105 protein-coding genes (2 of these 105 cut by a window edge) are annotated in these 111,622 nt (G+C 68.8%); 51 read left to right on the top strand and 54 right to left on the bottom strand.

Annotated features, from left to right (window positions below; translation table 11 throughout):
• Positions 1-308 carry the 3' portion of a VOC family protein gene (locus tag MAA8898_RS11165; protein WP_094021092.1) on the top strand. Its footprint begins 94 nt before the window's first position, so only the last 308 of its 402 coding nucleotides appear in the window; its start codon lies off the left edge, out of view; the stop codon is at positions 306-308.
• A gap of 6 nt (positions 309-314) precedes the next feature.
• On the opposite strand, the gene MAA8898_RS11160 is transcribed toward MAA8898_RS11165, so the two are convergent.
• The 6 genes from MAA8898_RS11160 to MAA8898_RS11135 form a co-directional block, all read right to left on the bottom strand.
• Positions 315-3,353, bottom strand: coding sequence for an FG-GAP-like repeat-containing protein (locus MAA8898_RS11160; protein WP_245853364.1), 3,039 nt, complete (start codon positions 3,351-3,353; stop codon positions 315-317).
• Between the two features lie 180 nt (positions 3,354-3,533).
• Positions 3,534-4,685 carry a hypothetical protein gene (locus MAA8898_RS11155; protein ID WP_141194832.1) on the bottom strand — a complete coding sequence of 384 codons (1,152 nt, stop codon included), beginning with the start codon at positions 4,683-4,685 and terminating at the stop codon, positions 3,534-3,536.
• A 65-nt stretch (positions 4,686-4,750) separates the two neighbouring features.
• The gene (locus tag MAA8898_RS11150) at positions 4,751-5,173 is read right to left on the bottom strand and encodes a hypothetical protein (protein WP_094021090.1); all 423 of its coding nucleotides are present in this window, start codon (positions 5,171-5,173) and stop codon (positions 4,751-4,753) included.
• Between the two features lie 124 nt (positions 5,174-5,297).
• A complete protein-coding gene (locus MAA8898_RS11145; RefSeq protein ID WP_141194831.1) occupies positions 5,298-6,494 on the bottom strand; it encodes a tetratricopeptide repeat protein in 1,197 nt (398 codons plus the stop codon).
• 2 nt (positions 6,495-6,496) lie between these two features.
• Positions 6,497-8,089 (bottom strand): SEL1-like repeat protein, encoded by a 1,593-nt coding sequence (locus MAA8898_RS11140; protein WP_094021088.1) that lies wholly within the window; start codon positions 8,087-8,089, stop codon positions 6,497-6,499.
• An 82-nt stretch (positions 8,090-8,171) separates the two neighbouring features.
• Positions 8,172-8,906 carry a prepilin peptidase gene (locus MAA8898_RS11135; RefSeq protein WP_094021087.1) on the bottom strand — a complete coding sequence of 245 codons (735 nt, stop codon included), beginning with the start codon at positions 8,904-8,906 and terminating at the stop codon, positions 8,172-8,174.
• Between the two features lie 105 nt (positions 8,907-9,011).
• Here MAA8898_RS11135 and gspG point away from each other — a divergent pair, with 105 nt between their 5' ends.
• Genes gspG through MAA8898_RS11100 form a run of 7 tightly spaced genes read left to right on the top strand, consistent with a single transcriptional unit; the run spans position 9,012 to position 13,456 of the window.
• The gene (gspG, locus tag MAA8898_RS11130) at positions 9,012-9,458 is read left to right on the top strand and encodes a type II secretion system major pseudopilin GspG (RefSeq protein WP_094021086.1); all 447 of its coding nucleotides are present in this window, start codon (positions 9,012-9,014) and stop codon (positions 9,456-9,458) included.
• Entirely contained in the window at positions 9,443-9,907 is a 465-nt protein-coding gene (locus MAA8898_RS11125; RefSeq protein ID WP_094021085.1) for a GspH/FimT family pseudopilin, read from the top strand. Before gspG ends, MAA8898_RS11125 begins: the two co-directional genes overlap by 16 nt.
• Entirely contained in the window at positions 9,892-10,254 is a 363-nt protein-coding gene (locus MAA8898_RS11120; RefSeq protein ID WP_094021084.1) for a type II secretion system protein, read from the top strand. Before MAA8898_RS11125 ends, MAA8898_RS11120 begins: the two co-directional genes overlap by 16 nt.
• On the top strand, positions 10,251-10,904 hold the full coding sequence (locus MAA8898_RS11115; protein ID WP_094021083.1) for a type II secretion system protein GspJ: 654 nt from the start codon (positions 10,251-10,253) through the stop codon (positions 10,902-10,904). Before MAA8898_RS11120 ends, MAA8898_RS11115 begins: the two co-directional genes overlap by 4 nt.
• Positions 10,901-11,797: a type II secretion system minor pseudopilin GspK gene (gene gspK / locus MAA8898_RS11110; RefSeq protein ID WP_094021082.1), complete on the top strand. Its 897-nt coding sequence runs from the start codon at positions 10,901-10,903 to the stop codon at positions 11,795-11,797. The genes MAA8898_RS11115 and gspK overlap by 4 nt, the downstream gene beginning before the upstream one ends.
• Positions 11,790-12,971, top strand: a complete 1,182-nt coding sequence (gene gspL / locus MAA8898_RS11105; protein ID WP_094021081.1) for a type II secretion system protein GspL — start codon at positions 11,790-11,792, stop codon at positions 12,969-12,971. The genes gspK and gspL overlap by 8 nt, the downstream gene beginning before the upstream one ends.
• Positions 12,968-13,456: a type II secretion system protein M gene (locus MAA8898_RS11100; RefSeq protein WP_094021080.1), complete on the top strand. Its 489-nt coding sequence runs from the start codon at positions 12,968-12,970 to the stop codon at positions 13,454-13,456. The genes gspL and MAA8898_RS11100 overlap by 4 nt, the downstream gene beginning before the upstream one ends.
• Before the next feature lie 51 nt (positions 13,457-13,507).
• Here the strand turns inward: MAA8898_RS11100 and MAA8898_RS11095 are convergent, their stop codons facing one another.
• Positions 13,508-14,020, bottom strand: a complete 513-nt coding sequence (locus MAA8898_RS11095) for a hypothetical protein (RefSeq protein WP_094021079.1) — start codon at positions 14,018-14,020, stop codon at positions 13,508-13,510.
• 112 nt (positions 14,021-14,132) lie between these two features.
• Here MAA8898_RS11095 and MAA8898_RS11090 point away from each other — a divergent pair, with 112 nt between their 5' ends.
• Both MAA8898_RS11090 and MAA8898_RS11085 read left to right on the top strand, forming a co-directional pair.
• A complete protein-coding gene (locus tag MAA8898_RS11090) occupies positions 14,133-14,603 on the top strand; it encodes a type II secretion system protein N (RefSeq protein ID WP_094021078.1) in 471 nt (156 codons plus the stop codon).
• A 172-nt stretch (positions 14,604-14,775) separates the two neighbouring features.
• Complete coding sequence (locus tag MAA8898_RS11085; RefSeq protein ID WP_094021077.1) at positions 14,776-16,686, top strand: secretin GspD/PilQ domain-containing protein; 1,911 nt, start codon at positions 14,776-14,778, stop codon at positions 16,684-16,686.
• A gap of 72 nt (positions 16,687-16,758) precedes the next feature.
• On the opposite strand, the gene MAA8898_RS11080 is transcribed toward MAA8898_RS11085, so the two are convergent.
• Positions 16,759-17,454 (bottom strand): Hint domain-containing protein, encoded by a 696-nt coding sequence (locus tag MAA8898_RS11080; RefSeq protein ID WP_176445130.1) that lies wholly within the window; start codon positions 17,452-17,454, stop codon positions 16,759-16,761.
• 459 nt (positions 17,455-17,913) lie between these two features.
• Here MAA8898_RS11080 and MAA8898_RS11075 point away from each other — a divergent pair, with 459 nt between their 5' ends.
• From MAA8898_RS11075 to MAA8898_RS27075, 3 genes are all read left to right on the top strand, one after another.
• A complete protein-coding gene (locus MAA8898_RS11075) occupies positions 17,914-19,395 on the top strand; it encodes a GspE/PulE family protein (protein WP_094021075.1) in 1,482 nt (493 codons plus the stop codon).
• On the top strand, positions 19,392-20,606 hold the full coding sequence (locus MAA8898_RS11070) for a type II secretion system F family protein (RefSeq protein WP_245853363.1): 1,215 nt from the start codon (positions 19,392-19,394) through the stop codon (positions 20,604-20,606). The genes MAA8898_RS11075 and MAA8898_RS11070 overlap by 4 nt, the downstream gene beginning before the upstream one ends.
• Positions 20,607-20,844: 238 nt before the next feature.
• A complete protein-coding gene (locus tag MAA8898_RS27075; RefSeq protein ID WP_176445129.1) occupies positions 20,845-31,767 on the top strand; it encodes a DUF7933 domain-containing protein in 10,923 nt (3,640 codons plus the stop codon).
• An 86-nt stretch (positions 31,768-31,853) separates the two neighbouring features.
• On the opposite strand, the gene mtgA is transcribed toward MAA8898_RS27075, so the two are convergent.
• A complete protein-coding gene (gene mtgA / locus MAA8898_RS11060; RefSeq protein WP_094021073.1) occupies positions 31,854-32,597 on the bottom strand; it encodes a monofunctional biosynthetic peptidoglycan transglycosylase in 744 nt (247 codons plus the stop codon).
• Positions 32,598-32,738: 141 nt separating this feature from the next.
• Here mtgA and MAA8898_RS11055 point away from each other — a divergent pair, with 141 nt between their 5' ends.
• Complete coding sequence (locus tag MAA8898_RS11055) at positions 32,739-33,248, top strand: hydrolase (protein ID WP_094021072.1); 510 nt, start codon at positions 32,739-32,741, stop codon at positions 33,246-33,248.
• A gap of 63 nt (positions 33,249-33,311) precedes the next feature.
• Here the strand turns inward: MAA8898_RS11055 and gltB are convergent, their stop codons facing one another.
• The 3 genes from gltB to MAA8898_RS11040 form a co-directional block, all read right to left on the bottom strand.
• Positions 33,312-37,847, bottom strand: coding sequence for a glutamate synthase large subunit (gltB, locus tag MAA8898_RS11050; protein ID WP_094021071.1), 4,536 nt, complete (start codon positions 37,845-37,847; stop codon positions 33,312-33,314).
• A gap of 169 nt (positions 37,848-38,016) precedes the next feature.
• Entirely contained in the window at positions 38,017-38,943 is a 927-nt protein-coding gene (locus MAA8898_RS11045; RefSeq protein WP_094021070.1) for a hypothetical protein, read from the bottom strand.
• 147 nt (positions 38,944-39,090) lie between these two features.
• Positions 39,091-40,527, bottom strand: a complete 1,437-nt coding sequence (locus MAA8898_RS11040; protein WP_094021069.1) for an NAD(P)-dependent oxidoreductase — start codon at positions 40,525-40,527, stop codon at positions 39,091-39,093.
• 226 nt (positions 40,528-40,753) lie between these two features.
• Between MAA8898_RS11040 and MAA8898_RS11035 the strand changes: the two genes are divergently transcribed.
• Positions 40,754-41,557, top strand: coding sequence for an undecaprenyl-diphosphate phosphatase (locus MAA8898_RS11035; RefSeq protein ID WP_094021068.1), 804 nt, complete (start codon positions 40,754-40,756; stop codon positions 41,555-41,557).
• Positions 41,558-41,636: 79 nt separating this feature from the next.
• Here the strand turns inward: MAA8898_RS11035 and rlmH are convergent, their stop codons facing one another.
• The 5 genes from rlmH to deoC form a co-directional block, all read right to left on the bottom strand.
• Entirely contained in the window at positions 41,637-42,107 is a 471-nt protein-coding gene (gene rlmH / locus MAA8898_RS11030) for a 23S rRNA (pseudouridine(1915)-N(3))-methyltransferase RlmH (RefSeq protein WP_094021067.1), read from the bottom strand.
• 1 nt (position 42,108) lies between these two features.
• The gene (gene rsfS, locus MAA8898_RS11025; protein WP_094021066.1) at positions 42,109-42,561 is read right to left on the bottom strand and encodes a ribosome silencing factor; all 453 of its coding nucleotides are present in this window, start codon (positions 42,559-42,561) and stop codon (positions 42,109-42,111) included.
• 168 nt (positions 42,562-42,729) lie between these two features.
• Complete coding sequence (locus MAA8898_RS11020) at positions 42,730-45,066, bottom strand: aldehyde dehydrogenase family protein (protein WP_094021065.1); 2,337 nt, start codon at positions 45,064-45,066, stop codon at positions 42,730-42,732.
• Positions 45,063-45,347 carry a hypothetical protein gene (locus MAA8898_RS11015; RefSeq protein ID WP_094021064.1) on the bottom strand — a complete coding sequence of 95 codons (285 nt, stop codon included), beginning with the start codon at positions 45,345-45,347 and terminating at the stop codon, positions 45,063-45,065. The genes MAA8898_RS11020 and MAA8898_RS11015 overlap by 4 nt, the downstream gene beginning before the upstream one ends.
• A 63-nt stretch (positions 45,348-45,410) precedes the next feature.
• A complete protein-coding gene (gene deoC, locus MAA8898_RS11010) occupies positions 45,411-46,403 on the bottom strand; it encodes a deoxyribose-phosphate aldolase (protein ID WP_245853362.1) in 993 nt (330 codons plus the stop codon).
• 198 nt (positions 46,404-46,601) lie between these two features.
• Between deoC and MAA8898_RS11005 the strand changes: the two genes are divergently transcribed.
• Positions 46,602-48,626 carry an NADPH-dependent 2,4-dienoyl-CoA reductase gene (locus MAA8898_RS11005; protein WP_094021063.1) on the top strand — a complete coding sequence of 675 codons (2,025 nt, stop codon included), beginning with the start codon at positions 46,602-46,604 and terminating at the stop codon, positions 48,624-48,626.
• A gap of 79 nt (positions 48,627-48,705) precedes the next feature.
• Here MAA8898_RS11005 and MAA8898_RS11000 read toward each other — a convergent pair whose 3' ends face one another.
• Entirely contained in the window at positions 48,706-49,152 is a 447-nt protein-coding gene (locus tag MAA8898_RS11000; protein WP_094021062.1) for a DUF4399 domain-containing protein, read from the bottom strand.
• Between the two features lie 208 nt (positions 49,153-49,360).
• Here MAA8898_RS11000 and MAA8898_RS10995 point away from each other — a divergent pair, with 208 nt between their 5' ends.
• Together MAA8898_RS10995 and MAA8898_RS10990 are read left to right on the top strand one after the other, a co-directional pair.
• Positions 49,361-50,266 carry a LysR family transcriptional regulator gene (locus tag MAA8898_RS10995; protein WP_094021061.1) on the top strand — a complete coding sequence of 302 codons (906 nt, stop codon included), beginning with the start codon at positions 49,361-49,363 and terminating at the stop codon, positions 50,264-50,266.
• 185 nt (positions 50,267-50,451) lie between these two features.
• A complete protein-coding gene (locus tag MAA8898_RS10990; protein WP_094021060.1) occupies positions 50,452-51,747 on the top strand; it encodes a WD40 repeat domain-containing protein in 1,296 nt (431 codons plus the stop codon).
• A gap of 24 nt (positions 51,748-51,771) precedes the next feature.
• Here MAA8898_RS10990 and MAA8898_RS10985 read toward each other — a convergent pair whose 3' ends face one another.
• The 4 genes from MAA8898_RS10985 to MAA8898_RS10970 form a co-directional block, all read right to left on the bottom strand.
• Complete coding sequence (locus tag MAA8898_RS10985) at positions 51,772-52,722, bottom strand: OmpA family protein (protein WP_094021059.1); 951 nt, start codon at positions 52,720-52,722, stop codon at positions 51,772-51,774.
• Complete coding sequence (locus MAA8898_RS10980) at positions 52,694-53,263, bottom strand: peroxidase-related enzyme (RefSeq protein ID WP_094021058.1); 570 nt, start codon at positions 53,261-53,263, stop codon at positions 52,694-52,696. The genes MAA8898_RS10985 and MAA8898_RS10980 overlap by 29 nt, the downstream gene beginning before the upstream one ends.
• Positions 53,260-54,009, bottom strand: a complete 750-nt coding sequence (locus tag MAA8898_RS10975) for a GNAT family N-acetyltransferase (protein ID WP_094021057.1) — start codon at positions 54,007-54,009, stop codon at positions 53,260-53,262. Before MAA8898_RS10975 ends, MAA8898_RS10980 begins: the two co-directional genes overlap by 4 nt.
• An 89-nt stretch (positions 54,010-54,098) precedes the next feature.
• Positions 54,099-54,839, bottom strand: coding sequence for a competence/damage-inducible protein A (locus MAA8898_RS10970; RefSeq protein WP_094021056.1), 741 nt, complete (start codon positions 54,837-54,839; stop codon positions 54,099-54,101).
• Positions 54,840-54,888: 49 nt separating this feature from the next.
• Between MAA8898_RS10970 and sfsA the strand changes: the two genes are divergently transcribed.
• Positions 54,889-55,611 carry a DNA/RNA nuclease SfsA gene (gene sfsA / locus MAA8898_RS10965; RefSeq protein ID WP_094021055.1) on the top strand — a complete coding sequence of 241 codons (723 nt, stop codon included), beginning with the start codon at positions 54,889-54,891 and terminating at the stop codon, positions 55,609-55,611.
• Positions 55,612-55,718: 107 nt separating this feature from the next.
• On the opposite strand, the gene MAA8898_RS10960 is transcribed toward sfsA, so the two are convergent.
• Positions 55,719-56,639, bottom strand: coding sequence for a manganese-dependent inorganic pyrophosphatase (locus MAA8898_RS10960; protein ID WP_094021054.1), 921 nt, complete (start codon positions 56,637-56,639; stop codon positions 55,719-55,721).
• 209 nt (positions 56,640-56,848) lie between these two features.
• On the opposite strand from MAA8898_RS10960, the gene MAA8898_RS10955 reads away from it, so the two are divergent.
• Positions 56,849-57,562, top strand: a complete 714-nt coding sequence (locus MAA8898_RS10955; RefSeq protein ID WP_176445128.1) for a DUF3108 domain-containing protein — start codon at positions 56,849-56,851, stop codon at positions 57,560-57,562.
• A gap of 13 nt (positions 57,563-57,575) precedes the next feature.
• Here the strand turns inward: MAA8898_RS10955 and MAA8898_RS10950 are convergent, their stop codons facing one another.
• Positions 57,576-58,706 (bottom strand): alkane 1-monooxygenase, encoded by a 1,131-nt coding sequence (locus tag MAA8898_RS10950; RefSeq protein ID WP_094021052.1) that lies wholly within the window; start codon positions 58,704-58,706, stop codon positions 57,576-57,578.
• 34 nt (positions 58,707-58,740) lie between these two features.
• The gene (gene mutY / locus MAA8898_RS10945) at positions 58,741-59,835 is read right to left on the bottom strand and encodes an A/G-specific adenine glycosylase (protein WP_245853361.1); all 1,095 of its coding nucleotides are present in this window, start codon (positions 59,833-59,835) and stop codon (positions 58,741-58,743) included.
• Positions 59,836-59,914: 79 nt separating this feature from the next.
• Here mutY and MAA8898_RS10940 point away from each other — a divergent pair, with 79 nt between their 5' ends.
• From MAA8898_RS10940 to MAA8898_RS10930, 3 genes are read left to right on the top strand one after another with little or no spacing between them, the layout of a single operon-like run.
• A complete protein-coding gene (locus MAA8898_RS10940; protein ID WP_094021051.1) occupies positions 59,915-60,427 on the top strand; it encodes a DUF721 domain-containing protein in 513 nt (170 codons plus the stop codon).
• Between the two features lie 38 nt (positions 60,428-60,465).
• Positions 60,466-61,137 carry a DsbA family protein gene (locus MAA8898_RS10935; RefSeq protein WP_094021050.1) on the top strand — a complete coding sequence of 224 codons (672 nt, stop codon included), beginning with the start codon at positions 60,466-60,468 and terminating at the stop codon, positions 61,135-61,137.
• Positions 61,134-62,261 (top strand): CaiB/BaiF CoA transferase family protein, encoded by a 1,128-nt coding sequence (locus MAA8898_RS10930; protein ID WP_094021049.1) that lies wholly within the window; start codon positions 61,134-61,136, stop codon positions 62,259-62,261. Before MAA8898_RS10935 ends, MAA8898_RS10930 begins: the two co-directional genes overlap by 4 nt.
• Positions 62,262-62,385: 124 nt before the next feature.
• Here the strand turns inward: MAA8898_RS10930 and MAA8898_RS10925 are convergent, their stop codons facing one another.
• The 3 genes from MAA8898_RS10925 to MAA8898_RS10915 all read right to left on the bottom strand — a co-directional run bounded on the left by MAA8898_RS10925 (position 62,386) and on the right by MAA8898_RS10915 (position 64,339).
• Positions 62,386-62,856 carry a hypothetical protein gene (locus tag MAA8898_RS10925; protein WP_094021048.1) on the bottom strand — a complete coding sequence of 157 codons (471 nt, stop codon included), beginning with the start codon at positions 62,854-62,856 and terminating at the stop codon, positions 62,386-62,388.
• Between the two features lie 100 nt (positions 62,857-62,956).
• A complete protein-coding gene (locus MAA8898_RS10920; protein ID WP_094021047.1) occupies positions 62,957-63,616 on the bottom strand; it encodes a histidine phosphatase family protein in 660 nt (219 codons plus the stop codon).
• A gap of 66 nt (positions 63,617-63,682) precedes the next feature.
• Positions 63,683-64,339 (bottom strand): hypothetical protein, encoded by a 657-nt coding sequence (locus MAA8898_RS10915; RefSeq protein ID WP_094021046.1) that lies wholly within the window; start codon positions 64,337-64,339, stop codon positions 63,683-63,685.
• Between the two features lie 203 nt (positions 64,340-64,542).
• On the opposite strand from MAA8898_RS10915, the gene map reads away from it, so the two are divergent.
• The 7 genes from map to MAA8898_RS10880 all read left to right on the top strand — a co-directional run bounded on the left by map (position 64,543) and on the right by MAA8898_RS10880 (position 70,680).
• Positions 64,543-65,352, top strand: a complete 810-nt coding sequence (map, locus tag MAA8898_RS10910; protein ID WP_094021045.1) for a type I methionyl aminopeptidase — start codon at positions 64,543-64,545, stop codon at positions 65,350-65,352.
• Positions 65,353-65,365: 13 nt separating this feature from the next.
• Positions 65,366-66,556, top strand: a complete 1,191-nt coding sequence (locus tag MAA8898_RS10905; RefSeq protein ID WP_094021044.1) for an MFS transporter — start codon at positions 65,366-65,368, stop codon at positions 66,554-66,556.
• Between the two features lie 61 nt (positions 66,557-66,617).
• Positions 66,618-67,079, top strand: coding sequence for a RidA family protein (locus tag MAA8898_RS10900; protein ID WP_094021043.1), 462 nt, complete (start codon positions 66,618-66,620; stop codon positions 67,077-67,079).
• Positions 67,079-67,828, top strand: coding sequence for a glycerophosphodiester phosphodiesterase family protein (locus MAA8898_RS10895; protein WP_094021042.1), 750 nt, complete (start codon positions 67,079-67,081; stop codon positions 67,826-67,828). The genes MAA8898_RS10900 and MAA8898_RS10895 overlap by 1 nt, the downstream gene beginning before the upstream one ends.
• 34 nt (positions 67,829-67,862) lie before the next feature.
• A complete protein-coding gene (locus tag MAA8898_RS10890; RefSeq protein WP_094021041.1) occupies positions 67,863-69,062 on the top strand; it encodes a GNAT family N-acetyltransferase in 1,200 nt (399 codons plus the stop codon).
• Complete coding sequence (locus MAA8898_RS10885) at positions 69,059-69,349, top strand: 4a-hydroxytetrahydrobiopterin dehydratase (RefSeq protein ID WP_094021040.1); 291 nt, start codon at positions 69,059-69,061, stop codon at positions 69,347-69,349. The genes MAA8898_RS10890 and MAA8898_RS10885 overlap by 4 nt, the downstream gene beginning before the upstream one ends.
• Positions 69,350-69,504: 155 nt before the next feature.
• Entirely contained in the window at positions 69,505-70,680 is a 1,176-nt protein-coding gene (locus MAA8898_RS10880) for a peptidase S41 (protein ID WP_245853360.1), read from the top strand.
• 243 nt (positions 70,681-70,923) lie between these two features.
• Here MAA8898_RS10880 and MAA8898_RS10875 read toward each other — a convergent pair whose 3' ends face one another.
• A complete protein-coding gene (locus tag MAA8898_RS10875; protein WP_094021039.1) occupies positions 70,924-71,412 on the bottom strand; it encodes a peroxiredoxin in 489 nt (162 codons plus the stop codon).
• Positions 71,413-71,494: 82 nt separating this feature from the next.
• Here MAA8898_RS10875 and MAA8898_RS10870 point away from each other — a divergent pair, with 82 nt between their 5' ends.
• The 4 genes from MAA8898_RS10870 to MAA8898_RS10855 all read left to right on the top strand — a co-directional run bounded on the left by MAA8898_RS10870 (position 71,495) and on the right by MAA8898_RS10855 (position 74,584).
• Entirely contained in the window at positions 71,495-72,700 is a 1,206-nt protein-coding gene (locus tag MAA8898_RS10870; protein ID WP_094021038.1) for an NAD(P)/FAD-dependent oxidoreductase, read from the top strand.
• On the top strand, positions 72,697-73,254 hold the full coding sequence (gene rsmD / locus MAA8898_RS10865; RefSeq protein WP_094021037.1) for a 16S rRNA (guanine(966)-N(2))-methyltransferase RsmD: 558 nt from the start codon (positions 72,697-72,699) through the stop codon (positions 73,252-73,254). Before MAA8898_RS10870 ends, rsmD begins: the two co-directional genes overlap by 4 nt.
• 82 nt (positions 73,255-73,336) lie before the next feature.
• Positions 73,337-73,522 carry a hypothetical protein gene (locus MAA8898_RS10860; protein ID WP_141194829.1) on the top strand — a complete coding sequence of 62 codons (186 nt, stop codon included), beginning with the start codon at positions 73,337-73,339 and terminating at the stop codon, positions 73,520-73,522.
• 81 nt (positions 73,523-73,603) lie between these two features.
• Positions 73,604-74,584, top strand: coding sequence for an MBL fold metallo-hydrolase (locus MAA8898_RS10855; protein ID WP_094021035.1), 981 nt, complete (start codon positions 73,604-73,606; stop codon positions 74,582-74,584).
• Positions 74,585-74,651: 67 nt separating this feature from the next.
• Here MAA8898_RS10855 and MAA8898_RS10850 read toward each other — a convergent pair whose 3' ends face one another.
• Together MAA8898_RS10850 and MAA8898_RS10845 are read right to left on the bottom strand one after the other, a co-directional pair.
• On the bottom strand, positions 74,652-75,956 hold the full coding sequence (locus MAA8898_RS10850; RefSeq protein WP_094021034.1) for an HlyD family type I secretion periplasmic adaptor subunit: 1,305 nt from the start codon (positions 75,954-75,956) through the stop codon (positions 74,652-74,654).
• Complete coding sequence (locus MAA8898_RS10845; protein ID WP_094021033.1) at positions 75,953-77,683, bottom strand: type I secretion system permease/ATPase; 1,731 nt, start codon at positions 77,681-77,683, stop codon at positions 75,953-75,955. The genes MAA8898_RS10850 and MAA8898_RS10845 overlap by 4 nt, the downstream gene beginning before the upstream one ends.
• A 196-nt stretch (positions 77,684-77,879) precedes the next feature.
• Between MAA8898_RS10845 and MAA8898_RS10840 the strand changes: the two genes are divergently transcribed.
• Together MAA8898_RS10840 and MAA8898_RS10835 are read left to right on the top strand one after the other, a co-directional pair.
• Positions 77,880-78,626 carry an MlaA family lipoprotein gene (locus MAA8898_RS10840; protein ID WP_094021032.1) on the top strand — a complete coding sequence of 249 codons (747 nt, stop codon included), beginning with the start codon at positions 77,880-77,882 and terminating at the stop codon, positions 78,624-78,626.
• A 13-nt stretch (positions 78,627-78,639) separates the two neighbouring features.
• Positions 78,640-79,227: an MlaC/ttg2D family ABC transporter substrate-binding protein gene (locus MAA8898_RS10835; protein ID WP_176445127.1), complete on the top strand. Its 588-nt coding sequence runs from the start codon at positions 78,640-78,642 to the stop codon at positions 79,225-79,227.
• 147 nt (positions 79,228-79,374) lie between these two features.
• On the opposite strand, the gene MAA8898_RS10830 is transcribed toward MAA8898_RS10835, so the two are convergent.
• Positions 79,375-81,546: a transglycosylase domain-containing protein gene (locus MAA8898_RS10830; RefSeq protein WP_094021031.1), complete on the bottom strand. Its 2,172-nt coding sequence runs from the start codon at positions 81,544-81,546 to the stop codon at positions 79,375-79,377.
• A 259-nt stretch (positions 81,547-81,805) separates the two neighbouring features.
• On the opposite strand from MAA8898_RS10830, the gene MAA8898_RS10825 reads away from it, so the two are divergent.
• The 3 genes from MAA8898_RS10825 to MAA8898_RS10815 all read left to right on the top strand — a co-directional run bounded on the left by MAA8898_RS10825 (position 81,806) and on the right by MAA8898_RS10815 (position 84,780).
• Positions 81,806-82,144 carry a P-II family nitrogen regulator gene (locus tag MAA8898_RS10825; protein WP_094021030.1) on the top strand — a complete coding sequence of 113 codons (339 nt, stop codon included), beginning with the start codon at positions 81,806-81,808 and terminating at the stop codon, positions 82,142-82,144.
• A gap of 30 nt (positions 82,145-82,174) precedes the next feature.
• Entirely contained in the window at positions 82,175-83,539 is a 1,365-nt protein-coding gene (locus MAA8898_RS10820) for an ammonium transporter AmtB (RefSeq protein WP_094021029.1), read from the top strand.
• Between the two features lie 308 nt (positions 83,540-83,847).
• A complete protein-coding gene (locus MAA8898_RS10815; RefSeq protein ID WP_094021028.1) occupies positions 83,848-84,780 on the top strand; it encodes an L-lactate dehydrogenase in 933 nt (310 codons plus the stop codon).
• A 2-nt stretch (positions 84,781-84,782) separates the two neighbouring features.
• Here the strand turns inward: MAA8898_RS10815 and MAA8898_RS10810 are convergent, their stop codons facing one another.
• The 6 genes from MAA8898_RS10810 to MAA8898_RS27070 all read right to left on the bottom strand — a co-directional run bounded on the left by MAA8898_RS10810 (position 84,783) and on the right by MAA8898_RS27070 (position 87,975).
• A complete protein-coding gene (locus tag MAA8898_RS10810; RefSeq protein WP_094021027.1) occupies positions 84,783-85,550 on the bottom strand; it encodes an FCD domain-containing protein in 768 nt (255 codons plus the stop codon).
• A gap of 50 nt (positions 85,551-85,600) precedes the next feature.
• On the bottom strand, positions 85,601-86,044 hold the full coding sequence (locus tag MAA8898_RS10805; RefSeq protein ID WP_094021026.1) for a molybdenum cofactor biosynthesis protein MoaE: 444 nt from the start codon (positions 86,042-86,044) through the stop codon (positions 85,601-85,603).
• Positions 86,045-86,049: 5 nt separating this feature from the next.
• Entirely contained in the window at positions 86,050-86,295 is a 246-nt protein-coding gene (gene moaD / locus MAA8898_RS10800) for a molybdopterin converting factor subunit 1 (protein WP_094021025.1), read from the bottom strand.
• On the bottom strand, positions 86,295-86,960 hold the full coding sequence (gene pgsA, locus MAA8898_RS10795; protein WP_094021024.1) for a CDP-diacylglycerol--glycerol-3-phosphate 3-phosphatidyltransferase: 666 nt from the start codon (positions 86,958-86,960) through the stop codon (positions 86,295-86,297). Before pgsA ends, moaD begins: the two co-directional genes overlap by 1 nt.
• A 69-nt stretch (positions 86,961-87,029) precedes the next feature.
• Complete coding sequence (gene recO / locus MAA8898_RS10790; protein WP_094021023.1) at positions 87,030-87,761, bottom strand: DNA repair protein RecO; 732 nt, start codon at positions 87,759-87,761, stop codon at positions 87,030-87,032.
• A gap of 82 nt (positions 87,762-87,843) precedes the next feature.
• On the bottom strand, positions 87,844-87,975 hold the full coding sequence (locus MAA8898_RS27070) for a hypothetical protein (RefSeq protein WP_281252864.1): 132 nt from the start codon (positions 87,973-87,975) through the stop codon (positions 87,844-87,846).
• On the opposite strand from MAA8898_RS27070, the gene MAA8898_RS10785 reads away from it, so the two are divergent.
• Entirely contained in the window at positions 87,974-88,654 is a 681-nt protein-coding gene (locus MAA8898_RS10785) for a Pr6Pr family membrane protein (RefSeq protein ID WP_176445126.1), read from the top strand. The two genes, MAA8898_RS27070 and MAA8898_RS10785, sit on opposite strands and share 2 nt — an antisense overlap.
• On the opposite strand, the gene MAA8898_RS10780 is transcribed toward MAA8898_RS10785, so the two are convergent.
• The 3 genes from MAA8898_RS10780 to MAA8898_RS10770 form a co-directional block, all read right to left on the bottom strand.
• Entirely contained in the window at positions 88,560-88,892 is a 333-nt protein-coding gene (locus MAA8898_RS10780; RefSeq protein WP_094021022.1) for a DUF1491 family protein, read from the bottom strand. The two genes, MAA8898_RS10785 and MAA8898_RS10780, sit on opposite strands and share 95 nt — an antisense overlap.
• Positions 88,889-89,797, bottom strand: coding sequence for a GTPase Era (gene era, locus MAA8898_RS10775; protein ID WP_094021021.1), 909 nt, complete (start codon positions 89,795-89,797; stop codon positions 88,889-88,891). Before era ends, MAA8898_RS10780 begins: the two co-directional genes overlap by 4 nt.
• Before the next feature lie 82 nt (positions 89,798-89,879).
• Positions 89,880-90,758 (bottom strand): DMT family transporter, encoded by an 879-nt coding sequence (locus tag MAA8898_RS10770; RefSeq protein ID WP_094021020.1) that lies wholly within the window; start codon positions 90,756-90,758, stop codon positions 89,880-89,882.
• A 181-nt stretch (positions 90,759-90,939) separates the two neighbouring features.
• Between MAA8898_RS10770 and MAA8898_RS10765 the strand changes: the two genes are divergently transcribed.
• On the top strand, positions 90,940-91,560 hold the full coding sequence (locus tag MAA8898_RS10765; protein ID WP_245853359.1) for a thermonuclease family protein: 621 nt from the start codon (positions 90,940-90,942) through the stop codon (positions 91,558-91,560).
• Between the two features lies 1 nt (position 91,561).
• Here MAA8898_RS10765 and rnc read toward each other — a convergent pair whose 3' ends face one another.
• The 3 genes from rnc to lepB (MAA8898_RS10750) are packed head-to-tail and all read right to left on the bottom strand — an operon-like array spanning position 91,562 to position 94,048.
• Positions 91,562-92,239 carry a ribonuclease III gene (gene rnc, locus MAA8898_RS10760; protein WP_094021019.1) on the bottom strand — a complete coding sequence of 226 codons (678 nt, stop codon included), beginning with the start codon at positions 92,237-92,239 and terminating at the stop codon, positions 91,562-91,564.
• Positions 92,236-93,204, bottom strand: a complete 969-nt coding sequence (gene lepB, locus MAA8898_RS10755; RefSeq protein ID WP_094021018.1) for a signal peptidase I — start codon at positions 93,202-93,204, stop codon at positions 92,236-92,238. The genes rnc and lepB (MAA8898_RS10755) overlap by 4 nt, the downstream gene beginning before the upstream one ends.
• Positions 93,205-93,214: 10 nt before the next feature.
• Complete coding sequence (gene lepB / locus MAA8898_RS10750) at positions 93,215-94,048, bottom strand: signal peptidase I (RefSeq protein ID WP_094021017.1); 834 nt, start codon at positions 94,046-94,048, stop codon at positions 93,215-93,217.
• A gap of 177 nt (positions 94,049-94,225) precedes the next feature.
• On the opposite strand from lepB (MAA8898_RS10750), the gene MAA8898_RS10745 reads away from it, so the two are divergent.
• The gene (locus MAA8898_RS10745) at positions 94,226-96,724 is read left to right on the top strand and encodes a right-handed parallel beta-helix repeat-containing protein (RefSeq protein ID WP_176445125.1); all 2,499 of its coding nucleotides are present in this window, start codon (positions 94,226-94,228) and stop codon (positions 96,722-96,724) included.
• On the opposite strand, the gene acpS is transcribed toward MAA8898_RS10745, so the two are convergent.
• From acpS to folK, 8 genes are all read right to left on the bottom strand, one after another.
• The gene (gene acpS / locus MAA8898_RS10740; protein WP_094021015.1) at positions 96,725-97,126 is read right to left on the bottom strand and encodes a holo-ACP synthase; all 402 of its coding nucleotides are present in this window, start codon (positions 97,124-97,126) and stop codon (positions 96,725-96,727) included.
• A gap of 202 nt (positions 97,127-97,328) precedes the next feature.
• Positions 97,329-97,787: a hypothetical protein gene (locus MAA8898_RS10735; protein ID WP_094021014.1), complete on the bottom strand. Its 459-nt coding sequence runs from the start codon at positions 97,785-97,787 to the stop codon at positions 97,329-97,331.
• Positions 97,788-97,883: 96 nt separating this feature from the next.
• Positions 97,884-98,717 carry a 2OG-Fe(II) oxygenase gene (locus tag MAA8898_RS10730; RefSeq protein WP_094021013.1) on the bottom strand — a complete coding sequence of 278 codons (834 nt, stop codon included), beginning with the start codon at positions 98,715-98,717 and terminating at the stop codon, positions 97,884-97,886.
• Positions 98,718-98,836: 119 nt separating this feature from the next.
• Positions 98,837-99,589, bottom strand: coding sequence for a pyridoxine 5'-phosphate synthase (locus MAA8898_RS10725; protein WP_094021012.1), 753 nt, complete (start codon positions 99,587-99,589; stop codon positions 98,837-98,839).
• A 184-nt stretch (positions 99,590-99,773) separates the two neighbouring features.
• Positions 99,774-100,418, bottom strand: coding sequence for a DUF2062 domain-containing protein (locus MAA8898_RS10715; protein WP_094021010.1), 645 nt, complete (start codon positions 100,416-100,418; stop codon positions 99,774-99,776).
• A 17-nt stretch (positions 100,419-100,435) separates the two neighbouring features.
• Positions 100,436-102,574, bottom strand: a complete 2,139-nt coding sequence (locus MAA8898_RS10710) for a RelA/SpoT family protein (protein ID WP_094021009.1) — start codon at positions 102,572-102,574, stop codon at positions 100,436-100,438.
• A 25-nt stretch (positions 102,575-102,599) separates the two neighbouring features.
• Positions 102,600-102,953 (bottom strand): DNA-directed RNA polymerase subunit omega, encoded by a 354-nt coding sequence (gene rpoZ, locus MAA8898_RS10705; protein WP_094021008.1) that lies wholly within the window; start codon positions 102,951-102,953, stop codon positions 102,600-102,602.
• A gap of 106 nt (positions 102,954-103,059) precedes the next feature.
• A complete protein-coding gene (gene folK, locus MAA8898_RS10700; RefSeq protein WP_094021007.1) occupies positions 103,060-103,623 on the bottom strand; it encodes a 2-amino-4-hydroxy-6-hydroxymethyldihydropteridine diphosphokinase in 564 nt (187 codons plus the stop codon).
• A 137-nt stretch (positions 103,624-103,760) separates the two neighbouring features.
• On the opposite strand from folK, the gene MAA8898_RS10695 reads away from it, so the two are divergent.
• Positions 103,761-104,333 carry a LabA-like NYN domain-containing protein gene (locus MAA8898_RS10695; RefSeq protein WP_043142294.1) on the top strand — a complete coding sequence of 191 codons (573 nt, stop codon included), beginning with the start codon at positions 103,761-103,763 and terminating at the stop codon, positions 104,331-104,333.
• Positions 104,334-104,387: 54 nt separating this feature from the next.
• On the opposite strand, the gene MAA8898_RS10690 is transcribed toward MAA8898_RS10695, so the two are convergent.
• Entirely contained in the window at positions 104,388-105,218 is an 831-nt protein-coding gene (locus MAA8898_RS10690; RefSeq protein WP_176445124.1) for a cobalamin B12-binding domain-containing protein, read from the bottom strand.
• A gap of 183 nt (positions 105,219-105,401) precedes the next feature.
• Here MAA8898_RS10690 and ispH point away from each other — a divergent pair, with 183 nt between their 5' ends.
• From ispH to MAA8898_RS10665, 5 genes are all read left to right on the top strand, one after another.
• The gene (gene ispH / locus MAA8898_RS10685; RefSeq protein WP_094021005.1) at positions 105,402-106,358 is read left to right on the top strand and encodes a 4-hydroxy-3-methylbut-2-enyl diphosphate reductase; all 957 of its coding nucleotides are present in this window, start codon (positions 105,402-105,404) and stop codon (positions 106,356-106,358) included.
• A 187-nt stretch (positions 106,359-106,545) separates the two neighbouring features.
• Positions 106,546-106,998, top strand: a complete 453-nt coding sequence (locus tag MAA8898_RS10680) for a DUF3429 domain-containing protein (RefSeq protein WP_094021004.1) — start codon at positions 106,546-106,548, stop codon at positions 106,996-106,998.
• Positions 106,999-107,081: 83 nt separating this feature from the next.
• Entirely contained in the window at positions 107,082-107,672 is a 591-nt protein-coding gene (locus MAA8898_RS10675; protein ID WP_094021003.1) for a class I SAM-dependent DNA methyltransferase, read from the top strand.
• Positions 107,665-108,117, top strand: a complete 453-nt coding sequence (rnhA, locus tag MAA8898_RS10670) for a ribonuclease HI (protein WP_094021002.1) — start codon at positions 107,665-107,667, stop codon at positions 108,115-108,117. The genes MAA8898_RS10675 and rnhA overlap by 8 nt, the downstream gene beginning before the upstream one ends.
• Positions 108,114-108,737 carry a trimeric intracellular cation channel family protein gene (locus MAA8898_RS10665; RefSeq protein WP_094021001.1) on the top strand — a complete coding sequence of 208 codons (624 nt, stop codon included), beginning with the start codon at positions 108,114-108,116 and terminating at the stop codon, positions 108,735-108,737. The genes rnhA and MAA8898_RS10665 overlap by 4 nt, the downstream gene beginning before the upstream one ends.
• 138 nt (positions 108,738-108,875) lie before the next feature.
• On the opposite strand, the gene MAA8898_RS10660 is transcribed toward MAA8898_RS10665, so the two are convergent.
• On the bottom strand, positions 108,876-110,051 hold the full coding sequence (locus tag MAA8898_RS10660) for a MalY/PatB family protein (protein ID WP_094021000.1): 1,176 nt from the start codon (positions 110,049-110,051) through the stop codon (positions 108,876-108,878).
• 105 nt (positions 110,052-110,156) lie between these two features.
• On the opposite strand from MAA8898_RS10660, the gene def (MAA8898_RS10655) reads away from it, so the two are divergent.
• The 3 genes in view from def (MAA8898_RS10655) to def (MAA8898_RS10645) are tightly spaced (each overlapping or abutting the next) and all read left to right on the top strand, a layout consistent with a single transcriptional unit that may run on beyond the window.
• Complete coding sequence (gene def / locus MAA8898_RS10655; RefSeq protein WP_094020999.1) at positions 110,157-110,684, top strand: peptide deformylase; 528 nt, start codon at positions 110,157-110,159, stop codon at positions 110,682-110,684.
• Positions 110,681-111,184 (top strand): peptide deformylase, encoded by a 504-nt coding sequence (gene def, locus MAA8898_RS10650; protein WP_094020998.1) that lies wholly within the window; start codon positions 110,681-110,683, stop codon positions 111,182-111,184. Before def (MAA8898_RS10655) ends, def (MAA8898_RS10650) begins: the two co-directional genes overlap by 4 nt.
• Positions 111,181-111,622, top strand: partial view of a peptide deformylase gene (gene def / locus MAA8898_RS10645; RefSeq protein ID WP_094020997.1) — the 5' portion only. It continues 53 nt past the right edge of the window; the window shows 442 of its 495 coding nt (coding positions 1-442); its start codon is at positions 111,181-111,183; its stop codon lies off the right edge, out of view. Before def (MAA8898_RS10650) ends, def (MAA8898_RS10645) begins: the two co-directional genes overlap by 4 nt.

The following is a 111,622-nucleotide window of genomic DNA, read 5'->3' as shown; positions in this document are numbered from 1 at the left end:
TGGAGCGTCCCGGCTTTGGCTTCACCGGGCTGTGGTATGCCTGCGGCGACGGCCAGCTGCACCTGATCGTCAACCCGGAGGGCAGCTACCGCAGCGGCCCGGTCACCGGGCAGGACGCGCATTTCGCGCTGGCCACGGCGGATTTCGACGGCGCCCTTTCGCGGCTGGAGGCGGTGGGTTACAGCGCCGAGACCGCGCCGGACGATCCCCGCCACCTGCGGGTCAAGCGCGACAGCGACGCCGGCTTTGCCCAGGTCTTCCTGATGGACCCCGACGGCCACCTGGTCGAGATCAACCGCGCGCCCTGACCGCGTTCACTCGGCGGCGCGGCGGATGCGATACTGCGTGTCCGGCTTGAACGCGCCCTCGATCACCGTCTCGCTGCCGTCGGCCCAGCGGATGGCGATCCGCCGCGCCTCGGCCGCGTCGCCCAGCCCGACATGCGCCAAGGGCGCATCAAAGGACATGAATCCGCCGCCCAGCTGGATCTCGGCCAGCCGCGTCGTGCCCCGGTCATCCGTGACCGCGACCTCGGCGCCGATGCCGTCGCGGTTGCCCGCCAGGTCCTCGAAGGACACGGTCAGCGCGCGGCCGCCCTGCGCGTTGTTGCGGAACACCGCCAGCGGGCCGTTGACCGGGTAGGTCACCAGGTCGAGATCGCCGTCGCCGTCCAGATCCACCTGCGTCGCCGCCGCCGTCATCAGGTAGTCCTCCAGCCCCAGCGTCGCCGCCTCCTCGACGAAACCGCTGCCGGTGTTGCGGAAGAACATGTTCGACGGGCTGACCTCGTTCGGCACCCAGGTGCCGTTGACGATGTAGACATCCTTCCAGCCGTCCTCGTCGAAATCGGCGATCTTGGTGTCCCAGCTCCAGCCGCCGGTTTCCAGCCCGCGCGCCTTGGCGGTGTCGGCATAACCCGCGCCGTCCGTCTCCAGCAGAACGTTGTAGTTCAGGATCTGCGGCAGCGCCGTGTCGGCCTCTCGGGGCGTGAGCGCCCGGATCGGGCGAAAATGCACCTCGCAGTACGACCGTGCCTTGTACTGCGCACCGGGGATCAGCGCACAGATGCCCGGGTCCTTGCGCTGGATCGCCAGGTCCTTGATCAGCATCGCCTTGCATTCCGCCTGGTCGCGGCCCGACAGCTCCTGGCAGCGCCCGGCATAGCCGGGGTCAAAGCTGTTGCCGGAACGATACCAGGCCTTGATCGCCATGTTGCGGGCGCAGGTGGCGCGGTCCGCGTCGCGGGCGATCCGGTCGCAGTACTGCTCCAGCGGCTGCATCTTCAGCTTCTTGCCCACGCCGGATGACCGCCCGGCGATCTGCGCCAGGTACAGCTCGACGCTGCCGTCGTTCATCAGGTCGGCGGCCTTGATCGCCATGGTGGTGGTGGGGACGTGCGGGATCACCCCGTCCTGGTGCGTCACCGCGCGAAAGCCGCCCGCGCCGTCGCCCATGTAGACGTAATCCGGGATCTCGAAATCGTTGCCCACCAGCAGGTCGGCCTTGCCGTCGCGGTCGATGTCGCTGAACAGGATCGACAGGGTTTCGCCGGGGATGCCGGGCAGCGGCAGAAAGGACTCGCCGGTCAGCGCGCCGCCCTCGTTCCAGACGATGCGGTTGCGCGATTCCTCGCCCGGCACGCGGCGATACCAGCCCGACGCCCAGTTGCCGACCGCGAGGTCGAGGTCGCCGTCGCGGTCCGGGTCGCCAAAGGACAGCGCCATCGACAGCACCGCGTCCGGCTGGTTGGCCACCTGTTGCGGTGCGCCGAAGCCCGTGCCGCTGCCCTTCAACAGCCAGTTGCCGCGCCCGTAGGTGGCCAGCAGCAGGTCGCGCCATCCGTCGTTGTCGATGTCCACGATCACCGCGTTGAACACCGGCGCATCGGCCAGCGGGCCCAGGTCCACCGCGCCTTGGGTGAATTGCCCCGTCCCGTCGTTCAGGAACAGCCGCAGGCCCACTTCGGTCGAGGCGATCGCCAGGTCAAAATCGCCGTCGTTGTCCACGTCGCCGGAGGCGAGGCTGCGCCCCTCCCAGAACGGCGGCCACATGTCCGCCATGCCGAATTCGACCGGCTGATCGAGACCGATTTCCCAGCCTTCCAGCCGGGTGAACGCGGTCTCGGCAGCGGGGGAGGGCGGGGCAAAGGGGCGCGGCTCGACGATGATGCGCGCGGCATCGGCGCTGACCACGGTCCAGGGGTCGCCCTCGGCCGCCTCAGCCGCCCAGACCAGGTGCGGTGCCTCGCCGGTCAGCATCCGCAAGGCGCGCTCGGTCTGCCATTCGTGGTAGACATGCGCCGCCGCGCCCGACAGCACGCCAAGGCCCGCCACGCTGGCCCCCAGCAGCAGCCCCGCCCGCAACCCCACCGACTGCGTCACGATGAAGAAGGAATAGACGCTGAAGCTGCCCAGCGTGAACAGCAGCGCCATCACGTAGCCGTGGCTCAGCCCCAGCCCGATCAGCGCCCCCGTCACCACCACGTCAAAGGCGATGGGCACCGGCAGGAACACCCCGACCAGCGCGATCGCCACCAGCGCCAGCAGGCTGAACGGCAACCCGGTGATCAGCTCCTGCGGCAGCAGCGTGGCCACCACCGCCCCCAGCGCGCCCGCCAGCAGCATCAGCGGCACGGTCATCCGGACGATGTACCACAGGTTTTTCAGGTAGCTGACCGCCACGTCCCGGATCGCCCAATGCACCCCGGACAGCGGCGCCGGCGGCAGGGTGGCGATGCGGCTTGCCTCGGGCATCTCCTTTTCCGGCAGGCCCCGGCAGATCAGCGGCACGATCACCAGGATGACCAGCAGGCTGAGCGCGATCTTGGTCACCGCCATGTAGAACGGCAGCAGGCTGAACAGCATGGTCAGCACCACCGCGTTCAGCGTGGGTGAGGCGATCATCGCCGACAGCACCGTTTCCGCCCTGAGGCCGCCGGAATACATCCCGCGTGCGATGGGGGCGGCGCAGTTCACGCAGACGCCCAGCGGCGTGCCGATCACCAGCCCCAGCAGCGAATTGGCAAACCCGCCGCGAAAGCTCCGGCGCCGGACATAGGGCGCGGCGGTCAGAAAGGCGGCGGCGAAGAGCACGCCAAAGGTCATGCCCTTCTTGTTGGTGTGGATCCAGTTGAGCGTGGAATAGACCATCCGTTCAAGGACCGTCATGTCCGCGGTCAGCGGGTAGACCGCCTCGAAGCCCAGCGGATCCTCCAGCGTGATCGCGCCGGACATCACCGCCTTTTCGTCCAGCGACGGATAGCGCGAGCCGGTCCAGAACAGGTAGGCCAGGACGATCACGATGGCCGAGGCAAGGGCAAGGCGGAGCCAGTCGGTGCGGAGGCTGCGGTCCACGGCGGTCTTCCTTCCGGAGGGTGGTCAGGCTGCGCCGAGTATCCGGACCGGCGGGCGGGATGACAAGCCACCGGGCATCGCGGCGGGCATGAAAAAAACCCGCCTGCGCGAACAGGCGGGGTCTTGGGTCGTTGCGGCCCGGCGACATCCCGGTCAGGACGCGCGCCCGCCTGGCGGCGATCAGTCCGCCGTGGCCAGCCGCGCTTCCAGCTGTGCGATCCGGTCGTTCAGCTGGGCGATGTAGATATGCGCGTGCTCCAGTTCGTTGAGCATGCCCAGGACCTTTTGCGTCAGGTCGTATTCGCCGCTCTCGGCGGTCGGCCCGACGTTGGGCAGGTAGCCCAGGTCGTACATCATCGCCGCGCGGGCCGAGATCGACGGAATGACGTAGTCGTCGCCGAAGACGGCGTCACAGCCGACCGAGCAGGAGCCCGTCGTCGTCAGCGTGCCGGTCAGGATCAGGTTGCCGGTGTTGGTCAGCCGGAATTCGGATGCGCCGCCGTTGGCGTTGATCGTCAGGCTGTTCAGCCCGGAGGCGGTGGCAAAGGACCAGGTGTCGGTGTGCGCCGTGTTGTTCAGGGTAAAGAACAGGTTGCCGTTGTTCTTCATCACCATCATTTCGCGCAGGGTATTGGTCGCGTTGGCTTCCTCGACCGTCAGCTTGGTCGTGCCGGCGGTCCCGGTAAAGATGCCCGATCCGCGCACATCCAGCGCCTCGGCCGGCGACGTGGTCAGCACGCCGACACGACCGGCACTGTCGAGATACAGCGTGTTGCTCGGCGTGTTCGGCTCGATCCGGAAGGCCAGCTTGCTGCCGTTGGTCACGTCGCGGACAAAGAAGTTGGTCTCGTTCCCGGCAAGATCCCAGACCTGCGGGGTAAAGCCGTTGCTGCCGTCCTGATCCAGGCGCAGGGTCGGCGTGTTGCCGGTGACCACGTGGACGTCGACCGCCGGGTTGCTTGTTCCGACGCCGATGTCGCCGTCGGATTCGACATACAGCGCGTTGGCCCGCGCGCCGGCCTCGACCCTGAACACCTGGCGGCCCGCGGTCGAATCCTCGATGGCGAGATAGCTGGCGCCGCCGTTGCTGGAATCGTTGGCAATCAGGCGCCAGTCGTTCCTGGGAAAGGCCCCGCTGGTCGAGGTGTCGTCGAAATGCAGGCGGACGTTGTTTTCCTTCATCCGGATGGTGTCAAAGCCAAAGTTCTCGCCGTTCACGCAGTCGTTGCCGACGCAGAGGCTGAAGGTGACGATCACGTCGTCGTTGAACACCTGGTCCGCCGAGGCGCCGCCCGCCACCAGCATGAGGGCGCCAAGGCTGGCTGCCGTCATTCGGCGGCTTGTTCTGTGGGTCTTGGTCATGGGGTTGGTCCTCGCGCGCTCTTCGGTGTCTGGGGTCAGTTGCTGTCTTCGGTCAATTCTTCTGGCGTGGTGATGACACCGCGCGCAACGACGAATTGTCCCGACAGGTAAAAGGAGTCGGTCATTGTGGCGGCCTCGTTGTCGCCACGGCCGTTGTCGACCGGGTTGACGATCTTGACGCGGGTCTCGGTCGCCGCGGTGAGCTCATAGCTGTACACGCCGTCCATCGCCTTGGCCCGGTCCAGCTCAAAGACCGGCGTGCCGGAGGCGACATAGATCGAGGAGATCTCGCCGTTCGGCGCCACGACCTTGAGCGTCGCATTGCTGAGACCGATCCAGTTGATGAACCAGAAGGCGGTCGAATTGTGCTGTTCCACGGGATCGGCCGCCTGCGCGGCACCCGCCAGCAGGATCCCCAGCACCACACCGACAAAGCCGGCTCTGATCCCAGAACGCATGCCAGAACGCATGAATGTCTCCGTCAATCGCTTGCGCGCCCTTCGGGCACAGATTTCACCGCGCAGCATGCGCCCTTAGCCGACGCATGGTCAAGGAGTTCCGCCCGAACGCCCGGAAAAGCGGCTATTTTGAAACGCCCTGCGCGGTCCAGAGTGCTTCGGCCCGTGCCTGCGCCTCGTTGACCTGGTCCGCGGTCATGCGCCGGGTCCACAGCGCGCTGATCTCGGCCGCGCCGGCGAACCCGCCGGACCCCGCCAGCACCAGCCACATCTGGCCCAGCACGTAGTCCTGCGGCAGGCCGGTGCCCTCGAAGTAGAGCAGGGCCAGGTTGGCCATCGCCGGGGCATGGCCGGCCTCGGCGGCGCGGCGCATCAGGATCGCGCCCTGCATCGTCCGGCGCGGCTCGCGCGGGGTGGCGCTCAGCAGCAGCCAGGCCATCTGGAACTCGGCCACAGGATCGCCCGCCAGCGCGGCCTTCTCCAGCGCCTTCAGCCCGGCCGCGTCCGTCGGCGGCGGGGCCAGGCGGGGGTCGTAGATCGGCCCGGCGTCGCCCGCCCTGGCCCGGTCGCCCTGGCCGCCCTGCCGGTAAAGCTCGGCGGCCAGGGTGTCGTTTTGCGGCACGCCAAAGCCGTTCTCGTAGAGCACGCCCAGGTTGGTCAGCGCCTCCGGCAGGCCCTGTTCGGCCGCCGCCTGGAACATACGCGCGGCCTCGGCGTAGTCCTGCGCCACCCCGTCGCCGCGCACGTAGAGCAGGCCCAGGTTGTTCTGCGCCCTGGCATGGCCCGCCTCGGCCGCGCCGCGATAGAGGTCGGCCGCCGCGGTGGGGTCCTTTTCCACCCCCCGGCCATCCTGCAACAGCACGCCCAGGCTGACCGCGGCATCGACGTGCCCCGCCTCGGCCGCCTGCCGGTAGAGCGTGGCGGCACGGGCCAGCGCCGCCGCATCGTCGGCACCGACGCTTTCCAGCACCAGCGCCAAGTCGTTCAGGTAGTCGGCCTTGCCGCTCTCGGCGGCGCGTTCCAGCAGCGCGATGGCGCGCGGCAGGTCCTGCGGCACGCCCAGCCCGGCGTGATGCATCCGGCCCAGCCGGTTCGCCGCCTCGGCGCTGCCGGCCTCGGCCGCGCGGGCGTACCACTCGGCGGCGCGGGCAAAGTTCTGCAACACCCCGTCGCCCGCCTCAAAGCGCCGCGCCAGTTCCAGCTCGGCGGCCGGCACACCCTGTTCGGCCGCCGCCCGCAGCGTGGTCATCGGGTCGGTCTGCGCCGTCGCAGGCGCGGCCAGCGCCAGCGCCAGCGCCAGCGCGCTCAGGCCGGGGCGCATCCTCAGTTCCCTCCCAGGCCCGGGGTGCGCAGCGCGTCCTTTTCGAACCAGGCGCGCGCGGCGGCCTGCGCATCGGCCACCTGTTCGGGGGTCATCAGCGCGTCCAGCACCTCGCGCCGCGCGGCGGCCTCGGGGTGGCCCAGCGTCGCCGCCACGTTGTACCAGCCGTGCGCCGCGACATAGTCCGGCCCGTCGCCGGCGTCGCCCCGCGCCAGGATCTCGGCCAGGGCGAATTGCGCCATCACATCCCCCAGGTCGGCCGCGCCCCGCATCAGGTCCAGCGCCTCGGCGCGGCGCTCCGGCGCGGTGTCGAACAGCATCCGCCCCAGCGCCGACTGCGCCCGCGCGTCGCCACCCTCGGCCTGCGCCGTCAGCCATTCCTGCGCGCCGTCCCGCCCGGCCTGCGCCGCCGCCACCACCCAGGGCACCGCCCGCTGCGGCGCCATCCGGCCGTCCAGCTTGCCCTCGATCGCCAGCCGCCCCAGTTCCACCCGCGCGAGGCCCGCGTCCGATGTCTCGAGCGCGCGCAGGTAGTAGGCCAGCGCGGTGTCGAACGACGGGTCGACCCCGGCCCCAGCTTCCAGCATCTGGCCCAACGTCACCATCGCCCGGCCCAGCCCCTGGTCCGCCGCGGCGCTGTACCAGCGCGCCGCCTGCGTCATGTCCTGCGCCGTGCCGAGACCTGCGGCATGGGCGTAGCCCAGGTTGCCCATCGCCCCGGCGTCCCCCGCCTCGGCGGCCTGCGTCAGCCAGCGGAACGCCTCGGCCGGGTCCGCCGCCACGCCGTCGCCCTGCAAATAGCGGGTGCCCAGGATGCGCTGCGCGATCGGGTGGCCCTGTTCGGCCGCCCGGCGGAACCAGTCCAGCGCCTCGGTCCGGTCGGTCGCGCCGCTGGCAGGTTCGTTCAGCAGGTTGGCCAGCTGCAGCTGCGCGTCGACCAGCCCCATCCCGGCCGCCTCGCGCAGCCAGCGCAGGCCTTCGGTGCCGTTGCGGATCTCCTCCGGGCCGGTCAGATACAGCGCCGCCAGCGCGAATTGCGCCTGCACGTTCTGCTGCTCGGACGCGGCCAGCAGCCAGGTGCGCGCAGCCTCCAGGTCGCGCGCCACGCCCTCGCCGCTCTGGTAGAGCAGGCCCAGCAGGTACTGCGCCTCGGCTGCGCCGCGCGGTGCGGCGCGGGACAGCAGCTCGGCGGCCTTGGTGGCGTCGCGCGGCGGTCCGCCCGGCACCTCGCTCAGGTAGATGCGCGCCAGCAGCGTTGCCGCCTCGGCGTGGTCCTGCGCTACCGCCTTGTCCAGCCAGGTGACCGCGCCCGCCGGGTCGCGCGGGCCGCCGCGCCCTTCGATCAGCACGCGGCCATAGCGGTACTGCGCCAGCGCGGTGCCGGTCTCTTCGGCCAGCAGCTTGAGCCCCTGCCGCACGGTGACAAAATCGTTGCGCGCCCAGGCGCGTTCCAGTTCGGCCATCTCGGGCAGGGCGGTCTCGGCGGCCTCGGGCACGGCGGGCGGACCGCCGGCGTCCTGCGCCAGGGCGGGCGCCCCCAGCGCCAGCGCGCACAGCAGGCTGCGGATCAGCGGGGAGGGCAGGGTACGGGTCATCGCGGGTCCTGTTCTGGGGGCGGTCGCACGCGGCGCGAGCGCGATCCTAGCGATCCTGACGGGATGTGCGAGGGGGCACGCCTCAGATCAGCGTTTTTTCCAGCAGCCAGAGCAGCGCGCCCGCCCCGCACAGCGCTGCGCCGAACGGCAGCGCAAGGTCGCCGCGCACCCCGCGCCGGGCCAGCAGCGCCGTCGCCAGCGCCGCAAGTGCGGCGATCAGCACCAGCAGCGGCAGGCCCGCCGCCCCGGTCAGCGCGCCCAGGCCCGCCATCAGCTTGACGTCGCCCAGACCCAGCCCCTCGCGCCCGCGCAGCGCCTTGTACCCGGCGCGCAGGGCCAGAAAGGCGCCCGCGCCGATCAGCCCGCCACCAAGGGCTGCCAGAAACACCCCCTGCGCCAGCGCCGCCCCCAGGCACAGCGCGGCCAGTGCCGCGGTCAGCGCGTCGGGCAGGCGGAACCACAGCAGGTCAGACGCGGCCAGCGCCAGCAACAGCCACAGCAGCCCGGCCGAGGTCCAGACCTGCCAGTCCGTCCCGCCCTTCAGCACCGCCAGCAGGGCCGCACCCGTCGCGGCGATCTCGATCAGCCACAGCCAGCCGGGCAGGGCGGCGCCGCACTGCCGGCAGCGCCCGCGCAACAGCGGGTAGGAGAGCAAGGGAACCAGGTCGCGCAGGCCCAGCCGCGCCTTGCAGGTCCGGCAGCGCGACGGCGCCGCCACCGCGTCCTCGCCGCGCGGCAGCCGGTCCACCAGCACGCCCAGGAAGGACCCCACCGCCGGGGCGATCAGCAGCAGCAGGACCGTCGGCAGCAGCGTCATCGCGGTCCCCTCTTTCCTGTCCTCCGCCGCGTCCGGCGGCGATTGTCTGCCCCCGGGTTCTTGGCTAAGGTCGCGCCGGTACGTCAAGAGGCCGATGCAATACCCATGACCCAGACCCCGATGCGCCGCCCCGCCGATGCGGGCTTTTCGCTGCTCGAACTGATGGTGGTCGTGGTGATCCTGTCGATCCTCGCGCTGGTCATCGTGCCGCGCGTGATCGACCGCCCCGACCAGGCCCGCGCCGCGCGCGCCCAGTCCGACATCGGCGCCATCGTCTCGGCGGTCAATCTCTACCGGCTGGACAACTTCCGCTACCCGACGACGGAACAGGGCCTCCAGGCGCTGGTCACCCGCCCCGCGTCAGAACCGCAGCCGCAGAACTGGGCGACCAACGGCTACATGGACCGCGTCCCGACCGATCCCTGGGGCCGCCCCTACCAGTACCTCCAGCCCGGCGTGCACGGCGATTTCGACGTCTTCACCTACGGTGCCGACGGTGTCCCCGGCGGCACCGGCGCGGATGCGGACATCGGCTCGTGGACGCAGGGCTGACCGGCACACGCGGGGCACAGGCGGGCTTCAGCCTGCTGGAGCTGATGGTGTCCATAGCCATTCTGTCGATCCTCGCGGTGGGGGTCGGCCTGGCCACCGGACGCGGCGTCGCCGGGGCCGAGCGGGACGCCGACCGCTTTCGCCGCGCGGTCGAACAGACCCGCGCGCTGGCCATCCTGGAGCGCGCGCCGCGCGGCCTGTCCGTCACGCCAGGCGACCTGCACCTGATGCGCCGCGACGACAGCGGCTGGACCGCCGACCCGCTGCACGGCTGGTCGAGTCGCGCCAGCCTGCTGCCGTCCGGTCCGGTGCCGCCGCCCGGCACGCCCGACATCCTGTTTCACCCCGACGGGAGCAGCAGCGGCTTTTCCGCCACCTTCAGCGGGCGCGGCGCGACCTGGCGCTGCGCCTCGGACGGCTGGAGCGAGATGACATGCGCCGCCGACTGACCCGCGCCACCCGGGGCCTGACCCTGCTGGAACTGGTGATCGCCATCGCCATCCTGGCGCTGGGCACGCTGGCCACGCTCAAGGCCACCGGCCAGGCCCGGCTGGCGCTGGGCGGCGCCACGCCGCGCCTGCTGGCGCAGCTGGTGGCCGAGAACCGCGCCGAGGAACTGCGCCTGCCCGGCGCGCCGCTGCCCGGCACGGTGCAGATGGGGCCGTATTCCTATGTCATCGACACGCGGCTGAGGACCACCGCCGCCGGCCTGACCCGCGCCGACATCACCGTCACCTCCTCCGAAGGGCCGGGCGCCGCGCTGGTCACCGTCCTGCCCCCCGCGCGGCAGCCATGAGGCGCGGCGACCGGGGGCTTTCGCTGATCGAACTGGTGGTCGCCATGGTGCTCTTTGCGCTGGTCGCGGTGATGGGGCTGACCACGCTGAACGGCACCATCCGCAGCCGCGACGCGCTGACCCTGCGCGACGACCGCGACCGCGCGCTGGCGGTCACGCTGGCCCTGCTGCGCACCGATCTCGACCGCCTCGCGCCGGTGCTTTTCTACCCGCCCGAGGCGCCGCCGCAGTCCGCCCTGCACGCCGATCCCGCCGCCGGCCGCATCGGCCTCAGCATCGCCGCGCCCACCGCCGATGGCGGCCATCCCTTCCAGCGCGCCGAATGGCGGCTGGACCGCGCCACCGGCACCCTGTCGCGCAGTTCCTGGCCGGTGGTCACACCCGCCCGCGCCGATCAGCACAGCGCCGAGCGCGCCTTTCTGACCGGGGTCACCGCGTTGCGCCTGCGCAGCTACTGGGGCGGCCTGGGCTGGGTCGAGGGTGGCGCCGCCGCCCTGCTGGGCGGCGTCCGCCCGCCGACGGCCACGGACGGCGATGCCGCCTTTGGCCTTGTCGCCAACACTTATTCCGACATCCTGCCCATCGCCATCGAGATCACCCTGACGCACGACACGCTGGGCGAGATCCGCATCGTCGAGGCGATGCAATGACCGGCCCGCGCGGCTTTATCCTGGTCAACGCGCTGCTGCTGGTCGGCGCGCTGGCCGCCGCCGCCATGGTGCTGCTGCTGCGCGCCGGGATGAGCGTCGAGCGGCAGGCCGCCTGGCAGGCCACCGCCCAGGCCGAGGCCTATCTCGACGCGGTCGAGGCGCTGGCCATGGTGCGGCTGGAGGCCGATCCGCCCGGCGGTCCCGACCATGCCGCCGAGGCCTGGGCCGATCCGCTGCTGGCGGCCGAACTGGACCGGGGCGAGGTGTCGGGCCGTCTCGAGGATCTGCAAGGCCGCTTCAACGTCAACTGGCTGGCGGTGCCCGAGGACATGCAGGCCCACGAGGCGTTTGACCGGCTGCTGGTCGGGCGCGGCCTGCCGGTGGCGCTGGGCACCGCGATCCGAGCTTTCCTTGCTCCCGGCGGGCCGCTCGACACCTCCGGCTACACCGCCGGCACCCCGGCCACCCTGCCGCGCGGCGGCCCGCTGCGCGACACCCGGCAGCTGCTGGCGGTGCCCGGACTGACGCCCGAGATCTTTGCCCGGCTCGACCCGCTGCTTGCCGCCCTGCCCAGCGACACGCGGCTCAACGTCAACACCGCGTCGGTCGAGGTGCTGGACGCCTGGCTGCCCGAGGTCGACGCCGCCACGGCGCAGGCGCTGGCCGCCAGCCGCGCCCGCACGCCCTTTGCCTCGGTCGACGATTTCATCGCCGCGCTCAGCCCGGCGCTGGCCGCCACAGTGGACGATAGCCGGCTCGACATCGGCTCGGGCTGGTTCGGGCTGGCGGCGCAGGCGCGGCTGGACGGGCGGACGGTGGCGCGCCGCTCGGTCCTCGCGCGGCACCCGCTTCCCGTCGGCGCGCTGGTCGACTATCGTCTGCCCGATGGCTGAGCAGGCGCAACAATCCGGGGCGACGCCCCTTCCGGTTCTCGACCTGGCGACCGCCCCGGTCGCGGGCGGCGCGCCGCCGCGTGGCCGCTACGTGGCGCTTGTTCCGGGCGAATCCGCGCCGCTGATCGCGCTGGACCTGCCTCCGGGGCTGCGTGGGGCGGCACGCGAACAGGTGGCACGGCGCCAGCTGGGTGACCTGCTGGGCGAAGGCGCGGCCACGGTGCAGATGCGCCCCTTTGCGCTGGGCAGCGCGGCTGAGGGCTGGACGCGCGTCATGGTCGCCGACCCGTCCGACCTCGCGCGCTGGCGCGAACAGGCCGGGAAACGCTGTCTCGCCCTGCTGCCCGACTACCTCGCCCTGCCGGCGGCCGAGGGGCTGTGGACCGTCGCCGCCGAAGAGGGCCGCGTGCGCGCCCGCTTTGGCCCCGCCGAAGGTGTGACCACCACCGAAACGGCGCTGTGCCTTCAGGCCGCGCGGCTGCTGGAGGCAGGCCCGCCCCCGGGCAAGGTGCTGCGCTACGGCGCGCCTCTCCCGGCGTTCGAGGCGCAGATGCAGGCTGCGGGCATCCCGGTGATCACCGATCCGAAACAGGCCACCCCCGGCCCGGCCTTTGCCCGGGGCGAACTGACGCTGGACCTGCGCGCCGATCCGCAGGCCGCCCGGCAGCGGCTGCTGCGGCAGGTCCGCGCCTGGCGCTGGCCGGTGCTGACCGGCGCGCTGGCGGCGGGTCTCTGGGCCGCCGCCCAGCTGACCGTGATCCGCGCGACCGAGGACGCCGCCGCCGACCTGAACGCCCGCACCCTGCAAGTGGTGCGCGACAGCTTCGTCCCCACCGGGCCGATCCTCGATGCCCGCGTGCAGGTGGCCCGCGCGCTGGACGAGGCGCGGGCGCAGCTGCGCGCCAAAGGCGGCGAGGTGTCGCCGCTGGACCTGCTGGCCGACGCCGCCCCGGTGATCGCCGGGGCAGGGGCCGAACTGCGCCTGGTCAGCTGGCAGCCGGACACCGGCCTGCGGCTTGAGCTGCGCCTGGCCGATTTCGCGGCGGTCGACGCGCTGGTCGATGCGCTCGCCGCCGGCGACCTGCGCGTCACCGTGCGCGATGCCCGCCTGGCCGATGCCACCGGCCGCGTCACCGCCGAGCTGGACCTGGCCCGGCCGGAGGGCGGCGGATGACGCGCGCCATGGTGGACCGGCTGCTGCGGCTGACCGGGCGCGAACGGGCGCTCCTGCTGGTCATGGCGCTGATCCTGGTGGCGGGCATCGCGGCCGGGGTCCTGCTGCCGCTGGCGGACCGGCGCGCGGCGGCCGACACCGCGCTGGCCGAGGCGCGCGCTTTGGACGCCTGGGTTGCCGCCCGCGCGGCCGAGGCCGAGATCCTGCGCGCCGCCGCCGGGCCCGGCCCGGTCCAGCCGATCGGTCTCGCGGCGGTGCAGCGCAGCCTGGAACAGGCGCGGCTGATCGACCGGGTGGCGACGCTGTCGGCACGGCAGGGCGGCGGAATCGAGATGCGCTTCGAGGCGGTCAGCTTTGACGCCCTGATCGCCTGGGTGACGCAGGTCGAACCGGTCTGGGGCTATCGTTTCGCGGCACTTCGGATCGAGCGTGGCGCCGAACCGGGGCTGGTCACCGTCCAGTTCGAGATCGTGCCCGAAGGCTGAGACACGGGCCGTGGGCAAACCCATCCCGCGCCGACCCCCGAACCGCCCCTGTCAGAGCGCCCGCAGCCGCACCGCGATGCTGGCCTTGCGCCCGGCCAGCGCGCCCAGCGGATCCATCTCGGGGTGGCTGTCCAGCACCTGCGCCATGGCGTCCTGCGCCCGCTCCAGCTGCGCCTTGCCGCCGGCCGTGTCGCCCTGCGCCAGCGCCGCCAGTCCCAGTTCGTGCCGCGCCGTCGCCGCCACGGCCAGCGCCGCCGCCGCGCCTGCGCCGCTCTCGGTCTGCGCCATGGCCTCGGCCACCTGCGCCGCACCGGCATGGTCGCCGGCGCGCAGCAGGCTGTGGGCATATTCCAGCTGGATGCGGGGCAGGAACGGCCCCGCGCTGGCCATCAGCCCGCGGTATTCCTTGCTGGCCTGGGCATACTGCCCGCCTTCCAGCGCGCCCCTGGCCTGGAAATAGCTCTTGCGAAAGCTGTTCGCGTTGCCCGGCGCCGTGTTGCAGGCCGCCAATGGCAACGTCAGAGCCAGCGCCATCAGCGCCAGCGTCACCCGTTTCGGTGTCATCACTGCTCTTTCCTCGTCGTCGCCAAGGTTTGCCTTGATCGCCGAACATGGTAGCACCTCGGGCGGGGGCGCGTCCATGAAAACCCGCCCCGCGTGCCCGGAGGACCCCGACATGCGCTGGCTCGCATGGCTGCTGACGCCCCTGACCCTCGCCGCGGCCCTCTGGTCCGGCGATCTGTTGCGGCGCGCGCTGGACGACCCGCTGCCGCCGCCCGCCGTCGCGGCCGAGGCCCCCGCCGCCGACCTGGCGCTGGAGCTGCCCGAACCGCAGCCGCCGCGGCGCTGGCCTTCGCTCTTTGGCACCTACACCCCGCCCGAACCGCAGCCGCCCCGCCCGCCCGCGCCGGTCGTGACCGTGGAGCCGCAGCCGCCCGCGCCGCCGATCGAAAGCCTGGGCTACGCGCTGAAAGGCGTGGTCAGCGACGGCGACAACCGCTGGGCCATCGTCTCGCACCCCACCGGGGACCGTCTGCTGCGGGTCGGCGACACGCTGCAAGAGGGCATCACCGTGACCGCGATCGACCCGGGCGGCCTGCGTCTCGACAACCGCGGCACCGAGGCCCTGCTGGCCTTCGTCGACTGATCCGCTACCCATTGCGTCGCAGGCGATAGCCGGGGGAGACAAGCCTGCCGTTTCACTGTATGTTGTGTCGAACGACCGCGAAACAGGCGGCGACAGGCAGGATCGAAAGGGCACGAAAGTGCGGGCAGCACACTCAGGAACTCCGGGCGGCGCGGTCGCGGCCCGCCGCTGGTTGGCGGCATGTCTCATCGCCCTGGCGGGTGCCGTCACGGTGCTGGCGCCGGGCGCGGCGCGGGCGCAGGGCGTGCTGGACCTGCGCGACGCCGACCTGCGCAGCTTTGTCGAGATCGTGTCCGAGGCGACCGGCCGCAACTACGTGATCGACCCCGGCGTGCGCGGCACCGTGACCGTTCTGGCACCGGAAAACGTCTCTCCCGCCGCGCTCTACGAGATCTTTCTCAACGTGCTCGAGGTCAACCGCCTGACCATCGTCCAAGGCGTGGATGCCGACCGCATCGTGCCGCTGACCTCGGCGCGCGAACTGTCGCCCGGCGCGGCCGGGTCCGGCCTCTATGAAACCCGCGTGATCCGCCTGCGCCACGTCACCGTGGCCGAGGTGGTGGACGTGGTCCGCCCCCTGCTGCCGGCCGAGGCGGTGATCTCGACCGTGCCCGAGGCGCGGCTGATCATCCTGTCGGACCGGGTCGGCAACCACCGCCGCATCCAGGGCCTGATCGCCGAGCTGGACCAGCCCCGCGCCGACCCGATCGAGATGATCCGCATGCGCAACGCCGACGCCCGCGAGGTGTTGCAGATCATCCAGTCGATGAACATCGTGCCGCAGGGCGCCTCGATCAGCGTCGATGCGCGCTCGAACGCGCTGCTGGTGATGGGGCCCGAAACCCTGCGCGAACAGGTGCGCGCCCTGTCCGGCCGGCTGGACGCGCAGCAGAACAGCCAGCAGAGCCGCGTGATGCAGGTGAACTACGCCCAGGCGGCGCAGCTGGCCGACGTGGTGCTGCGCAGCTTCCAGTCCGGCGACCCGGCCGCCAGCCAGATCCGCATCGTGCCCGAGCCGGGCACCAACTCGCTGCTGATCTCGGCCCCGGCCGACCTGATCGGCGACATCGTCGCCATGGTGCAGCACCTCGACCGCCGCCCGACCCAGGTGCTGGTCGAGGCGGTGATCTTCGAGATGTCGGTCGACGGCTTTTCCGACCTCTCGGTGCAGTTCGGCGCGGTGCTGAACGACGCCATCATCGGCGGCGTGCAGTTCGCGCTGGAGGGGCGGCCCAGCCTGACCAGCCTGGTGTCCACGGTGCTGAACGGCGACACGCCGAACCCCGGCAACGGCGGCGTGATCGGCGCCCGGCGCGGCGACGAGACCACCGGCATCGCCGGGTTGCTGACCGCCATCGCCCAGACCCGCAGCACGCGGCTGCTGTCGACCCCGTCGATCCTGACCCTGAACGGCCAGGAGGCCGAGATCGTGGTGGCGCAGAACGTGCCCTTCGTCACCGGCCAGTTCACCCAGGTCGGGCAGGGCGCGATCGAGGAGCCGTTCCAGACGATCGAACGCCAGGACGTCGGCCTGACGCTGAACGTCACACCGCAGATCAACGCGGACGGCACCGTGCGCATGGTGATCAAGCAGGAGGTGTCGAACCTGACCAACGCCACCTCCTCGGCCGGCGGCGAGATCACCGCCAAGCGCGCGCTGTCAACCACCGTGCTGGTGCGTGACGGCAACGTGATCATGCTGGGCGGGCTCCTGGAAAACGGCTTCGGCTCGAACTCCCAGGCGGTGCCGGGGCTGTCCAAGCTGCCGCTGGTCGGCGGGCTGTTCCGCGGCAAGTCCGGCTCGCGCAACCAGCGCGTGCTGCTGGTGCTGCTGCGGCCACGGATCGTCAGTTCGGACCACGAGGCGACGCAGCTGACCCGCGAACTGGCGCGCGAGGCCAAGCGCGCGAGCCTCGCGATCCAGCCCGAGGACAGTACGCGCTTTCCGCAGACCCCGCTGGGCGCGCTGCCCTTCGACGGGGCGGACCTGAACCAGCCCTTCGACGCCGGTTTCATCGACCGCGCGGCCGAGACGATGAACTACCCGCCGCTGCCCAGCCGGCTGAAGTTCTCCGGCCAGTAAGGACGCTCGCCACGGGCGCGGGGAAGGGCTTTGCAAAGCCCTTCGAACGCGCTTCGAAGCGCGTTCCCCCGCTCAGGCCGTCTGTCGGTCCCCGGCCGCCAGCCGCGCGCGCAGCGCTTCCGGCACCAGCCGCGCCGCGCTGATCCGCGGCATCGCCAGTTCGGCGACCGCGGTTTCCTGCCCGTACAGCGCCAGGTACTCGGCGAAGTTGTCAAAGCTCGTGCGCGCAACGTAGTCGACATAGGTCTCCGCCGCCGCGCCGTTGGCCTGGATCACGTCGTGCGCCTCGGTCTCGACGTGGTAGTAGGTCAGGCTGTCACCCAGGCACCGCCAGTCGATCCGCTGCACGGAGGTGCCGTTGACCAGCGCGCCGGCGTTGATCACCATCCCGTCCAGCACCATGCCGTGATCGGCGGTCACCATCAGGTCGCAGGCCGGAACGCCGTCGCCGAAGGCGCCGGCCCGGATGCGGACTGGGTCCAGCCGTTCGGCCGGCCGGAACCTCGGACTGACCGTTGTGCGGCCGATCCATTTCACTGCCACGCTGCGGCCGTCCGCCGTGGTCACCGGATCGCCGATGGCCAGGTCCTCGACCCGCCGTTCCCCCTCCGGGCCGGCAATCAGGGTGCCCGCGGCAAAGCACGGCACGATGCTGTCGGGGATGGGGTCGAGACCGATGATCATGTGTTCCGGACCACCGCCAGGCAGAAAATCCGGACTTTCCATGGTGAACTCGACGTCAAGGCGCCCCGGGGTGTCGGTGCCCATGAAAGAGGGTTTGGTCTGTTGAGGGTTTGTGGGAACGCTCATGGCTCTGTTCCTTTATTAAATGGTAATGAAGTCGGGGGCCGAGCAGCAGCGGCGCGTCCGCCGCCGCTGTCCGTCACGGTGGCGTGCGGGCAGGTGGTTCGGCGTACCAGACAAGGCCGTCGCCGTGCAGCCGTCGACCGCGCGTCAGGGGTGGCGATCCGCGCCGTCTCCGGATGGCCCGGACCCGACTCTCGCATGCGTCTGTCCGTCTGCGGCATTGCCTGTATCTGCCTGTTTTTTTACCATGGAGTCAGTCCGGACCGACACTGTCAAGCGACCCCTGCAACCAGAGGTATATCGACGGACCAGTGGTGCGCCGCAGCGGTGCAAAGCCTGCGGAAAGGGCGTTGCGGCCAGCGCCCGGTTGAGGGCACAAATGGCAGGCGCCCCCGTGGCGCGCGCCGATGAAAGACCCGGATGCCCCAGGACCCCTTGCTGCCGACCCCGACAGCGCCGCCGGCGCGGCTGCCCTATGCCTTTGCCCGTGATCACGGCGTGGCGCTGGACGGTGCCGCCGTGGTCGCCGGACCCACGGCCACCCCCACCGGCCTGCGCGAGGCGCAGCGCCGTGTCGGCCTGGCCGCGCCCCTGCACAGCATCGACGCGGCGGCATTCGAGGCGGTGCTGGCGCGGCTCTACCACAAGGGCGGCGAAGAGGCCGACAGCCCGGGCCTGACCTTCGAGATCCGCGAGGACGGCATCGTCAGCCGCGGCCGCGACCTTTTGGAGGACGCCGCCGAGGCGCCGGTGATCCAGCTGGTCAACCAGCTCTTGCGGCAGGCGGTGCTGGACGGCGCGTCCGACCTGCACGTCGAGCCGCACGAGGGCGGGCTGCGCGTGCGGATGCGCATCGACGGCTTTCTCCAGACTGTGCTGGACCGCGCCGACGTGCCGGTGAAACGCGTCGTCTCACGGCTCAAGGTCATGGCGGGGCTGGATATTTCCGAAACCCGCCTGCCGCAGGACGGACGCATCCCGCTGCGGCTGGGCGGGCGGATGATCGACACGCGGGTCAGCTCGCTGCCGGGCAACTACGGCGAACGCATCGTGCTGCGCATCCTCGACCGCGCGGCGGGACTGATGCCGCTGGATGCGCTGGGCCTCGACGGCGCGCAGATCGCCCTGCTGGAGCGGCTCGCCGCCACGCCCAACGGCATCATCCTCGCCACCGGGCCGACCGGCGCGGGCAAGACGACCACGCTCTATTCCCTGCTGAAACTGGCGGATCGCGAGGAACGCAACATCGTCACCGTCGAGGACCCGATCGAATACGACCTGACCGGCATCAGCCAGACCCAGATCAACGCCGAGATCGGCATGACCTTTGCCGCCGGGCTGCGCGCCACCCTGCGGCAGGACCCCGACGTCATCCTGGTGGGCGAAATCCGCGATGGCGAAACCGCCAGCGTCGCCGCCCAGGCCGCACTGACCGGGCACCTGGTGTTCTCCTCGCTGCATGCCAACAGCTCGGTCGGCGCGGTGATCCGGCTGCGCGACCTCGGGCTGGAAAACTTCCTGATCTCCGCCACCCTGCGCGGGGTCATCGCGCAGCGCCTGCTGCGGCGGCTCTGCCCGGACTGCCGCAGCGCGCAGTCCCCGACCCCGGCCCAGGCGCGCCACTTCGACCGGGCGCAGCTGCCGCTGCCGACCGCGCTGCAGGAACCCGCGGGTTGCCCGTCCTGCAACGGCAGCGGCTACGCCGGGCGGCTGGGCATCTTCGAGATTCTCGAGATCGACGAGGATCTGCGCGAGGCGATCACCTATGGCGCCGGCGAAGGCGCGCTGTGGCAGAGCGCGCTGGCGCCGGGGGACCGGCTGATGGGGCAGGCCTTGCGCGCCGTCGCGGCGGGCCGCACCAGCCTGGCCGAGGCGCTGCGCGTCGTCGGGGACGGCGCGTGAGGGCCTTCGGCTACGTCGCCTTCACCGCCGAGGGGCGGCGCCGCGCGGGCACCGTGGTGGCCGAAACCGAAAGCCACGCCTCCGAGCAGCTGAAGAAACAGGGCCTCTACGTCTCGGAACTGACCGAGCGCGGACAGGCGCGCGGTCCGCGCGCGCCGGGGCTGGGCCGGGCGCGGTTGTCGCGTGACCTTCAGGCGGTGTTCACCCGGCAGATGGCCGTGCTGCTGGGGGCCGAAATGGCGGTGGATGCCGCGCTGGGCACGCTGCGCAGCGCCGGCAGCACCGCGGCGCTGGACCTGGTGGTCGCCCGCGCGCAGGCGGCGCTGCTGGAGGGGGACAGCCTGGCCACCGCGCTCGAGCAGTCCGGCGCGGGCTTTCCGCGCTACTACCTCGCCGCCGTGCAGGCGGGCGAACGCGCGGGCGAGCTGTCGGCCGTCTTCGAAACCCTGGCCGAGCACCTGGAAACGGCGCGCAGCGACCGCGCGCAGCTGGGCTCGGCCCTGGTCTACCCGGCCTTCGTGGCGGTGGTGTCGGTGCTGGTGGCGGGTCTGCTGTTCACCACCGTCGCGCCGGAAATCGTGTCGCTGTTCGAAACCTCCGGCCGCCCGCTGCCGGCGCTGACGCAGGTCATGCTGGGGGCGGCGCGCTGGATACAGGGACACCTGCCCTTGCTGGGGGCTGTGGCGCTGGCGCTGGTGGCGCTGGGCGTGGCCAGCGGGCGGGTCGCGCCGCTGCGCGAGGCGCGAGACGGGCTGTTGCTGCGGTTGCCGGTGGTCGGCGGGCTGATCCGGGCGGGCGCGGCGGTGCAATACCTGCGCACCCTCGCGCTGGTGCTGGAGTCGCGGCACACCGTGCCCATCGCTGTCGACAGCGCCGCCTCCGTGCTGACCATCCGCCGTTTCCGCACCGAGGCCGAGGCCGTCGCCGTCGCCATCCGCGAGGGTGAAACGCTGTCCACCGCGCTCTCGGCGCTCAGCTTCGTGCCGCCGGTGGCGCGGCAACTGATCGGCGCGGGCGAGGTCTCCGCCCGGGTGGCGCGGATGACCGGGCGGGCGGCGGCGCTGGTGGAAAACGGCCTGTCGACCCAGCGCAAGCGTCTGGCGGCGCTGCTGGAACCGGCGCTGATGATGCTGGTGGGCGGCATGGTGCTGGTGATCGTGCTGTCCGTCCTGCTGCCGATCTTCGACCTGCAGACGCTGGTCGCGCCCTGAGCGGCCCCTCCGCCGAAAAGGCGGGCATCCCTGCGACAGGGCCCGGCGATTGTGTCGCAGGAAAGCCGCACATGCCCGCCGACATGGCCGTTTTGCGGCGATGCCCGCGCAGCGTGCTTTCGCCACGTCAACACCGCCGCTACGCATGGTGCAGGAACGGGCCGGCACAGCGGGGCCCGTGGCGCAGCATTTGCCGCGCCACGCAACCCGCGGCGGCAATGGGACGAGGGGACTGCACATGTCGGCGATTCATCGGGTACTTGGGTTTGCGCTGGTCTGTCTGATGTCGGCCCTGCCGCCGGCCGGGGTTCAGGCGCAATCGTCGGCGCCCAGCTTCGCCAAGGCCTTTGCGCCCACCACGATCGGCCCGGGCAGCGTCTCGACCCTGACCTTCACGATAGGCAACTCCGCGGCAAGCGCCGTGCAAAACCTTGCCTTCACGGACACCTTGCCGGCCGGGATGACGATCGCCGACGGCACCGCCGCGACGAACTGCACCGATGGCGTGCTGGTCGCACCCACCTCCGGCGGCACCATCACCTTTTCCGGGGCCCGGCTGGCCGCCGGCCAGACCTGCACCGTTACCGTCGACGTCACGGCCTCGGCCCCGGGCCCCTATGCCAACACCAGCGGCGACCTGACCTCGAGCGCCGGCAACTCCGGCCCCGCGACCGCGAACCTGACCGTCAATACCAACACCCCCGGCTTCAGCAAGAGCTTCGCGCCCTCCTCGATCCCCCTCGGGGGCACCTCGACCCTGACCTTGACCATCGACAATTCCGCCAACTCCGGTTTGGTCTCCAGCCTCGGGTTCACCGACACGCTGCCGGCCGGCCTCGTCGTGGCGACCCCCGCGAACACCAGCACGACCTGTACCGGCACCCTGACAACCGCCGCGGGCAGCAGCAGCATCGCCCTGTCGTCCGCTTTCCTGATGGCGGGCACCAGTTGTCAGGTTTCCGTCGATGTGGCGGGCAGCACGCTGGGCGCGCATGCGAACTCGGTCGATCTGTCCGGTGTCCCCTCGGGCAGCTTTTCCTTCGTGCCCATGGGCAAGGCCACCGATACGCTCACCGTCACCGGCGCCCCGGCGGGCACCTTGCAGATCACCAAGGATTTCACCGACGATCCGGTCGGCCCCGGTGGCACCACCACGCTGCAATTCTCGATCACCAACCTCGACCGGTCCAACCCCGCGACCGCGGTGGCCTTTGACGACGTGCTGACCTCCATGCTCCCGGGCCTGTCCGCCTCGTCCGCCGCGCCGGCCAGCGATCCCTGCGGCGCCGGTTCGGCGCTGGCGCTCGGCGGCACCGTCAGCCTGAGCGGCGGGACGCTCGCAGGCGGAGAGACCTGTACCTTCAGCGTGACGGTCGACGTGCCCGCGACCGCGCCGGCCAGCACCTACACCAACACGACCTCGGCCGTGACCGGCACCATCGACGGCAATGCCGTGACCGGCAACATGGCCTCGAACAAACTGACCGTCCTGGCCGCCAGCCCGCTGACCTTCACCAAGGAATTCGTGCCCGACAGCGTTGTCGCCGGCGGTGACGTGGTCGTGCGCTACACGATCGCGAACCCCAACACCGGCGCCGGAACCGACGCGACCGCCATCGCCTTCAACGATGTCATGTCCGACACCAGCGGGGCATTCCCTGCGCCGGCCTTTGACAACGGGTTCCTGCCGACGCCCGTCAGTGCGGTCATTCCGCCCGGTGGATCGGCCTGTGGGGGATCCGTCTTCTTCAGCGACGGGCTGTTCCTGACCGGCGGCACGCTGGCCCCCGGCGCCAACTGTACCTTTGACGTGACCCTGACGATTCCCGTCGGGCTGGCGGGCGGCACCTATACCGACAGGACCGATGTCCTGACCGCCTCCGTCCTGTCGACCACCGTGACCTCGGCCCCGGCGGCGGACGATCTGACCGTGTCGGGCGGCGTCAGCCTGTCCTTTGCCAAATCCTTCTCGGCGCCGGCCGCCCCCGGCGACACGGTCGACCTGACCTTTGTCATCTCCAATCCGCCGGAATCCCTGGCGGTGACCGACATCGCCTTCACCGATGACCTGGCGGCCACCCTGGCCGGGCTGAGCGCCGGGGCCCCCAGCGTCAACACCTGCGGCGGCTCGATGACCGGAACGTCGCTGCTGTCCTACTCCGGCGGCACGCTGGCGGCGGACGCCAGCTGTGCGATCACCGTGCCCGTCACCGTTCCGGTCAGCGCGGCCAGCGGGACCTTCACCAACACCACGTCGAACCTGACGGCGACCGGGGCAAGCCTGAGCCTGACCTTCCCGCCGGCCAGCGCCGACCTGACCGTCGCCGGCCTGACGTTCACCAAGTCCTTCGCCCCCAGTTCGGTGATCGCCGGGCTGACGACGACGCTGACCTACACCATCCGCAACACCCATCCGACGGACGACGCCACGATCACCTTCTTCCGCGACAACCTGGCCGACATCCTCCCCGGCGCGCCGGATGTCACCCTGTCATCGGGCGGGGCCGACACCTGCGGCGGGGTGTTTCTCTCCACCTCGCCCGGAGCGACCTTGATGGACTATTCCGGCGGCGGCGTCCTGGCGGGTCAGACCTGCACCATCGCCATCGGCGTGCTGGTGCCGGTCGGGGCGCCCGACGGGAGTTTCCGCAGTGCCACGGGCAACCTGTCCGCCGACCAGAACGGCGCGGTGACCATCGACCCGGCCGTCGCCTCGCTGACCGTGGACAGCGTGCAGTTGGGGCTGGCCAAGAGCTTCGCCGACGATTCGGTCGCGCCGGGTGACACCGTGACGCTGGAATTCACCCTGACCAACCTGTCCGCCACCGAGCCGGCCGGCGCCATCGCGTTCGGCGACGATCTCGGCGCGATGCTGCCCGGGGCGACCATGGCCAGCGCGGATTTCGCCGCTTGCGGCGGCACCGTGGCGGGGCAGGGGAGCAACCAGATCACCTTTACCGGCGGATCCCTGGCCGCGTCCGCCGATTGTACCATCGCGGTGGATGTCGCCATCCCCGGCGGGGCCGCGGCCGGGCTCTACACCAACACCACCTCCGCCGTGACCGGCGACATGGCCGGGGTTTCGGTCACCGGCGACCCGGCCAGCGACGACCTGCTCGTGACCACCGTCGGCACCCTGTTCTCCAAGTCCTTCGCCGGCCCCTCCGCCGCCGGACAGACCGCAACCCTGACCTTCACCATCACCAACCCGAACGCGACCCCCGTCACCGGCCTCGGCTTTACCGACGACCTCGACGCCATGCTCGGCGGCGCGGTGGCCGCCAGCCTGCCGTCCAGCCCCTGCGGCGCGGGGTCCTCGATCACCGGGACCAGCGTGCTGACCTTCTCGGGCGGCGAAGTGGCGGGCGCCGGCGGCACCTGCTCCTTTGACGTCGACGTGACCGTGCCGGCCAGCGCGGCAGCAGGCAGCTATCCCAACGAAACATCGGCGCTGACCTCCTCGGGCGTGTTCTCGGCCCGGAAGGCAACCGCCTCCCTGCAAGTCGAACCGCCGCCGAGCTTTTCCAAGACCTTCGCCCCCGCGACCATCGCCGTGGGCCAGCAAAGCACCCTGACCTTCACCATCGACAACAGCGCCTCGGTCCTGGCCACCTCGGCGCTGGACTTCACCGACAACCTGCCCTCCGGGATGCAGGTCGCCGCCACGCCCGGCGCCGCGACCACCTGCACGGGCGGCACCCTGACCGCCGTCGCGGGCAGCGGCACCGTCGCCTACACGGGCGGCAGCCTGGCCGCCGGGGCAACCTGTACCGTCGCGGTCGACGTGATCGCCACCGCGACCGGCACGCATGTCAACACCACCGGCGACCTGACCTCGTCGACCGGCAATTCCGGCACCGCGACCGACACGCTGCGGGCCGATCCGCTGCCGCTGTTCTCCAAGGCCTTTGCCGCACCGGTCATCTCGCTGGGCACCTCGACCACGCTGATCTTCACCATCGACAACAGCGGCGCGGTGCTCGACGCCCTCGCGCTGGACCTGTCCGACACGTTCCCCGCCGGGCTTCAGGTCGCCTCTGTCCCCAACGTCTCGACAACCTGCACCGGCGGCACGATCACCGCCGTGGCCGGGGATACCGACGTCGCCTATTCCGGTGGCAGCGTGGCCGGCGGGGCGACCTGTACCCTGTCGGTCGACGTGACCCCCTCTGCGGTGGGCGCGCTGAACAACCTCAGCAACGCCCTAACCTCCTCTCTGGGCAACTCCGGCACCGCCGCGGCCACGCTGACCGTCATCACCCCGGAAATCGGCGTCTCGGGCGACATCGGCGGCGCGGTGGCGGCGGGCGGCACCCTGCCGCAGGGCAATCAGCCGGCGACCTTCCAGCAGACCCTGACCCTGACCGTGACCAACACCGGCACCGAAACGCTGACGCTGGTGGACCCGGTCGTCTCCAACCTGGTCAACGTCACCGTGGACAACACGCCCAGCCTGCTGGCGCTGTCGGTGACCCCCGGCAACAGCACCACGGTCGAGGTGCAGTACACCGCCACTTCGGCGGGGGCCTTCTCCTTTGACCTGTCGATCGGCAACAACGACGTTGATGAGGCACCCTATGACATCACCGTCAGCGGCACCGGCGTGGACGTGACGGCGCCCGCCGGCTACACGGTCAGCTTCGACCAGGACCCGGTGAACGCCGCCGGCCAGACCGCCGTCAGCTTTACCTTCGCCGGGGCAGAGATCGGCGCGCGCTACGATTACCAGATCGGCTCCAGCGGCGGCGGCCCGCGCGTCAACGGCACCGGCACGATCGCCACCGCCACGGACCAGATCACCGGGATCGACGTGTCGGGGCTGGCCGACGGGACACTGACCCTGACCGCCACGCTGACCGATGCGGCGCTGAACACCGGCCTCGATGCCACCGACACGGCCGCCAAGGACACGGTTGCGCCCGCAGGCTACACCGTCGCCTACGACCAGGACCCGATCAACATCGCCAACCTGGCCAGCAGCACCTTTACCGTGACCGGGGCCGAGGTCGGCACGACGCTGGAATATTCGCTCAGCAGCAACGGCGTCACCTTCAGCGGCTTCAGCGAACCCGTCACCACCGCCACCCAGACGGTCGGCGCACCGCTGCCGCTGGGCGGTCTCAGCGACGGCCCCGTGACCCTGCGCGTCACCCTGACCGATGCCGCCGGCAACACCGGGACCGAGGTCAGCGACATCGCCACCAAGGACCTCGTCGCGCCCAGCCTGGCTTTTGACGCGCCCCTCGCCGGTGACGACGTGGTCAACGCCGCCGAAGCCTCCGCCGTGACGATTTCGGGCACCTCGACCGATCTGCCGGACGGGTCCACCGTCACGGTTGTCGTGTCGGACGGCGCGGCCGGGTCCGTCATCCTGACGCCCAGCGTCACCGGCGGCGTCTTCAGCGTTTCGGCCGACCTGTCCGGCCTCGCGGACGGGGCTTTGACCCTCACGGCAGATGCCACCGACCCGGCGGGCAACCCCGCGCCGCAGGCCAGTGCAACGGCGACCAAGGACACCGTCGCGCCCGCAGGCTACACCGTCGCCTACGACCAGGATCCGATCAACATCGCCAACCTGGCCAGCGCGACCTTTACCGTGACCGGGGCCGAGGTCGGCACGCTGCTCGAATATTCGCTCAGCAGCAACGGCGTCACCTTCAGCGGCTTCAGCGAACCCGTCACCACCGCCACCCAGCCGGTCGGCGCACCGCTGCCGCTGGGCGGTCTCAGCGACGGCCCCGTGACCCTGCGCGTCACCCTGACCGATGCCGCCGGCAACACCGGGACCGAGGTCAGCGACATCGCCACCAAGGACCTCGTCGCGCCCAGCCTGGCTTTTGACGCGCCCCTCGCCGGTGACGACGTGGTCAACGCCGCCGAAGCCTCCGCCGTGACGATTTCGGGCACCTCGACCGATCTGCCGGACGGGTCCACCGTCACGGTTGTCGTGTCGGACGGCGCGGCCGGGTCCGTCATCCTGACGCCCAGCGTCACCGGCGGCGTCTTCAGCGTTTCGGCCGACCTGTCCGGCCTCGCGGACGGGGCTTTGACCCTCACGGCAGATGCCACCGACCCGGCGGGCAACCCCGCGCCGCAGGCCAGTGCAACGGCGACCAAGGACACGGTTGCGCCCTCCGGCTACACCGTCGCCTTCGACCAGGACCCGGTGAATGCCGCCAACCAGACGGCCATGAGCATCAGCTTTGCCGGGGCCGAGGTCGGCACGGGTTTCGCCTACACCATCACCTCGGATGGCGGCGGCACCCCCGTCACCGGGACCGGCACCATCGCCACCGGCACCGACACCGTCAGCGGGCTGGATCTCTCCGGCCTGGGTGACGGCACCCTGACCGTGACCGCCGCGCTCACCGATGCGGCGGGCAACACCGGGGCGGATGCCAGCGACACCGCGACCAAGGACGCCACCGCGCCCGGCGCGGGCTTTGACACTCCGATCGCCGGTGACGGCACCGTGAACGCGGCCGAAGCCCCGGCTGTCACCGTTTCCGGCACCGCCAGCGGCGTGCTCGACGGGGCCATCGTGACCGTCGCCGCCAGCGACGGCGCCCTCAGCGTCTCCGGCCCCGCCACGGTCACCGCCGGCGCCTGGAGCCTGACGCTGGACCTCACGGCGCTGGCCGAGGGTCCGCTGTCCCTGACGGCCGATGTGGCCGACGCGGCGGGCAACCCCGCGCCGCAGGCCACCGCCTCGGCGGCCAAGGACACCGTCGCCCCGACCCTGGCCATCGACACGCCCATCGCCGGTGACGACATCGTCAACGCCGCCGAAGCGCCCGCCGTCACCCTCACCGGCACCGCCACCGGCCTGACCGACGGCGCGACGGTCAATGTCAACGTCTGGCACAACGCCGGCGCAAGCGTCGTGATCAACAGCACCACCGTCACCGGCGGCGTCTGGAGCGTCACGTCGAACCTCTCGGCCGTCGTAGACGGGCCGATCACCGTCATCGCCAATGCCAGCGACGCCGCCGGCAACCCCGCCACCCCGGCCACCGCCCTCGCCGCCAAGGAGGGCACCGCGCCCTCCGGCTATGCCGCGAGTTTCGACCAGGACCCGGTCAACAGCGGCAACCAGACGGCGGCCAGCTTTACCTTTGCCGGGGCCGAAGTGGGCACCACCTATGCCTTCACCGTCACCTCGGACGGCGGCGGCACCCCCGTCACCGGCAGCGGCACCATCGCCACGCCGACCGACCAGGTGACGGGTCTTGACCTGTCCGGCCTGACGGACGGCACCCTGACCCTGACCGTGGCCCTGACCGACGCGGCCGGGAACACCGGCGCGGATGCCATCGACACCGCGGCCAAGGACACACTTGCGCCCGCCGGCTATGCCGTGTCCTTCGACCAGGACCCGGTGAACCTCGCCAACGTCACGGCGGTCAGCTTCACCTTCGCCGGGGCGGAACCGGGCGCGAGCTATGCCTTCACCGTCACCTCGGACGGCGGCGGCACCCCCGTCACCGGCACCGGCACCCTCGCCACGGCGACCGACCAGGTCACCGGGCTGGACCTCAGTGGCCTGTCGGACGGCACCCTGACCCTGACCGTCGCCCTGACCGACCCCGCCGGCAACACCGGCGCGGACGTGACGGACACCACGACCAAGGACGCCACCGCGCCCGCCGGCTACACCGCATCCCTTGACCAGGACCCGGTGAACGCAGGCAACGTGGCAGCCGTCAGCTTTACCTTTGCCGGGGCGGAACCGGGCACCAGCTACGCCTTTGCCATAACCTCGGACGCTGGCGGCACGCCCGTCACCGGCACAGGCACCATCGTCACGCCGACCGATCAGCTCACCGGGCTGGACCTCAGCGGCCTGACCGATGGCACCCTGACCCTGACCGTGGCCCTGACCGATCCCGCCGGCAACACCGGCGCGGATGCGACCGACACGGCGACCCTCGACGCCACCCTGCCGACCGTAACATTTGACACGCCGATCGCCGGGGATGACCTGGTCAACGCCGCCGAGGCACCGGCGGCCACACTCTCCGGCACCTCGACCGACCTGCCCGACGGCACCCCCGTCACGGTGGTCGTCAGTGACGGCGCGGCGGGATCGGTGACGCTGACGCCCAGCGTGACGGGCGGTCTCTGGACCGTCTCGGCCAACCTCTCCGCCCTCGCGGACGGGCCGCTGAGCCTCACCGCGGATGCCTCCGACCCCGCCGGCAACGCGGCGGTGCAGGCCACTGCCTCGGCTGTCAAGGACACCGTCGCTCCCACGGGCTATGCCGCGACCCTCGACCAGGACCCGGTCAACAGCCTCACCCAGGCGGCGGCCAGTTTCACCTTTGCAGGCGCGGAACCGGGCGCAAGCTATGCCTTCACCGTCACCTCGGACGGCGGCGGCACCCCCGTCACCGGCACCGGCACCCTGGCCAGCGCCACCGATACCGTCTCCGGGCTGGACCTGTCGGGCCTGTCGGACGGCACACTGACCCTGACCGTGGCGCTGACCGATCCCGCCGGCAACACCGGCGCGGATGCCACCGACACGGCGGCCAAGGACGCGCTCGCGCCCACGGCCACCCTCACCGGGCCGCTCACCGCGCAATCGGGCGCCTTCACCGTTGGCCTCACCTTCTCCGAGCCGGTCATCGGGCTGAACCTGGCCTCGGTCGACATCGACAATGGCAGCGCCTCGGCGCTGACCGGCAGCGGCGCGGTCTACAGCTTTACCGTCACGCCCGACCATGACGGCCCGATCGAGATCACGCTGCTGGCCGGGGCCGCGGCGGACGCGGCGGGCAACCTCTCGGCCGCGGCGGGCCCGCTGCTGGCCGTCGCCCACCTGACCGGCGTGCCCAATCCCGTCCCGCTGCCCGACGCGGACGGCGACGGCATCCCCGACGACCTGGAAAGCGCCTTTGCCGACCGCGACGGCGACGGCATCCCGGATGCCTCGGACTTTGACCCCCAGGGCTACTTCTACTGCGAGGATGACGGCCGGATCATCCCGGGCGGGTCGTTCTCGGTCAGCGGTCCGCTGGGCACGAACTCCTCGCTCGGCATCGCCAACGGGATCAACATCACCCACGACGGCTCGACCGGCGAAATGCAGTGGTTCGCGCTGGTGCCCGGCACCTTCACCATGGCGATCACCTACCCGACCTCCGTCGGCCTGCCCAGCACGGCGCGGCTGCCCTCGGGCACCCTCGACATGACCACCTTGCTGCCGGCAAACCCGGCCTTCCTCGGCTCGTCCGAATTTGGCGCCAGCGGCTTCCTCGCGGATGCCTCGCTGGCGGCGAACCCGGTGTTCTACACCAGCTTCACCATCGAACCGGGCGACCCCTTCGTGTTGTCGAACAACATCCCGATGACGCAATGCGCCACCAATGCCGTCAACCTCACCGCCTCCACCGACGGGGCCGAGGCCAACGGCGGCGTGCCGACCGACGTGACCTTCACCGTCACGCAGGACCGGGTATCGACGCAGGACACGGTTGTCAGCCTCGCGCTGACCGGCTCCGCCACGGCGGGCGCCGACTACACCGCGCCCGCGGCCACCGTGACGATCCCGGCGGGGGCCACCTCGGCCACCGTCACCCTCCCGGTGCTGGAGGACGTCCTGGTCGAAGGCCCGGAAACCGTGACCGCCACCCTGACCGCCATCGCCTCGGGGGACCTGTCCACCGAGCTGGGCACCACCCTCAGCGCCTCGGCGACGATCACCGACGACGACTTCGCCGTCATCGCGGTGACCAACGTCGACCTCGTCACCAGCGAGGGCGGCGGCGACGACGCCAGCATGAGTTTTGTCCTGCTGGGCGGACCCTCCGCGCCGGTCACGCTGAACTTTGCCGGCGACAGCCAGTGCAGCGTGTCGCCCGCCTCGATGACCTTCACCACGGCGAATTTCGGTACGCCGCAGACGCTGACGATCCGCGCCAAGGACGATGACAAGGTCGAAGGCACGCATACCTGCCAGCCCACCGTGACGGTCGCCTCGGCCGACCTCAGCTACGATGGCTACCCGCTGACGCTGGCCACGGTGACGGTGACGGACGACCTCGTCGACCAGATCCGCGAACCGCTGACCCAGATCCTCGAAGAGGACCTCAAGGACACGATCGACACCCAGCAGCGCAACTTCTCGCGCATGGCCAAGGGCGCGCTGGCGCGGCTGCAAGAGGGGCAGGACCTGCCCTGCGGCACGCTGTCGGCCTTCGACGTGGACGGCAGCCTGGAAATCAAGGACGCCACCGGCACCGCCGCGGGCACCTTTGGCCGCGACACCTACAACTGCGCGACCGACACCCGGGAAATCGTCGACGGCAGCTTCACGCTGAACAAGACCGAGGATACCGGCCTCCAGGCCCTGCTGCAATTCGCCTTCCAGCGGGAAAAGTTCATCTCGGACAGCGAGATTGCCGGTTACTTCGTCGGCGGCTACTTCAGCCGCACCGACGTCAGCGGGCTGGGCGACGGCGATATCACCGGCTTTGGCGTCAACGGCGGGTTCTATGGCGCGCGCGGCATCTCCGACGGTCTGTTCCTCGACTACTACCTCGCCGGTGCGGCGGGCAGGCACCGCTTCGACATCGACTTTGCCGCCGCGGCCGCCCCGATCAACGCGCGCGGCAGCTATGGCTACCTCGCCGGTTTTGCCGGGGTGGGGATCTCGGGCCAGCACGCCTTCGACAGCTTCGTGATGAAGCCGCGGGTGGCGCTGGACCTGGCCTATGCGCTGGCGGGCGACGCCGACGTGACCGCGCGCCAGCTGGGCCTGACCCACACCGGGGTGATCAAGCTGGACGATTTCAGCGGCATGCGCGCCACGGCCGAGATCACCTTTGAAAGCCTCGCGGCCCCCGGCGGGTCCGAGGCGCTGGCGACGCGGATGCGCACCGCCATCACCCCGCGCCTGACCTGCACGCTGAATTCCTACGACAGCGACGCGGAATGCGGCGTCGGCCTGACGCTGGCCTGGGAAAAGACCAACAGCGCCAGCGGCCTTACTTTCGGCTTCGAGATCGACGCCGAGCGGATCGAGGACGACAGCAGCCTGACCTTCAACATCAAGCGCGAACGCCCGATCCTGAACGGCGCCGGCGCGGTGGTGACCCGGCTGTCGATGCCGCAGGCGCAGACCTGGCAGGTGGAACACGGGGTGCAGGTCGACTTCTGACCGCGCTTCCCCGCGACTGAAAACCACAAAGGCCCGGTCATGCGACCGGGCCTTTTGCGTCAAGGGCGCATCACCAGCGCCGCCGCTCAGTTCTCGAAACAGGTCGCCCGGCCGTCCTGCGCGATCAGCGCCGCGCCGTCCTGGATCATCCGCGCCCGCCGGTCCACCGCCGCTGAGGGGCGGCTCGCGTTGCGGTCCTTGGGGTCGGGCAGCACGGCGGCCAGCAGCGCCGCCTGCCGCGCCGACAGCTTGTCCGGGGCGACGCCGAAATAGTGCCGCGCGGCCGCATCCACGCCGAACACGCCCTCGTCGAACTCGGCCAAGTTGAGATAGACCTCCAGGATGCGCCGCTTGGACCACAGCGCCTCGACCAGCGGTGTCATCACCGCCTCCAGCGCCTTTCGGACATAGCTGCGCGCCTGCCAGAAATAGACGTTCTTGACCACCTGCTGGCTGATCGTGCTGCCGCCGCGCTGCGCCCCGTCCTCGATGGCGGCGCGGATCGCGTCCATGTCGAATCCCCAGTGGGTGCAGAAATTCGCATCCTCCGCCGCCACCGCCGACCGCAGCATCACCGGCGCGATCGCGTCGACCGCGACCCAGCGCCGCTCGACCGCGCCCAGCCGGCGCTGCTCGGACCAGATGGTGTGGGTGATCGGCGGGTTGATCACGCGGAACAGCGCCACCACCGCCACCATCAGCACCACCGCCCCCAGCGCCAGCCGCAACAGCCAGCGCCGCAGCACGGCCAGCGGGCGCAGCCGGACCCCCGCCTTGCCCCCGGGTTTGCTCCCGCCCTTGCCTGCCGCTTTTTTCGCTCTGCTCGCCATGGCGGGTTTTTACACCGGCCCCGTCGGGAAACCCACGCCAAATCGCATCGCCCGCCCCCGCGCCGGGCCGCTTGACGCCGATCATGGCGCGGCACCCGCAACCGGCCCAGATTGGCCAGGCCAACCGAAAGGAGCGAGTCGATGGAGGTCAACCGCCTTCCCCATTACGACATGAGCGTGAACACCACCGGCTGCTGCCCCCGGTTCAACCCCCAGGGGTGGGATGGCCAGCAGCTGCGGTTCAGGGACAAACCCTTTGTGCGCGCCGACACCATGGCGCTGATGCATCTGCCGGTGAACATGGGCCGGGTGTTTTCCCGCGTGCTGACCCACATGCAGGCGGCCGGCACCTTCGACACCGACAACTACATCGTGCTCAGCCGCGACACCTCGCCCTGGCACGCGCAACACCTCTTTGCCGCCGCCAGCCCGGTCCCCGACGAGGCGATGACAACGCTGTCCGGCGACTTCGTGACCAAGGTCTTCGAAGGCCCCTACCGCGACGTGCGCAAATGGCACGCGGCGATGCAGGAGGCCGTCCGTGCCAAGGGCCGCCAGCCGGGCGATGTCTGGTTCTTCTACACCACCTGTCCGAAATGCGCCAAGGCCTACGGCAAGAACCACGTCGTCGGCGTGGCCGAGATGACCTGATCGCCCCGCACCCATGAAAAAGGCCCGGTCGCAAGACCGGGCCCCCTTCGACGATGTGGCAGGCTATTCGGCCGGAACGGCCATGTCGCCCTCGATGCCCAGCGGATGCGGAATCTTGTTCAGCATCTCCTTCGGGCAGATCTGGACAAAATTGTCCTTCTCGATGTCCCAGTTCAGCAGGATGTCCTGCGCCTTGCGGCTGCCGGTCTCCTCGGCGTGACGCTCGATCAGGCCTTTCAACTGGTCTTCCCAGGCGGTCACGGCGACCGGGCAGGTGACGATGCTCTCCATGTTCATCATGTCGCGCGCCTTGCCCTCCGGGTCGTGGATGTAGGCCATGCCCCCGGTCATCCCGGCGCCAAAGTTCGCGCCGATGCTGCCCAGGATCACCGCCACGCCGCCGGTCATGTATTCACAACCGTTCGATCCGCAGCCCTCGACCACCACCTTTGCGCCCGAGTTGCGCACGGCAAACCGTTCGCCCGCACGGCCGGCGGCAAACAGGTGGCCGTCGGTGGCACCGTACAGCACGGTGTTGCCGATGATGGTGTTGTCCGACGCCTTCAGCGGTGACACCAGCGGCGGCCGTACCACGATCAGACCCCCCGACAGGCCCTTGCCGACATAGTCGTTGGCATCGCCCGACACCTCCAGCTTCAGCCCCGGCGCGGCGAAGGCACCCAGCGACTGGCCGGCGCTGCCGGTCAGCTTGACGTGCAGGTGGTTCGGTTGCAGCGCGTTGCGCATGCCGAACTTCTGCACGATGTGGCTGGACACCCGCGTGCCCACGGTGCGGTGCGTGTTCATCACCGCGTAGGACAGCTGCATCTTTTCGCCGTCCTTGAGGAAGCGGGCGGCGTCGCGCACGATTTCCGCGTCCAGCGTGTCGGGCACCTCGTTGCGCGGCTTGTCGCGGTCATAGGTGATCTCGTCCGAGCCATCGACACGGATCAGCAGCGGGTTCAGGTCCAGGTCGTCCAGGTGCTCGGCGCCGCGGCTGACCTGGTGCAACAGGTCGGCGCGGCCGATCACCTCGCCCAGCGACCGCGCGCCGATCTCGGCCAGGATCTCGCGGACCTCCTGCGCGTAGAAGGTGATCAGGTTCACCACCTTGTCGGCGTTGCCGGTGAACTTCTTGCGCAGGCTTTCGTCCTGGGTGCAGACGCCCACCGGGCAGGTGTTGGACTGGCACTGGCGGACCATTATGCAGCCCATGGCGATCAAAGCGGCGGTGCCGATGCCGAATTCCTCGGCGCCCAGCATCGCGGCCATGACGATGTCACGCCCGGTGCGCAGCCCGCCGTCGGTGCGCAGCGTGACCCGGTCGCGGAGGTTGTTCATCGCCAGCACCTGGTGCGCCTCGGTCAGGCCCATTTCCCAGGGCAGGCCGGCATACTTGATCGAGGTCGCAGGCGACGCGCCCGTGCCGCCGTTGTGCCCCGAGATCAGGATCACGTCGGCCTTGGCCTTGGCCACGCCCGCCGCGATGGTGCCGACGCCGCTGGAGGCGACCAGTTTCACCGTCACCTTGGCGCGCGGGTTGATCTGCTTGAGGTCGTAGATCAGCTGCGCCAGGTCCTCGATGGAATAGATATCGTGGTGCGGCGGCGGGCTGATCAGCGTCACGCCCTCGGTGGAATGCCGCAGCCGGGCGATCAGTTTCGTGACCTTCATGCCGGGCAGCTGGCCACCCTCGCCGGGCTTGGCACCCTGCGCGACCTTGATTTCCAGCTCCTCGCAGTGGTTCAGGTACTCGGCAGTCACGCCAAAGCGCCCCGAGGCCACCTGCTTGATCTTGGCAGACGGGTTGTCGCCGTTCGGTTCGGGCACGAAATGCGCCGGATCCTCGCCCCCCTCGCCGCTGTCGGACTTCGCGCCGATGCGGTTCATGGCGACGTTCAGCGTCTTGTGCGCCTCGGGCGACAGCGCCCCCAGCGACATCCCCGGCGTGACAAAGCGCTTGCGGATCGAGGTGATCGATTCGACCTCCTCGATCGGCACCGGCTTGCCCATCGGCTTGACCGCCAGCAGGTCGCGCAGGTGGATCGGCGGGTTGGCCTGCATCGCGCGGCTGTACTGCTTCCACATCTCGTAAGAGGCGCGGTCGCAGGCGGACTGCATCAGGTGCATGGTCTGCGCGCCCCAGGCGTGCGTCTCACCCGACTTGCGCGCCTTGTAGAATCCGCCGATGGGCAGCACGTCGCGCCCCATCTTGAAGCCCAGCGCATGGACTTCCTCGGCCTTCTTCTGGATGCCGCTGACGCCGATGCCCGAGATGCGCGAGATCATGCCGGGGAAGTATTCCGCGCACATCGCGCGGCTCAGGCCCACGGCCTCGAAGTTCAGCCCGCCGCGATAGGACGAGATGACCGAGATGCCCATCTTGGACATGATCTTGAGCAGGCCCTGGTCGATCGCCTCGCGGTAGCGGTTCACCGCCTCGGTCAGCGTCATGTCCAGCAGGCCGCGCTTGATCCGGTCGGCCAGCGAATCGACCGCGAGGTAGGCGTTGACCACCGTGGCACCCGCGCCGATCAGCACGGCAAAGTAATGCGGGTCGATGCATTCCGCCGACCGCACGTTGAGCGAACAGAAGGTCCGCAGCCCCTTGCGCGTCAGGTGCGAATGCACCGCGCTGGTGGCCAGGATCATCGGCATCGCCACCCTGTCCGGCCCGCACTGCTGGTCCGTCAGGATCAGGTGCCCGGCGCCGGACCGCACCGCATCCTCGGCCTCGGCGCGGATGCGGGCCAGCCCGTCACGCAGCGCGCCCGGCCCGCCGGAGAAGGTGCAGTCGATCTCGGTGCAGGGGGCGTTGAAATGGTCCTTCAGCGCGGCGAACTGCGCGTTGCCCAGGAACGGGCTGTCGACCACCAGGATCTCGGTCTGGCTGCTGTCCTCGTCCAGCACGTTCTTGAGGTTGCCGAACCGGGTCTTCAGGCTCATCACCCGGAATTCGCGCAGGCTGTCGATCGGCGGGTTCGTCACCTGGCTGAAGTTCTGGCGGAAGTAGTGCGACAGCGGCCGGTACTTCTTGGACAGCACCGCGCTGGGGGTGTCATCCCCCATCGAGGCCAGCGCCTCCTTGGCGTCCTCGGCCATCGGCGCCAGCACCTGCTCCAGCTCTTCCATGGTGTAGCCGGCCGCGATCTGGCGCTGGCGCAGCTCCGCGCCCTCGAACAGCGGCTTTTCACCGATGGCCGACAGCGGCGCGTCCAGTTCGGTGATCTTGCCGACCCAGTCGCCAAAGGGCTGCGCCGCGGCGAGGCGGTTCTTGATCGCCACGTCGTGGTAGAGCTTGCCCTCCTTCATGTCGACGGCGATCATCTGGCCCGGCCCCAGCGCGCCCTTTTCGCGCGCCGTCGCCTCGTCCGTCGGCACCATGCCGATCTCGGACCCGGCGATCAGCAGCCCGTCGCCGGTCACGACATAGCGCATCGGCCGCAGCCCGTTGCGGTCCAGCCCGCCGCAGACCCAGCGGCCGTCGGTCATGGCCAGGGCGGCAGGGCCATCCCAGGGCTCCATCACCGAGTTGCAGTAGGAATACATGTCGCGCCAGGCTTCGGGCAGTTCGACCGCCTGCTTGGACCACGACTCGGGCACCAGCATCGTCTTGGCCATCGGCGCGTTGCGCCCGGCCCGCACCAGCACCTCGAACACCGCGTCCAGCGCGGCCGAGTCCGACGACCCGTTCGGCACGATCGGCTTGATGTCCTCGGCCATGTCGCCAAAGGCGCCGCTGGCCATCCGGATCTCGTGGCTTTTCATCCAGTTGATGTTGCCCTTCAGCGTGTTGATCTCGCCGTTGTGGGCCAGCATGCGGAACGGCTGCGCCAGCCACCACTGCGGAAAGGTGTTGGTGGAATAGCGCTGGTGATAGATCGCGAATGCGCTGGTAAAGCGCTCGTCCAGCAGGTCGGGGTAGAACTCGGCCACCTGCTCGGCCAGCATCATGCCCTTGTAGATGATCGACCGGCACGACAGCGACGCCATGTACAGCTCGTTGATCCCGGCCGCCACCGCCGCCTTTTCGATCCGCCGCCGGATGACGTAAAGCTCGCGTTCAAAGGTTTCCTCGTCCACGCCCTTGGCGTTCGAGAGGATGATCTGCTCGATCTCCGGGCGCGTCGCGTTGGCCTTTTCGCCCAGCACCTCGACGTTCACCGGAACGTGGCGCCAGCCGTAGATGTAGTAGCCCATGCGCAGCACTTCGGTCTCGACGATGGTCCGGCAGGTCTCCTGCGCGCCAAAGTCGGTGCGCGGCAGGAACACCTGGCCCACCGCCATCAGCTCGTCGCGGCGCGGCGTGTGGCCGGTGCGGCCGATCTGGTCATAGAAGAACGGGGCAGGGATCTGTACATGGATGCCCGCGCCGTCGCCGGTCTTGCCGTCGGCATCCACCGCGCCGCGGTGCCAGACCGCCTTGAGCGCGGTGATCCCGGCCTCCACCACCTGGCGCGACGGCTTGCCGTCGAGGCTGACCACAAGGCCGACACCGCAGGAGGAATGTTCCTCGCCCTCGTGGTACAGGCCGTTCTCGGCCATCCACTTGCGCTTGGCTTCCTCGCGGGCCACCCAGTCTGCGTCGTATTTGGTCATGGCTTTAGCCCTCCGTTCATGACCCGCACCACGGGTCGTCTGTCTCTGTGCCGGCCCGCCGTCGTCCAGCGCGCCGAATTGTTCCACGCTGTCCGCCCGCGTCAGCGGGCAGCGCGTTTGCATCCCGGCGCGCCCAGGCAGGTCCACCGCCGATACCCCCACCGCGCGCTCATGACTGGCCTCCGGTCGGCACCGTGACCCGCTGCCCGTCGAACAGCGCGCCCGGACGCGGAACAAGGCCGTAGGCCGCCGCGTCATCGGCGGGCCGCCCGGACGGCCCGGCGATTGTTTGACGCAGGTGCACCGCTTTGGACATCTTCGGATGTAGCCCGATAAATCGCGGGATTCCACCGTCGGATCGCCGCGCCGCGGCCCGCCAAAGCCGCGGCTCCGCACCCGGCCCCTGGCTGATCAGCTCGCAGCCATAGCGCGGGTAGGTCGCGCCAAAGCCCGGCTCGCCGGGATAGATGAATTCCACCGGGCTGCGGTCGATCCCGGCAGCCTCGCGGCCGTCGATCACGTCCGCCGCAAACCCGGCAAAGAACCGGCGGTGCCTTTCCGACACGTATTCCTTGCCCGTCACGTGTTCGATCACCCGGCCGCTTTCATCCGTGCGGGTCATTTCGAACTCGGTGCGGAACAGCGGTTCGCCGTCGATCTCGATTTCGCCGACGATCCGGTCATAGCCGGTGATCCGCGTGCGGCCCTCCTGCGGCGACTCCTGGTAGAAATCGAAGGTGTCGACGCCGTTGGCGATCAGCTCGTCCACGTCGCCCGGATCGCCCGGCGGCGGCACGGTGCGCGTTTCTTCCGGATCGTCCGGCGGCCCGCTGGACACCCAGTGTGCCTTGTTGTCGATCCGGCTGGTGAAATAGGGACCGGCCTCGCCGAAATCGGTGCGGAATTGGTGCTCGGGGTCGATGGCGGGGCAGACATAATGATTGGTGACGACGCAGTTCTGCGCCTGCACCGTCAGGTAACTTTCGCAGCCCTCGGGCGGGGCAAAGCTGCCCTGTCCCGCCGCCGGCAACGCGCAGGCAAACGGCAGCAGGGCGGCCAGAGCCGCGCGCGCCGGGATGCCTGCTTTACCCTTCATCAACCTTTCGCCTCTCCCGGGTCAGCCGTGCTGACCTTGTTGGTCGTCCTGGCTGGGCCGCCTTTTGCCCGACAGGGCAGGCGGCCCGAATTTGTACAAAAAGACTTTTTTCGCGTACAAGACGTACCTTTTGTACAAACCTGCGGCTTACTCCGCCGCCACCGCCGCCTTGGTAGCAAAGTCCTGAAGCACCGCCTCGACGCAGTCGCGCCCGTCGCGGATCGCCCAGACCACCAGGCTCGCGCCGCGCACGATGTCGCCCACCGCGTAGACCCCCGGCAAGGCCGTGCGCCCGCTGGTGAATTCGGCCTTGATGGTGCCCCAGCGGGTCACTTCCAGCCCCTCGCAGCCCCACAGCGTCGGCAGCGGCTCGGGCTCAAAGCCCAGCGCCTTGATCACCAGGTCGGCGGCTTCCTCGTAGTCCGATCCTTCGATCACCTCGGGCCGCTGACGGCCCGTCGCGTCCGGCGCACCCAGCCGCATCTTCTCGACGATGACGCCGCTCACCGGATTTCCGGTGAATCCCTTGGGCGCGGTAAGCCATTCGAATTGCACGCCTTCTTCCTCGGCGTTCTGCACTTCGCGCTGGCTGCCCGGCATGTTGGCGCGGTCGCGGCGATAGAGGCATTTGACGCTGGTCGCGCCCTGCCGGATGGCGGTGCGCACGCAGTCCATGGCGGTGTCGCCGCCGCCGATCACCACCACCTTCTTGCCCTCGGCGTTCAGCTCGCCGCTTTCGAACTCGGGCACGCTGTCGCCAAAGTTGGCGGCGCGGTTGGAGGCGGTGAGGTAGTCGATGGCCCGCACGATGCCCTTGGCCCCGGCGCCCGGTCCGCCCAGGTCACGCGACTTGTAGACGCCGGTTGCGATGATGACCGCATCATGTTGTGCCCGGATCTCGTCGAACGACAAATCCTGCCCCACGGTGCAGTTCAGCACAAAGCGCACGCCGCTCTGCTCCAGCTGCTCGTTGCGGCGCAGCACCACGTCCTTTTCCAGCTTGAAGCCGGGGATGCCGTAGGTCAGCAGCCCGCCCGCGCGGTCGTAGCGGTCATAGACGGTGACCTGCACGCCGGCGCGGCGCAGCATGTCGGCGGCGGCCAGACCGCCGGGGCCGGCACCGATGATGCCGACGCTCTCGGTGCGCTCGCGCGCCGGGACGATCGGTTTGACCCAGCCCTTTTCCCAAGCGGTATCAGTGATGTACTTCTCGACCGAGCCGATGGTCACGGTGCCGTGGCCCGACTTCTCGATCACGCAGTTGCCCTCGCACAGCCGGTCCTGCGGGCAGATGCGGCCGCAGATCTCGGGGAAGGTGTTGGTGGCCTGGCTGACCTCGTAGGCCTCTTCCAGCCGCCCCATGGCGGTCAGACGCAGCCAGTCGGGGATGTTGTTGTGCAGCGGGCAATGGCTCTGGCAATAGGGCACGCCGCACTGGCTGCACCGCGCGGCTTGCTCCTCGGCCTTCGCCTTCGCATACTCGGCGTAGATCTCGTGGAAATCGGTCCGGCGCAGGTCGGCCCCGCGCTTCTCCGGCATCTCCCGGCCCACCGTCACGAACTTCAGCATCGGCTGCTTTGCCATTCCTCAACCCTTTGCAGGTACATTCTCAGGTCCCGATTTGCATACATAAGGTCAAAAGGGAATAAAAGTCATACATACTGACATATAAGTCGATTTCTTGCGTGGACCTCCTGTTAAAATCACCTTTGGCGTGAAATATTAGGGCGCAAACCGGACCTAATTACATCCTTTCGCTGAGGAAACAGGGGGTTATACCTACCCGCACACGCAACCCCGGACCCCTTCCATGCCCCTGACCCAGCTCCTGATTCTCGCCCTGATCCAAGGGGTTACCGAGTTCCTTCCCATTTCTTCCTCCGGGCACCTGATTCTCTTGCCGAATCTGACCGGGATGCAGGACCAGGGGCAGGTGATCGACGTGGCGGTCCACATCGGCACGCTCTTCGCCGTCATCCTCTACTTCTGGACCGACGTGCGCGGCGCCGCCACCGGCACGCTGCGCCTCGCCACCGGGCGGGCCGACACGCCGGGGGCAAAGCTGGCCGTCCTGCTGCTGATCGCGACGCTTCCGGTCATTGTGGCCGGCCTCGCGCTCAAGCTGACGGGGCTGGACGATGCGCTGCGCTCGGTCGCGGTGATCGGCTGGACGATGATCATCTTCGGTCTTGTGCTCTACTGGGCCGACACGCGCGGCGCGCAGGTCAAGACGGACAGCGACTGGCGCATCCGCGACGCGCTGGTCATGGGCCTGTGGCAGGCGGTCGCGCTGATTCCCGGCACCTCGCGGTCGGGCATCACCATCACCGCCGCGCGCCACCTGGGCTATGCCCGCCACGACGCGGCCAAACTGTCGATGCTGATGTCGATCCCGACGATCATCGCCTCGGGCACGCTGCTGGGGATCGAGGTCGCCGCCACCGCCGATGCGCAGGCCGCGCGCGACGGCGCCATCGCCGCCGCGCTGGCCTTCCTCTCGGCGCTCGGCGCGCTCTGGCTGATGATGCGCTTGCTGCGCTCGGTCAGCTTCACGCCCTACGTGATCTACAGGGTGGTCCTCGGCACCATCCTGCTCTGGATCGCCTACGCCTGACCCCGCGCCGCGCCCGGGTTTCTTCTCTGGATAAATACCCCCGGGGGAGGCGCGCATCGCGCGACGGGGGCGGCGCCCCCTACACCCGATGATACGGCGCCCCCGCCAGGATCGACGCGGCGCGGTACAGCTGTTCGGCCAGCATCGCCCGCACCAGCATGTGCGGCCAGACCATCGGGCCGAACGACATCAGGTCCTGCGCCTCGGCGCTCAAACCGGGGTCGATCCCGTCCGCCCCGCCGATCAGCAGCGCCAGGTCCTGCGCCCCGCCATCGCGCCAGCCGGCCAGTTTCTCCGAGAACTCGGGCGAGGACCACAGCTGTCCCCGCTCGTCCAGCGCGCAGACCCGCGCACCCTGCGGGATGGCGCGGCGCAGCAGCGCCGCCTCTGCCGCCATGCCGCCGCCCTTGCGGTCCTCGACCTCGATCACCTGCGCCGGGCCAAGCCCCATAGCCCGGCCGGTTCGGTCGAACCGTGTCAGGTAGTCGTCCAGCAGCGCCTTTTCCGGCCCCTTGCGGAGCCGGCCGACGACGCAGAGATGCAGGCGCATGTCAGACCTTGAGGGTCCCCAGAGGTGCCCACATCTTTTCCAGCTGGTAGAACTCGCGCACTTCCGGGCGGAAGACATGGACCACCACGTCGCCCGCGTCGATCAGCACCCAGTCCCCGGTGTCCTTGCCCTCGAGGGTCGAGAGAAGGCCGTGGTCATGCTTGAGTCCGTCAGCCACCTTTTCCGACAACGCCGCCACCTGCCGCGAAGAGCGGCCCGAGGCGATGACCATGTAGTCGCAGACAGAGGACTTGCCGCGCAGGTCGATCTGCACGATATCTTCGGCCTTGTTGTCGGAGAGGATTTCGAGCACCGCCGCGAGAGTGCTCTCAGCGTTCGGTCCGCTCTGTGTCACGGCCGGGTAGCCCCGGCCCTGTTCCGCGGCATGTGCCGCAAGTGTCGTAGAAGACAGGGTCGTCTCCTCCTTCTGTGTGATGCGCCAAAGCCAGCCCATGGCGCGCGGGCCTGTCTCCAAGATAGCACCGGAAATGTAAATTCTCAATGGCGCGGCCCGGTGCCACAGCCCCCCACGCGGCAGATTGCCTGTGAACAGACCAAAATGGCCCTGCGTCGCCCCGTCCCGGGCCTGCCCCGGGACCTCCACGTCGCCCCGGACAGCGACTCAGGCGCCGTAGGGCACCCAGACCGTCTTGACCTCGGTCGCCTGCTCCAGGAACGCGCGTCCCGCGCCCTCCGGCCCGGTCCAGTCGCGCGCCAGCCCGTCGTTGACCCAGGTCCGCTTGAGGTTGCCCGCAGCACCCCGCTCGATCACCTGCGCCAGGTCGGTCGAGGAGAAGGACCAGACCGCGTCCACGTCCAGGTGCGCCGCCAGCGTGGGCGCCAGCTCGGCATGAGAGCCGGTCAGGATGTTGACCACCCCGCCCGGCACGTCCGAGGTTTCCAGCACCTGGGTGAACTCCAGCGCCGCCAGCGGAAAGGGTTCGGAGGCGACCAGCACCACCCGGTTGCCCATGGCGATGGCCGGGCCCATGAGTGACACCAGCCCCAGCAGCGGCGCCTCGTCGGCGCAGAGCGCGCCGATCACGCCGCAGGGTTCGTTCATCGCCAGCGCCACGCCGCGCAGCGGGACCGCGCGGACCGCGCCGTCGAACTTGTCCGCCCAGGCGGCCCAGGTGAACAGCCGGTCGACGCAGGCCGCGACCTCGGCCGCGCCGCCCGACCCGCCGGTCTGCCGATCGATCCCGGCGGCGAACTCCGCCGCGCGCGCCGACAGGTTTTCGCCGATGTAGTACAGGACCTGCGCGCGGTTGTGCGCCGTGGCCCTGGCCCAGCCGCCCGCGCCGCGCGCCGCCTCCACCGCGTTGCGGATGTCCTTGCGGTTGGCGATCGGCGCCTGTCCGATCAGCGCGCCCGCCGTGTCATACACGTTGCGGGCATAGCCGCCGTCGGGGCGCGCCTGCTTGCCGCCGATATACAGCTTGGCGGTGCGGTCCACCGGCTGCGGCTCGGCCGCGTCGCCGGAAAACGGCTCGACCGGGGTCAGCGGCCGGGCCTCGCCGGTGGCGCGGGTGTAGGCGCGCAGCCCCTCCCAGCCGCCCTCGCGGCCAAAGCCGCTTTCCCGCAGCCCGCCAAAGCCTGCGGCAGCGTCGAACATGTTGGTGCCGTTCACCCAGATCACCCCCGCCGCCAGCTGTGGCGCCACGTCCAGCGCGGTGTTGATGTTCTCCGACCAGACGCTGGCCGCCAGCCCGTAACGCGTGTTGTTGGCCAGATCCACCGCCTCGGCGGGCGTGCGGAAGGTGGTCGAGACCAGCACCGGGCCAAAGATCTCTTCCTGCATCAGCGGCGAGGCTGCCGAGAGGCCGGTGATCAGCGTCGGCGGGTAGAAACAGCCCTCGGGCAGGTCGCAGTTGGCGCGGTAGACGGTGCCCTCGGCCCCGGCCACCAGCGACTCGATCCGCCGCAGCTGCTCGGGGTCGACGATGGCGCCCACGTCGATGCACTTGTCCAGCGGGTCGCCGATGCGCAGCTTGTCCATCCGTGCTTTCAGCCGGGTGTGGAACTCCTCCGCGATGCCCTCCTGCACCAGCAGGCGGGAGCCGGCGCAACAGACCTGCCCCTGGTTGAACCAGATCGCATCCACCAGCCCCTCGACCGCGCTGTCGATGTCGGCGTCCTCGAAGACGACGTAGGGCGACTTGCCGCCCAGCTCCAGCGTCAGCGCGATGCCGCGCCCCGCCGTCGCCTGGCGGATCCGGCGGCCCACCTCGGTCGAGCCGGTAAAGGCGATCTTGTCCACGTCGGCCTTGACGATCCTCTCGCCCACGGCGCCGTCGCCGGTGACGATGTTGACCACCCCCTTGGGCAGTCCCGCCTGGCGGCAGATATCTGCAAACAGGAGTGCCGTCAGCGAGGTCCATTCGGCCGGTTTCAGCACCACGCAGTTGCCGGTGGCCAGCGCCGGGGCGACCTTCCACGCCAGCATCAGCAGGGGAAAGTTCCACGGGATGATCTGGCCGCAGACCCCGTGCGCCTGCTGGCCGGGCAGTTCGGTGTCCATCAGCTGCGCCATCCCGGCGTGGTAATAGAAATGCCGCTGCGCCAGCGGCACGTCGATGTCGCGGCTTTCGCGGATCGGCTTGCCGTTGTCGAGCGTCTCCAGCACCGCGAACAGCCGCGCGTGTTTCTGCAACAGCCGCGCCAGCGCGTAGAGGTGGCGCGCGCGGCCCGGACCGCCCAGCGCCTCCCATCCCGGCTGCGCCGCGCGGGCGGCGGCAACGGCTGCATCCACGTCGCCTTGCGTCGCCTGCGTCAGGGTTGCCAGCACTTCGCCGGAGGCCGGGTTGCGGCTGTCGAAACCTTCGCCCGGCTCGGTAAAGGCGCCGTCGATGAAATGGCCAAAGCGCGAGCCCTGGTCGACGATCCAGGCCAGCGCATCGCCGGCGCTTTCGGGGGCGGGACCGTAGTCCATGGTCTCGAAGATCTCCTTGATGGTCATCCCAGCGCTCCGATTTCCAAGTAGGCGACATAGGCCAGCCACAGGATGGCAAGGCCCCAGAACAGTTTCTCGATCCGCCCGGTGCGGCGGTGAACGGCGACATAGGGTTCGAGGTCGGGCGTCACCTCGTCGGGCGGCAGGTAGGTCGGGCCTTCGCCCAGCTGGCGTTGCAGCCTGGTGGGCAGGTCGCGCACCGCACGCCGGATGCGGCGCTGGCGCCAGCTTTTTGCCCCCATCACGAGGAAGGCGGACACCATCAGCAGGGTATACTCGGGTTTCATCGGTCTTGCTTTTCTCGCGCCAGTGTCGGTCCCGGGACTTTGCCGCCTGCGGCAAGGCCCAACTCAGGCCATGGCATGGCGCCACGACGCCGAATAGGCCCCGGTCACGTGGTGTTCCAGCTGCCGCTCGATATCACCCAGCAGCGACGACGCGCCAAAGCGGAACAGATCGGGCCGCAGCCAGCGGTCGCCCAGTTCCTCCTTGATGAGCGACAGGTAGACCAGCGCATCCTTGGCCTTGGAGATGCCGCCCGCGGGTTTGTAGCCCACGCGGTAGCCGCTGCGCTGGTGGTATTCGCGGATCGCACGGACCATCACCAGGCTGACGGGCAGGGTGGCGTTGACGCTTTCCTTGCCTGTCGAGGTCTTGATGAAATCCGCCCCCGCCATCATGCAGACCAGAGAGGCGCGCGCGACGTTCTGCAAGGTGCCCAGTTCCCCGGTGGCCAGGATCGCCTTGATATGCGCCTCGCCGCAGGCGGCGCGAAAGCTGCGCATCTCGTCGTAGAGGCCCTGCCAGTCCCCGGTCAGCACCAGCCGGCGCGAGATCACGATGTCGATCTCCTGCGCCCCGGCGCGGACGCTTTCCTCGATCTCGGCCACGCGCAGAGGGAACGGCGACAGCCCCGCCGGAAAGCCGGTCGAGACGGCGGCCACCGGAATGCCCGACCCGCGCAGCGCGGCGACGGCCGGCGCGATCATGTCGTGGTAGACGCAGACCGCGCCCACGGTCAGCCCTTCCAGCCCCAGCGCCTCCAGCAGGTCGGGGCGCACAGGCTGGCGCGCCTTGGCGCACAGCCGCGCGACGCGGCCGGGCGTGTCATCGCCCGCCAGCGTGGTCAGGTCGATGCAGGAAATGGCGCGCGCCAGCCAGGCGGCCTGATACTCCTTCTTGACCGAGCGTCGCCCCGGCAGCGTGGCGCAGCGCCGTTCGATCGCCGAGCGGTTGGCGCGGGCGGCACGGACCCAGTCCATGTCCAGCGCCTTCCCCGGATTGCGCGCCTCGTGCAGCTGCGGCAGATGTGCGGTCGCTGTTCGCTCTGCGATGGTGCTCACCGGATCCTCCCCATATGCCTGCCCTGCAACCTGCCCCCGCGCGCCGGGGTTTTCAAGCGGAACGCAGAGGAAACCCAGCGCCGTGCGGGTCGGCGACACTTGCCCCGGACCTGAGCCGCCTGCCCCTCTGACGTGACGTAGACCGTGACAAGGTCAAACCGATCATGTGAGGTGCCGGGCACAGTCCGGGAGGCTTTCATGACCGATTATCCGCATTTGCTGCGCCCGCTCGACCTTGGGTTCACCACGCTGAAGAACCGCGTGCTGATGGGGTCGATGCACACCAACCTCGAAGAGCGGGGCGACTGGAACCGGGTGGCCGAGTTCTACGCCACGCGGGCGCGCGGCGATGTCGGGCTGATGGTTACGGGCGGCATGGCGCCGAACCGCGAAGGCGGGGTGTTCCCCGGGGCGGCGGGGCTGTTCACGCCGCAGGACATCGCCAATCATCGCGTGGTGACGGAGCGCGTGCACGACGCGGGCGGCAAGATCGCCATGCAGATCCTGCACGCCGGACGCTATGCCTATGGCAAGGAATGCGTCGCCCCCTCGCCCATAAAATCGCCGATCTCGCCCTTTCCGCCGCGCGAGCTGGACGAGGAGGGCATCGAAAAGCAGATTGCCGACATTGCCACCTCGGCCGCGCGGGCGCGCGAGGCCGGGTATGACGGTGTCGAGGTCATGGGCTCCGAGGGCTATTTCCTCAACCAGTTTCTGGTCGCCCACACCAACAAGCGCACCGACCGCTGGGGCGGCAGTTACGAGAACCGGATGCGCCTGCCGGTCGAGGTGGTGCGCCGGGTTCGCGCCGCTGTGGGCGCGGATTTCATCGTCATCTACCGGCTGTCGATGATCGACCTGGTGCCCGACGGATCCACCTTTGACGAGGTGGTGACGCTGGCGCAGGCCATCGAGGCGGCGGGGGCCAGCATCCTCAACACCGGCATCGGCTGGCACGAGGCGCGGATCCCGACCATCGCCACCTCTGTCCCGCGCGCGGCCTTTGCCTGGGTGACGAAAAAGCTGATGGGCAAGGTGGCCATTCCGCTGATCACCTCCAACCGGATCAACACTCCCGAGGTGGCCGAAGAGGTGCTGGCCAGCGGCTGCGCCGACATGGTCAGCCTGGCGCGGCCCTTTCTGGCCGACCCGGATTTCGTCGCCAAGGCGGCGCGTGGACAATCCCACCTGATTGCGCCCTGTATCGCCTGCAACCAGGCCTGCCTGGACCATACCTTTGCCGGCAAGGTGTCCAGTTGCCTGGTGAACCCCAGGGCCGGGTTCGAGACGGAACTGGTGGTGGAAAAGACGGCTGCGCCACGCCGCGTCGCGGTGGTCGGGGCGGGGCCGGCGGGCCTGTCTGCGGCGATCACGGCGGCGGAGCGCGGGCATAGCGTGACGCTGTTCGACAAGGCTGCCGAGATCGGCGGCCAGCTGAACATGGCCAAGCGGGTGCCGGGCAAGGAAGAGTTCCACGGGCTGGTGGACTGGTTCGCCGCCAAGCTCGCCGAGACGGGCGTCGAACAGCGCCTTGGCGCCGAGGCTGCGCCCGAAGCGCTTGAGGGTTTTGACGCGGTGATCGTGGCGACCGGCGTCCTGCCGCGCGATCCGGGCATTCCCGGGCAGGATCACCCCTCGGTCAAGGGCTATGTCGACGTGCTGCGCCACGGCGCCGAGGTCGGCAAGCGGGTGGTGATCGTCGGCGCGGGAGGCATCGGCTTTGACGTGGCCGAGTTCCTGGTGACCGAGGACAGCCCGACCGAGAGCCTGCCCGACTGGATGCGCGAATGGGGTGTGGCGGACCCCTCCGAGGTGCGCTCGGGTCTTGCGCCCGAGGGGCCGCAACCCGATGAAGCCGTCCGCGACGTGGTGCTGTTGCAGCGCAAGGCGGAACGGCCGGGCAAGCGGCTGGGCAAGACCACCGGCTGGATCCACCGCGCGGCGCTGAAGATGAAGGGGGTCGAGATGCGCGGCGGCGTGAACTACGAGCGGATCGACGATGCCGGCTTGCACGTCAGTTACGGCGAGGCGCGCGAGCGTCCCGAGGTGATTGCCTGCGATACGATCGTGCTGTGCGCCGGGCAGGTGAGCGAACGGTCTCTGGCCGACACGCTGATCGCCAAGGGGATCGAGACCCATGTCATCGGCGGCGCGGACGTGGCCGCCGAACTGGACGCGAAACGCGCCATCGACCAGGGCGTGAGGCTGGCGGCGGCGTTGTGAACGGCGGCGACGGCGGGTGACGCTCGTCCCGGCCCTTGGCCGGAACATCGCCCCACCCACCGTCCCTTCAGGCTCCGGTTTATTCCGTCACGGTGATGGTGATCACCTCGGACACGACCGGCGGGTTGTGCGGGACGTGGTTCTGGTCCCCCATCAGCAGTTGCAGCGTGTGGGTGCCCGGCTCCAGCCCCAGCGTGATCTCGGTCTGGCCGCCGCCGAAATGGCGGTGGTTGTCGTCGCCGGGAATGCCGGTTTCGAGGATGTCGGCATCCTCGGGGCCGTCCCCGAAGGGCGCGCGGTCCACCAGCAGGTGATGGTGGCCGGTGTGTTCCTTGTCGATGCCGGCGGGGGCGACGCCCATGCCGCTCAGGCCGAACTGCACGGTGACCGGGCTGGTCAGCGTGGCGCCATCGGCCGGGCTGATGAAGTAGACCGCGGCGCCTTCGGGCGCGGGGGTATCGCCGGCCAGCGCCGCAATCGGCGCAAGCGCCAGCGCGGTGGCGAGGGTCAGGCTGCGGACAATCATGTGTTTCCTCCCGGTTTGATGTGGTCTCAAGTCGCGTGTCATCAATCCTGCGAGCCTACACCCGGGACTGGCCGTCACCAAACGCAATCCGTTTCCGCAACGCCGACAGCCTTGGCGAATACCCATCAATTGTCGCCTCCCCGCCCAAGTTGCGCCCCAGTTGGTGGACATACCAAGGGCGACAGTAAGAGTTGCATGGAGACCGTAGATGGACCGTCTGACCGAAATGGAGGCTTTCGCCACCGTCGTTGACCAGGGAGGGTTCACGGATGCCGCGAAAAAGATGGGAATCTCCAAGTCGGCGGTCTCCAAACATGTGTCCTCGCTCGAGGCGCGGCTGGGCGCGCGCCTGCTGAACCGCACCACGCGACGCGTCTCGCCCACCGAGATCGGGCTGGCCTACTATGACCGCGCGCGCCGCGTGCTGAACGATGCGGGCGAGGCCGACGCGCTTGTGACCTCGATGCAATCCGCGCCCTCGGGGCTGCTGCGCATCTCGGTCGCCACGGACTTCGGCGTCAATCACCTGAGTCCCGTTTTGGGCGACTTCCTCGCCGAGTTCCCGGACATCACCGTGAACATGGTGCTGAACAATCGCTACGTCGAGCTGATCTCGGAAGGCTTCGACATGGCGGTGCGGATCGGCGAGCTGGAGGATTCCACCCTGCGCGCGCGCAAGCTGACCGACACCACCAAGCGGATGATCGCCTCGCCGTCGTATTTCCAGAAGTTCGGGCGCCCGGGGCGGATCGACGATCTGAACGAACACAAGCTGTTGCATTATTCCAACCAGGCCTCGGGCAACGTGTGGAAGCTGACCGCGCCTTCGGGCGAAAAGCGGCAGGTGCGCACGGCGGGCTGGCTGACGGTGAACGACGGACAGTCGCTGCTGAACGCCTGCATCGCGGGGCTGGGGATCGCCTACCTGCCGTCCTACCTCTACCACGAGGCGATGACGCAGGGGCTGGTCGAGGATGCGATTCCGGACCTGCCGGTCGAGACGCAGGGCATCTACGCGGTCTATCCGCCGGGCCGGTTCACCCAGCCCAAGGTGCGCGCCTTCATCGACTTCCTGGTCCATGCCTTTGCCGACAAGGGGCCGCAGGTCTGGTAAGGCTTGCACGTCCGGCCTCCCCGCAGCAGGGGCACAACACATCTGCGCCCCGGGCAAGTCCCGGGGCGTTTGCGTGTCCTGTGGGCGGTTGCGCTGCCAGGGGCATGCCTGTTCCGGGCGCACGCTTTCCCGCTCCGGCGCTCCTGTGGTAGCGTTGGCCGCTGCCATTTCGCACGGAGACATCTATGACACGCCATTTGTCAGCCGGTCTGGTCGGCCTTGCCCTGGGGTTTCTCGCTCTCGCCGACGCGGGCCTGGCGCAGCAGGACCGCAGCGCGGAATTCGCGCGGATCTCGGTGGCGGCGACCCTGACCGGTGACCGCCAGGCCGCCATCGTCGCGGCCCTGCGCGGCCTGCCTTCGGATCCGAGGGACGAGGATTTCGAGACCTTCGGCGCGGCGCATGACGCGCTGTTTCGCGCGGTCGCGTCGCGCATCGTCAGGGTCGATCGGTCCGGGTTCCAGCACTATGCGGTCAATGCGACCGGCGACCGGGCCGTGATCGGGCCTGCGAACGGTCCCGAGGACGGCTCGGGGCAGGCGCCGCCCTACGTGCTGCTCGATCCGCGCGACGGCACCGAGATCGCGGAGCTTGTCACCTGGGACGTGCCGATGAGCCTGGTCTACGGCCCCGGTCTGCCGCCGGCCTTTTCGCCGAAGGGGGACCTGGTTGCCCTCTGGGATATGGATGAGGGGGCAGCCCTGCTGTTCGACACGGCGGACGGGCGGCCGCATCCGTCACTGCCGGGCGGCGGGCAGCCGGGCGGCCTCATCGGGTTTTCCCCGGACGGCTCGCGGCTGGCCGCCGCCGCGGGGGATGCGCTGCTGGTCTGGGACCTGGCCACCCGCGAACGGCTGGCGAGCCCCTGGCCCGGCAGTCTCCCGCTCGGGTCTTCTGCGGCATGGGCCGCGGACGGCAGCCTGGTCGTCGCCCGCCCGGAATTCGCGAACTACGAGATCGTCGCCGTCTCGCTCGACCGATACGCCGAGAGCGGCCCCGAGGGCGCGGTCCGGTTCGAGGTTTCCGGCCCTGCGCTCGACCTGCTCGCCTCTCCGGCGGGACAGGAGCTGCTGGTCCTGGTCGGGGATCACCAGTTCGTCGCCAACCCGGCGACCGGCACCGCCCTGCGCATCGGCCCGGCGGGCGACTCGTTCTGGCGGTTCACGCGGGGCGGCAAAGCCGTCGCCACGATGGTCGCCTCGGGCATGATGGCGTCGCTGTTAAACCGCGGGCCGAGGACATTCGATCTGCGCGTCAAAAGCCTCGCCGGCGCGGATCTGGCCGCCGAACGTCGCGACTGGGTGGTGTTCGACCAGCATCCCGTCGCTCCGGACGGCGCGACCCTCGGTCTGGGCGCCGTCCGCCCGTACAGCTATCGCGGACAGGACGTGCCCGAAGGGCGCGCGCTCTACGATGCGGTGTGGCTGGACCTGCCACAGGCAATCCGGGACGAGATCGACGCGGACCGTGTTGCCCGGTGATGCCCTGGCGCGGCGGCGGCACCGTCATTCCGTCGAGATCAGCACCGCCTCGACCCTCCGGTTGGCCTCGCGGCCTTCTGGGGTGAGGTTGCTGGCCACCGGCGACAGGTAGCCCGCCCCTTCGGCGCCAAGCTGCGCCGCAGGGATGCCGTGCCGCGTACGCAGGTAGGTGACGGCAGCCTCGGCCCGGCGCTGCGACACGGTGCGGTTGGCCTCCAGCGATCCGGTGGCGTCGGTATGGCCGACGAACAGCACCTGCCGCGCCGGGTTCGCGGCGAGGTAGGCGGCGATGGCGTCCAGCGAGGCGACCGGACCCTCGCCCAGCGAGGTGGAGCCCGAGGTGAACACCAGGTCGCGCAGGACCACGTGGCCCTGGGTTTCCAGCCGGGCGGCGATGTCGCCGCCGTCGGCCGGCGTGGGCGGCGGCTCTTGCGCCGTCTGCCTCGCCGCGGGGGCGGGCATCGCGGCGCCGGCGGCGCTGCCGGCGCGGATGACCTGGAGATAGCCCTGCCGGGAATCGCGGCTGGCCAGGATCGAGACCGCGCCGCCATCCGGCGCGCGGGCCGACACAAAGTGAAAGTCGGTGAGGTTCACGAACATTTCCGGCGCCGGCAGCACCAGCGTGGCAAAGCGGAAATCGAAGCTGCCGCAGGTCCGCGCGCGGCAATCCAGCAGCACCTCGTAGCCATCGGCGACAAAGGCGTCGCGCAGCGGCTGGACTAGCTGGAACGGTGTCGCGGTGTTGCCGGGGATGTGCCAGGCGGCCACCTCGACCCGGCCTTCGACCCGGTCCACCGGCACTCGGCCGTTCGCCCAGGGGCCAGTGGGCAATGCGTAGGCACCGGGGTCCTGCACGGTGGCAAAGCTCTGGACCGCTCCGGCCGGCAGGCTCAGTTCGGCCGCCACTGCCGGGCCGGCGCAGAGCGCCAGCACAAGGCAGAGCCGGTTATCGCGCCTGCGCGTGATAGGCGTCATTGGGCCGCATGTCGGTGGCGCTGGCGACACGGTTCGTCATGTTGAAAAAGCCCACCACGTTGGCGATGTCCCAGATGTCACGATCCGAGAAACCGGCGTCGCGCAGCGCCTCGCGGTCATATTCGGCGATCTCGGACGAGGATTTGGTCATCTTCTCGGCGAAGGAAAGCATCGACCGGTGCCGGTGGCTCAGGTCGGCCACGCGCCAGTTCATCACCAGCATCTCGCCCAGCTCCGGGTCGCCGGACAGCTGGCGCACCGCCGCGCCATGCGCCGTCAGGCAGTAATAGCAGCGGTTGATCGACGAGACGACCACCGCGATCATCTCGCGCTCCAGCTTGCTGAGGCGGCTGTCGGCCAGCATCAGCTCGTTGTACATGGCGGTGAAGGCATCCAGCTTGGCGATGTCGAAGGCGTAGGCCTTCAGCACGTTGGGCACCATGCCCAGCTTGTCCTGGCAGATGTCGAAGTATTTCTGCGTGGCCTCGGGCAGAGGGTCGACCATCGGCAGGTTGAGCGCTGTGGGCAGGTCCTTGGTCACGTGTCCTCGCTGGTGTCGGTCGCGTCGGTGTCGAGCATCCGGTAATGGTAGTGCCCGATGACCTCCATGTTCAATGCGGCGTAGAGCGCGCCCGCCGCGCTGTTGTCGGTGGTGGCGGCGACCGCGATGCGCGTTGCCCCCTGCCGCGCGGCCCAAATCGCGGCGCAGCGCATCATCCAGCCGCCCAGGCCCTTTTGCCGGTGCTCGGGCAGGATGGTCATGGCATGCACCATGGCGGTCCCGTCGTGGATGGCGCAAAAGCCCGCCCCGGCGGGCTTGTCCGACACGCGGCCTAGAAGGCCGGTCTTCGGCTTGGCGGCCCGCTCCATCACCCGCTGCCGCGCCGGGCCGATGCCGCCCTCGGCCCAGAGTTCGCGCATGATGGCCAGCGGCTCCCAGATGGCAAAGGCGGTCACGCGCGGCAGCCTGAGGTCGGTCAGCCGGCCGATCGGCGCCGCCCAAAGCTGGACCGGGTCGACCTTGTCATAGCCGCGCGCCTCCAGGGCGGAGTCGAGCGTTTCTTCGTCCGGACGGATCATGAACAGCGGCGACTGCCCCATCAGGCGCATGGCCTCCTCGGCGGCGGAAAGATCGTCGTCGTCCCAGGCGCCCTCGGCGGTGGCCGCCGACACACGCTTGCCCCCTCCACGGCCCTCGCGCAGGGTCCACGGACCGGCCTTGACCCGGGCGGCTGAGGGCCAGGTGGCGTCGAGCGCCTCGAAATATGCGGTCAGTCGGCTGGACATCTGCGGGCCAAGGTTGCGCTCATGAGGCCCGTTATGGCCTCTCGCCCCCGGCCTGTCCATGCGTTCCGCGCACCCTGCGGCGCGGGCGGTCAGGCCTGCTGCTGCAACGCCTCGGGGAACAGCGTGGCCAGTTCCGAGATGGCGGCATCCACCTGCGCGCCATCGGTGCCGCGCACTACCACGTTTGCGCCAAAGACGCCGTTGCGCTGGAACGGGTAGGACCCGATGGACAGGTCCGGATAGCGGTCGGCCAGCGCGCCCAGCGGGCCGGCGATGTCGCCTTCGCCCCGGTCGATGCGCAGGCTCTGCGACAGCAGCGGCCGGCCGCCGGTCATCGTCGGCAGCACGCTGGACACCATGGCCTGGAACACCGAGGGCACGCCCGCCATGACATGCACGTTGCCCAGGGTGAAACCCGGCGCGCCGGAGACCGGGTTCTCGATTAGCGTGGCGCCGTCGGGAATGCGCGCCATGCGCAGGCGGGCCTCGTTCAGCTCGGTGCCCATGCGGTCATAGCGCGCCTGGAGGATGGCGCGGGCGTCGTCGCGCACCGAGATCGCCACGCCAAAGGCCTCGGCCACGCAGGGCGCGGTGATGTCGTCATGCGTCGGCCCGATCCCGCCCGAGGTTACCACGTGGTCATAGGCGTGGCGCAGCGCGTTGAGGGCTGTGACGATGGCCTCCCGCTTGTCCGAGACGATGCGCACCTCCTGCAGGTCGATGCCGTGCCGGGTGAACTCCTGCGCGAGGTAGTGCATGTTGGAATCGCGCGTGCGGCCTGACAGGATCTCGTCCCCGATGACCAGCATGGCGGCGGTGGGATTGGGCATGGGTCTGGCTCCTTGGCGCCTGCGTCGCGCTACGGTATAGGCCCGGCCCATGCAGTTTCAAACCCCTCTCGTCCCGGCCCGCCTGGTCCGCCGCTACAAACGCTTTCTCGCCGACTGCCTGCTGGAGGACGGGCGCGAGGTGGTGGCCCACGTGGCCAACCCGGGCTCGATGCTGGGGCTGGCGGACGAGGACCAGCGCATCTGGCTGGAGCCGAACGAAGATCCGAGGAAAAAGCTGAAATGGGCCTGGCGGCTGGTGGAACATCCCGGCGGGCATTTCACCGGCGTCGACACCGGCGTGCCCAACCGGGTGCTGAAAGCGGCGCTGACGGCGGGGCAGGTCGCCGGGCTGGACGGCTATGACCACGTGCGCCCGGAAGTGAAATACGGCGAAAACAGCCGCATCGATTTCCTGCTCTCGGGCGGCGGCAGGCCGGATTGCTACGTCGAGGTGAAATCGGTGACGTTGTCGCGCACCCCGGGTCTGGCCGAATTCCCCGACAGCGTGACCGCGCGCGGCACCAAGCACCTGGCCGAACTCGCCGCGATGGCAGGGCAAGGCCACCGCGCCGTGATGCTGTACCTGGTGCAGCGGACGGACTGCCAGTCGGTGACCCTGGCGGCGGACATCGACCCTGCTTACGCCCAAGGCTATGCCGCCGCGCGCGACAGCGGCGTCGAGGCCCTGGCCCTCGCCTGCCACATCTCGCCCGAGGGGATCACGCTCGGCGCCCCGCTTCCCCTGCAACCGCCTTCAGCTTCTTCTGGCTGAAAATACCTCGGGGGAGCCCCGGACTAGATCCGGGGCGGGGGCAGCGCCCCCCGCAAAAAAAGAACGGGGGCAAAGCCCCCGTCCATTCGATCTACCTGGAGGCCGGCTCAGACCTTGAGGTTCGGGATGATCTGCTTCTTGCGGCTCATGATGCCGGGCAGCACCACGGTGTCGCCCGAGACAGTCGCGCCAAAGCTCTTCTCGGCCACGGTCTTCACCAGGTCGTTCGGCACCAGCAGGGTGGCCTGCTCGTTCAGGATGTCGACCACGAACAGCAGCACCTGGTCGGCGCCGTCTTCCTTGGCCACGTCCACCATCGACGCCATCAGGCTGTCCTTGCGGTCCAGGATCATCTGCGGCGCGGTGGTTTCCAGCACGGAGACGCGGAATTCCTTGCCGTCGACGGTGTATTCCTTGGAGTCCATGCGCAGCAGCTCGGCATCGGAGAAACTCGAGACGTCGGACTTGGCGGCGAACATCTGCGCGGCATAGGCCGGGATGTCGATGCCCAGGTCGGCGGCCAGCTTCTGCGCCACGGCCTTGTCATGCGCCGTGGTGGTGGGCGAGCGGAACTCCAGCGTGTCGGACAGGATGCAGGTCAGCGCCGCGCCCTTGATCGCCTCGGGCATCCCGGCGGCGTCGTCGCCCATCAGGTCGACCATGATGGTGGCGGTGCAGGCCAGCGGGCGCACGGTGATGTCGATCGGCCCCTTGGTTTCCAGCCCGCCGACCAGCTTGTGGTGGTCGATGATGCCGCGGATGTCGGCCTTGTTGATCGAGGCGGGCAGCTCGGCCGGGTTGTTGGTGTCGACGATGACCACCGGCGCGCCCTCGGCCACGTCCTGGATGATCGCCGGCTTGTCCAGCTTCCAGTGGTCCAGCATGAAGGCGGCCTCGGTGTTGGGCTCGCCCAGCAGGACGGGCTCGGCGGCCTCGCCTTTCACTTCGGTAAGATACCAGGCCCAGATGATCGGGCTGCCGGTGCTGTCGGTGTCGGGGGACTTGTGGCCGAAAACCTGCGTGGTCATGGGAATCCTCTCGGGTCGATGAAGTGCGATTTCGCGCGCTCATAGCCCCCGCCGCAGGGGTTGTCACCCCGTAGGCCAGGGGGTGCGACCTTGGCGACCTGTCCCGAAACCTTGGCGATCCCGCCATGAGCGGTCTGCCGCCCGAGGCCCCGCCACCGGCATCTTTCCGGGATTGTATCCCGTCACGCCATCCCCGACAGTCACCCGCGATGAAAACCATGCTCTCCCGGATCGCCGGCATCCTGCTGCTCGGCGCGCTCTGTTCCCCCGCGGTTGCGGACCAGACCACCCTTGTCCTGCGCCTGACCGGCCTCAAGCTGGGGACGCTGGCCTATGCCGACGATGTCGGACCGTCGCGCTACGCGGCACGGATGCGTTTTACCACGGGCGGCTTTGCCGGGTTGCTCTCCAGCGTGTCCTTCGATGCCCGGGCCCAGGGGCGCAGGACCTCGGGCGGGACGGTGTCGCCGACGAAATACCGCGAGGAAAGCCTGCGCGACGGCGAACGCGAAGTGACCGAGATCGCCTGGCGCGGGAAAGCGCCCGACATCACCGTCGAGACGCCACCCCAGCCGGATCGGCTCGATCCCCGGCAGGCGGTCGGCAGCGTCGACCTGATGACCGGAATGCACATGCTCCTGCGCGCGATCCCGCCCGAGCAGGCCTGCAAGCTGGACGTGACGACCTATGACGGCAAGCGGCTGATGCGCCTCACGCTGGTCAAGGCGGCGCCGGATCGCGCGGGCCGCCCGACCTGCAAGGGGACGTTCAACCGGCTGAAAGGGGTGGCGCCCAAGGGGATGTTCGACACCATGTTCGCCGAGTTCGACATGACGTACCAGGCCCTGCCGGATGGCCGGCTGAGGGTCGACCGGATGGTGCTGCGGACGCCGGTCGGCCGGGCCGTCCTCGCAGTCGAATGAACGGCGCCACGCGTCACCGTGGCAAAGGGGTCGCGCCCTTGTTGTAGGGTGTCCAGTCGGTAATTTCCGGGTAATACCGCTTGCGCCAGGCCCGGACGCGCCGGTTCATCACCTTCTTCCACAGCGGCGGGATCATCGCCGCCACGGTCATCACCGGGTAGCCATAGGGCAGCTGCGGCGCGTCCTCTTCGGAATGGTTCTGCAACAGCGGAAAGCGGCGGTCGGGCTTGTAGTGGTGGTCCGAATGGCGTTGCAGGTTGATCAGCAGCCAGTTCGACGCCTTGTGCGCCGCGTTCCAGCTGTGGCGCGGCAGGACGTGTTCGTACTGGCCGTTGCCCAGGTGCTTGCGCGTCAGCCCGTAGTGTTCGACATAGTTCACCAGCTCCAACTGCCAGATCGCCACCCCGGCCTGCACCAGGAACAGCGCCAGCCCGGCCCAGCCACCGACCGCCAGCGCCAGCGCCAGCATCAGCGCCTGCATCGTCCAATAGCGCCAGAACGGGTTCGACAGGTGATGCCAGGGCAGCCCCCTGCGCGCCAGCATGGCCTTTTCGGCGGCAAAGCTGGATGCGAGGCTTTGGCGCAGCACGCGCGGGTAGAAGCGGTGGAAGCCCTCGTTGTAGCGCGCCGTCACCGGGTCGCGCGGGGTGCCGACGTAGCGGTGATGTACCAGCAGGTGCTCGGACCGGAAGTGGGAATAGAGCACCATGGCCAGCAGCAGGTCGCCCAGCCATCGCTCGGCCCGGCTTTTCTGATGCATCAGCTCATGGCTGTAGTTGATGCCCACCGTCCCGGTCATCACGCCCACGCCGAAAAAGACGCCGAATTTCTCCAGCGCCGACAGGTCCGCGCCGCTGACGTACCAGATCAGCGTGTAGAGGTTGACGAATTGCAGCGGCACCCAGGCGGCGGTGATGATCTTGTACCAGCGCAGGTCGCCCTCGGGCGTGGCGGGATCGGCGTTCTCCAGGTTCAGCCCCAGCACCGCGTCCAGCGCCGAGAACAGGTACCAGGTGGCGGCGATCGGCAGCAGCACCCACCAGCCCCCGGCCAGCGCCGCGACCCAGACCAGCGGAATCAGCCCGTAGGACAGGTAAAAGGGCAGGGCGGCAGAGGGGCGGGAAAGCTGGGCTGCGGTGATCATCGCGGGACTCCGAACTGTGACCGGGGGCCTGGGGTCAGGGTTTGCCAGAGCCTGCCACCGGCGCGGACCGCCCGCCATGCGCCAGGTCAAAGGCCTTGCGCATCACGGTTGGCAGATCGGCGGGGCGAAACTCGGGCGATTCGATGAATTCTCCGCGGCCGGGGGTGCGCTCCATCGGCACCAGTGCGGTCCTGACCGTAAGCCGCAGGTGGAAATGGGTGAAGGTGTGGCGCGCTTCCTCGTTCAGCGTCTTCCATTCGGCGCGGATCGGCGGGTCTTCGGCGGGCGGCTCCTCGGACCACACCGAGCCGGGCCAGCCCAGCATCCCGCCCAGCAGCCCCTTGTCCGGGCGGCGCTCCAGCAGCCAGGCGCCATCGACACGGCGCGCGAGGTAGGCGATGCCCAGGCGCGTGGGCTTGCGCTTTTTCGGCGCCTTCTTTGGCAACTCGGCGGCGGTGCCGTTGGTCCAGGCAGCACAAGCACCACGCCAGGGGCAGAGGCCGCAGGCGGGCCGCCTGGGCGTGCAGATCGTGGCGCCCAGGTCCATCACCGCCTGGGCGTAGCAGCCGGGCCGCTCCTGCGGTGTCAGGCGCGCGGCATAGGCAGTCAGCACCGGCTTGGCGGCGGGCAGGGGCGTGTGGTCGTCGAAGATCCGCGCCATGACCCGCTCGACGTTGCCGTCGACCACGGTTTCCGGCGCGTCGAAGGCGATGGCCGAGAGCGCGGCGGCGGTATACGGCCCCACCCCCGGCAGGGTCAGCAACGTGGCGTGATCGTCGGGAAAGACGCCGCCATGATCGGCGACCACCGCGCGGGCGCATTTCTGCAGGTTGCGGGCGCGGGCGTAGTAGCCGAGGCCCGCCCAGGCCGCCATGACCTCCTCATCGGGCGCGGCGGCCAGCGCCGCAATCGTGGGCCAGCGCGTCGTGAAGGCGTGGAAATAGTCGCGCACCGCGGCGACGGTGGTCTGTTGCAGCATGATTTCGGACAGCCAGACGCGGTAGGGGTCCGGCAGGATGCCCTGCGCGCGGTCGCGCGGGCTCACCCGCCAGGGCAGGGCGCGGGCGTGGCGGTCGTACCAGTCAAGCAGCGCCTCGGCGCGCGGCAGGTCGTTCGGCTCATCACGCAAGGGTGAAACTCCGTGTCGGAAGGGGGCTGGCGCCGCCCCGCGGTGCCACTAGAATAGCGTCGCGGCAAGGGAGTCAAACGTGGCACGGCGCACGACCTCGACATACGGGTTTTCCCAGGCGTCCAAGCTGGTGCAGGGACGCATCCGCCAGGCGGCGGAGGGACGGGGATTCGCCCAGACCCGCGTGCTGACCCACTGGGACGAGATCGCCGGCGCCGACATCGCCCGGATCGCCCGCCCGGTCGAGGTGAGCTATTCCAAGGGCGGTTTCGGCGGCACCCTGACGCTGCTGACCACGGGCGCGATGGCCCCGGTGGTCGAGATGCGGCGCGAGGAGATCCGCGCGCGGATCAATGCCGTCTACGGCTATAACGCGATTTCGCGGGTGCGGGTGACGCAGACCGCGGCGACAGGATTTTCCGAGGGGCAGGTCGACTTTCAGCACCGCCCCAAGGCGCGGGCCGAAACGGCGCCGCGCCCCGAGGTTGTCGCCAAGGCGCGCACCGTGGCAGAGGGTGTCGGCGACGCCGATCTGCGCGCGGCGCTTGAACGTCTGGCGACAAACGTCATATCGAAGACGCGCCGGGAGTGATCCCGCGTTCACGACATTCAGTAACAAAGGCGAACGACATGAAATGGATCCTTCCCGCTGCTGCGGCGGCCCTGACCCTGATTGGCGGCGGCGCATGGTACATGACGCAGGCGTCCGCGCCGGGTGTGTCGCAGTTCGCGGTGCCGGGCGTGGCTCTGGCGCAGACGGCCGAACCCGATACCGCGTCGATCGTCGAGATGGTCAAGGGCAGCGAAGACGCCAAGGTCGAGGTGATCGAATACGCCTCCTACACCTGCCCGCATTGCGCGACCGCCCATGCCAACCTGATCCCCAGGCTGACGGAAAACTACATCGACACCGGCAAGGTCCGCTTTGTCTACCGCGAGGTCTATTTCGACAAGTTCGGGCTCTGGGCCTCGCTCATCGCGCGCTGCGGCGGTCCGGAAAAGTTCTTTGGCATCACCGACCTGATCTACAAGGGCCAGAAGGACTGGGCGCGCGCCGGGTCTGACGGGGCCATCGTGGACGAACTGCGCAAGATCGGCCGGCTGGCCGGCATGGAGGGCGACCAGATCGAGGCCTGCCTGGGCGACAGCGCCAAGATCGGCGCGCTGGTGGCCTGGTTCCAGGCCAACGCCGCCGAGCACGGCATCGAATCGACCCCCAGCTTCGTGATCGACGGCACCACCTACAAGAACATGAGCTACGAGGAATTCGCGGCCATCCTGGACGCCAAGCTGGCGGAATGACCTCGGCTCCGCGCGGCCCTCTCGAAGGGGTCAGGGTGATCGAACTGGCACGCATCCTGGCCGGCCCCTGGGCCGGTCAGACGCTGGCCGATCTGGGCGCCGAGGTCATAAAGGTCGAGGCGCCGCAGGGCGACGACACCCGGCAATGGGGGCCGCCGTTCATCGAACGGGAGGGCGACCGGTCGGCCTCCTATTTCCATTCCTGCAACCGGGGCAAACGCTCCGAGGTGGTGGACCTGTCGTCCGCCGAAGGCCAGGCGCGGATGCGCGACCTGGTCGCCGGGGCCGACATCCTGATCGAGAACTTCAAGGTCGGCGGGCTGGCGAAATACGGGCTGGACTACGCGTCGCTGTCGCAGGTGAACCCGCGGCTGATCTACTGCTCGATCACCGGCTTCGGCCAGGACGGGCCCTATGCCCACCGCGCGGGCTATGACTACATCATCCAGGGCATGTCCGGTTTCATGTCGATCACCGGCGACCCGGACGGCCAGCCGCAGCGCGCCGGCGTGGCGATCACCGACCTGTTCACCGGGCTCTACTCGGTCGCCGGCATCCTCGCCGCGCTGCACCAGCGCGAGCGGACCGGCAAGGGCCAGCACGTCGACATGGCGCTGCTGGACTGCGCCGTCGCGGCCATGGCGAACCAGGCGCTGAACTACCTCAGTACCGGCACGCCGCCGGGGCGGACCGGCAACTATCACCCCAACCTGACGCCCTACCAGGTGTTCGACTGCGCCGACGGCCACATCATCATCGCCACCGGCAACGACGGCCAGTACCGCCGCCTGTGCCGCCTGCTGGGGCTGGCCGACATGGCCGAGGCGCCGGACTATGCCTCCAACGCCGACCGGATCGCCAACCGCGAGGCGATGATCGCCCGGCTGACGGCCGCGACGCGGCAGCGCACCAAGGCGGATCTGCTGGCCGCCTGCGAGGCCGAGGGCGTGCCCGCCGGGCCGATCAACGACATGGCCGAGGTCTTTGCCGATCCGCAGGTCGTCGCACGCGGGTTGCGGATCGCGCCCGAGGGGATTTCCGGTGTGCGGTCGCCGTTCCGATTCTCGGACGCGGAGCTGGTGCTGGAGCGGGCGGCCCCCAGGCTGGGCGCGGCGCAGGGCTGAGGGCGGGTTGGGAGGGGGCGCTGCCCCCTCTTGGTCCCGGACCTTGTCCGGAACCAATTCACCCCCGAGGTATTTTTGAAACCAAAGAAGCCTGGACGGAGCGCAGCGCGTTCTCGTCGCGCGGTCAGTCCGCGTAGCGGAAGCAGACGGTCAGGACGCCGGTGTTGTCGTCGAGCACGGCGTCTCCCTCGTTGATGCGGAATTCGATCCGGCCAAGATTCATGTTGAAGGTCCCGGCCTGCCGGATCGCGCCGTGAAAGCGCGCCCAGTCCATGGTGCGCGCGGCCCCCGCCACCTCGAAGCGCACCAGCAGGGCGCCATAGAAAGCCTCCAGGTGGGGGCGGGATTCGCGGCGGTCCTCCAGTCCCTTGCCGTCCAACCCGCCATGGCCCTGGGTGCCCGCCGGGTCCAGCCCCGGCTGGACCGACCAGAAACCGGTGCTGCGGATGTCCTGGACGAGGCCGGGCGGGAACTCCGCCACCTGCCAGCCGGCACGGGCGTCGATCTGGTGGCAGACATCGGCGGCAAAGGCGGGTGGCGCGATCAGGACTAGGCACAGGCCGAAGGCCTTGGCGCGGGTCGGGAGACGAGTCATCGGTCCTCCTGCGGTTTGGCTGCACAGAACCGCCGGCCGGGGCCGGGCGCAAGAATTTTTATCAAAATTCTTGCAAATTTCCGGGTCGGAAATTTTGCCCTCACAGGTGGCTGCGGGCGTGTTGACGGTCGGGCGTGTCGAGGTGGGGGAGGGCGTTGAACTGGGTCAGCGCGAGGCCGGTCGACAGCGGCTGGATGCGGTGGAGCGAGCTGTTCTCGACCGCCAGGCAGGCGTGCGCCATGGCCTGGAGGTCGAGCCGCATCACCAGCCGCATCGCCATGCCGATCAGCCCGCCCGAGGTCACCACCAGCGCGCGGCCGTCCCCTTTGGCGATCTCGTGCAGCACCTCGCGCACGCGGGTCTCGAAGCTGTCCCAGCTTTCCGGCGCGCCCTCCAGCCGCCCTTCGCGCCAGTGGGTGTAGAGCAGCGGCAGGTGGCGGACAAAGCCTTCGCGGTCGTTGGGCACGGCGATGCCGTGCTGCTGGTGCAGCAGTTGCGCCATGTGGAAATAGGCCAGTTCATTGAGACGCGCGTCCTCGACCGGCTCAGTCAGGCTGGCGGGCGCGATCCCCTCCAGCGTTTCGCGGTGGCGGCGCAGGGTGCCGTGGTAGACGCGGGCGAATTTCTCGCCAGTCTGGCTGAAGTATCCGCCCAGCCAGCGCGATTGCTGCCAGCCGAGATCGCTCAGCCGGTCATAGCCCGTCTCGTCGCGGGCGCTGGAATTGGCCTGTCCGTGGCGGACCAGCGTGATGAACGACATGCCGTTTCTCCTCTGCGCGCGGCGCTGATACGCCGCCGCCGCGCCGAGGGAAACCCCCGGTCGGCGCTACTCGGGCCGCGTGATGGTCATCGGGTCGTCGTAGGAAAAGACCTGAACGTGGATGTCCCTGGACAGCTCCGGGGCAAAGGAACTGGTGAAATCGGTCATCTCCCAGCGCTGGACGCGCTGCGTTTCGGGATCGAGGTAGACGGTGTTGCGCGCGCCGAACCAGGCGCCGCTGTCCGGGTCGGGGTCCGTGCGGGTGACGTAGCTGACCGCCTCGTAGGCGGTGTCGTCCACCGTGACCGTGCCGAGGCAGGCGGGGTCTGTCAGGTTCTCGCGCGACTCGGCGTGCTGGCGGCGCTGCAAGCCGTCGTAGTCGTCGGGCAGCATGTTGGGGGCGGCGGTCCAGGGGCCCTCGGGGTCGGGTCCGGTCCAGCTGTCGCCCTCGACGATCAGCGCGAATGTTCCCGATCCCAGCACGCCGCCGATGCTGCGCGCCGGGCTGTCCCAGATCGCCAGGTACTGGTAGCGCATGTCGCCTTCGGGGCTGAGCACGGTATTGGTGACGCGGTGCGGCGGGCGGACGAAGGGGTCCAGCGGGCCGCCGTCGAACATCGCCTTGATGCGCGCGCGGCAGGCGGCGTCCTCGGCCAGCGCGGGGGCGGCGAGGGCAAGGCTGGCGCCAAGCGCGGCAAAACGCAGGAACGGCAACAGGGTCATGGGACAATCTTCCTCTTGTAAATCTCTCCGGTCAGCCTAGCGGCTTTGCCCCGCCCTGGAAACGTTTGAGGGCCGGCAGTGCTGCGGCGCAGGGTCCGGTCTTGCCGCGTGGGCAGGGCGGCACGGCGCCCGCGTCATGCCGCAGCTACTGGCAAAACCCGCGCAAGGCGGCTAAATAACCAAAAACCACCGAAGGACGACACGTGAAAGACAAGGCAGGCCATAGGGTAACCCGCGACGGAATCCGCATCCACGATCCCGCCGATTTCGAAGGCATGCGGGTCGCGGGGCGGCTGGCCGCGCAACTTCTCGACGAGGTGGCCGAGCTTGTGGTGCCCGGTCAGACCACGGCCGAGATCGACCGCTACATCGAGCGCCGCGTCGCCGAAGAGGGGGCCACCTCGGCCACCATCGGTTACAAGGGCTACCAGCACGCAAGCTGCATCAGCGTCAACCACGTCGTCTGTCACGGCATCCCCGGCGACAAGAAGCTGAAGGACGGCGACATCCTGAACATCGACGTGACGGTGATCGTCGACGGCTGGTTTGGCGACACCTCGCGGATGTATGTCGCGGGCAAGCTGGCGCGCAAGGCCGAGCGGCTGATCGAGGTCACGCATGACGCCCTGATGAAGGGTATCGAGGCGGTCCGCCCCGGCAACACCTTCGGCGACATCGGCTATGCCATCCAGAGCTTTGTCGAGGCCAACCGCATGTCGGTGGTGCGCGATTTCTGCGGCCACGGGCTGGGCCAGGTGTTCCACGCGCCGCCCAACGTGCTGCACTATGGCCGCCAGGGCACCGGCCCGGTGCTGGAACCGGGCATGTTCTTCACCATCGAGCCGATGGTGAACCTGGGCCGCCCGGAAACCAAGGTGCTGGCCGATGACTGGACCGCCGTGACGCGGGACAAGTCGCTGTCGGCGCAGTTCGAACATTCGGTGGGCGTGACGGCGGACGGGGTCGAGATCTTCACACCCTCCCCGGCGGGCAAGTTCCACCCGACCTACTGACAGCGGTCCGCATATGCGCCCCGTGCGCGCGGACACGTCCAGCGACCCGCGCGGCCTCTACCTGATCCTTGCCACCTGCAACTTCGTCATCGGCATGGGGGCCTTTGCGCTTGTCGGGATGCTGGAGCCGATGGCCGAGGGCCTGGCCGTGCCGGTGACCTCGGTCGGCGCGCTGCTGACGGTCTACTCGGTGGCCTACGCCGTCACCTCGCCGGTGCTGGTGGCGCTGACCGGCAGCGTCGGGCGGCGCCGGGTGCTGGCGCTGGGGCTGACGGTCTTTGCGCTGGCGACGCTGGTCGCGGCGCTGTCGCCGGGGCTGGGGCTGCTCTACCCGGCGCGGATCGCGGCGGCGGCGGGGGCGGGCATGGTGTCGCCCGTGGCGCTGGCCATCGCCGCCGCTCTGGCCCCGCCGGACAAGCGCGGGCAGGCGCTGGCCTCGGTCTTTCTGGGCATCACGCTGAGCCAGGTGGCGGGCGTGCCGGTGGGCAGCTGGATCGCCTACACCTTTGGCTGGCGCAGCGTCTTTGGCCTGGTCACCACCATGGCGCTGCCCTGCATCTGGCTGGTCTGGACGCGGGTGCCCGCGGGGCTGCGGTTCTCTCCGGTCTCGCTGGCCGACCTCGGGCGCGTGCTGCGCGACCCGGTGGCGCTGGCGACGGTGGGGTTCACCGCGGTCTTCATCGGCGCGCTCTACGTGGTCTACACCTACCTGCCGCCGCTGCTGTCGCAGACCATGGGCTATGGCCGCGACGGCATCAGCCTGGCGCTGCTGCTGTTCGGCATCGGCGCGCCGATCGGCAACATCGTCGGCGGGCGCATGGCCGACCGGCTGGGCCCGGCGCGCAGCCTGGTTCTGATTTGCGTCGTCGAAGCCGCCTGCCTGCCGCTGTTCGCCCTGCTGCCGGTGCCGGGCGCGCTGCTGTTGGGCTTCGTGTTCTTCTGGTCCCTTGTCGGCTGGTGTTTCTCGCCGTCGCAGCAGCTGCGCCTGGTGTCGCTGGCGCCGGAACTGGGCTCGGTGCTGATGGCGCTGCACGCCGCCTCGATCTACATCGGCATCGCGGCAGGCTCCGCCGTCGGCGGCCTGGTGATGGCCACGGGCGGACCGCTGGCGCTGGGCCCGGTGGCGGCGGTGGTGGTGCTGGCGGCACTGGGCGTGCTGATCTGGTCCGACCGCGCGGCGCGGCGGCGGGCGGGCGACCTCTAGCCGGTGCTTGCGCCCCTGTCGCGCCGCCGCTAGCCTGCGCGCAAACCCGAGGGAGCATACCATGACCAACGCCATCGACTCGCGCCTGGCCGCGCTGGGCCTGACCCTGCCCGACGCCCCGGCCCCCGCCGCCAACTACGTGCCTTTCGTGATCTCGGGCAGCACGGTCTACGTCTCGGGCCAGATCAGCATGAACGCCGAGGGGCTGATCAAGGGCCGGCTGGGCGACAACATGAGCGTCGAGGACGGCGCCGCCGCCGCCCAGCGCTGCGCGCTGAGCCTGCTGGCGCAGGTCAAGGCGGCCTGCGGCGGCGATCTCAGCCGTCTCAAGCGGGTGGTCAAGCTGACCGGCTTCGTCAATTCGACACCCGATTTCACCGATCACCCCAAGGTCATCAACGGCGCCTCCGACACGCTGGTCGAGATCCTCGGCGACGCCGGCCGGCACGCGCGTTCGGCCGTGGGCGCGATCCTGCCGCTGGGCGTCGCGGTCGAAATCGAGGGCATCTTCGAGATCGCCTGATGGTTCCGCTTGCGCCGGTCTTTCTGGACCGCCCCATCGCCCACCGCGCCCTGCACGGTCCGGGCCGCCCCGAGAACTCGCGCGCCGCGGTCCGCGCCGCCGTCGCGGCCGGTTACGGCGTCGAGATCGACATCCAGATGTCGAAGGACCATCACGCGATGGTCTTTCACGACTATGACATGAAGCGCCTGACCGGCCACCGCGGCCCGATCCAGCAGCGCACCGTCCCGGAGTTGGCCGACATGCCGCTGCTTGGCGGGCACGAAGGCGTGCCGACCCTGACCGAAGTGCTGCGCGACGTGAACGGCGCGGTGCCCCTGCTGATCGAGATCAAGGACCAGGACGGCCGCATGGGCCCCAAGGTGGGGACGCTGGAGCGGGCCGTGGCCGCGGCGCTGGACGGCTACGGCGGACCGGTGGCGGTGATGTCCTTCAACCCCCATACCATGGCGGAACTGGCGCGGCTTCTGCCCGGCATCCCGCGCGGCCTGACCACCTGCGCCTTCAAGGCGCTGGAGTATCCCACCCTGCCCGCGACGGTCCGCAGCCATCTGCGGGCGATGCCGGGACTCGCCGAGGCGGGCGCCAGCTTCATCAGCCATGACCACAAGGACCTGGACATGCCCGAGGTCGCCGCGCAGAAGGCGCGGGGCCTGCATGTGTTGTGCTGGACGATCCGGTCGCCCGCAGACGAGGCAAAGGCGCGGCGCATCGCCGACAACGTGACCTTCGAAGGCTACGCCGCTTGAACCCCGCGCGGCGGGGGCCAGATTGACAGGTGCCATGACCGACCAGAGCACCCCCCCGACGGTTTCCGTCAACGTCCTGACCTCGCTGCGCCAGATCGCGCCCGAGGCCTGGGACGCCTGCGCCTGCCCCGAGACGGCGGACGGCGGACGCCCCATCGACCCTTTCACCACCCACCGCTTCCTCAGTGCGCTGGAGGACAGCGGGTCGGTCGGCACCGGTACGGGCTGGGATCCGCGCTACCTCGCGGTCGAGGCCGATGGCCAGACCGTCGCCGTCGCGCCGCTGTATGCCAAGTCGCACAGCCAGGGCGAATACATCTTCGACCACAACTGGGCGCATGCCTTCGAACGGGCGGGCGGTCACTACTACCCGAAACTCCAGATCGCCGTGCCCTTCACCCCGGCCACCGGGCGGCGCTTCCTGACGAAACCGGGATACGAGGCGTTGGGCATGTCGGCGCTGGTGCAGGCGGCGGTGCAACTGGCCTCCGACAACGACCTGTCGTCGCTGCATGTCACCTTCTGCACCGAGGGCGAGGCCATCGCCGGCGAACAGATGGGCCTCCTGCGCCGCACCACCCAGCAGTTCCACTGGCGCAACGACGGCTACGCCGACTTCGACGCCTTCCTCGCCTCGCTCAGCTCGCGCAAGCGCAAGACCATCCGCAAGGAACGCGAACGCGCGCAATCCTTCGGTGGCGAGATCGAGATGCTGACCGGCGACGCGATCCACCCCGAGCACTGGGAGGCCTTCTGGGTCTTCTACCAGGACACCGGCGCGCGCAAATGGGGCACCCCCTACCTGACACGGCGATTCTTCGAACGCGCGCATGCGACGCTGCGCGACGACATCGCCATGGTGATGTGCCGCCGGAATGGGCATTACGTGGCGGGTGCCCTGAATTTCATCGGCCGCGAGGCACTTTATGGCCGCTACTGGGGCTGTACCGAGGATCATCCCTGCCTGCACTTCGAAGCATGCTACTATCAGGCCATAGACTTTGCGATCGGGCAGCGGCTGAGATCGGTCGAGGCAGGCGCCCAGGGCGAACACAAGCTTGCCCGCGGCTACCTGCCCCGGCAGACCCATTCGTTGCACTGGCTGGCGGATGCCGGGTTCACCAAGGCGGTGGCCCGCTATCTCGAGGCCGAACGCCGCGCGGTCGATGAGGACATCGAGATCCTCACCGCCTATGGCCCGTTCCGCAAGGACCGCAGGGAGGAAACAGAATGACCGAGCTTCTATCGGACACCGCGCGCAAGACCGTGCTCGAACCGCTGTACAAGACCGGCTGGCAACTGGCCCAGGACCGCGACGCGATCTGCAAGACATTTGAATTCAAGGACTTCGTCGAAGCGTTCTCGTGGATGACGCGCGCCGCCCTGTGGGCCGAGAAATGGAACCACCACCCCGAATGGTTCAACGTCTACAAGACCGTGCAGGTCACCCTATCGACCCATGACGTGGGCGGGCTCTCGGCGCTGGACGCGAAACTCGCGCGCAAACTCGACAGCCTCTGACGCAGGAGGTGGGGCGCGGCCTGTGCCGCACAAGCGCCGTTCAAGAGGCGTTGCCGGTCGCGTGCCGTCGCATCCGTGGCCGGGATTCGGGCAATGACCGCCGAAAGCCCTGTCTGGACATTGGATCACGCATGTCTACACATCGACCCATGTCGATGATCCATGACATCGAGAAAATCGAGAGAACGGTCCTGCCGACCGACCCCAGCTTCCGAGCCATCGAACGCGAGGAAATGGATCGTCACATCGTCGAGGCCCGGCAGAATGCATCCGCGAATGCGAAGGACGAATTCCTCCTTTCCCTGATGCAACTTCTGGCACTTCCGGGGAACGGACATACACGCCTGATCCCAAACAATGCGATCTCGGTCCTGCCTCTCAGATTCGCAACCATCGGCACCGCTGTCCGACTGCTCGGTGCAACGTCCGGTTGCGCCGGGTCGTTTGGCAGCGAATTGATATCCATCAATGGCATTCCCGTGGGCGAGATCGAAGTCACCGCAGAGAAATTCCTGGCGGGAACACGACAACGAAAACGCGTCATCGGGCCAATCCTTTTCGTTTGGCCCGGCGCCTTGGTCCGCCTCGGCGTGTATTCCGGCAGCGGCGCAATCGAATTCGGGATGCGCGATGACACGGGTCGGGTCAGCGCGCTTGTCCTGGATACGGCAACCACGGTTCCCGGATCTGCGCTCTACCCGCGAAACGAGCATGGGAAAGCAAATCCGTTCTGGTCTCCCAAGTCCTTTCTGGAGATAAGCGATTTCGGCAAACCCGGACTGCTGATGGGACTTCCGAGCTTCTTCGACCCCGGTGAAACGGACCTTTCGAATGCGGTTTCCGAGGCGGCAGGCCGCATGAGATCGCACCCCGACACGCCCCTCCTCATTGATGTTCGAGGCAACACGGGCGGGAACTTTCTCCGGACCATGCCATTGATCGACGCGATCTCGGAGGGGGCCGAAGATCGCCGGGTTGGCGTGCTTGTCGACAAATTCACCTTCTCCGCCGCGATCGTCTTCGTCGCCATCCTCAAGCACCGTCTCGGAGCGCGGCTCGAACTTGGCGGCGAAGAGATGGGAGACGGCCTTACGTTCTTTGCGGAAGGGGGAACACTCGACCTGTCGGCCAGCGGTGCGATCGTCCGATACTCATCGGCCTTTCATGATTGGGCGGGAGGTCGCATCGACGAGACCACGCCCAGCGAGATCGCCGCAGAGATCGTCCCGGTCGGAACGCTGGAGTTGGACCGTACCTGGGCCACAAATTCGGACGATGTCACGTCGCGGGACCGGTTCTGCCGAGAGTTTCTCGATAGCCTGAAGTCTTAGACGATCGTCCGCTTTGTCCGCAAAATCGGGCACTTGCAGTGACCGTGCCGTCGCGGGAATCCAACGGGGCCTGCGTCTTGCGAGACAACGGTTGCGGTGCGTGGTTGGCTTGCCGGCGAAAAAGATGGAAAGGGGCGCGACCCGCGCCGCGCCCCCTGCTTCTTCTCTGTGAAAATACGCCCGGGGGAGTCGTCACGCAGGTGACGACGGGGGCAGCGCCCCCATCCTCCGTCGATTCTGCGCTCAGATCGCGGCGAGCAGGGCTTCGCCAGCCGATACCTCGCAGACGCCGGGGCTTTCCTCGACCTGCAGCTTCACCACCTTGCCGTCCTCGACCAGCATGGCATAGCGCTTGGACCGGTCGTACAGCCCGACGGGCGGCGCGGTGAAGTCGAGACCCATGGCCTTGGTCAGTTCCGCCGCCGGGTCGCCCAGCATGCCGATGCCGGCCGCGTTCGCCCCGGTCGATTCGCCCCAGGCGCCCATGACAAAGGGATCGTTCACCGACACGCAGTACACGTCCTCGACGCCCTTTGCCTTCAGCCCGTCCATGGTGCGGATGAAGCTGGGCACATGCGCCGTGGTGCAGGTGCCGGTATAGGCGCCTGGCAGACCGAAGATCACCACCTTGCGCCCCTTGGTCAGCGCGCTCACCGTCACCTGCTCCGGTCCCTTGTCGCCCATGCGGGCCAGGGTGGCCTCCGGCAGGCTGTCACCTTCGGAAATCGTCATTGCACCGTCACTCCTTCGAATTGCGTTTCCCGTACAGCGGACTATAGGTTTGCCGGGGCCAAGGGAAAGCGGAGAGTCGGACATGGACAGCGTGGTTGTGATCGGCGCCGGGCAGGCAGCGGCCTCGCTGGTGGCGCGTCTGCGGTCCGGCGGGCTCGAGGGAAAGATCACCCTGATCGGCGAGGAACCCGCGCCGCCCTACCAGCGACCGCCGCTGTCCAAGGCCTACCTGCTGGGCGAGATGGAGCTGGAACGGCTCTACCTGCGCCCCGCCAGCTATTACCCGGAGAACGGCATCGACCTGCACCTGTCGGAAACCGTGACCGCGATCGACCGCAAGAAGAGGCAGGTCATCACCGCCGGCCAGAAGATCCCCTATGACCATTGCGTGCTTTGCACCGGGTCGGTGCCGCGCCGCCTGCCGGCCGCCATCGGCGGCGAGCTGGATGGCGTCTACGTCGTCCGCACCTTGCAGGACGTGGACGACATGGCCCCGCAATGCCGCGCCAAGCGCCGCGTGCTGATCGTCGGCGGCGGCTACATCGGCCTCGAGGCGGCGGCCGTCTGCGCCAAGCGCGGCCTCAAGGTGACGCTGGTCGAGGCTGCCGACCGCATCCTCCAGCGCGTCGCCGCGCCTGAAACCTCGGCCTGGTTCCGCGCCCTGCACAAGCGGCACGGTGTGACGGTGCGCGAGGGCGTCGGCCTGAAGCAGCTGGTGGGCGAGGCGCATGTCTGCGCCGCCGAACTGACCGACGGCACCGAACTGGAAGTCGATTTCGTCGTGGTCGGCGTGGGCATCGCCCCGGCGACCGAACTGGCCCAGGGCTGCGGGCTGGAGATCGACAACGGCATCAAGGTCAACGAGCTGGGCCAGACCTCGGACCCGGCGATCTGGGCGGCGGGCGATTGCGCCTCCTTCCCGCAGGGCGACCGCCGGCTGCGGCTGGAATCGGTCGGCAACGCCATCGACATGGGCGAACTGGTGGCCGACAACATCCTGGGCCAGGCGCGTCCCTACGTGGCCAAGCCCTGGTTCTGGTCCGACCAGTACGACGTCAAGTTGCAGATCGCCGGGCTGAACACGGGTTATGACCGGATCGTCGTGCGCAAGGACGGCGAGGCGCTGTCGCACTGGTACTACGCCGGGGACCGGCTGCTGGCGGTCGACGCGATCAACGACAGCCGCGCCTACATGGTGGGCAAACGGCTGATCGAAGCGGGCAAGAGCCCGGACCCTGCGGCCGTCACCGACACGGCGACCGACCTCAAGGCGCTGCTCAAGGCGTGAGGATCGTCGCGGGCGACTGGCGCGGCCGCCGCCTCGCGGCTGTGGGCAAGGGCGACGCGGGCGCGCATCTGCGCCCCACCACCGACCGGGTGCGCGAAAGCCTGTTCAACGTGCTGTCGGGCGGCCGCTTTGGCGATCCTTTCGCGGGCACCCGGGTGCTGGACCTCTTCGCCGGCACCGGCGCGCTGGGGCTCGAGGCGCTGTCGCGCGGCGCGTCGCAGGCCATATTTGTCGACGATGGTCGGGTCGCTGGCCGCCTGATCCGCGAAAACATCGCCCTGCTCGACTGCGCCGACCGGGCAAAGCTGATCGCGCGCGATGCCGCCCGGCTGCCCCCGGCCGAGACGCCCTGCGACCTCGTCTTTCTCGACCCGCCCTATGGCAAGGGGCTGGGTGCGCGGGCGATGGCCTCGGCGCAGGCGGGCGGCTGGATCGCGCCCGGCGCGCTGGTGGTCTGGGAGGAAAGCGCCGCCCAGGAGGCCCCCACGGGCTTTGCCGTCGAAGACAGCCGCCGCTACGGCGACAGCTGGATCACCCTGCTGCGCGCCAGTTAAGACGCCGGGTCCATCCCGCCCCCTTACGGCCAGGCGCACCGCGGATTTGCCAGACTGCCCGGTCCCGGCTATGCTGAGCCTCATGACCAGCCTGACCCTTGATCCGCGTGACCTGGCGCGCGCCGCCAACGACGACACCCGCAGCCCGCCGGCACCGCGCAAGGCGCCCCGTGGCCCCGTGCTGATCGGCGACAGCATCTGTCCGCATGCCCAGGGCACCCTTTTGCTGACGCTCTGGCGCACCTGGGAGCAGCCGGACGCAGGCTGACAGGCCACCTCATCCGGCACTGGCGATTCCGCACAAGGCTGATATCTTCTCATTCAAATCCATGAATGACTGGGAGGACTCATGTCGATCTTTCGCCCCTCGCGCCGCGACCTGCTGAACCTTGCCGCCACCGCCCCGGCGCTGGCCCTGCCCGCACTGGTGGCCACGCCCGCCCGCGCGCAGGCGATCGGCGGCCCCGCGTCCGCCAACCCCGCGCATTTCCGCTTTACTCTGGGCGAGGCGGTGCTGACCGTGGTGTCGGACGGACACCTCGAGATCCCCGCCGCCGGCCTTGGCGTCAATGCCGACCCGGAGGAGGTAAAGGCCTTTCTCGAAAGCTACTTCCTGTCGACCGAGATGAACTATTCCCACACCAACCACCTGGTCGTGCAGTCGGGTGACGCGACGGTGCTGGTCGATGTCGGTTCGGGCAACCGCTTCTTGCCGACCTCGGGCCGGCTGATGGCCAACCTCGAGAGCGCCGGCATCGACCCGGCCTCGATCACCCACGTCGTCTTTACCCATGCCCACCCGGACCACATCTGGGGCATCCGCGACGATTTCGACGAGGCGATCTTTCCCGATGCCGCCTATTACATCGGCGGGACGGAGCGCGATTTCTGGCTGCAGGACGGTCTGGTCGACCGTGTCACGCCGGACTTGCAGCAATTCGTGGTGGGGGCGGTCAATTCGCTGAACGTCGAGGGCGCGGAGTGGGAACTCACCTCGGATGGCACAGAGATCGTGCCGGGGGTGCGGGTGATCGACACGCCCGGCCACACGCCGGGGCACATGTCGGTGGTGGTCGAATCGGGCGGCAAGCAGCTGATCGCGCTGGGCGACTGCATGACCCACGCCTGGATGAGCACGACGCGGCCGGACTGGGTGGGCAGCTCGGACATGGATGCCGAGCAGACCGTGGCGACGCGGCGGCGCCTGCTGGACATGGCCGCGGCCGACCGGATGGCGGTGCTGGGTTACCACTTCCCCTTCCCGGGGGTGGGCCATATCGCGCGCGAGGGCGACGCCTTCCGCTTTGTCCCGGCGCTCTGGCAGTGGTAGGTGCTGCGCGCTGAACGCAAAAGGCCCCGGTCATCGACCGGAGCTTTTTCATGTGTCCTGCAAAGGCTCAGCTTTCGCGGAACGCCTTGGCAAAGTAGTCGGTGAAGGGTTTCACGAGGTAGGCCAGCGGCGTGCGGTCGGCGGTGCGGATGAAGGCCTCGACCGGCATGCCGGGGATCAGCACTGTGCCCTCGGGCAGGCGCGCGGCCTCGCCCTCGCTCAGCACGATTTCGACCCGGTAGTACTGGATGCCGGTGTTCTGGTCCTGAAAGGCGTCGGCCGAGATCTTGGTCAGGTGGCCGAACAGTTCCGGCGTCTCGCGCTGGTCCAGCGAGGAAAAGCGCAGAGACACCTCCTGGTTGATGTAGATCTGGTCGATGTGGATCGGCTCGACCTGGGCTGCGATCACCAGCGGGCGGTCCTGCGGGATGATGAACATCACCGGATCGGCCGGCCGCACGACCGAGCGCTGCGCAAAGACCGTCAGCCCGTAGACGATGCCGTCGACCGGGGCGGTGATCTCCATCCGGCTCAGGCGTTCGCGGATCGCCAGGCGCTGTTCGGCCAGCTCGCGTTCGCGGAACTGCAGGTCGCGCAGGGTGGTGATCGCCTCCTCGCGGCGCTTGGTACGCAGGGTCAGGATCTGGATGTCGATTTCCGTGATGCGGCCTTCGGCCTGCGCCTTTGTGGCGGTCAGCTCGCCGACCGACCCGGCCAGCCGGGCTTCCTCGCGTTGCAGGGCCAGGATCTCGGGCGCGCGGACAAGGCCCTGCTTGCGCAGCTCCTCCTTGCCCACCAGTTCCTCGCGAATCAGCTCCAGCTGGCGGCCCAGCGCCTCCTGCTGCGCCTCGATGCCGATCACCTGGTCGGCGATCTGGTCGGACCGCTTGGACAACTGCTCGATCTCCGCCTGCACCGATTCGCGGCGGGCAAAGAACAGGTTGCGCTGGCCTTCGACCAGTTCAAAGACCTCCGGGTCCAGTTCGGCGCGGGCCAGCAGTTCCTCGGCAAAGACGATCTCGTCGCCGTTGTCGCGCTCGGCCTGGAGCCGGGCGCGGCGGGCCATGATCTCGTAGAGCTGGCCCTCGGTGATCTTGAGTTCCGAACGCAGCAGCGTCGGGTCGAGCTTGATCAGGATCTCACCCTCGGTCACGGTGTCGCCCTCCTCGACGAGGATCTCGGCCACCACGCCGCCGTCGGGGTGCTGCACCACCTGGCGGTTCCGGTCGACCTGGATCTGGCCACTGGCGACGATCGCCCCCGAGATCATGGTGGTCGCGGACCAGCCGCCAAAGCCGCCGACCAGGATCACCAGCCCGATGATCCCCGCGATCATCGGACTGCGCACGGAGAATTGCTGTTCAGGGGTCATCTGACACCTCCCGGTCCGGCCTTCTGCAATTGCTGGTGGTTCTTGACCATGGCCTGGAGCACCTCGTCCTTGGGTCCGAAGGCGGCGCGGCCGCCGTTTTCCAGCATCAAGAGCAGGTCGCATTCCTTGATCGCGGCGGGGCGGTGCGCCATGATCAGCACCGCCTTGCCGTCTTCCTTGAACGACTTGATCGCCTTGTTGACCGCCTCCGAACCTTCGTTGTCGAGGTTCGAGTTGGGTTCGTCCAGCACCAGGATCACCGGGTCGCCGTACATGGCGCGGGCCAGGCCAATGCGCTGCATCTGGCCACCCGACAGCCGCCCGCCGGCGGCGGTGACGCGGGTGTCATAGCCGTTCGGCAGCTTGAGGATCATGTCGTGCGCGTCGGCCTTCATCGCTGCGGCGACCACCTTTTCCGCGTCAGGCTGGGCGGACAGGCGGGCGATGTTCTCGGCGATGGTGCCGTCGAACAGGGTCACGCGCTGCGGCAGGTAGCCGATGTGCTTGCCCAGCGTTTCGGCGCCGTACTGGTCCAGCGAGGCACCGTCGAGCCGGATCTTGCCACCCGCGGGGCGCCAGACCCCGGTCAGCGCCCGCGCCAGCGTCGACTTGCCCGCGCCCGAAGGCCCGATCACGCCGCAGGCCTGGCCGGGCCCGACGTTGAACGACACCAGCCGCAGCGCGGCCTGCTGTTCGCCGGGGGCGACCACGGTCAGCTGCTGTACGTCCAGCTTGGCCTGTGGCTTGGGCAGGGCGGTGCGCGTGCCGGCCTCCGGCACCTCGGTCAGCAATTGGGCCAGGTTGTCCCAGCCCTTGCGCGCGCGCTGCACCAGCGCCCATTGGCCGATCATCAGCTCGATCGGCGCCAGCGCGCGGCCCATCAGGATCGACCCGGCGATCATCGCGCCCGGCGTCAGCAGGCCCTGAAGCACCAGGTAGGCCGCCAGACCCAGCATCGCCGACTGCAACAGCATGCGAAAGGTCTTGGTCATCGTGGTGAAGGTGCCGCTGAGGTCGGCCGAGGTGATCTGCCCCGAAAGCGACTGGCTGCGCGCGACCATCCAGCGATTGAACGCATCCTCGCGCATGCCCAGCGCCTGCACCATCTCGGCCTCCTGGCGGATCTGGTCGGCGGTGCGTTCGGCCTGCATCACGGCCATGTTGGATTTCAGCGTCGGCGTCTTGCTCAGCACCTGGTTCAGCAGCGTGACCGCCACCAGGAACAGCCCGCCGCCGACCGCCAGCCAGCCCATCCAGGGGTGAAAGATGAAGATCGCGAAGATGAAGACCGGCGTCCAGGGCAGGTCGAAAAAGGCCATCAGCACCGGCGAGGACATCAGCCGCTGCACCGATTCAAGATCGCGCAGCCCGGTCTGGGCCAGTTCGTCGTTCTGCACGGCGGCGCGCCGCAGCACCGCGTCGAACACCCGCAGGTCCAGCGCGGCCTGGAACCGCGCCGCGACCCGCGCCATGATTCGGCTGCGCACGTAGTCCAGCAGGCCCATCATGCCGTAGAGGAACAGCACCAGCACCGACAGCGCGATCAGCGTCGCCACCGAGCGCGACCCCAGCACCCGGTCATAGACCTGGAGCATGTACAGCGGCCCGGTCAACATCAGCATGTTCACGAAAAAGCTGAAGATTCCGACAAACCAGTAGAACACGCGGCTTTTTCGTCGGGCCGCGCGCAGTTCCTCGCGGCCGGTGTCTTTCTGTTGGGTGGTCATGCGCCGCTCGGTGCCCTTCGCTTTGTCACGGGCCGGAATCTGTGACAGTGTTGACCCTGTCTCCATTCATGTCGCGAACGTGCCACATGGTAAGAGATTCCGGCATCCTTCGTTGGGTGCAATCGGATACGAAATTACATACTCTTTTAGGGGAGCCCAAGGGCTTTCCCAAGTGGTTTGAAAAGGACGGACAGGCATGCGTGGATCCAGGGTGGTGATGCTGGCAGGGGTGGCCGCAGTCCTGGCCGGGTGTTCCGTGCCGGGACCGGGCGGCGCTCCCGAAGGCATCCACGATCCCTACGAGACGCAGAACCGCAAGGTGCATGCCTTCAACCGCGATCTCGACACGCGGCTGTTCTCCGGCGACGGGCCGGGCTACGCCGGGGTGGTGCCGGGTTTCGCGCAGGATCGGATCTCCACCTTTGCCGACACGGTGTCGCTGCCGCAGACCGTGGTCAACCAGCTGTTGCAGGGCCGGCTCGTGCGCGCCACCTCCAACACCATGCGCTTTACGCTGAACGCGACCATCGGGGTGGGCGGTCTGTTCGACGTGGCCAACGAATGGGGGCTGGCGCCGGACGACTCCGGCTTTGGCGAGACGCTGTCCGTCTGGGGCGTGCCCGAGGGCGCCTACCAGGAACTGCCGCTGCTCGGCCCCTCGACCGAGCGGGATACCGCCGGTATCCTCGTCGACCTGCTGACGGACCCGGTGGCGTATGTTGTACCCAAGCCGGAACGCTACATCGGCACCGTTGCCAAGGGGTTGGACAAGATCGGCGAGCGCAGCCAGTTTGACGGCATCATCGAGTCGGTCTACGCCAGCGCCGACAGCTACGCGCAACTGCGGCTGATGTATCTTCAGAACCGCCGGCACGAATTGGGCGAAGAGGCCCCGGGCGGGGCAGATTTCGACCCCCTTTCGGTGGACACCGAAGGATTTTGACCAGGAGACTGTCATGACTCACCTGACACGACGCAGCTTCCTCACCACCGGAGCGGCGCTGGCCGCCTTGCCCGCCGCGCCGGCGCTGGCCCTGAGCGGCCAGGAGGCGGCGGCGCTGGTTGGCAGGATGGTCGAAGAGATCAACGCCGTCATCGCCTCGGGCAAGTCCGAGTCGGGCATGTTCCGCGAGTTCGAACGCATCTTCGTCAAGTACGGCGACACCAAGGTGATCGCCGCGACCGCGCTGGGGGTGGACGGGCGGCGCGCGACCAACGCGCAGAAGAAGGCCTTTACCGAGGCCTTCACCGGCTACATCTCGCGCAAGTACGGCAAGCGGTTCCGCGAGTTTATCGGCGGGCGGCTCGACGTGCAGAGGGTCAAGACGATCCGCCGCGGCTACGAGGTGCAGTGCACGGCGTTCCTGCGGGGCACCGACCCGTTCGAGGTCAGCTTTCACGTCTCCGACTCGAAGCGTTTCTACAACATGTTCATCGAGGGCGTGGACATGCTGCTGACCGAGCGGACCGAGATCGGCGCCATGCTGGACGCCCGTCGCGGCAACATCGACACGCTGATCGCGGACCTGCGCAGGGCAGGCTGAGCGCGGCGCCCGTCCCGCACGGGAAAGGCGTTTCGAAACGCCTTTCTTTCAAGCGGCTTCGAAGCCGCTTGAAAACGCGCTTGCAAGCGCGTTGAGAAAGGGCCTTCGAAGGCCCTTTTCCCCCGGCATGACCCGCGCGCGCCCCTCTCAGTTTCCGCCCAGCAGATCCCGCAGAACCTGCTCCAGGATGGTCTGGCGTTGCTGTTGTCGGTCCTGTTGCGGGACCGGCGCCGGTTCGGGCTGCACGACCACCGGCGCCACCGGCTCCGTCATCGGCAGGGGCCGCGGCGGCAGGCCCTCGTGGATGCGCAGCATCACCTCGTGCCAGATCTCCGCCGGCAGCCCGCTGCCCGTCACCCCCTGAAGCGGCGTGTTGTCGTCGTAGCCCATCCAGACGCCGGCCACGTAGTCGGCGGTGAAGCCGACGAACCAGGCGTCGCGGGCCTCCTGGCTGGTGCCGGTCTTGCCGGCGACCTGGCGGTCGGGCAGGGCGGCGCGGCCGCCGGTGCCACTGGTCACCACCTTGTGCATCATCCAGACCAGCTGTCGGGCCGCTTCCTCGCGCACCACGCGTTCGCCGATGCCGCCGCCGGACCCCATCAGCGGCTCGGGCTGGCCTTTCAGCCGCAGCACCCGCAGCCCGTAGGGTGTCACCGAAGAGCCGCCGTTCAGGATGCCGGCATAGGCGCCGGTCATCTCCAGCAGAGTCGCCTCGGACGCGCCAAGCGCCAGCGCGGGCGTGTCCGACAGCTCGCGCACGATGCCGAAATCGCGCGCCACCCGCAGCACCAGGTCGCGGCCGACGCTCTCGGACACCTTGACCGCCGGCACGTTCAGCGACCTCTCCAGCGCCTCGACCAGGGTCACCCGGCCGAAATGCTGGCGCGAGTAGTTTTCCGGGCACCATTCGCCCGACCCGGGGATGTTCAGGCAGTAGGGCGCATCCTCGACCGTATCCAGCGGCGAATAGCCCAGTTCCAGCGCCGTGGCGTAGACAAACGGCTTGAACGCCGATCCGGTCTGCCGCACCGCCTGCGTCGCCCGGTTGAACAGGCCCGAGGCATCGGTGTCGCGCCCGCCGATCATCGCCCGCACCGCCCCGTCCGCCGACATCACCACCACCGCGACCTCGGCCTTGGACCCGGCTTTCAGCTTTTCGCCCATGACCTTGTTCACCGCCTCGGCGGTGACGCGCTGCATGCGCTGGTCCAACGTGGTTTCGATGATCACGTCTTCGGTGGTGTCGCGGGTGAAGAAATCCGGCCCCGACTGCATCACCCAGTCGGCGAAATAGCCGCCGCGCATGGCCGATGCGTTGTCGGACAGAACCGCCGGGTTGTCCTGGTAGCGCTGGGTTTCCTCGTTGCTGAGGTAGCCCTGTTCGTTCATCAGCCGCAGCACCGTCGCCGCGCGGTCCTGGCTGCGCTTGAGGTTCGCCGTCGGCGCCAGCGTCGAGGGCGCGGTCAGCAGCCCCGCCAGCATCGCCGCCTCGGCCGGGTTCAGCGCGCTGGCCGGTTTCGAGAAATACCGCTGCGCCGCGGCCTCGGCGCCATAGGCGCCGCTGCCCATGTAGGCGCGGTTGAGGTAGATCGAGAGGATCTCGTCCTTGGTGTACTTGGCCTCCATGGCCATGGCATAGATCGCCTCCTGCGCCTTGCGCTTGAGCGAACCGGCGCGGCAGTCGGCGAGGTAGTCGGCTTCCTTCTTCCACACGGTCGGGTCGTATTCGACGCCAAGGCACAGCAGCTTGGCGGTCTGCTGCGTGATGGTCGAACCGCCGTGCCCCGACAGCGGCCCGCGCCCCTCGCTCAGGTTGATGCGGATGGCGCCGGCCACGCCGCGCGGGCTGACGCCGAAGTGCCAGTAGAACCGCCGGTCCTCGGTGGCGACAACCGCGTTCTTGAGGTGCGGCGACACGCTTTCGGCGGTGACGATGCCGCCGAACTGGTCGCCGCGCAGGGCAAAGACTTCGCCATCGCGGTCCAGCAGCGTGACCGACCCGCGCGCCCGCCCGTCCAGCACCTGCGACAGGTCGGGCAGCGAACTGTAGGTGTACAGCACCGCCCCGCCCAGGATCAGCCCCGCCACCACCACGGCCGAAATCGTCACCCGCAAGACCAGCCGCACGATCCACGACGCCAGCGCCGCCAGCACCCCGATCGGCCCCCGGCGCCGCGCCCGGGCCGGTGTGCGGCGGCTGCGGGTCCTGGCCGGCTTGGCCGGCTTGGCGGATTTGGCGGCCTGTTTGTCCGGCGCCGCGCCGCGCGGATAACGGCGGTCCGCCACCAGCCGCCTGGGTTTTCCCTTGGAGGTGCTCATTGAAACTGCCTGCTTCGTCCCTGCTCTCGCTGCGCGAGTCTATCGTCTTTGGACAGGAATGTTGACCATCGGCAAGCGGCCCTCACGTTTATTTTTCGCACAATAATTCACCGCCAGGGAAAAACAGCGCAAATATTGAGCAGGCCGGCCGGCGGATTTTCCCGAAAACCGGGCTTCTCCCTTCAATTCGTCCCTCTGCCACCGTCCTTCTGCGGGGGCAAACTGCGGGGCGTGCCCTGCCAGACCGAAGGGGACCAAGGTGAAACTGATCATTGCAACGATCAAGCCGTTCAAGCTGGAAGAGGTGCGCGAAGCCCTCACCGGCATCGGCGTGCGCGGCATGATGGTGACGGAGATCAAGGGCTTCGGCTCTCAGTCCGGCCATACCGAAATCTACCGCGGCGCGGAATATGCCGTGAATTTCGTGCCGAAAATCAAACTGGAAATCGTCGTCGCCGCGTCGATGGCCGATCAGGTGATCGAGACCATCAGGACCACCGCGCAGACCGGCAAGATCGGCGACGGCAAGATCTTCGTGCTCGACGTGCTTCAGGCCGTGCGCGTGCGCACCGGCGAAACCGACGCAGACGCGCTCTGAAGGGTGCAGTTCATCATGAGGGAAACGGATATGACACTTCTCAAGACGCTCGCACCGACCGCGCTGCTGCTGGCCGTGCCGAGCCTTGGCCTCGCGCAGGATGCGGCCGAAGCCGTGCCGGTGGCCGGGATCGATGCCTCGACCGACTCGATCTTCATCCTGAACTCGCTGCTGTTCCTTGTCGGCGGCTTCCTGGTGATGTGGATGGCCGCGGGCTTTGCCATGCTCGAGGCCGGCCTGGTGCGGACCAAGAACGTGGCGATGCAGTGCACCAAGAACATCGCGCTCTTCTCCATCGCCGGCATCATGTATTACCTCATCGGCTACAACCTGATGTACCCGCTGGGCAGCTGGTCGATCGGCACCGATGAGACTGGCGGCTACCTCGGCGCCTTCGGCGTCGCCGTCCTCGAAGCCGTGGGCCTGGCCCGCGACGGCGCGGACGACTACGGCTATGCCTCGACCGGCTCGGACTTCTTCTTTCAGCTGATGTTCTGCGCCACCACCGCGTCGATCGTGTCCGGCACCCTGGCCGAGCGGATCAAGCTGTGGCCCTTCCTGATCTTCACCGTGGTCCTGACCGGCCTCATCTACCCGATCCAGGCCTCGTGGAAGTGGGGCGGCGGTTTCCTCGACACGCAGTACGGCTTTCTCGACTTCGCCGGCTCGACGGTCGTGCACTCGGTCGGTGGCTGGGCCGCGCTGGCGGGCGCGCTGATCCTGGGTCCGCGTCTTGGCAAATACGGCAAGGACGGCCGCGTGCACCCGATCATGGGTTCCAACCTGACGCTGGCCACGCTGGGCACCTTCATCCTGTGGCTGGGCTGGTTCGGCTTCAACGGCGGCTCGCAGCTGGCCATGGGCACCGTGGGTGACGTCGCCGACGTGTCGCGCATCTTCGCCAACACCAACACGGCGGCTGCCGGTGGCGCCCTCGCCACGCTGATCCTGACCCAGGTGGTGTACAAGAAGGTCGACCTGACCATGGTGCTGAACGGCGCGCTGGCCGGCCTCGTGTCGATCACCGCAGAACCGCTGACCCCGACGCTGGGCCAGGCCACCCTGATCGGCGCCGTGGGCGGTGTGATCGTGGTCTTTGCCGTGCCGCTGCTGGACAAGTTCAGGATCGACGACGTCGTGGGCGCCATCCCGGTGCACCTCTGCGCCGGCATCTGGGGCACGCTGGCCGTGGTCCTGACCAACGGCGACGCCACCCTCGGCGGCCAGCTAATCTCGATCGTGATCGTCGGTGTCTTCGTCTTCGTGACCTCGGGCATCCTGTGGTTCATCCTCAAGGCGGTCATGGGCATCCGCGTGTCGGAAGAGGAAGAGATCACCGGTCTCGACATGGCCGAGCTGGGCATGGAGGCCTATCCCGAATTCTCCAGGGGCTGAGGGTCTCCTTCCACTCGGCTCTTGTGACCACTGGCCCGGGCGCGCGATCGCCCGGGTTTTTTCACGGCGGGTCGCGCAGCGATCCCGCCGGGTGGGGCATAGCGGGTCCTGCGCAGCAGGATCCCGCGGGCCCCACAGCCTCGACATGCCGGGTGCAACGTCAGCGGGTCGCGCAGCGATCTCGCCGGGTGGGGTATAGCGGGCCGCGTCGGCGGGCCGCGCGGCGATCCCTGCACTGTGCTTGGCTTCCCCCGCCATCCGGGAGAGAGTTCCGCCTACCGCAACCGCAACCTGACGGAGTATCCCGGATGAAAGTCGCCATTGTCGGTGCGGGCATGGTGGGCTCTGCCACCGCGTTCGCGCTGGTCCTGCAAAACGCCGTGTCCGAGCTGGTCCTGATCGACCTCAACGCCGCGCGCGCCAGGGCCGAGGCCGAGGACATCGCCCACGCGGTGCCCTTTGCCGGCTCCACCGTGGTGCGCGCGGGGGATTACCCGGACATCGCCGGGGCCTCGGTGGTGATCCTGGCCTGCGGCGTGTCGCAGAAACCGGGTGAAACGCGCCCCCAGCTGCTGGGCCGCAACGCCGAGGTGTTCCGCGCCGTGATCGGCCGGGTGATGGAGGTCGCGCCGGGCGCGATCCTGCTGGTGGCCAGCAACCCGGTGGACGTGATCACGCAAATCTCCACCACGCTGTCGGGCCTGCCGCCCGAACGGGTCATCGGCTCGGGCACGATCCTCGACACGGCGCGGTTCCGCTGGCTGATCGGCCGGCACCTGGGCATCTCGCCGGGGTCGATCCACGGCTATGTGCTGGGCGAACACGGCGACAGCGAGGTGCTGGCCTGGTCCAGCGTGCGCGCCGGATCGGTGCCGCTGGCGGCCTTTGCCGCGCAGGTCGGCGCCGCGCTGACAGACCGCGTGCGCGCCGAGATCGACCACGGCGTCCGCCGCGCGGCCTATACCATCATCGCCGGCAAGGGCGCGACATGGTACGGCATCGGCGCAGGGCTGGCGCGGATCGTCACCGCCATCGGGCGCGACGAACAGGCGGTGCTGTCTGTGTCGATGGTCGAGGCGGATGCGCTGGGCGTGCCGCAGGTGGCGCTGTCCCTGCCGCGCCTGGTGGGGGCGCAGGGCGTGTCGGCCACGCTCTGGCCCGACCTCGACGCGCCCGAGACGGAGGCGCTGCGCCACTCGGCCACCTTGCTGAAAGAGATGGCCGACAGCGTCCCGCTGTAGCCTCAGCGCCCGCTTTCCCGGTCCAGCCGCTGGCGGGCGATGGCCTCGTTCTTCTCGGCCTTGCGGTCGGCGCTCAGGGCCGCCTCGACAAAGTCCAGGTGCGCCGCCACCGCCGCCCGCGCGCTGGCCGCATCCCGCGCCTGAAGCGAGTCGTTGATCGCGCGGTGCTGCGCCAGCAGCGTGTCGCGGGTGGTGCGCTGTTTGAACAGGATCTGCCGGTTGTAGAACACGCCCTCGCGCAGCAGCTGGTACATCGACCGCATCATGTGCAGCATGATGACGTTGTGGCTGGCCTCGATGATCGCCAGGTGAAACTCGGCGTCCAGCCCTGCCTCCTCGGCCGGGTTGCGCTTGGCGTGGGCGGCTTCCATCTTGGCGTAGACGGCGGCGATCACGGCGAGATCGCTGTCGGTGCCATGGGTCGCCGCGCGCTCGGCGGCCAGCCCCTCCATGTCGCGGCGGAACGACAGGTAGTCGAACACCGCCTCGTCATGGCTGGCAAACAGCTGGATCAGCGGCTGCGAAAAGGCCGAGCCCAGCACCTCGGTGACAAAGATCCCGGCGTTGGCCCTGGAGGTCAGCAGCCCGCGCTCCTGCAATTCTGCCACCGCCTCGCGCAGCGAGGGGCGCGACACGCCCAACTGGTCGGACAGGTCCCGTTCGGAGGGCAGGCGTTCGCCCGGACGCAGCACGCCGCGCAGGATCAGAAGCTCGATCTGGCGGACAACGGCGGTGGACAGCTTTTCGGACTGGACCTTGACGAATGGCATTTTGGAATCCGTAGGTGTGGTCAGAACTTCTTACCAAACCCCGGCGCGCCTTACCACCGTGTCAGCGCGTCCTCGTCCTCGTCCCGCGCGGCGACCCAGGCGGCATTGTCGACGGTCTGTTCCTTCTTCCAGAAGGGCGCGCGCGACTTGAGGTAGTCCATCAGGTACTCGGCCGCCTCGAAGGCGTCCTTGCGGTGCGGCGCTGCGGTCGCCACCATCATGATCTGCTCGCCCGGCTCCATCCGGCCATAGCGGTGGATCACCAGCACGTCGCCCAGCGACCAGCGCGCGACCGCCTCACCGGCGATCTTTTCCAGCGCCTTCTGCGTCATGCCGGGGTAATGCTCGATCTCCATCGCGCGCAAACCGCCGCCCTTCAGGTCCCGCACGATGCCGGTAAAGGTGACGACCGCGCCCATGTCGTGCCGCCCGGCGGCAAAGCCCGCCGCCTCGGCCCCGAAGTCGAACGGCGCCTCCTGCACGATCACCCGCATCGGCCTCAGCCCCCGGTCATCGGCGGGAAAAACGCGACCTCGCGCGCGCCGGACAGCGGGGCGTCGAAATCGGTCAGCTCCTGGTCGACGGCGACGCGCAGCGCGCTGAGGTCGGCAAAGGCGGCCTCGTAACGGTCCTCGCGGGCGCGCAGCTCGGCCACCAGGTCGGCGACGGTGGCGGCCTGGGTCTCGATCCGTTCGCGCGGCAGGCCGATGCGCTCGCGCACCCAGGCGAAATACAGCACGTCCATCAGCGATCCTCCTTCAGATGCGGCATGGCCTTGCGGAAGTAATCCCAGCCGGTGACCATGGTCAACGCCGCCGCGATCCACAGCAGCACCAGCCCGCCCTGGCCGGACCAGATCATGCCGTGGTATTTCCACAGCAGGCCCATGTGGTCCGGGATCTCGCCGTCCAGTACCTGGCGGATGATCTGGTCGTCCATGCCCATGCTCGACATGACAAGATAGTGCTCGAAGATGCCCTGCGCAAACAGCACGGCGATGGCCACCATCTGCGCCGTGGTCTTCCACTTGGCCAGCTTGGTGACCTTCAGCGTTCCGGCGGTGGTGCCCAGGAATTCGCGCAGGCCCGAGACAAAGACCTCGCGGAAGACGATCATCGTGGCCGGCAGGACAAGCCACGGAGACCACGAGGAAAATCCGACGATGACCATGAGCGCGATCAGCACCATCGCCTTGTCGGCGATCGGATCCAGCATGGTGCCCAGCTTGGTGATCTGCTGCCAGCTGCGCGCCAGGTGGCCGTCGAACCAGTCGGTGATCGCGGCGGTCAGGAACAGCACCAGCGCGCACCAGTCCGCCAGCGGCCGCGCGAAATACAGGAACATGATCGCAACCCCGGGGGCGGCGACCAGGCGCAGGATCGTCAGGAGGTTGGGCAACGTCATTTTCATCGCTGTCTTCCTAGCGGGTTCTTGGGGGCGGGGGAAGGCCCGCGCCGCGCGCGCGGCGTCGTGTCCCTGTCAGCCCTGCGCCCGGGTCAGCAGCCGCGCGACAAAGGCGGCGCGGGCGGCGGGCAGGGGCCTGTCGCGCAGTTCGGGCGCCAGGCGGTGTTCCATGAAATATCCCGTGGTGGCAAGCGCCTGGGCGATCTCGGCGTCACCCGCCTCTCCCCGGCCCAGCAGCACCGGCGGCAGCGGCAGCAGCCGGTCGGCCCAGGCCCCGGCAGCGGCGGCGGTGACGGCGCGCCCCGTCTTGGGCGAGACATGGGCCAGCCCCTCGGTCGCCCCGGTGACGGCGCAGGCCGTCAGGTCAAGGCCAAAGCCCATCTCCTCGAGCAGGGCCAGCTCCCAGTTGAGATAGGCCAGCGGCCAGAGGTCGGTCTGCGCGAGCAGGTCCAGCAGCCGTTCGGTACGGGTGTAGAGCGCGGCGTGCGGCTCGCGTTCGGGCAGGCAGAAGGAGAGCAGCGCGGTGACCGCGTTCAGCCCGGCCAGCGCCAGCCGGTCGCCCATGGCGGCGGCCGCGCGGGACCGCTGCGGTTCGGCGGTGAAGGCGCCAAGGTGGTCCTCCAGCCGCGCCCGCCAGGCCAGGTCCAGCTGCGCCCCGGGTTGCAGGTGCGGCGCCAGCTTGCGCGAGGTGCCGCCGCGCAGCACGCCCGCGTGCCGCCCGTGCAAAGGCGTGAACACCTCGAGGATCAGCGCGGTTTCGCCGTGCCTGCGGGTGCTCAACAGAATGCCGGTGTCGCGCCAGTCCATGGTGCGAGGCTGGTCACAATGGTCCGGCGTTGCAAGGGGCGGATGGGGCAGATGAGTATTTGGACCAAGAAGAAGCCGCAGGTCAGGTCCGGGCGGCATCGTCGCGCAGGGCGCGGCCGGCGCGGTCCAGGGCCGTAACCCGCGCCAGGTCCCGATCAAAGCCGCGCGAGCCGCCCTTGTTCATGCCGCAGCGGGGAAGGTAAACGGGCGGCATGTCACGCATAGCCCGCCTGTTTGCCGCCTGTCTTGCCGTTCTGGCCTGGGTCACGCTCTGTCTCTACGTGCAGGTGGGGCTGGAGCGCCGTCCGCACTGGACGCTGTGGCAGGAGCTTTGGCGCACGGGTCGCTATTTCACCTTCCTGACCAACGTGCTGACCGCGCTGACCGCGACGGCGGTGGCCTTCGGCTGGCGCGTGGGCGCGGTCTGGATCACCGGGCTGACGCTGTGGATGGTCATCGTCGGCGTGGTCTATCACACGCTGCTGGCGCGGGAGTTTTCCGGGCTGAGATGGTGGACCGACCAGGGCCTGCACACCGCCGTGCCCGTGGCGCTGCTGCTGTGGTGGGCGGCCTTCGCGCCGAAGGCCGGGCTGGCCTGGCGGCACGCGGCGCTCTGGCTGACGTGGCCCGGCCTCTACATGGCCTATGCCCTGATCCGTGGCGAGATCGACGGGCGGCACCCGTATTTCTTTCTCGATCCGCCGCTCATCGGCTGGCCGAAGGTGCTGATGTGGATCGGCGTGCTGGGTGCGGTGTTCTGGCTGGCCGGGCTGGGGGCGGTGATGCTCGGCCAGCGGCTCAGCCGAGTCCGGGGGAGTCCAGCAGGTGACGGCCCTGCCGGTCCTCGACCTCGATCACCCAGAGATCGGGGTCAAAGCCGCGCTGGCGGGTGATGGCGGCGTCGACCTCCCGGTCCGGGCCGGAGGTGAGTTCCGTCCACCTGCGGTCGCCGGTCATCAGGTCAAAGCTGCGGCTGTAGGCGCGCGCCTGCCCGTCCAGCGTGTTGAGCTTGACCAGCACCGCGCCGGCGGTGTCGTCGCCATGCGCGGTGACAAAGGCCGGGATGTCGTGCAGGCGCAGGTGGGTGAGGTAGGCGTCGATCCAGAAGCGCGCGGTCAGCCGTGGCGTCATGTATTGCCGTCGCGGAAATCCAGCCCCATCTCGGAGTAGCGTTCCGCCTCCTCCAGCCAGTTCTCGCGCACCTTGACCTGCAGGAACAGGTGCACCGGGCGGCCGAGGAATTCGACCAGCTCCTCGCGCGCGGCCTTGGAGACGGCCTTGATCGTCTCGCCCTTGTGGCCCAGCAGGATGCCCTTGTGGCCGTCGCGGGCGACGTAGACGATCTGGTCGATCCGGGCCGAGCCGTCGTCGCGTTCCTGCCAGCTTTCGGTTTCCACGGTCAGCTGGTAGGGCAGTTCCTGGTGCAGCCGCAGGGTCAGTTTCTCGCGGGTGATCTCGGCGGCGATCATGCGCAGGGGCAGGTCGGCGATCTGGTCCTCGGGGTAGAGCCAGGGGCCCTCGGGGACCTTCCCGGCCAGCCACTTGCGCAGGTCGTCGACGCCGTAGCCCTTTTCGGCCGAGATCATGAAGGTTTTCTCGAACGCAAATCGGTCGTTCATCGCCTGGCTGAGCGCCAGCAGCACCTTGGCCTCGACCCGGTCGATCTTGTTGATGGCCAGCACCACGCTGCGCCCCCTGGGCAGGCCCTCGAGACCCTTGAGGATGTTTTCCACCCCCTCGGTGATGCCGCGGTGCGCCTCGATCAGCAGGACGATGATGTCGGCATCGGCGGCACCGCCCCAGGCGGCGGCCACCATGGCGCGGTCCAGCCGGCGGCGCGGCTTGAACAGGCCGGGCGTGTCGACAAAGACCAGCTGGCTGTTGCCCTCCATCGCCACGCCGCGGATGCGGGCGCGGGTGGTCTGCACCTTGTGCGTGACGATGCTGACCTTGGCCCCCACCATGCGGTTGGTCAGCGTGGATTTGCCCGCGTTGGGCTCTCCGATGAGGGCGATGAAACCGGCGCGTGTGGTCATGGTCTGGCTTGGCTTTCCTGCGAACAAGGTCGCGCTTTAGCCGGTTTTGCCGGCTTCTGCCAGAGCGGAGAAGGCAGGCGGCTCAGCGGCGTTGCCGCCGCCGCCTTTCGCGCAGCAGAGAATAGAGCCCCGAGCCGACCACCAGCGCCGCGCCGCTCAGCGTCATCGCGTCCGGGCGTTCGCCGAACAGCGCAAAGGCGAAGACCAGCGCCACCAGCAGGCGGAAGTAGCGGAAGGGCGCGACAACGCCGACCTCGCCGCTGCGCATGGCGGCGGTCAGCGCGCTGTAGCCGATCACCCCGGCGATGGCGGTGGCGCTGATGAAGGCGGCGCCCATCGGCGTGGGCAGGCGCGGCGGGCCCGGCTCAAAGGCCAGGATCACCAGCCCCGCCACGGTGACGACGGCAAAGCCCAGCAGGCCCAGCTGCGACGAATGCACCTGCGCCGGGGCGGTCCGGGTGGCCAGGTCGCGCAGGGCAAAGCCCAGCATGCCCAGCACGGCAAAGACGGCGGTCGGGGTGAAGTGCTCGGGCGTCGGCCGCAGGATCATCATCACGCCGACCAGCCCCAGCCCCATGGCGACCCAGCGCCGCGGGCCGATCCGTTCGCCCAGCACCAACGCCGCGCCCAGCATGACCACCAGCGGTGCGGCCTGCAGGATCGAGGAGGTCAGCGACAGCGTGTTGTAGGCGAGGCTGAGGGCAAAGAACAGCCGGCCCATGATCTCGAACCCGGTGCGGATCAGCAGGCGCGGTTGCAGGTAGGCCGGGTGCCACAGCGGACGGTCGCTGCGCCGCGCGATCACCGCGTAGATCGCCATGGCGGTCAGACCGAATTGCAGCGTGCCCATGCCGGGGCTGGTCCATCCCGCGCCGGTGGCGGCCTTGAAAAAGGCGTCCTCGACGGCGAATCCGACCATGGCCAGCATCATCCAGAGCGCGCCCTTGACGTTGTCGGTCATGTGGTCGGGTTTCCGGCCCGGTCATGGACGCTCAGGAAAAAGTTGTTTCTCACTAGTCTGTTTGCTCCTTGGGGAAATGGGCGAGACTGAGCAATTTCAATGCATTGGCTGCGCAAATGGCCTTGCGCCGGCGCCAAGCCATTGGATAGCATGAAACGCATTCGGGAATGGGAGTGAGCACTTGGAAATATTTGTACTTCTGCTTGGTATCGCAGTTTTGGTTCTGATCGTTTGGAAATCATCGAAAAGCTCTCATTCTCAACACACGACGTTGCCAGACCAGACGGCGGATCCACTTGATTTTTCTTCTCTCCGACCGCCGCCGTCCTCCCCCGATCGGCCTTCCCTCCGACCGCTGCCATCAGGAGAAGCCTCGCCGGTGCGGCGGGTGCTCAAAGGTCGCGCTTGGGTCGTCGATGGAGACACGATTGACGTTGAGAGGGTTCGCTTGCGGCTGTTCGGTATTGATGCGCCCGAGATGGACCATCCTTACGGGAAGCAGGCGAAATGGGCCATGGTCAAGCTGTGCAAGGGGCATCTGATTACCGCAGAGATCGTGGACGAGGATGCCCATGGTCGCACCGTTGCCCGGTGCCTGCTACCCGATGGGCGTGATTTGTCCGCCGAATTGGTGAAACAAGGCCTGGCCTTGGATTGGCCCAAGTACTCCGGCGGCAAATACCGTGGTCTCGAAACCGAGGGAGTCCGAAAAAAGCTCTGGCGGGCGGCCGTGCGCCAGCAAGGTCGCGCCGAGCTGTGGGACAAGTACCCAACGGCGCAGCAGCGGCGCGACAATTCATAGGTCACTCCAGCCGCTCCAGCAGTGCCTTGGCCGCCATCTGTTCGGCCTGCCGCTTGTTCCCGGCGGTGGCCTCGGCGGTCTCGCCGCTGTCCAGCCGCGCCTGGATCGTGAAGACCGGGGCGTGGTCCGGGCCAGAGCGGGCGGTCTCGACGTAGGCGGGCGGTTGCAGCCCGCGCGCCTGCGCCCATTCCTGCAACGCGGTCTTGGCGTCCTTGGCGTCGTCGTCCACCTCGGCGATCCGGTTGTGCCACAGCCGCAGCACCAGCGCCCGCGCCGCCTCGAACCCGGCGTCCAGGTAAACCGCGGCGATCACCGCCTCCATCGCGTCGCCCAGCAGCGCCAGCTTGCGCCGGCCGCCGGATTTCTGCTCGGACCGGCCCAGTTTCAGCGCCTGTCCCAGCCCGATCTCGCGCGCCACGTCGGCGCAGGTTTCCTTGCGCACCAGCGCGTTGAAACGCGGCGCCAGCTGGCCTTCGCTGGCGCCCGGATCATGCGCCAGCAGCGCCTCGGCCATGACCAGGCCCAGCACCCGGTCGCCCAGGAACTCCAGCCGCTGGTTGTCCTCGCGGCCGGGGCCGGACATCGACGCATGGGTCACCGCGCGGCGCAGCAGCCTCGGGTCGCGAAAGCTGTGGCCCAGCGTCTCTTGCAGCACGGTCAGGTCTGCGGACAGTTTCATTCGATCCTCCTCAGGACGCGTCCCGGGCGCCCCTCCTGCGAGTAGAGCACCAGCCGCACGCGGCCTTCAACATGGTCGAGCGGCACCAGCCCCGGCCCGCCCCGCGCCTGCGCGACGCGGCTGTCGAGCGAGTTGTCGCGGTTGTCGCCCAGCACGAAGACATGGCCCGGCGGCACCACGACCAGCGCGGTGTCGTCGGTGGCGGTCGGGCCGATGTCCAGCACGGTGTAGGCCGGGCCGCCCGGCAGGGTTTCGCTGGCGGCGTGCTTGGCGCAGGGCGCGCCTTCGGCGACCGGGGCCAGGCAGCGCGGGCGGGTGCCCATGGTCGTGGCGCGGTAGGGTTCGCTCCAGTCCGCCAGCGCCGTCTGCGGCAGCGGCGCGCCGTTCAGGATCACCTGGCCGGCCTGCATCTGCACGCGGTCGCCCGGCAGGCCGATCACCCGCTTGAGGTAGTCGGTGCGATGCACCGGGTGACGAAAGACCACCACGTCGCCGCGCCGGGGTGCGGCCAGGCTGCGCGTGGTCACCACGTAGTCGCCCGGTTGCAGGGTCGGGGACATGCTGCCGGTGGGGATGATGTAGGGCGCCCAGAGCGCGCGGCTGGCCAGCAGCGCGACCAGGATCCAGACCAGTCGTTGTCCGCCCCGGCGATAGGCGCCGGGCGCGGCGTCGGGCCGGGTACGGCGGACCAGCAGCACGGCCGCCAGCACCAGCGATACGACCGGCACCGCCAGCCCCCACATCCACCAGCCCGACATGCCCGCTGCCCGCAGTCGCCGCCGCGCGTGGCCCCAGAACAGCAGGATTGCCAGCGCGCTGGCCAGCGCGACAGCCGCGCCTGCGGGGCTCAGCGCCCCGACGCGGGATTGCAGCAGCAGCACCAGGGCGACGGGCAGGCAGGCCAGCGCAAAGACCGCGCGGCCGCTCAGGCCGCGCCAGTCCAGGGCATCGCGCAGGAATCCCATCGGATCCCGGTCACTCGATGGCTTGGAAATAGCGGTCGCTGCGCCAGGTCCAGAAGAACAGCATCGACCGCCCGGCGGAAGAGAACATGATCCGGTCGGCCCGGCCGACGAGGTTCTCGTAGGGCACGAAACCCACGCCGTTGGCGATATTCGGCACCCGGCTGTCGGAGGAGTTGTCGCGGTTGTCGCCCATGAAGAAGTAATGCCCCTCGGGCACGGTATAGACCGGCGTGTTGTCCGACCCCTGCATCGAGATGTTCAGGATCGAGTGGCTCTTGCCCTCGGGCAGCGTCTCGACCAGCTTTTCCTTGATGCAGACCGCGCCGTCGCCGACGGTGCCGTTGGCGCAGCGCGGGCGCAGGCGCTGCGGGCCCTGCGGTGCGGCGATCTCTTCGAATGTGCCGTCCGGCGTCTGCGGCAGCGGCTTGTCTTCGATGTAGACAATGCCGTTCTTGACCTGGACACGCTCGCCCGGCAGGCCGATCAGCCGCTTGATGAAATCGCGCCCGGTGACCGGGTGGCGGAACACCACCACGTCGCCGCGCTGCGGTTCGCCGCCGAACAGGCGCGCGTTGTCGCCGTCGGCCCAGCCGCACAGCCTGGACGCGTCGAGGTTGATGCCGAACCGCGGGATGATGATCGACGGGCAGGAGGCGTAGGAATAGCCGTAGGCCATCTTGTTGACGAAGAGGAAATCGCCGATCAGCAGCGTATCCTTCATCGACCCGGACGGGATCCAGAACGGCTGGAACAGGAAGGTCCGGAACACGCCCGCGATCAGCAGCGCATAGACGATGGTCTTGAGCGTCTCGACAAGACCGCCCTTCTTTTCTTCGCTGGCCATGTGGTCTGCCCTTTGCCTCACCTGTCCGGCGCTTCATGAGCGCGGGGACAAGGCGTGTCAAGGCAGGAGGGGGCGGCGTTGACCGTGGGGCAGGGCGGCTGCTAGCCTGCCCGCAGGTCGATGAACAAGGGATTTGCCATGGTCTTGCCGCGTCTGTGTGCCCTTGTCTGCGCGCTATTGCTCGCACCGCCGGTCTTTGCCCAGGACGACTGTCCGTTCTCTTTCGAGATCGACGCGCAGAGCAGCGCCTTCCAGGCGTTGGTCGAAGGGGCTCAGGCGCGCGGCGGCTTCTGGCGGCCGATCCGCGAGGCACCCGACGACGTGCAGCAGATGGCCGGCTTCATCGGCCGGCTGGACATCTGCCTGATGACCCCGGACGGCAAGCCCGCCACCGTTGAGACCGCGCGGGGCTCCAAGCTGCTGGATAGTCCCCATGTGACCAGTTGCACCGCTGCGCTGCTGCCGGACAACCGCCTGCTGACCAACGTTCATTGCTTTTATGATCCGACACTTGTGCGCGCGGGATTTACCATCGTGGCCGAGGCGCAGATCAATTTCGGCTATGTGTCCAAGGACTTCACCGACGAGGTGCGCAGCTATCGCGTCTCGACCCGCGAAGTGGCGATGGACCGCGACACCGATGCCATGGTCCTGCAGATCATCGGTGCAGACGCCAACGCCGCGCTGGGCGGGCATATCCCGATGCAGATGGAAGAGGTCATCACCCCGCGCGAAGCCCTGACCATGATCCATCATCCAAGGGGCGACCCGCTGCAATTTTCCTCGGGCACCTGCCAGGTGGCCCCCGAACAGGCGGAACTGCCCGAAACCGCCAGCCAGTTGCGCCACATCTGCGAGACGGCAGGGGGCTCTTCCGGGGCGCTGCTGCTGGATTCGCGGACGCTGGCGGTGGTCGGCCTGCACAATCAGGGCGGGCTGAACGCCCGCGGCGGCTACAACAGCGCACACAAGATCGCCGCCGTCGAAAAGGCGCTAAAGCTGGGGTTCCGCCCGTTCACGCCAGCGCCCGTCGCCCCCGCCGCGCTGGCCCCCAGCCGCGAGTCCCTGGCGCAGGCGGCGCTGACCGAGGCGTTCCAGGCCCCGGACGAAGCGGCGCGGCGCGCCGCCTTGCAGGCAGTGCTGACGGACTTTCCCGACAGCCGCGCGGCGGCCAGCGCGCGCAACGCGCTGGCACTGATGGCGCCAAAGCCGAAGACGACCGAGGAACAGGCCACCGACCTGCTGCTGGCGGCGCTCAAGGAGAGCGACGCGGCGCAACAGCGCCCGCTGTTGCAGGACATCCTGGCACGCTTTCCCGGGACCGCGGCCGCGCAGAGCGCCACATCGATGCTGGCGCTCCTGACACCGAGGCCGGTCGCGGCGCCCAAGCCGGTCCCTGCGCCCGTGCCCGTGCCTGCCGGCAGCGCCGATGCGGTCTATGACGGTCAGACCCTGCGCATCGGCGGCACCGTGTTCGTCAACGAGGGCGATATTGTCGTCGTCGCCGCGGCGCCGGGCGACTCGGTCTTCAGGACAGGTGACAAGGTCTTTGGCATCGGGAGCGTGGAAACCCGCACCACGCAGGACCTCGTGGACGCGCTTGACGCAGCGAAACGCGACGGCACGAACACGATTTCCCTGAACGTGCTGCGGGTCCTGCGGACGCTCGACATCAACCTGCCGGTGCCGGATCAGATCGTCATGGAGCGCGGCCCGTCACAGGCCGACGCCAAGACCCTGAAGGTGGCACAGGACGGCAGCGGGGATTTCGACGCCATCGCGCAGGCCGTCGCGGCCGCGAAACCCGGCACGCGGATCGAGATTTACCCGGGCACCTATGTCGGCGGGGTCGAGGTGGACAAGGAGCTTGAGCTTGTCGGCGTCGGTGACCGCGACAGGATCATCTGGGAAGCGCAGGATGAAAATGTCATCCGCTGGACCGCGCCCTCCGGCCGCATCGCCAACCTGACCCTGCGGCAGAGGGGCAGCGCCGACTTCGGAGCCGTCCAGTTTTCCAAAGGGGTCCCTGTGCTGGAGACCTGCGATCTGACCTCGAACGGCGGTCCGGTCGTGTCGATCATCAAGACAGCGGACCCGGTGCTGCGCAATAACATCATCCGCGACGCAAAGATGGACGGGGTCTTTGTTCATGAAGGCGGGCGCGGGACACTGGTGAACAACGAAATTACCGGCAATGGGCGTAGTGGAGTCTCGATTTTTTCCGGAGGAGACCCGGTCCTGCGCAACAACGTCATCGGCAATGGCAAACGGTCTGGCGTCCTTGTTTTCAAGTACGGACGCGGGACGCTGGAAGGCAACGAGATTTTCGGCAATGCGCTTGCGGGAGTCGGAATAGGCACCGGAGGCGACCCGGTCCTGCGCAAGAACGTCATCCGCGATGGCAATTCATCCGGGGTCTACGTTTATGACGACGGGCGCGGGACACTGGAGGGCAACGAGATTTTCGGCAATGCGCTGGATGGCGTCTTTGTCTTGACTGGCGGCGACCCGGTGCTGCGGTTCAACGTGATCACCCGCAACGGTCGCCATGGCGTTCGGATCGACGCCACCGGCAAGGGCACTTACATCGGCAACGACTTGCTCCTCAACAAGCAAGGTGCCTTCAACATCGCCCCTGACGCAGGCGAGGTCAAACGCCGCGACAACCTCGAATGATCACGCCTTCACCCGCGCCTCGATCACCACAAAGGCCTGCGCCCAGGGGTGATCGTCGGTCAGCGTGACGTGGATGATCGCCTCGTGTCCCGGCGGGGTCATCGCGTCCAGCCGTTCCTTGGCCCAGCCGGTCACATGCATCACCGGCTGCCCGGTGCGCAGGTTGCTGACCGCCATGTCCTTCCACGCGATGCCCATGCGCAGCCCGGTGCCCAGCGCCTTGGAGCAGGCTTCCTTGGCCGCCCAGCGTTTTGCGTAGGTCCCGGCCACGTCGGCGCGGCGCTCGGCCTTTTGCTGTTCGACCTCGGTGAAGACGCGGTTGCGAAAGCGGTCGCCAAACCGCTCCAGCGTCGCGGCGATGCGGTCGATGTTGGCCAGGTCGGTGCCGATCCCCAGGATCATGATCCCTCCGTCATGCGCTGAACAAGGGGAAGGACAGCCCCGCGGCCCCCGCCCCCGATTGCCGCGCCACAAAGCGTCCCATCGTGCCAAAGGTCAACCAGAAGAGCCCGATCACCGGCGCCGGTCCGGCGGAGCCCGAGTCCGGCGCGCCCACCCTCCAGCCGCCCGGCCGCCACGGCCAGCACCGCAACCAGCGTCCGGATCACCGCGTGAGGCGGGTGGCGATGTCCCCGGTCGCCTGGTTCAGGGTAAAGCCCAGCGTCGCGCGCGCCGGCATCCCGCTGTCAAAGTCGTAGACATCCACCGGCAGGGCAAAGCTGAGGCCGGTGGCCGGGTCATAGCTGGCGGTCAGACCCGCGAAATCCATCCCGGCAAAGCCCATGCCGTTCAGCCCGATCACCTTGCACTGCCGGTCGCCCAGTTCGGAATAGGGCGGCGACAGGACCAGCACATAGGCCCATCCGGCGGCAGGCTCGATGGTGTCCAGCATGGCCAGCCGGGTCTTGCCCTCGGAAAAGGTGCGGGTGTTGGCCTCCCAGGGTTCGACGATGTTCCGGGCGCCGGCCTGCCAGTCACAGTCCAGCACGGAGACCACGTAGTCCTGCGCCGCGGCCAGCGAGGGCAGCACCAGCAGGGGCAGGGCAAGCAGGGGGCGGGTCATGATCGGCTCCGGTCGCCGGGCGGACGGCCCGCCCGGATCAAAGCCAAGCACGCGCGTCCCGGCGAGGCAAGACCAAAGCCGCGCCCCGCGAGGCGGTCAGAAGCCCAGGCGCTGCAACCGGCCGATCACCTTGCGGAAAACGATCGGCGGCAGGATCTCCTGCAACATGTCCGCGCGCCGCACCTGCCGGTCGACCTGGTCGCGCGTGCCGGGGCGCGGCTTGAACAGGGTGGTGTGCGCCTTGCGGGTATGGTCCCAGGTCGCGGTGTAGTAATACAGCGCCAGCGACATGCGCGGCTCGCCGTCCGGGTGGTTCACCGTCTCGGGGTTGCCGTGCCAGGTGTCGGACCCGGTGTTGAAACAGCACATGCGGTTGAACATCGGCAAAAAGCTGTCGACCTGCGCCGTCATGTCGGTGTTCCAGATCTCGAACGACCCGCCGTAGTCCTTCTGCCAGTCCTTGTTGAGGTAGATCAGGATGTTCAGCCGGCGTTCCAGGTTCAGCTTGGCGTTGTGGTTGAAATCGGCGTGGATATCCAGGTGCCCGCCGTTGGCCACCACGTGCACCCCGCCGCCGGCGAAATAGGGATCGGGGATCAGCCCCTGTATCCCGGTCATCTCCTCCAGGAACCGCACGAAGGGGCGCGAGTTCAGCACATAGAACAGGTTGCGCGTGTAGGGCGGCAGGCGCTCGGGCAGGTAGCTCGACTTCAGCTTTTCCTGCGGCCGGTCGAACATGGTCTCGGCCTCGGGCAGGGTGCGGATCTCCTGCAACACGCGCTCCAGCACCGCCTCGGGCAGGAAGTCGTCGAACGACCCGTAGGGATAGGGCTTGCGCGCGCGGTAGGTTTCGGCGGCGGCGGCGCCGGCCGCCTTGGCCGCGGCCGCGTCGATCGCCAGGGTCTCGGGATCCATCGGGATGACAGGCATGGGTCCACCTCTGCTGATGCCGGTTGCGCCGCTGTCTAGACCAGCATTGCGGCAGCAAAATGGTGAAAATCATCCGCACTCCGGCGCGGTTTCCGCCTCTGCCGCGCCGCGCGCGGCCCTCAGGCCCGCGCGTCGTCCATCAGGCGCCGCATCTCGGCGATCGCCGGGGCGAGCCCCAGAAAGATCGCCTCGCCGATCAGGAAATGCCCGATGTTCAGCTCCATCACCTCCGGCAGCGCGGCGACCGGCTGCACCGTGTCATAGGTCAGCCCATGCCCGACATGCACCTCCAGGCCCAGCCCATGCGCAAAGGTCGCCATCTCGCGCATCCGCGCCAGCTCGGCGTCGCGCTCCTCGAGCCGGCCCTCGGCGTGGAAATCGCAATAGGCCCCGGCGTGCAGTTCGACCACCTGCGCGCCGATCCGGTGCGCCGCCTCGATCTGTCGCCGGTCGGCAGCGATGAAGATCGACACCCGGCAGCCCGCCTCGCGCAGCGGCGCGATGAAATGCGCCAGCCGGTTCTCCTCGCGCGCCACCTCCAGCCCGCCCTCGGTGGTGCGCTCCTCGCGCCGCTCGGGCACGATGCAGACCGCGTGCGGCCGGTGCCGCAGCGCGATGGCCTGCATCTCTGCCGTCGCTGCCATCTCGAAGTTCAGCGGCAGCGCCAGCTGCTCCATCAGCCGGTCGATGTCGGCGTCGGAAATGTGCCGCCGGTCCTCGCGCAGGTGCGCGGTGATGCCGTCGGCGCCGGCCTCCTCGGCGATCCGGGCGGCGCGCACCGGGTCGGGATAGGCGCTGCCGCGCGCGTTGCGCACGGTGGCCACGTGGTCGATGTTGACGCCAAGGCGCAGCTTTCCGGCATAGGATGTCATGGTCGCGCTCTCCCCTTCTCGCAGTGCCGCAAGAGGTAGAAGCCCGCCGCGAAAAAGAAAACCGGATTCTCGACAACCCCGGCCGCCGCCCGCGCCGCGCCCCGGGCTTCTTCTTGGTCCAAATACCTCCGGGGGAGTCGCGCGCAGCGCGGCGGGGGCAGCGCCCCCAGCCCCCTCGACATCCTCACTTCGGCTGCGAGCCAATCTTTTTCTTCTTGGCCTTCAGCTCCGCCAGCTTGGCCTTGATCACGCCCTTGCGGCGGTTCTGAAAGGCGGTGATCACCGGCAGCGAGACGTAGTAGCAGACCATCCCCGCCACGATCCCGGGGATGATCCCGCCGATCATGTAGGGAAAGAACACCTCGTCGTAAAAGATCATCAGCCCGGTCCAGTCGGTCTGGTCCGGGGTGAAAAGCGCGACGAAGTTGCGCCACAGGTCATCGCCCGCATGCACGAACTTCCGGCCCAGGCTGCCGTGGTCCGGGTTGCCCTGCAAACCCAGCAGCCAGTAGCCGGTCTTCATCGAGATGACGCCGATCGGCACATAGGTCAGCGGGTTGCCGAAAAAGGTCGACAGCACCGCCGCCAGGATGTTGCCGCGCATCACCCAGGCGATCAGCGCGGCGGTGACGAAATGCAGCCCGTAGAACGGCGTGAAGGTGGTGAACACGCCGGCAAAGATGCCGCGCGCGATCCGGTGCGGCGGGTCGGGCAGCCGGTTCAGCCGCAGCCGGACGTAGCGCGCGGCGCGGCCCCAGCCGCCGCGCGGCCAGAGCGCCTCCTGCACGATCCGCCAGACAGGCCGCCTGTCGCGTCTCTTGAAGACCAAGGCCTTCCCTTCCCGTGTTACTCCGCCGCGGCGGGGACCGTCTCGAGGCCCGGGTCACGCCGCCGCTCGACCGAGGCGACGTTGCTCTCCGCCTCCAGGATGGAGATCAGGGAATGCAGATGTTCGGCGTCCCGCAGGTCCACATCCATCATGAGTCGGTAAAAATCCGGTTTCCGGTCGATGAAGTTCAGGTCCGAGATATTGGCCTTCGTCTCGCCGATCAATGTGCAAATCCGTCCCAGGACACCGGCGTCGTTGCCGATGGTCAGTTCCAGGGACACCGTGTAGACGGCCGGGTGCTTGCCCTCGGCCCAATGCAGGTCCAGCCAGCGTTCCGGGTGGTCCTCGTGGTCGGCCAGCGCGGCGCAGTCGATGGCGTGCACCGCCACCCCGCGGCCGCGATGCGCCAGCCCGACGATGCGTTCGCCCGGCAGCGGCTGGCAGCACTTGGCGCGCTCGAAGCCCTGGCCCAGTTCCAGCCCGACCACCGCCCGCGCGGCCTCGATCACGCCGTCGTCCTTGATGGCGAGGTTGGGATAGACCGCCTCGACCACCTCGCTGGTGGTCAGCTCGGCGCTGCCCAGCCGCGCCAGCAGCGTCTCGACATCCTCCAGCCGCAGCGTCGCCGCGGCCTTTTCCAGCACCTTGTCGGTGGCCTTCTTGCCGCGCGCCTCGAAGGCGGCGCGCGCCAGCTCGTGGCCCAGCTTGGCGTAGCGTTCCTTGTTGGCCTCGCGCAGCGCGCGGCGGATCGCCGACTTGGCCTTGCCGGTGGTCGCCATGTCCAGCCAGGTGGCCTGCGGCGCCTGTCCCTCGGCGGTGAGGATCTCGACCGACTGGCCGTTGCGCAGCCGGGTCCACAGCGGCACCCTTATGCCGTCCACCTTGGCGCCGACGCAGCGCGACCCGATCCGCGTGTGGATCGCGTAGGCATAGTCGATCGGCGTCGCACCGCGCGGCAGCTTGACCACGTCGCCCTGCGGGGTAAAGCAGAACACCTTGTCGGAATACATCTCCAGCTTGACCGCCTCCATGAAGGCGTCGTGGTCTTCCTCGGCGTCGAACTGTTCGGTGACCGACACGATCCACTTGGCCGGGTCCACGGCAAAGCGGTTCTCGGCCCGCTCGCCGTCGCGGTAGGACCAGTGCGCGGCGACCCCGGTCTCGGCGACCTCGTGCATCTCGCGGGTGCGGATCTGCACCTCGACGCGCTTGCCGTCGCGGCCCGACACGGTGGTGTGGATGCTGCGGTAGCCGTTGGTCTTGGGCTGGCTGATGTAATCCTTGAACCGCCCCGGCACCGCGCGCCAGCGCTGGTGGATCGCCCCCAGCGCGGTATAGCAGTCCGCCTCGGACCGGGTGATCACGCGAAATCCGTAGATGTCCGACAGCCGGGAAAAGCCGACCTGCTTTTCCTGCATCTTGCGCCAGATCGAATAGGGCTTTTTCGCGCGGCCGAACACCTCGGACTCGACCTTGGCCTTGTCCAGCTCGTGGCGCATGTCGCTGGTGATGCGCTGCACCACGTCGCCGGTCTCGCGCTGGAGCGTGATGAAGCGGCGGATGATGCTGTCGCGGCCCTTGGGGTTGAGCACGCGAAAGGCGTGGTCCTCCAGTTCCTCGCGCATCCACTGCATGCCCATGCGCCCGGCCAGCGGGGCAAAGATCTCCATCGTCTCGCGCGCCTTCTGGACCTGCTTTTCCGGCTTCATCGCCTTGATGGTGCGCATGTTGTGCAGCCGGTCGGCCAGCTTGACCAGGATCACCCGCAGGTCCTTGGACATCGCCATGAACAGCTTGCGGAAGTTTTCCGCCTGCTTGGTCTCGGACGACGACAGCTGCAGGTTGGTCAGCTTGGTGACGCCATCGACCAGGTCGGCGATCTCCTCGCCGAATCGCTTGCGGACCTCTTCGTAGGTCGACCGCGTGTCCTCGATGGTGTCGTGCAGCAGCGCGGTGATAATGGTGGCATCGTCCAGCTGCTGTTCGGTCAGGATCGCCGCCACCGTGACCGGGTGCGAGAAATACGGCTCGCCCGACTTGCGGGTCTGCCCGGCGTGCATCGCCAGGCCATAGTCATAGGCTGCCGTGATCAGCGCGGCATTGGTCTTGGGGTTGTAGTTCCGGACAAGCTCAACGAGGTCTTCTGCCGAGATCATGGCACGTCACCCCGTCGCTCCAGGGTCAGCCTTGCCCCTGGGCCTCCATCAGCGCGCGCAGCAGTTTTTCCTCGGACATGTCGTCATCCTGCGGCTTGTCCGATTCGGCGCCCATGAGGATCGCCATGGCGTCCTCTTCGGGTTCGTCCACCTCGATCTGGGTCTGGTTGGACTCGATCAGGCGCTCGCGCAGCTCCTCGGCCGACTGGGTCTCTTCCGCGATCTCGCGCAGGGCGACAACGGGGTTCTTGTCATTGTCGCGGTCGATCGTGATCGCCGCACCGGCAGAGATCTCGCGCGCACGGTGTGCCGCCAGCATCACCAGTTCGAACCGGTTGGGAACCTTGTCAACGCAATCTTCTACCGTCACGCGGGCCATGGAATGCTCCGTAGTCTTGGGATAGGGGGCCTCAGAAGACGCCGACATAACGCGGCCAGCCCGGATTTACAAGGGTTCTCGCCGCCGCTCCTGCCCCGGGGGCGTCTCAGCGCAGCGGCTCGATCTGCGCGCGGTCGGCCTCCGGCAGCGCCGCCAGCATCTCCGCCACCGTCGCGCCCAGCAGCGGATGCCGCCAGCCCGGCGCGATGTCGGCCAGCGGGACCAGCACGAATCCGCGTTCCTGCATCCGCGGATGCGGCAGGATCAGCTCGGCGGGCGCGCGCCGCGCCTGATCTTTGGCGGGCAGGGCGCGCCACTCGGCCTGCGTCGCCGCGTCCGGCAGCACCGTGTCGCCGGCGGCCAGCAGGTCCAGGTCCAGCGTGCGGCTGCCCCAGCGCTGCCGCCGCTCGCGGCCGAACGCCGCCTCCACGGCGTGCAGATGGTCCAGCGTCTCGGCCGGGGTGAGTTCGGCGTCGATCGCGGCGCAGGCGTTGACGTAGTCCGGCCCCGCGCCGGGCGGAAAGCACGGCGTCGCGTAGAACCGGCTGACCCGGCGCAGCCGCAAACCATGCGTCGCAAGCGCCCGTAGGGCGGCCGTCAGCGTGCCCGCGGTGTCGCCCGCGACCGAGCCGAGATTTGACCCTAGGGCAATCAGGAATTCTTGTGCCATCCGCCTAATTCAACTATTCTTAAGAGACGTCCGCCTGACTTGATACTCGCGACAAAAGCAATAGTCTTATCTGCACCTTCTCGCCACAACGTTTGCACTCACGAACCTTGGGCGGGCATTGGACGAAAGGGAATTTGATGTTTTACAAGGATGAACGGCTCGCCCTGTTCATAGACGGGTCGAACCTCTACGCCGCGGCCAAGGCGCTGGGGTTTGATATCGACTACAAGCTGCTTCGGCAGGAGTTTGCCCGTCGTGGCAAGATGGTGCGTGCCTTTTACTACACCGCGTTGCTCGAGAACGATGAGTATTCGCCGATCCGGCCGCTGGTCGACTGGCTCCACTACAACGGCTTCACCATGGTGACCAAGCCCGCGAAGGAGTACACCGACAGCCAGGGCCGTCGCAAGGTCAAGGGCAACATGGACATCGAGCTGACGGTCGATGCCATGGAACTGGCGCCGCGTGTCGATCACATCGTGCTGTTCTCCGGCGATGGCGACTTCCGCCCGCTGGTCGAAAGCCTGCAACGCCAGGGGGTGCGCGTGTCGGTGGTTTCGACCATCCGCTCGCAGCCGCCGATGATCGCCGACGAACTGCGCCGCCAGGCCGACAACTTCATCGAACTCGACGAACTGCGCGAAGTGATCGGCCGTCCCCCGCGGGACACCCAGGTCGAACGCAACTTCGAAGTCGCCTCGAGCAAGTGACACAGGCCGCGTCCGCCTCGGCGGGCGCGGGCAGGACGACAGGCGAAGGCGGCGTCACTCCGCCGCTTTCTCCTCAAACCCCTCATGCGCGGCGGTCAGCCGATCCATCGTGGCCAGCGCCTCTTCGACGGTCGCGACCGCGCTGTCCGGCTGGACCAGCGACAGCAGGTCCGGCGCTTCCTTGACGATCACGCCGCTGACGATGACGTAGATGTCCAGGTCGACAGCCCGTATCGCATGGATCAGCAGGGCCAGCGCCTCGGCGGTCTGCTTGCCGCCCGACGACAGCCCCACCACCGGGGGCCGCGTACGCTCGATCCGGTCGAGGATCTCGCCATGCGAGGCCCCCACGATGACCTCCACGTCCCAGCCCTTCTGCCGGAACAGCTCGGCCGCCATCTCGACGCCCAGGCTGTGGGTCTCGCCGGGGACGCTGGCGAACAGCACCTGGTCCTGCTTGGTGATCTTGGGCGGCGGCAGGGCCGCGCGCAGCTTGTGCACCAGCTCGAAGATGCGGCTGACGCCCATCGTGACCTCGGCAAAGCTGATCCGGCTGTGATCCCACATCGCGCCCAGCCGTTCCGCCGCCGGCGCCAGGTAGCGGCCATACATCACCTCCAGCGTCAGGTGGCGCGCCTGCAACCGTTGCACCATCCCGAGCGCGACACCCGGGTCTCGGTGCAGCAGCGCCTCGCACAGCACGTGGATGTCGGTGTCGGTCGGATGCTCGGCGTCGGCGCTGTCCATGTCGCGCGCGGTCCGGCTGGTCAGCCGCCGCACGACCTCGCGCGCCAGCCGCTCCAGCGCCGGTTCGGACAGCTGCGCCTGCAAGGCCGCCGCGCGGTCCTCGGCACGCTGAAAGAAGGCTTCGTCAAAGTCGATCATGTGCACATATCCCCATGCGCCACTGTACATCGGCCGTTAACGAAGTGCATGATACTTCCGCGTTTTTTGCTCGAATCTTCCGGTCACGATCCCGCTGTCACGCGGAGTGGACAGGTGCCGGGCTGGACCTTCCGCGCGCCGCGATCTAGGTCTGTAAATCAAAGATGACGAAGGAATGCAGGTATGTCTGACACTCTGCCGCCGCTCACGCTGTACCTGGCCGCGCCGCGCGGTTTCTGCGCCGGGGTCGACCGCGCCATCAAGATCGTCGAGATGGCGCTCGAGAAGTGGGGCGCGCCGGTCTACGTCCGGCACGAGATCGTGCACAACAAATACGTGGTCGACGACCTGCGGGCCAAGGGCGCGGTCTTTGTCGAGGAGCTGTCGGAATGCCCGGACGACCGCCCGGTGATCTTTTCCGCCCACGGCGTGCCCAAGTCCGTCCCCGCCGAGGCCGCCCGGCGCGAAATGATCTACGTCGACGCCACCTGCCCGCTGGTCTCCAAGGTCCACATCGAGGCCGCCCGCCACCACGAGAACGGCTTGCAGATGGTGATGATCGGCCACGCCGGCCACCCCGAGACGGTGGGCACCATGGGGCAGCTGCCGGCGGGCGAGGTGCTGCTGGTCGAGACGGTCGCGGACGTGGCCGGATTACGGGTTCGTGATCCGGATCGTCTTGCCTACGTGACGCAGACGACGTTGTCGGTGGATGACACTTCAGAGATCGTCGCGGCGCTGAATGCCCAATTTCCGGGCATTGTCGGCCCGCACAAGGAAGACATCTGCTACGCCACGACGAATCGGCAGGAGGCGGTCAAGGCGATCGCGCCGCGCGCCGAGGCGCTTCTGGTGGTCGGCGCGCCCAATTCGTCGAACTCGCAGCGCCTGGTCGAGGTGGGCCGCCGCGCCGGCTGCGACTACGCGCAGCTGGTGCAGCGCGCCGCCGACATCGACTGGCGCGCGCTGCAGGGCGTGCGCAGCGTCGGCATCACCGCCGGGGCGTCGGCGCCCGAGGTGCTGATCGACGAGGTGATCGGCGCCTTTCGCGCCCGCTATGACGTGACGGTGGAAATGGTCGAGACGGCGCAGGAGCGCGTCGAATTCAAGGTGCCGCGCATCCTGCGCCAACCGGCGTGACGGAGGACGACGCTCGTCCCGGCGCAAGGCCGGAACATCGCCCCGCCCACCGTCCCTTGACGCGCCCGGGACCCCGCATCTTCCGGCTCTAGATACCTTGGGGAGCGCGAGGGGTGAGGGGCCCGCCCCGTGCCTGCAAAGCCTTCCCCTCGCTTCCGACCCAACCCAGACCGCCACGGTGCCGCCCATGTCCCAGATCCCCCGCTCCGCCCTGCTGCTCGGCCTTGCCGGCGTGTTGCCCTTTGCCTGGGGCGCGCTGACGATCCATGTGCCCGCCGCCTACGACCTTGGCCTTGCCACGCTGGGCCCGCGTTTTGTCGGCCCCTATGTCGCGCTGTTCTACGGCGCGGTGATCCTGTCCTTCATGTCCGGCGTGCTCTGGGGCTTTGCCACCAAGGCGCAGGGCGGGCAGGCCACCACCGGCTATGCGCTCTCGGTGATCCCGGCGCTCTGGGCCTTCTTCACCACCGGCGGCGGCGAAGTCACCGCCGCGCTGAACCTGATCTTCGGCTTTCTCGGTCTCCTGCTGCTCGATTTCGCCTTCTGGCGCTGGGGGCTCGCGCCGCCCTGGTGGATGCGGCTGCGGGTCCTGCTGACCACCCTCGTGCTGGCCTGTCTCGCGGTGATCCCGCTGTCCTGACGCCGCAGGCCCCACCCGGCAAATGCGCCGGGGCGACAGCCGCCCCTTGCGGAGCCCGCCGGGAAAAGGCAACACCGGCAGCCATGACCGATCCCGACACCATCCGCCTCTACGACACCCGGGCCGAGGATTACGCCCGCCTCACCGGCTCGGACGCGCCCGACGCCACGCTGGCGGCCTTCATCGCCGCGCTGCCGCCACAGGCCAAGGTGCTCGACCTCGGCTGCGGCCCCGGCCTGTCGGCCGCCCACATGGCCGCCGCCGGGCTGCGGGTCGAGGCCTGGGATGCCTCCGAAGCCATGGCGACCCTCGCCGCCACCCGCCCCGGCGTCACCGCCCGCCAGGCCAGCTTTGACGATCTCGACGCGCAGGCCGCCTACGACGGCATCTGGGCCAATTTCAGCCTGCTGCACGCGCCGCGCGCCGACATGCCGCGCCACCTGTCGGCCATCGCCCGCGCGCTGACCCCGGGCGGGTTGCTGCACATCGCGGTCAAGGAGGGCGAAGGCGAACGCCGCGACGCCCTCGGCCGCCTCTACACCTATTACTCCGAAGCCGCCCTCACGACGCTGCTGCAAGACGCCGGCCTCACCCCCGGCCCGTTCCGGCGCGGGCAGGACATGGGCCTCGACGGTGTCGTCGCCCCCTGGATCTCGGTGACCGCCCATGCCTGAGCTTTTCGCCTATACCGACGGCGCCTGTTCCGGCAATCCCGGCCCCGGCGGCTGGGGTGTGCTGCTGCGCGCCATGGAGGGCGACGAGATCGTCAAGCAGCGCGAACTCAGCGGCGGCGAGGCGCAGACCACCAACAACCGGATGGAACTGCTCGCCGCGATCAACGCGCTGGAAAGCCTGACCCGCCCGACCAGCATTACCGTCGTGACCGACAGCGCCTACGTCAAGAACGGCGTCACTGGCTGGATCCACGGCTGGAAACGCAATGGCTGGAAGACCGCCGCCAGGAAACCCGTCAAGAACGTCGAACTCTGGCAGCGGCTGGACGAGGCGCAGAAAAGCCACGACGTCACATGGAAATGGGTCAAGGGCCACGCCGGCCACCCTGAAAACGAACGCGCCGACGAACTCGCCCGCGCAGGCATGGCGCCGTTCAAAACATGATGCCGCTGGTCCTGCTCGACTATTCCTCGACGCTGGTCTTTGCCCTGACCGGGGCGCTGGTGGCCAGCCGCGCACAGCTGGATGTCGTCGGCTTCGCCTTTCTCGCCGGGCTGACCGGCCTCGGCGGCGGCACCCTGCGGGACCTGCTGCTGGACCGCACGCCGATCTGGATCGCCGATCCCACCTACCTCGCCGTGGTCACCGGGGCGGCGGTGCTGGTGTTCTTCACCGCCCACCTGATCGAAAGCCGGCTCAAGGCGATCTACTGGCTCGATGCGCTGGCCCTCGGCATCGCGGTCGCCGCCGGGTCCGGCGTGGCGCAGCGGATGGGGATGCCGGCCGAGGTGGTGCTGGTCATGGGCATCGCCACCGGCTGCGCGGGTGGCCTTGCCCGTGACGTGGTGGCGAACGAGGTGCCGCTGGTGCTGAAACAGGGTGAGCTTTACGTCACCTGCGCGCTGGCCGGCTCGCTGGCCACAGTCGTCGCCGACACCTTGGGCGCGCCGCCCGCGCTGACCGCCGCGCTGGCGGCTGTCGTCACCATCGGGTTGCGCGCCGGCTCGCTGGCGCTGGGCTGGAAACTCCCGGTCTACCGGCCCCGCCCGCCGCGCAGCCGCTGACCAGTGCAAACCAGCCGCCCCGCAAAGGGCGCGCCCGGGCTTCTTTGGTTTGCAAAATACCTCGGGGAGCGCGAGGGGTGAGGGGCTTGCCCCGAACGTGCGCAGCACCCCCCTCGCTTCACCCCCCGCCGCAAGCGCCTACTGCAAATCGCCGAACGCCCGCTGCATCCGCGCCACCGCCTCTTCGACCCGCGCGCGCGGCATGGCGAAGTTGAACCGCAGGTAACGCTCGCCGCCATAGCCGAAGGTCGGCCCGTGGTTCACCGCGATCTTGGCATCCTGCTCGACCCGCCGGGTGAACTCCTCGCGCGCCATGCCGGTCCCGGCGAAATCCACCCAGGCCAGGTAAGTCGCCTGCATCGGCATCGACGCCACCCCCGGGATCGCGTTGATCCCCTCGTCAAACAGCCGCCGGTTGCCGTCGAGATACGTCACCAGCTCATCCACCCAGGCCGCGCCCTCGGGCGAATAGGCCGCCGTCGCCATGAACAGGCCGAACGAGTTGGGCGAAATCCCCATCCCCGCCATCGCCTGCCCGAACCGCGCGCGCAGCGCCGCGTCCGGCACGATCACGTTGCCGACATGGGCGCCGGCAATGTTGAAGGTCTTGGAGGTCGCCGTCATCATCACCAGCCGGTCGGCGATGTCCGGCGCGGCCACCGCCATCGGCACATGGGTATGTCCCGGCATCACCAGGTCATGGTGAATCTCGTCCGACACCAGCACCAGGTCGTGCCGCGCGGCAAAATCGGCCACGCCGCGCAACTCCTCCGCGCTCCACACCCGCCCGCCGGGGTTGTGCGGCGAACACAGGATCACCATGCGCTCCGCGCCGGTCATCAGCGCGTCGTAGCCGTCGAAATCCATCTCGTAGATGCCATCGCGCAGCACCAGCGGGCATTCCACCACGGTCCGCCCGGCGGCGCGGATCACCCGGGCAAAGGCGTGGTAGACCGGGGTGAACAGCACCACCCCGTCGCCAGGCTGGGTGTAGGCGTGCAGGCACATCGCCGTGCCGTTCACCAACCCGTGGGTGGAAAAGATCCACTCCGGCTGCACGCTCCAGCCGTGCCGCGTCTCCATCCACCAGCAGATCGCCGCGCGATAGTCGCGGTCGTCGCCGAAATAGCCGTAGATCCCGTGATCGACCATGCCCTGAAGCGCCGCGCTCACGCAGGCGGGCGGGCGGAAATCCATGTCCGCCACCCACATCGCCAGCCCCTCCGCCGGCGACACGCCATAGCGCTCCTCCATCTGGTCCCACTTTGTCGAATGGGTGCCGACCCGGTCGATCACTTCGTCAAAACGGCTCATGCCTGTGTTCCTCTGCCTTGTCGCCGCGCAGGCTAGCCATCTGGCGGCCAAGGGCAAGGCCCCGGACGCTTGCCTATCGCGCGCGCGCCGCTTAAATGGCAGGCCATGAAACGGCCGATCCTCATTCACCCCGATCCCCGCCTGAAAAAGGTCTGCGACCCGGTCGATGACCTGTCGGACGAGTTGCGCGCGCTGTCGGACGACATGCTCGAAACCATGTACGCCGCGCCGGGCATCGGGCTGGCCGCGCCGCAGGTGGGCGTGCTGTCGCGGCTGATCGTGCTCGACTGCGCCAAGCCGGACAACGGCGACGAGGCGCGCCCGTTGGTGATGTTCAACCCGCGCGTGCTGGCCAGCAGCGACGAAAAGAACGTCTACGAGGAAGGCTGCCTGTCGATCCCCGATCAATACGCCGACGTCGAACGCCCCAAGGTCGTGGATGTCGAATGGCTGGGCGCCGACGGCAAGCTGCACAGGGAAACCTTTAACGGCCTCTGGGCGACCTGCGTGCAGCACGAGATCGACCACCTCGACGGCGTGCTGTTCATCGACTACCTCAAGCCGCTGCGGCGCCAGATGATCACCCGCAAGATGGTCAAGCTGAAGAAAGAACGCGCGCGGGAGAAGGTGTGAGCACGCTTCCCATCCTCAAGTGGCCCGACCCCCGGCTGGCGCAACCCTGCGCCCCGGTGCAGGATCCCGGCACGCTCGACCAACTCGTGACCGACATGTTCGAGACGATGTATGCCGCCCCCGGCCGCGGCCTCGCCGCGCCGCAGGTCGGCGTGATGACACGACTCTTCGTGATGGACGCGGGCTGGAAGACGGGCGAGATGACCCCGCTGGTCTGCATCAACCCGGCGATCCGGTCGGCCTCGGAGGATCTGGCGACGGGGGAGGAGGGCTGCCTGTCGGTGCCCGGCGTGACCGCGCAGGTCGCCCGCGCGCGGCAGATCACGCTGGGGTTCACCGACCTGTCGGGCCAGCCGCAGGAGCTGGCGCTGTCCGGCGCCGCCGCGATCATCGCCCAGCACGAGCTGGACCACCTCGACGGGGTGATGCACTTCGACCGGCTGGAGGAGGCTGCGCGCGCCGCGCTGCTGGCGGAGTATGACCGGGCGCGCGGCGCATGACCGTCCGCCCCTTCGTGCCCTGGCCGGACAAGCGGCTGCGCACGGTCTGCGCCCCGGTGCCCGAGGTCACGGACCAGATCCGCGCGATCTGGGAGGACATGATCGAGACGATGGAGGCGATGCCCGGTGTCGGCCTCGCCGCGCCGCAGATCGGCGTGATGCTGCGCCTCGCGGTGGTCGATGCCTCGGACACGCGCGGCCAGGCGATCCGCATGGCCAACCCCGAGATCCTGCACGCCTCGGTCACCTTCCGCGAACACGACGAAGCCAGCCCCAACCTGCCCGGCGTCCACGCCACGATCAGCCGCCCCCGCGCGGTGACGGTGGCCTATCTCGACGAGACCGGCACGCGGGTGGAAAAGGACCTGGTCGGCCTCTGGGCGACCTCGGTGCAGCACCAGGTCGACCACCTGAACGGGCGGATGTACTTTGACCTGC

It is taken from the genome of Antarctobacter aquimaris, from assembly GCF_900184945.1.
Lineage (GTDB): Bacteria > Pseudomonadota > Alphaproteobacteria > Rhodobacterales > Rhodobacteraceae > Maliponia > Maliponia aquimaris.
This window is presented reverse-complemented; position numbering and strand designations above follow the sequence as displayed.

Excerpts from the sequence above, each read along its gene's own strand:
- MAA8898_RS10970 (WP_094021056.1), bottom strand. The coding sequence starts at position 54,839 with ATGCCCAATCCCACCGCCGCCATGCTGGTCATCGGGGACGAGATCCTG.
- MAA8898_RS10820 (WP_094021029.1), top strand. The coding sequence starts at position 82,175 with ATGACACTTCTCAAGACGCTCGCACCGACCGCGCTGCTGCTGGCCGTG.
- MAA8898_RS10675 (WP_094021003.1), top strand. The coding sequence starts at position 107,082 with ATGACCGATCCCGACACCATCCGCCTCTACGACACCCGGGCCGAGGAT.
- def (WP_094020999.1), top strand. The coding sequence starts at position 110,157 with ATGAAACGGCCGATCCTCATTCACCCCGATCCCCGCCTGAAAAAGGTC.
- MAA8898_RS11045 (WP_094021070.1), bottom strand. The coding sequence starts at position 38,943 with ATGAAGGGTAAAGCAGGCATCCCGGCGCGCGCGGCTCTGGCCGCCCTG.
- MAA8898_RS10810 (WP_094021027.1), bottom strand. The coding sequence starts at position 85,550 with ATGCCATTCGTCAAGGTCCAGTCCGAAAAGCTGTCCACCGCCGTTGTC.
- MAA8898_RS10840 (WP_094021032.1), top strand. The coding sequence starts at position 77,880 with ATGCGTGGATCCAGGGTGGTGATGCTGGCAGGGGTGGCCGCAGTCCTG.
- MAA8898_RS10950 (WP_094021052.1), bottom strand. The coding sequence starts at position 58,706 with ATGATCACCGCAGCCCAGCTTTCCCGCCCCTCTGCCGCCCTGCCCTTT.
- MAA8898_RS10815 (WP_094021028.1), top strand. The coding sequence starts at position 83,848 with ATGAAAGTCGCCATTGTCGGTGCGGGCATGGTGGGCTCTGCCACCGCG.
- MAA8898_RS10785 (WP_176445126.1), top strand. The coding sequence starts at position 87,974 with ATGTCACGCATAGCCCGCCTGTTTGCCGCCTGTCTTGCCGTTCTGGCC.
- MAA8898_RS10905 (WP_094021044.1), top strand. The coding sequence starts at position 65,366 with ATGCGCCCCGTGCGCGCGGACACGTCCAGCGACCCGCGCGGCCTCTAC.
- MAA8898_RS10710 (WP_094021009.1), bottom strand. The coding sequence starts at position 102,574 with ATGATCTCGGCAGAAGACCTCGTTGAGCTTGTCCGGAACTACAACCCC.
- acpS (WP_094021015.1), bottom strand. The coding sequence starts at position 97,126 with ATGATCCTGGGGATCGGCACCGACCTGGCCAACATCGACCGCATCGCC.
- MAA8898_RS10835 (WP_176445127.1), top strand. The coding sequence starts at position 78,640 with ATGACTCACCTGACACGACGCAGCTTCCTCACCACCGGAGCGGCGCTG.
- MAA8898_RS11115 (WP_094021083.1), top strand. The coding sequence starts at position 10,251 with ATGAGGCGCGGCGACCGGGGGCTTTCGCTGATCGAACTGGTGGTCGCC.
- MAA8898_RS10730 (WP_094021013.1), bottom strand. The coding sequence starts at position 98,717 with ATGCCTGTCATCCCGATGGATCCCGAGACCCTGGCGATCGACGCGGCC.
- MAA8898_RS10780 (WP_094021022.1), bottom strand. The coding sequence starts at position 88,892 with ATGACGCCACGGCTGACCGCGCGCTTCTGGATCGACGCCTACCTCACC.
- sfsA (WP_094021055.1), top strand. The coding sequence starts at position 54,889 with ATGCAGTTTCAAACCCCTCTCGTCCCGGCCCGCCTGGTCCGCCGCTAC.
- lepB (WP_094021017.1), bottom strand. The coding sequence starts at position 94,048 with ATGGCCAGCGAAGAAAAGAAGGGCGGTCTTGTCGAGACGCTCAAGACC.
- pgsA (WP_094021024.1), bottom strand. The coding sequence starts at position 86,960 with ATGAAAATGACGTTGCCCAACCTCCTGACGATCCTGCGCCTGGTCGCC.
- ispH (WP_094021005.1), top strand. The coding sequence starts at position 105,402 with ATGTCTGACACTCTGCCGCCGCTCACGCTGTACCTGGCCGCGCCGCGC.
- MAA8898_RS10955 (WP_176445128.1), top strand. The coding sequence starts at position 56,849 with ATGAAAACCATGCTCTCCCGGATCGCCGGCATCCTGCTGCTCGGCGCG.
- MAA8898_RS11155 (WP_141194832.1), bottom strand. The coding sequence starts at position 4,685 with ATGACGGCAGCCAGCCTTGGCGCCCTCATGCTGGTGGCGGGCGGCGCC.
- folK (WP_094021007.1), bottom strand. The coding sequence starts at position 103,623 with ATGGCACAAGAATTCCTGATTGCCCTAGGGTCAAATCTCGGCTCGGTC.
- MAA8898_RS10805 (WP_094021026.1), bottom strand. The coding sequence starts at position 86,044 with ATGCGGGTGATCGTGCAGGAGGCGCCGTTCGACTTCGGGGCCGAGGCG.
- recO (WP_094021023.1), bottom strand. The coding sequence starts at position 87,761 with ATGGACTGGCGCGACACCGGCATTCTGTTGAGCACCCGCAGGCACGGC.
- rlmH (WP_094021067.1), bottom strand. The coding sequence starts at position 42,107 with ATGCGCCTGCATCTCTGCGTCGTCGGCCGGCTCCGCAAGGGGCCGGAA.
- MAA8898_RS11150 (WP_094021090.1), bottom strand. The coding sequence starts at position 5,173 with ATGCGTTCTGGGATCAGAGCCGGCTTTGTCGGTGTGGTGCTGGGGATC.
- mtgA (WP_094021073.1), bottom strand. The coding sequence starts at position 32,597 with ATGGCGAGCAGAGCGAAAAAAGCGGCAGGCAAGGGCGGGAGCAAACCC.
- MAA8898_RS10875 (WP_094021039.1), bottom strand. The coding sequence starts at position 71,412 with ATGACGATTTCCGAAGGTGACAGCCTGCCGGAGGCCACCCTGGCCCGC.
- MAA8898_RS11035 (WP_094021068.1), top strand. The coding sequence starts at position 40,754 with ATGCCCCTGACCCAGCTCCTGATTCTCGCCCTGATCCAAGGGGTTACC.
- lepB (WP_094021018.1), bottom strand. The coding sequence starts at position 93,204 with ATGGGATTCCTGCGCGATGCCCTGGACTGGCGCGGCCTGAGCGGCCGC.
- MAA8898_RS11080 (WP_176445130.1), bottom strand. The coding sequence starts at position 17,454 with ATGGGCACCGACACCCCGGGGCGCCTTGACGTCGAGTTCACCATGGAA.
- MAA8898_RS10725 (WP_094021012.1), bottom strand. The coding sequence starts at position 99,589 with ATGACATCCTATGCCGGAAAGCTGCGCCTTGGCGTCAACATCGACCAC.
- MAA8898_RS10895 (WP_094021042.1), top strand. The coding sequence starts at position 67,079 with ATGGTTCCGCTTGCGCCGGTCTTTCTGGACCGCCCCATCGCCCACCGC.
- MAA8898_RS10890 (WP_094021041.1), top strand. The coding sequence starts at position 67,863 with ATGACCGACCAGAGCACCCCCCCGACGGTTTCCGTCAACGTCCTGACC.
- MAA8898_RS27075 (WP_176445129.1), top strand. The coding sequence starts at position 20,845 with ATGTCGGCGATTCATCGGGTACTTGGGTTTGCGCTGGTCTGTCTGATG.
- MAA8898_RS10960 (WP_094021054.1), bottom strand. The coding sequence starts at position 56,639 with ATGACCACGCAGGTTTTCGGCCACAAGTCCCCCGACACCGACAGCACC.
- MAA8898_RS11000 (WP_094021062.1), bottom strand. The coding sequence starts at position 49,152 with ATGATTGTCCGCAGCCTGACCCTCGCCACCGCGCTGGCGCTTGCGCCG.
- MAA8898_RS10845 (WP_094021033.1), bottom strand. The coding sequence starts at position 77,683 with ATGACCACCCAACAGAAAGACACCGGCCGCGAGGAACTGCGCGCGGCC.
- rnhA (WP_094021002.1), top strand. The coding sequence starts at position 107,665 with ATGCCTGAGCTTTTCGCCTATACCGACGGCGCCTGTTCCGGCAATCCC.
- MAA8898_RS10680 (WP_094021004.1), top strand. The coding sequence starts at position 106,546 with ATGTCCCAGATCCCCCGCTCCGCCCTGCTGCTCGGCCTTGCCGGCGTG.
- MAA8898_RS11040 (WP_094021069.1), bottom strand. The coding sequence starts at position 40,527 with ATGGCAAAGCAGCCGATGCTGAAGTTCGTGACGGTGGGCCGGGAGATG.
- MAA8898_RS11055 (WP_094021072.1), top strand. The coding sequence starts at position 32,739 with ATGGAGGTCAACCGCCTTCCCCATTACGACATGAGCGTGAACACCACC.
- MAA8898_RS11005 (WP_094021063.1), top strand. The coding sequence starts at position 46,602 with ATGACCGATTATCCGCATTTGCTGCGCCCGCTCGACCTTGGGTTCACC.
- MAA8898_RS10990 (WP_094021060.1), top strand. The coding sequence starts at position 50,452 with ATGACACGCCATTTGTCAGCCGGTCTGGTCGGCCTTGCCCTGGGGTTT.
- MAA8898_RS10885 (WP_094021040.1), top strand. The coding sequence starts at position 69,059 with ATGACCGAGCTTCTATCGGACACCGCGCGCAAGACCGTGCTCGAACCG.
- MAA8898_RS10850 (WP_094021034.1), bottom strand. The coding sequence starts at position 75,956 with ATGACCCCTGAACAGCAATTCTCCGTGCGCAGTCCGATGATCGCGGGG.
- MAA8898_RS11075 (WP_094021075.1), top strand. The coding sequence starts at position 17,914 with ATGCCCCAGGACCCCTTGCTGCCGACCCCGACAGCGCCGCCGGCGCGG.
- MAA8898_RS11145 (WP_141194831.1), bottom strand. The coding sequence starts at position 6,494 with ATGCGCCCCGGCCTGAGCGCGCTGGCGCTGGCGCTGGCGCTGGCCGCG.
- rpoZ (WP_094021008.1), bottom strand. The coding sequence starts at position 102,953 with ATGGCCCGCGTGACGGTAGAAGATTGCGTTGACAAGGTTCCCAACCGG.
- gltB (WP_094021071.1), bottom strand. The coding sequence starts at position 37,847 with ATGACCAAATACGACGCAGACTGGGTGGCCCGCGAGGAAGCCAAGCGC.
- era (WP_094021021.1), bottom strand. The coding sequence starts at position 89,797 with ATGACCACACGCGCCGGTTTCATCGCCCTCATCGGAGAGCCCAACGCG.
- MAA8898_RS10880 (WP_245853360.1), top strand. The coding sequence starts at position 69,505 with ATGATCCATGACATCGAGAAAATCGAGAGAACGGTCCTGCCGACCGAC.
- MAA8898_RS10995 (WP_094021061.1), top strand. The coding sequence starts at position 49,361 with ATGGACCGTCTGACCGAAATGGAGGCTTTCGCCACCGTCGTTGACCAG.
- gspG (WP_094021086.1), top strand. The coding sequence starts at position 9,012 with ATGACCCAGACCCCGATGCGCCGCCCCGCCGATGCGGGCTTTTCGCTG.
- MAA8898_RS10870 (WP_094021038.1), top strand. The coding sequence starts at position 71,495 with ATGGACAGCGTGGTTGTGATCGGCGCCGGGCAGGCAGCGGCCTCGCTG.
- gspK (WP_094021082.1), top strand. The coding sequence starts at position 10,901 with ATGACCGGCCCGCGCGGCTTTATCCTGGTCAACGCGCTGCTGCTGGTC.
- MAA8898_RS10690 (WP_176445124.1), bottom strand. The coding sequence starts at position 105,218 with ATGATCGACTTTGACGAAGCCTTCTTTCAGCGTGCCGAGGACCGCGCG.
- MAA8898_RS11020 (WP_094021065.1), bottom strand. The coding sequence starts at position 45,066 with ATGACCATCAAGGAGATCTTCGAGACCATGGACTACGGTCCCGCCCCC.
- MAA8898_RS10915 (WP_094021046.1), bottom strand. The coding sequence starts at position 64,339 with ATGACCCTGTTGCCGTTCCTGCGTTTTGCCGCGCTTGGCGCCAGCCTT.
- MAA8898_RS11095 (WP_094021079.1), bottom strand. The coding sequence starts at position 14,020 with ATGACACCGAAACGGGTGACGCTGGCGCTGATGGCGCTGGCTCTGACG.
- MAA8898_RS11140 (WP_094021088.1), bottom strand. The coding sequence starts at position 8,089 with ATGACCCGTACCCTGCCCTCCCCGCTGATCCGCAGCCTGCTGTGCGCG.
- MAA8898_RS11120 (WP_094021084.1), top strand. The coding sequence starts at position 9,892 with ATGCGCCGCCGACTGACCCGCGCCACCCGGGGCCTGACCCTGCTGGAA.
- MAA8898_RS10660 (WP_094021000.1), bottom strand. The coding sequence starts at position 110,051 with ATGAGCCGTTTTGACGAAGTGATCGACCGGGTCGGCACCCATTCGACA.
- MAA8898_RS10900 (WP_094021043.1), top strand. The coding sequence starts at position 66,618 with ATGACCAACGCCATCGACTCGCGCCTGGCCGCGCTGGGCCTGACCCTG.
- gspL (WP_094021081.1), top strand. The coding sequence starts at position 11,790 with ATGGCTGAGCAGGCGCAACAATCCGGGGCGACGCCCCTTCCGGTTCTC.
- MAA8898_RS10855 (WP_094021035.1), top strand. The coding sequence starts at position 73,604 with ATGTCGATCTTTCGCCCCTCGCGCCGCGACCTGCTGAACCTTGCCGCC.
- MAA8898_RS10695 (WP_043142294.1), top strand. The coding sequence starts at position 103,761 with ATGTTTTACAAGGATGAACGGCTCGCCCTGTTCATAGACGGGTCGAAC.
- MAA8898_RS10665 (WP_094021001.1), top strand. The coding sequence starts at position 108,114 with ATGATGCCGCTGGTCCTGCTCGACTATTCCTCGACGCTGGTCTTTGCC.
- rsfS (WP_094021066.1), bottom strand. The coding sequence starts at position 42,561 with ATGGGCTGGCTTTGGCGCATCACACAGAAGGAGGAGACGACCCTGTCT.
- MAA8898_RS27070 (WP_281252864.1), bottom strand. The coding sequence starts at position 87,975 with ATGCCGCCCGTTTACCTTCCCCGCTGCGGCATGAACAAGGGCGGCTCG.
- MAA8898_RS10935 (WP_094021050.1), top strand. The coding sequence starts at position 60,466 with ATGAAATGGATCCTTCCCGCTGCTGCGGCGGCCCTGACCCTGATTGGC.
- MAA8898_RS10735 (WP_094021014.1), bottom strand. The coding sequence starts at position 97,787 with ATGACCCGCCCCCTGCTTGCCCTGCCCCTGCTGGTGCTGCCCTCGCTG.
- MAA8898_RS11100 (WP_094021080.1), top strand. The coding sequence starts at position 12,968 with ATGACGCGCGCCATGGTGGACCGGCTGCTGCGGCTGACCGGGCGCGAA.
- MAA8898_RS10830 (WP_094021031.1), bottom strand. The coding sequence starts at position 81,546 with ATGAGCACCTCCAAGGGAAAACCCAGGCGGCTGGTGGCGGACCGCCGT.
- rnc (WP_094021019.1), bottom strand. The coding sequence starts at position 92,239 with ATGAAACTGTCCGCAGACCTGACCGTGCTGCAAGAGACGCTGGGCCAC.
- MAA8898_RS10920 (WP_094021047.1), bottom strand. The coding sequence starts at position 63,616 with ATGTCGTTCATCACGCTGGTCCGCCACGGACAGGCCAATTCCAGCGCC.
- MAA8898_RS10925 (WP_094021048.1), bottom strand. The coding sequence starts at position 62,856 with ATGACTCGTCTCCCGACCCGCGCCAAGGCCTTCGGCCTGTGCCTAGTC.
- MAA8898_RS11135 (WP_094021087.1), bottom strand. The coding sequence starts at position 8,906 with ATGACGCTGCTGCCGACGGTCCTGCTGCTGCTGATCGCCCCGGCGGTG.
- MAA8898_RS10770 (WP_094021020.1), bottom strand. The coding sequence starts at position 90,758 with ATGACCGACAACGTCAAGGGCGCGCTCTGGATGATGCTGGCCATGGTC.
- moaD (WP_094021025.1), bottom strand. The coding sequence starts at position 86,295 with ATGGACGTGCTGTATTTCGCCTGGGTGCGCGAGCGCATCGGCCTGCCG.
- MAA8898_RS10985 (WP_094021059.1), bottom strand. The coding sequence starts at position 52,722 with ATGACGCCTATCACGCGCAGGCGCGATAACCGGCTCTGCCTTGTGCTG.
- MAA8898_RS11090 (WP_094021078.1), top strand. The coding sequence starts at position 14,133 with ATGCGCTGGCTCGCATGGCTGCTGACGCCCCTGACCCTCGCCGCGGCC.
- MAA8898_RS11015 (WP_094021064.1), bottom strand. The coding sequence starts at position 45,347 with ATGAAACCCGAGTATACCCTGCTGATGGTGTCCGCCTTCCTCGTGATG.
- MAA8898_RS10860 (WP_141194829.1), top strand. The coding sequence starts at position 73,337 with ATGACCAGCCTGACCCTTGATCCGCGTGACCTGGCGCGCGCCGCCAAC.
- MAA8898_RS10930 (WP_094021049.1), top strand. The coding sequence starts at position 61,134 with ATGACCTCGGCTCCGCGCGGCCCTCTCGAAGGGGTCAGGGTGATCGAA.
- MAA8898_RS10975 (WP_094021057.1), bottom strand. The coding sequence starts at position 54,009 with ATGTCCAGCCGACTGACCGCATATTTCGAGGCGCTCGACGCCACCTGG.